Source organism: Enterobacter cloacae complex sp. 402C9, assembly GCF_050030745.1.
GTDB lineage: Bacteria > Pseudomonadota > Gammaproteobacteria > Enterobacterales > Enterobacteriaceae > Enterobacter > Enterobacter intestinihominis.
The window spans coordinates 1-84924 of sequence record NZ_JBLGUW010000003.1 but is presented as its reverse complement, the minus strand read 5'-3'; the positions used below and the strand labels follow the sequence as shown (position 1 = coordinate 84924).

Annotated in this window: 89 protein-coding genes and 8 pseudogenes; 62 read left to right on the top strand and 35 right to left on the bottom strand. The window is 50.7% G+C overall.

The features are described from left to right. Positions 1 to 278 precede the first annotated feature (278 nt). Positions 279 to 1283, bottom strand: coding sequence for an IS110-like element IS5075 family transposase (locus tag ACQG1K_RS25200; RefSeq protein ID WP_000427614.1), 1005 nt, complete (start codon positions 1281 to 1283; stop codon positions 279 to 281). 78 nt (positions 1284 to 1361) lie between these two features. Next, entirely contained in the window at positions 1362 to 4346 is a 2985-nt protein-coding gene (locus ACQG1K_RS25195; protein WP_021242989.1) for a Tn3 family transposase, read from the bottom strand. Positions 4347 to 4505: 159 nt separating this feature from the next. On the opposite strand from ACQG1K_RS25195, the gene ACQG1K_RS25190 reads away from it, so the two are divergent. From ACQG1K_RS25190 to ACQG1K_RS25175, 4 genes are all read left to right on the top strand, one after another. After that, positions 4506 to 5090, top strand: coding sequence for a recombinase family protein (locus ACQG1K_RS25190; protein ID WP_012695450.1), 585 nt, complete (start codon positions 4506 to 4508; stop codon positions 5088 to 5090). A 184-nt stretch (positions 5091 to 5274) separates the two neighbouring features. Further along, on the top strand, positions 5275 to 5832 hold the full coding sequence (locus ACQG1K_RS25185; protein WP_000108589.1) for an OsmC family protein: 558 nt from the start codon (positions 5275 to 5277) through the stop codon (positions 5830 to 5832). A 141-nt stretch (positions 5833 to 5973) separates the two neighbouring features. Continuing rightward, positions 5974 to 6555 carry a TetR/AcrR family transcriptional regulator gene (locus tag ACQG1K_RS25180; protein WP_020277920.1) on the top strand — a complete coding sequence of 194 codons (582 nt, stop codon included), beginning with the start codon at positions 5974 to 5976 and terminating at the stop codon, positions 6553 to 6555. A 4-nt stretch (positions 6556 to 6559) separates the two neighbouring features. Beyond that, on the top strand, positions 6560 to 6898 hold the full coding sequence (locus ACQG1K_RS25175; protein ID WP_021242988.1) for a carboxymuconolactone decarboxylase family protein: 339 nt from the start codon (positions 6560 to 6562) through the stop codon (positions 6896 to 6898). 29 nt (positions 6899 to 6927) lie between these two features. On the opposite strand, the gene ACQG1K_RS25170 is transcribed toward ACQG1K_RS25175, so the two are convergent. Next, complete coding sequence (locus ACQG1K_RS25170) at positions 6928 to 7257, bottom strand: thioredoxin family protein (RefSeq protein ID WP_021242987.1); 330 nt, start codon at positions 7255 to 7257, stop codon at positions 6928 to 6930. 213 nt (positions 7258 to 7470) lie between these two features. Between ACQG1K_RS25170 and ACQG1K_RS25165 the strand changes: the two genes are divergently transcribed. The 3 genes from ACQG1K_RS25165 to ACQG1K_RS25155 all read left to right on the top strand — a co-directional run bounded on the left by ACQG1K_RS25165 (position 7471) and on the right by ACQG1K_RS25155 (position 10183). After that, a complete protein-coding gene (locus ACQG1K_RS25165; protein ID WP_021242986.1) occupies positions 7471 to 8577 on the top strand; it encodes an alkene reductase in 1107 nt (368 codons plus the stop codon). A 65-nt stretch (positions 8578 to 8642) separates the two neighbouring features. Continuing rightward, positions 8643 to 9344, top strand: coding sequence for a DsbA family oxidoreductase (locus ACQG1K_RS25160; protein ID WP_426721158.1), 702 nt, complete (start codon positions 8643 to 8645; stop codon positions 9342 to 9344). Positions 9345 to 9409: 65 nt separating this feature from the next. Continuing rightward, positions 9410 to 10183 (top strand): SDR family NAD(P)-dependent oxidoreductase, encoded by a 774-nt coding sequence (locus ACQG1K_RS25155; protein ID WP_004729618.1) that lies wholly within the window; start codon positions 9410 to 9412, stop codon positions 10181 to 10183. Between the two features lie 185 nt (positions 10184 to 10368). On the opposite strand, the gene ACQG1K_RS25150 is transcribed toward ACQG1K_RS25155, so the two are convergent. Together ACQG1K_RS25150 and ACQG1K_RS25145 are read right to left on the bottom strand one after the other, a co-directional pair. After that, a complete protein-coding gene (locus ACQG1K_RS25150; protein WP_023287190.1) occupies positions 10369 to 11592 on the bottom strand; it encodes a MalY/PatB family protein in 1224 nt (407 codons plus the stop codon). Positions 11593 to 11725: 133 nt separating this feature from the next. Then, a complete protein-coding gene (locus ACQG1K_RS25145; RefSeq protein ID WP_001567390.1) occupies positions 11726 to 12595 on the bottom strand; it encodes a DMT family transporter in 870 nt (289 codons plus the stop codon). Between the two features lie 240 nt (positions 12596 to 12835). Here ACQG1K_RS25145 and ACQG1K_RS25140 point away from each other — a divergent pair, with 240 nt between their 5' ends. From ACQG1K_RS25140 to ACQG1K_RS25080, 13 genes and pseudogenes are all read left to right on the top strand, one after another. Continuing rightward, a complete protein-coding gene (locus ACQG1K_RS25140; protein ID WP_004729622.1) occupies positions 12836 to 13588 on the top strand; it encodes an alpha/beta hydrolase family protein in 753 nt (250 codons plus the stop codon). Positions 13589 to 13614: 26 nt separating this feature from the next. Continuing rightward, positions 13615 to 13928: pseudogene (locus tag ACQG1K_RS25135) on the top strand (Tn3 family transposase); the annotation flags it as partial. A 99-nt stretch (positions 13929 to 14027) separates the two neighbouring features. Next, positions 14028 to 15032, top strand: a complete 1005-nt coding sequence (locus tag ACQG1K_RS25130; RefSeq protein ID WP_426721155.1) for an IS110-like element IS5075 family transposase — start codon at positions 14028 to 14030, stop codon at positions 15030 to 15032. 373 nt (positions 15033 to 15405) lie between these two features. Then, positions 15406 to 15672: a YdgH/BhsA/McbA-like domain containing protein gene (locus ACQG1K_RS25125; protein ID WP_001567383.1), complete on the top strand. Its 267-nt coding sequence runs from the start codon at positions 15406 to 15408 to the stop codon at positions 15670 to 15672. 96 nt (positions 15673 to 15768) lie between these two features. After that, positions 15769 to 16326, top strand: a complete 558-nt coding sequence (locus ACQG1K_RS25120) for a TetR/AcrR family transcriptional regulator (protein WP_001567382.1) — start codon at positions 15769 to 15771, stop codon at positions 16324 to 16326. A gap of 212 nt (positions 16327 to 16538) precedes the next feature. Beyond that, complete coding sequence (locus ACQG1K_RS25115) at positions 16539 to 16799, top strand: DUF1471 domain-containing protein (protein ID WP_001567381.1); 261 nt, start codon at positions 16539 to 16541, stop codon at positions 16797 to 16799. A 30-nt stretch (positions 16800 to 16829) separates the two neighbouring features. Continuing rightward, a complete protein-coding gene (locus tag ACQG1K_RS25110; RefSeq protein WP_001567380.1) occupies positions 16830 to 17336 on the top strand; it encodes a DUF417 family protein in 507 nt (168 codons plus the stop codon). 73 nt (positions 17337 to 17409) lie between these two features. Further along, positions 17410 to 17547: a hypothetical protein gene (locus tag ACQG1K_RS25105; RefSeq protein WP_021243014.1), complete on the top strand. Its 138-nt coding sequence runs from the start codon at positions 17410 to 17412 to the stop codon at positions 17545 to 17547. A gap of 23 nt (positions 17548 to 17570) precedes the next feature. Further along, the gene (gene msrB, locus ACQG1K_RS25100) at positions 17571 to 18032 is read left to right on the top strand and encodes a peptide-methionine (R)-S-oxide reductase MsrB (RefSeq protein ID WP_021243015.1); all 462 of its coding nucleotides are present in this window, start codon (positions 17571 to 17573) and stop codon (positions 18030 to 18032) included. Next, positions 18022 to 18516, top strand: coding sequence for a peptide-methionine (S)-S-oxide reductase MsrA (gene msrA, locus ACQG1K_RS25095; RefSeq protein ID WP_021243016.1), 495 nt, complete (start codon positions 18022 to 18024; stop codon positions 18514 to 18516). Before msrB ends, msrA begins: the two co-directional genes overlap by 11 nt. A gap of 548 nt (positions 18517 to 19064) precedes the next feature. After that, a complete protein-coding gene (locus ACQG1K_RS25090) occupies positions 19065 to 19517 on the top strand; it encodes a hypothetical protein (RefSeq protein ID WP_125125741.1) in 453 nt (150 codons plus the stop codon). A 137-nt stretch (positions 19518 to 19654) separates the two neighbouring features. Then, on the top strand, positions 19655 to 19918 hold the full coding sequence (locus ACQG1K_RS25085) for a hypothetical protein (protein WP_000072676.1): 264 nt from the start codon (positions 19655 to 19657) through the stop codon (positions 19916 to 19918). Next, positions 19908 to 20207, top strand: coding sequence for a type II toxin-antitoxin system RelE/ParE family toxin (locus tag ACQG1K_RS25080; protein ID WP_021243018.1), 300 nt, complete (start codon positions 19908 to 19910; stop codon positions 20205 to 20207). Before ACQG1K_RS25085 ends, ACQG1K_RS25080 begins: the two co-directional genes overlap by 11 nt. 61 nt (positions 20208 to 20268) lie before the next feature. Here ACQG1K_RS25080 and ACQG1K_RS25075 read toward each other — a convergent pair whose 3' ends face one another. Then, positions 20269 to 20634, bottom strand: coding sequence for a hypothetical protein (locus ACQG1K_RS25075; RefSeq protein ID WP_021243019.1), 366 nt, complete (start codon positions 20632 to 20634; stop codon positions 20269 to 20271). Positions 20635 to 20702: 68 nt separating this feature from the next. Here ACQG1K_RS25075 and ACQG1K_RS25070 point away from each other — a divergent pair, with 68 nt between their 5' ends. Next, on the top strand, positions 20703 to 20882 hold the full coding sequence (locus tag ACQG1K_RS25070) for a Rop family plasmid primer RNA-binding protein (protein ID WP_021243020.1): 180 nt from the start codon (positions 20703 to 20705) through the stop codon (positions 20880 to 20882). A gap of 30 nt (positions 20883 to 20912) precedes the next feature. Here the strand turns inward: ACQG1K_RS25070 and ACQG1K_RS25065 are convergent, their stop codons facing one another. The 3 genes and pseudogenes from ACQG1K_RS25065 to ACQG1K_RS25055 all read right to left on the bottom strand — a co-directional run bounded on the left by ACQG1K_RS25065 (position 20913) and on the right by ACQG1K_RS25055 (position 22684). Beyond that, positions 20913 to 21176 (bottom strand): hypothetical protein, encoded by a 264-nt coding sequence (locus ACQG1K_RS25065; protein WP_426721150.1) that lies wholly within the window; start codon positions 21174 to 21176, stop codon positions 20913 to 20915. A 28-nt stretch (positions 21177 to 21204) separates the two neighbouring features. Next, positions 21205 to 21402, bottom strand: a pseudogene (locus ACQG1K_RS25060) (MobC family replication-relaxation protein); the annotation flags it as partial. A 277-nt stretch (positions 21403 to 21679) separates the two neighbouring features. Continuing rightward, positions 21680 to 22684, bottom strand: a complete 1005-nt coding sequence (locus ACQG1K_RS25055) for an IS110-like element IS5075 family transposase (protein WP_000427614.1) — start codon at positions 22682 to 22684, stop codon at positions 21680 to 21682. 423 nt (positions 22685 to 23107) lie between these two features. Between ACQG1K_RS25055 and ACQG1K_RS25050 the strand changes: the two genes are divergently transcribed. The 6 genes and pseudogenes from ACQG1K_RS25050 (at position 23108) to ACQG1K_RS25025 (ending at position 29825) form a co-directional block, all read left to right on the top strand. Then, on the top strand, positions 23108 to 23668 hold the full coding sequence (locus ACQG1K_RS25050; RefSeq protein WP_002718009.1) for a chlorite dismutase family protein: 561 nt from the start codon (positions 23108 to 23110) through the stop codon (positions 23666 to 23668). 252 nt (positions 23669 to 23920) lie between these two features. Next, positions 23921 to 25429, top strand: a pseudogene (locus ACQG1K_RS25045) (Tn3-like element ISPa38 family transposase); the annotation flags it as partial. Positions 25430 to 25507: 78 nt separating this feature from the next. Beyond that, entirely contained in the window at positions 25508 to 26512 is a 1005-nt protein-coding gene (locus ACQG1K_RS25040; protein ID WP_000427614.1) for an IS110-like element IS5075 family transposase, read from the top strand. A gap of 76 nt (positions 26513 to 26588) precedes the next feature. Continuing rightward, positions 26589 to 27293 carry an IS6-like element IS26 family transposase gene (locus tag ACQG1K_RS25035; RefSeq protein WP_001067855.1) on the top strand — a complete coding sequence of 235 codons (705 nt, stop codon included), beginning with the start codon at positions 26589 to 26591 and terminating at the stop codon, positions 27291 to 27293. A 189-nt stretch (positions 27294 to 27482) separates the two neighbouring features. After that, the gene (locus ACQG1K_RS25030; RefSeq protein ID WP_426760354.1) at positions 27483 to 28262 is read left to right on the top strand and encodes a hypothetical protein; all 780 of its coding nucleotides are present in this window, start codon (positions 27483 to 27485) and stop codon (positions 28260 to 28262) included. 204 nt (positions 28263 to 28466) lie between these two features. Then, positions 28467 to 29825: a hypothetical protein gene (locus ACQG1K_RS25025; protein ID WP_126493952.1), complete on the top strand. Its 1359-nt coding sequence runs from the start codon at positions 28467 to 28469 to the stop codon at positions 29823 to 29825. Between the two features lie 300 nt (positions 29826 to 30125). On the opposite strand, the gene repE is transcribed toward ACQG1K_RS25025, so the two are convergent. The 3 genes from repE to umuD form a co-directional block, all read right to left on the bottom strand. Then, positions 30126 to 30881: a replication initiation protein RepE gene (gene repE / locus ACQG1K_RS25020; protein ID WP_126493951.1), complete on the bottom strand. Its 756-nt coding sequence runs from the start codon at positions 30879 to 30881 to the stop codon at positions 30126 to 30128. 443 nt (positions 30882 to 31324) lie between these two features. Then, entirely contained in the window at positions 31325 to 32596 is a 1272-nt protein-coding gene (locus tag ACQG1K_RS25015) for a Y-family DNA polymerase (RefSeq protein ID WP_229078598.1), read from the bottom strand. Then, positions 32596 to 33027, bottom strand: coding sequence for a translesion error-prone DNA polymerase V autoproteolytic subunit (umuD, locus tag ACQG1K_RS25010; protein WP_126493949.1), 432 nt, complete (start codon positions 33025 to 33027; stop codon positions 32596 to 32598). Before umuD ends, ACQG1K_RS25015 begins: the two co-directional genes overlap by 1 nt. A 232-nt stretch (positions 33028 to 33259) precedes the next feature. Between umuD and parM the strand changes: the two genes are divergently transcribed. From parM to ACQG1K_RS24975, 7 genes are all read left to right on the top strand, one after another. Continuing rightward, positions 33260 to 34231 (top strand): plasmid segregation protein ParM domain-containing protein, encoded by a 972-nt coding sequence (parM, locus tag ACQG1K_RS25005; protein ID WP_126493964.1) that lies wholly within the window; start codon positions 33260 to 33262, stop codon positions 34229 to 34231. 2 nt (positions 34232 to 34233) lie between these two features. Further along, positions 34234 to 34905 carry a plasmid partitioning/stability family protein gene (locus tag ACQG1K_RS25000; protein WP_126493948.1) on the top strand — a complete coding sequence of 224 codons (672 nt, stop codon included), beginning with the start codon at positions 34234 to 34236 and terminating at the stop codon, positions 34903 to 34905. A gap of 4 nt (positions 34906 to 34909) precedes the next feature. After that, complete coding sequence (locus ACQG1K_RS24995) at positions 34910 to 35173, top strand: hypothetical protein (protein ID WP_126493947.1); 264 nt, start codon at positions 34910 to 34912, stop codon at positions 35171 to 35173. A gap of 389 nt (positions 35174 to 35562) precedes the next feature. After that, the gene (locus ACQG1K_RS24990) at positions 35563 to 36030 is read left to right on the top strand and encodes a hypothetical protein (protein WP_126493946.1); all 468 of its coding nucleotides are present in this window, start codon (positions 35563 to 35565) and stop codon (positions 36028 to 36030) included. Between the two features lie 444 nt (positions 36031 to 36474). Beyond that, entirely contained in the window at positions 36475 to 37167 is a 693-nt protein-coding gene (locus ACQG1K_RS24985; RefSeq protein WP_126493945.1) for a DNA methylase, read from the top strand. Further along, a complete protein-coding gene (locus ACQG1K_RS24980; protein ID WP_126493944.1) occupies positions 37164 to 37385 on the top strand; it encodes a hypothetical protein in 222 nt (73 codons plus the stop codon). Before ACQG1K_RS24985 ends, ACQG1K_RS24980 begins: the two co-directional genes overlap by 4 nt. 54 nt (positions 37386 to 37439) lie before the next feature. Next, on the top strand, positions 37440 to 37862 hold the full coding sequence (locus ACQG1K_RS24975) for a DUF1380 family protein (RefSeq protein WP_126493943.1): 423 nt from the start codon (positions 37440 to 37442) through the stop codon (positions 37860 to 37862). Between the two features lie 43 nt (positions 37863 to 37905). Here ACQG1K_RS24975 and ACQG1K_RS24970 read toward each other — a convergent pair whose 3' ends face one another. Further along, positions 37906 to 38295, bottom strand: a complete 390-nt coding sequence (locus ACQG1K_RS24970; protein WP_126493942.1) for a hypothetical protein — start codon at positions 38293 to 38295, stop codon at positions 37906 to 37908. A 366-nt stretch (positions 38296 to 38661) separates the two neighbouring features. Here ACQG1K_RS24970 and ACQG1K_RS24965 point away from each other — a divergent pair. From ACQG1K_RS24965 to ACQG1K_RS24945, 5 genes and pseudogenes are all read left to right on the top strand, one after another. Then, a pseudogene (locus ACQG1K_RS24965) lies at positions 38662 to 38856 on the top strand (antirestriction protein); the annotation flags it as partial. 39 nt (positions 38857 to 38895) lie between these two features. Further along, positions 38896 to 40023 (top strand): annotated as a pseudogene (locus tag ACQG1K_RS24960) (conjugative transfer relaxase/helicase TraI domain-containing protein); the annotation flags it as partial. A gap of 28 nt (positions 40024 to 40051) precedes the next feature. Next, positions 40052 to 40837, top strand: coding sequence for a DsbA family protein (locus ACQG1K_RS24955; protein ID WP_213802889.1), 786 nt, complete (start codon positions 40052 to 40054; stop codon positions 40835 to 40837). Positions 40838 to 40958: 121 nt separating this feature from the next. Next, positions 40959 to 41486, top strand: coding sequence for a hypothetical protein (locus ACQG1K_RS24950; protein WP_223195142.1), 528 nt, complete (start codon positions 40959 to 40961; stop codon positions 41484 to 41486). Then, positions 41477 to 41893 (top strand): type II toxin-antitoxin system YafO family toxin, encoded by a 417-nt coding sequence (locus tag ACQG1K_RS24945; RefSeq protein ID WP_023327722.1) that lies wholly within the window; start codon positions 41477 to 41479, stop codon positions 41891 to 41893. Before ACQG1K_RS24950 ends, ACQG1K_RS24945 begins: the two co-directional genes overlap by 10 nt. A 211-nt stretch (positions 41894 to 42104) precedes the next feature. Here the strand turns inward: ACQG1K_RS24945 and ACQG1K_RS24940 are convergent, their stop codons facing one another. Next, complete coding sequence (locus ACQG1K_RS24940; RefSeq protein ID WP_213802887.1) at positions 42105 to 43094, bottom strand: tyrosine-type recombinase/integrase; 990 nt, start codon at positions 43092 to 43094, stop codon at positions 42105 to 42107. A gap of 908 nt (positions 43095 to 44002) precedes the next feature. Between ACQG1K_RS24940 and ACQG1K_RS24935 the strand changes: the two genes are divergently transcribed. Both ACQG1K_RS24935 and ACQG1K_RS24930 read left to right on the top strand, forming a co-directional pair. After that, the gene (locus ACQG1K_RS24935; RefSeq protein ID WP_223998204.1) at positions 44003 to 44491 is read left to right on the top strand and encodes a hypothetical protein; all 489 of its coding nucleotides are present in this window, start codon (positions 44003 to 44005) and stop codon (positions 44489 to 44491) included. A gap of 263 nt (positions 44492 to 44754) precedes the next feature. Beyond that, positions 44755 to 44909, top strand: a pseudogene (locus ACQG1K_RS24930) (IS256 family transposase); the annotation flags it as partial. A 286-nt stretch (positions 44910 to 45195) separates the two neighbouring features. Here the strand turns inward: ACQG1K_RS24930 and ACQG1K_RS24925 are convergent. From ACQG1K_RS24925 to ACQG1K_RS24890, 8 genes are all read right to left on the bottom strand, one after another. Beyond that, positions 45196 to 46200, bottom strand: a complete 1005-nt coding sequence (locus ACQG1K_RS24925; protein ID WP_000427614.1) for an IS110-like element IS5075 family transposase — start codon at positions 46198 to 46200, stop codon at positions 45196 to 45198. A gap of 78 nt (positions 46201 to 46278) precedes the next feature. Continuing rightward, positions 46279 to 46836: a recombinase family protein gene (locus ACQG1K_RS24920; RefSeq protein ID WP_003100847.1), complete on the bottom strand. Its 558-nt coding sequence runs from the start codon at positions 46834 to 46836 to the stop codon at positions 46279 to 46281. Then, positions 46830 to 47201: a hypothetical protein gene (locus ACQG1K_RS24915; protein WP_003100853.1), complete on the bottom strand. Its 372-nt coding sequence runs from the start codon at positions 47199 to 47201 to the stop codon at positions 46830 to 46832. The genes ACQG1K_RS24920 and ACQG1K_RS24915 overlap by 7 nt, the downstream gene beginning before the upstream one ends. After that, complete coding sequence (locus ACQG1K_RS24910; RefSeq protein WP_003100856.1) at positions 47198 to 47698, bottom strand: hypothetical protein; 501 nt, start codon at positions 47696 to 47698, stop codon at positions 47198 to 47200. Before ACQG1K_RS24910 ends, ACQG1K_RS24915 begins: the two co-directional genes overlap by 4 nt. After that, positions 47695 to 48021 carry a hypothetical protein gene (locus tag ACQG1K_RS24905; protein ID WP_426721183.1) on the bottom strand — a complete coding sequence of 109 codons (327 nt, stop codon included), beginning with the start codon at positions 48019 to 48021 and terminating at the stop codon, positions 47695 to 47697. Before ACQG1K_RS24905 ends, ACQG1K_RS24910 begins: the two co-directional genes overlap by 4 nt. 254 nt (positions 48022 to 48275) lie before the next feature. After that, on the bottom strand, positions 48276 to 48632 hold the full coding sequence (locus ACQG1K_RS24900; RefSeq protein ID WP_000215515.1) for a cupin domain-containing protein: 357 nt from the start codon (positions 48630 to 48632) through the stop codon (positions 48276 to 48278). Next, a complete protein-coding gene (locus ACQG1K_RS24895; protein WP_001293886.1) occupies positions 48622 to 49023 on the bottom strand; it encodes a HepT-like ribonuclease domain-containing protein in 402 nt (133 codons plus the stop codon). Before ACQG1K_RS24895 ends, ACQG1K_RS24900 begins: the two co-directional genes overlap by 11 nt. After that, complete coding sequence (locus tag ACQG1K_RS24890) at positions 49020 to 49310, bottom strand: nucleotidyltransferase family protein (protein WP_001247892.1); 291 nt, start codon at positions 49308 to 49310, stop codon at positions 49020 to 49022. Before ACQG1K_RS24890 ends, ACQG1K_RS24895 begins: the two co-directional genes overlap by 4 nt. Before the next feature lie 158 nt (positions 49311 to 49468). Here ACQG1K_RS24890 and ACQG1K_RS24885 point away from each other — a divergent pair. Then, positions 49469 to 49690, top strand: a pseudogene (locus tag ACQG1K_RS24885) (DUF4158 domain-containing protein); the annotation flags it as partial. Between the two features lie 53 nt (positions 49691 to 49743). Here ACQG1K_RS24885 and ACQG1K_RS24880 read toward each other — a convergent pair. From ACQG1K_RS24880 to ACQG1K_RS24865, 4 genes are all read right to left on the bottom strand, one after another. Then, a complete protein-coding gene (locus ACQG1K_RS24880) occupies positions 49744 to 50448 on the bottom strand; it encodes an IS6-like element IS26 family transposase (protein WP_001067855.1) in 705 nt (234 codons plus the stop codon). 36 nt (positions 50449 to 50484) lie between these two features. After that, a complete protein-coding gene (locus tag ACQG1K_RS24875; RefSeq protein ID WP_426721182.1) occupies positions 50485 to 50853 on the bottom strand; it encodes a HEPN/Toprim-associated domain-containing protein in 369 nt (122 codons plus the stop codon). A 131-nt stretch (positions 50854 to 50984) separates the two neighbouring features. After that, positions 50985 to 52082 (bottom strand): hsdR, encoded by a 1098-nt coding sequence (locus ACQG1K_RS24870; RefSeq protein WP_126493954.1) that lies wholly within the window; start codon positions 52080 to 52082, stop codon positions 50985 to 50987. Between the two features lie 15 nt (positions 52083 to 52097). After that, positions 52098 to 52865, bottom strand: a complete 768-nt coding sequence (locus ACQG1K_RS24865) for a tyrosine-type recombinase/integrase (RefSeq protein WP_126493955.1) — start codon at positions 52863 to 52865, stop codon at positions 52098 to 52100. A gap of 464 nt (positions 52866 to 53329) precedes the next feature. Here ACQG1K_RS24865 and ACQG1K_RS24860 point away from each other — a divergent pair, with 464 nt between their 5' ends. After that, a complete protein-coding gene (locus ACQG1K_RS24860) occupies positions 53330 to 54007 on the top strand; it encodes a hypothetical protein (RefSeq protein ID WP_000182008.1) in 678 nt (225 codons plus the stop codon). A 30-nt stretch (positions 54008 to 54037) separates the two neighbouring features. On the opposite strand, the gene ACQG1K_RS24855 is transcribed toward ACQG1K_RS24860, so the two are convergent. Next, positions 54038 to 54661 carry an RES family NAD+ phosphorylase gene (locus ACQG1K_RS24855; RefSeq protein WP_106672654.1) on the bottom strand — a complete coding sequence of 208 codons (624 nt, stop codon included), beginning with the start codon at positions 54659 to 54661 and terminating at the stop codon, positions 54038 to 54040. A gap of 531 nt (positions 54662 to 55192) precedes the next feature. On the opposite strand from ACQG1K_RS24855, the gene ACQG1K_RS24850 reads away from it, so the two are divergent. Next, positions 55193 to 55888: a hypothetical protein gene (locus ACQG1K_RS24850; protein WP_106672652.1), complete on the top strand. Its 696-nt coding sequence runs from the start codon at positions 55193 to 55195 to the stop codon at positions 55886 to 55888. Positions 55889 to 56063: 175 nt separating this feature from the next. Here the strand turns inward: ACQG1K_RS24850 and ACQG1K_RS24845 are convergent, their stop codons facing one another. Next, complete coding sequence (locus ACQG1K_RS24845) at positions 56064 to 56348, bottom strand: hypothetical protein (protein WP_000032260.1); 285 nt, start codon at positions 56346 to 56348, stop codon at positions 56064 to 56066. Beyond that, positions 56348 to 57175, bottom strand: coding sequence for a ParA family protein (locus tag ACQG1K_RS24840; RefSeq protein ID WP_000981293.1), 828 nt, complete (start codon positions 57173 to 57175; stop codon positions 56348 to 56350). Before ACQG1K_RS24840 ends, ACQG1K_RS24845 begins: the two co-directional genes overlap by 1 nt. Before the next feature lie 178 nt (positions 57176 to 57353). On the opposite strand from ACQG1K_RS24840, the gene ACQG1K_RS24835 reads away from it, so the two are divergent. The 4 genes from ACQG1K_RS24835 to ACQG1K_RS24820 all read left to right on the top strand — a co-directional run bounded on the left by ACQG1K_RS24835 (position 57354) and on the right by ACQG1K_RS24820 (position 61863). Next, positions 57354 to 58289 carry a hypothetical protein gene (locus tag ACQG1K_RS24835; RefSeq protein WP_106672649.1) on the top strand — a complete coding sequence of 312 codons (936 nt, stop codon included), beginning with the start codon at positions 57354 to 57356 and terminating at the stop codon, positions 58287 to 58289. Positions 58290 to 59183: 894 nt separating this feature from the next. Then, the gene (locus ACQG1K_RS24830) at positions 59184 to 59513 is read left to right on the top strand and encodes a hypothetical protein (RefSeq protein ID WP_022646501.1); all 330 of its coding nucleotides are present in this window, start codon (positions 59184 to 59186) and stop codon (positions 59511 to 59513) included. 177 nt (positions 59514 to 59690) lie between these two features. Then, positions 59691 to 59828 (top strand): hypothetical protein, encoded by a 138-nt coding sequence (locus tag ACQG1K_RS24825; RefSeq protein ID WP_185812801.1) that lies wholly within the window; start codon positions 59691 to 59693, stop codon positions 59826 to 59828. A gap of 205 nt (positions 59829 to 60033) precedes the next feature. After that, entirely contained in the window at positions 60034 to 61863 is a 1830-nt protein-coding gene (locus tag ACQG1K_RS24820) for a hypothetical protein (protein WP_106672647.1), read from the top strand. Positions 61864 to 62023: 160 nt separating this feature from the next. Here the strand turns inward: ACQG1K_RS24820 and ppl are convergent, their stop codons facing one another. Both ppl and ACQG1K_RS24810 read right to left on the bottom strand, forming a co-directional pair. Further along, the gene (gene ppl / locus ACQG1K_RS24815; protein WP_087761875.1) at positions 62024 to 64711 is read right to left on the bottom strand and encodes an anti-phage protein Ppl; all 2688 of its coding nucleotides are present in this window, start codon (positions 64709 to 64711) and stop codon (positions 62024 to 62026) included. Between the two features lie 151 nt (positions 64712 to 64862). Next, complete coding sequence (locus ACQG1K_RS24810; protein ID WP_050886234.1) at positions 64863 to 65693, bottom strand: hypothetical protein; 831 nt, start codon at positions 65691 to 65693, stop codon at positions 64863 to 64865. An 81-nt stretch (positions 65694 to 65774) separates the two neighbouring features. Between ACQG1K_RS24810 and vapB the strand changes: the two genes are divergently transcribed. The 4 genes and pseudogenes from vapB (at position 65775) to ACQG1K_RS24790 (ending at position 68101) form a co-directional block, all read left to right on the top strand. Beyond that, entirely contained in the window at positions 65775 to 65996 is a 222-nt protein-coding gene (gene vapB, locus ACQG1K_RS24805) for a type II toxin-antitoxin system VapB family antitoxin (protein WP_050886233.1), read from the top strand. Next, positions 65993 to 66390, top strand: a pseudogene (locus ACQG1K_RS24800) (type II toxin-antitoxin system VapC family toxin). Before vapB ends, ACQG1K_RS24800 begins: the two are co-directional and overlap by 4 nt. Before the next feature lie 682 nt (positions 66391 to 67072). After that, positions 67073 to 67786, top strand: a complete 714-nt coding sequence (locus tag ACQG1K_RS24795; protein WP_050886232.1) for a GNAT family N-acetyltransferase — start codon at positions 67073 to 67075, stop codon at positions 67784 to 67786. Positions 67787 to 67834: 48 nt separating this feature from the next. Then, positions 67835 to 68101: a flagellar transcriptional regulator FlhD gene (locus tag ACQG1K_RS24790; protein WP_000699996.1), complete on the top strand. Its 267-nt coding sequence runs from the start codon at positions 67835 to 67837 to the stop codon at positions 68099 to 68101. A 282-nt stretch (positions 68102 to 68383) separates the two neighbouring features. Here the strand turns inward: ACQG1K_RS24790 and uvrB are convergent, their stop codons facing one another. Next, positions 68384 to 70360 carry an excinuclease ABC subunit UvrB gene (gene uvrB, locus ACQG1K_RS24785; protein ID WP_050886231.1) on the bottom strand — a complete coding sequence of 659 codons (1977 nt, stop codon included), beginning with the start codon at positions 70358 to 70360 and terminating at the stop codon, positions 68384 to 68386. Between the two features lie 286 nt (positions 70361 to 70646). On the opposite strand from uvrB, the gene frmR (ACQG1K_RS24780) reads away from it, so the two are divergent. The 10 genes from frmR (ACQG1K_RS24780) to ACQG1K_RS24735 all read left to right on the top strand — a co-directional run bounded on the left by frmR (ACQG1K_RS24780) (position 70647) and on the right by ACQG1K_RS24735 (position 81430). Beyond that, entirely contained in the window at positions 70647 to 70922 is a 276-nt protein-coding gene (gene frmR / locus ACQG1K_RS24780; RefSeq protein WP_001120775.1) for a formaldehyde-responsive transcriptional repressor FrmR, read from the top strand. Between the two features lie 58 nt (positions 70923 to 70980). Further along, positions 70981 to 72090 (top strand): S-(hydroxymethyl)glutathione dehydrogenase/class III alcohol dehydrogenase, encoded by a 1110-nt coding sequence (locus tag ACQG1K_RS24775; RefSeq protein WP_000842119.1) that lies wholly within the window; start codon positions 70981 to 70983, stop codon positions 72088 to 72090. 50 nt (positions 72091 to 72140) lie between these two features. Then, positions 72141 to 72539 carry a VOC family protein gene (locus tag ACQG1K_RS24770; RefSeq protein WP_000070400.1) on the top strand — a complete coding sequence of 133 codons (399 nt, stop codon included), beginning with the start codon at positions 72141 to 72143 and terminating at the stop codon, positions 72537 to 72539. A 157-nt stretch (positions 72540 to 72696) separates the two neighbouring features. Next, positions 72697 to 74031, top strand: a complete 1335-nt coding sequence (locus ACQG1K_RS24765; protein ID WP_042630902.1) for a DUF3422 family protein — start codon at positions 72697 to 72699, stop codon at positions 74029 to 74031. A gap of 47 nt (positions 74032 to 74078) precedes the next feature. Continuing rightward, positions 74079 to 74909, top strand: coding sequence for an S-formylglutathione hydrolase (gene fghA / locus ACQG1K_RS24760; protein WP_042630903.1), 831 nt, complete (start codon positions 74079 to 74081; stop codon positions 74907 to 74909). A gap of 17 nt (positions 74910 to 74926) precedes the next feature. Then, positions 74927 to 76237, top strand: coding sequence for an NAD(P)/FAD-dependent oxidoreductase (locus ACQG1K_RS24755; RefSeq protein ID WP_042630904.1), 1311 nt, complete (start codon positions 74927 to 74929; stop codon positions 76235 to 76237). Between the two features lie 203 nt (positions 76238 to 76440). Next, a complete protein-coding gene (locus ACQG1K_RS24750; RefSeq protein ID WP_426759515.1) occupies positions 76441 to 78330 on the top strand; it encodes a hypothetical protein in 1890 nt (629 codons plus the stop codon). Positions 78331 to 78521: 191 nt separating this feature from the next. Then, positions 78522 to 78953: a DUF488 family protein gene (locus ACQG1K_RS24745; protein WP_047402202.1), complete on the top strand. Its 432-nt coding sequence runs from the start codon at positions 78522 to 78524 to the stop codon at positions 78951 to 78953. A 364-nt stretch (positions 78954 to 79317) separates the two neighbouring features. Next, a complete protein-coding gene (frmR, locus tag ACQG1K_RS24740; RefSeq protein WP_050886229.1) occupies positions 79318 to 79593 on the top strand; it encodes a formaldehyde-responsive transcriptional repressor FrmR in 276 nt (91 codons plus the stop codon). Between the two features lie 685 nt (positions 79594 to 80278). Next, complete coding sequence (locus ACQG1K_RS24735; RefSeq protein WP_050886228.1) at positions 80279 to 81430, top strand: iron-containing alcohol dehydrogenase; 1152 nt, start codon at positions 80279 to 80281, stop codon at positions 81428 to 81430. Positions 81431 to 81590: 160 nt separating this feature from the next. Here ACQG1K_RS24735 and ACQG1K_RS24730 read toward each other — a convergent pair whose 3' ends face one another. The 3 genes from ACQG1K_RS24730 to ACQG1K_RS24720 are packed head-to-tail and all read right to left on the bottom strand — an operon-like array spanning position 81591 to position 84182. Then, the gene (locus ACQG1K_RS24730) at positions 81591 to 81737 is read right to left on the bottom strand and encodes a DUF2474 domain-containing protein (protein WP_000859348.1); all 147 of its coding nucleotides are present in this window, start codon (positions 81735 to 81737) and stop codon (positions 81591 to 81593) included. 25 nt (positions 81738 to 81762) lie between these two features. Continuing rightward, on the bottom strand, positions 81763 to 82773 hold the full coding sequence (gene cydB, locus ACQG1K_RS24725; RefSeq protein WP_096489976.1) for a cytochrome d ubiquinol oxidase subunit II: 1011 nt from the start codon (positions 82771 to 82773) through the stop codon (positions 81763 to 81765). After that, positions 82773 to 84182, bottom strand: a complete 1410-nt coding sequence (locus tag ACQG1K_RS24720; RefSeq protein WP_098140619.1) for a cytochrome ubiquinol oxidase subunit I — start codon at positions 84180 to 84182, stop codon at positions 82773 to 82775. The genes cydB and ACQG1K_RS24720 overlap by 1 nt, the downstream gene beginning before the upstream one ends. Positions 84183 to 84924 lie beyond the last annotated feature (742 nt).

Here is an 84924-nt window from a genome sequence, read left to right as displayed (position 1 = left end):
AGGGGTCGTCTCAGAAAACGGAATCTATGGTCACTCCCGTTTTTGCAACACCGATTTTGACGACAAGTTGGCTTGCTTGAATCTATCCGGCGTCTGAATGGGATTTTATTCCCGCGCCTCGATGAGTTCCGCGCCTGATGAACCTCCAGAAAATATACGGCTTCAATGAGCCTTTCCGTTTTACAGGTTCCTCAACAGGCCGGTGGGCCGTTAGTATCATCAATATCAGTATTCGCAAAACCAGATGAATGATTGTTTAAACTGGTGTATTTCTGCCTTTATGCTTCGTAAGTTTGCTGTCGCGCCGTCAGTGCCCAGGCTATTCTGGCCAGCTTGTTTGCCAGAGCACAGGTGACGACAAAGTTGCTTTTCCGACACAACAACTCCCTGACCCAGTCGGCCAACTTGCCAGACTGGTGTTCCAGTTTTTGTATGAATACCCTGGCACACTGAACCAACAAAGTTCGGATCTTTTTGTTGCCCCGCTTGCTAATCCCTAACAATGTCGTCCGACCTCCCGTGCTGTACTGTCGGGGTACCAGCCCTGTTGCCGCCGCAAAGTCACGGCTGCTGGCGTACTGCTTCCCGTCGCCAATCTCAGTTGAAATAGTACTGGCAGTCAGCGTTCCAACGCAGGGAATACTCAGCAAGCGCTGTCCAACCTCATCTTCGTCCAACTTTCGTTTCAACTGAGATTCCAGATCTTTAATCTGCTCAACAAGATAGTGATAATGCTGTTGTAATTTCAGCAGTAACTGGCTGAGATAAAGAGGCAAACTACTGTCCTCAAGAAGGGTACTCAGTCGACTAATAACGGCAGCACCTCGCGGAACGCTGATACCAAATTCCAGCAGAAAAGCATGCATCTGATTAGTTGTTTTCACCTTATCCTGAACCAGGGATTCACGGACACGATGCAGAGCTCGCATTGCCTGCTGAGATTCGGTTCTGGGCTGCACGAAACGCATAGATGGACGTGATGCTGCTTCACAGATAGCTTCAGCATCAACGAAGTCATTTTTGTTGCTTTTAACGAATGGGCGGACAAATTGCGGTGATATCAGCTTTGGAAAATGCCCTAACTCTGCCAGCTTGCGTGCCATAAAGTGAGAACCGCCACAGGCTTCCATCGCGATGGTTGTTGCCGGGCATGTCGCCAGAAATTCGATTAGCTTTGGTCGGGTGAATTTTTTACGGTAAACGGCCTTCCCACGATGATCCTGACAATGAATATGGAAAGAGTTCTTACCCAGATCGATACCAATAAGCGCAATGTTTTCCATGATGGTTCTCCGAATGAAAGCCTGTCCTCAGCATAGTACCGGGAAGGAGGGAGTGACCATCTCATTAATTATCCCACGCTAAGACTGTTTTTTGTACAAAGCGGTATCGACTGTACGTAATGAGCGGTATTTTCCGGATCCCAGCTTAAGATTATTACGCCAGACGTAATCTCCACTCAGATTGATATGTTCCCAGCCCAGGGGAGAAAGATGAGAGACCAGTTGCTCATTTATCGGGATACCCTTTCGTTTTAGTGACTCAATAGCTCTTTCTATATATACCGTGTTCCACAACGTGATCGCTGCTGTCAGTAATGTCAGCCCGCTGGCGCGATAACTCTGATTCTCCAGCCCACGATCCCTTATTTCACCCAGACGGTGCAAAAAGACCGCTCGCGCAAGGGCATTACGGGCCTCACCCTTATTCAGCCCCGCCTGCACGCGTCGGCGCAGACCGGGATCACGGAACCAGTCCAGCATAAATAGTGTCCGTTCGATGCGGCCAATCTCTCTCAGCGCTTTGGCAAGTCCATTCTGTTTTGGGTAACTGGCTAACTTTTTCATCATCAGTGATGCGGTGACTGTCCCCTGCTTAATCGAGGTTGCCAGGCGCAATACCTCATCCCAGTGCGACTCAATGTCTTTGATATTTAGGCAGGTTGTTGATATGACAGACTGAAGCCCCGGATAGCGCTCGGCCTTTCCATGAATAAACAGCCGCTTGTCATGAAGATCACGGATCCTTGGCGCAAAAGCGAATCCCAGCAGGTGCATCAGGGCGAAAACATGTTCAGTGAAGCCTGCGGTATCGGTGTAATGCTCGGTAATTTCCAGATCGCTTTCATGGTACAGCAGGCCATCAAGCACGTGGGTTGAGTCGCGCACCCGGCTGATCACTTTGGCGTAGAACGGGCTGTATTGGTCTGAGATATGCGTATAAATCTGCACGCCCGGCTCCTGACCATATTTAAGATTGACCTGACCGGCATAACGTCCGTGACTGCCTACCCGAAAGTTCTGCCCGTCTGACGACGATGTTGTCCCGTCGCCCCAGAATGCGGCCAGAGGCCGCTCTTTCTGTGCGTTGACCAGCTCGGCCAGTGCCGCTGAATAAGTTTCATCCCTGATGTACCATGCCTGAATACCTTCGAGTGACGATCTTGTGGCCCCAGGGCAGGATTCCGCCATTTTTGTCAGCCCAAGGTTGATGCCGTCAGCCAGAATGGTGGTCAGCAACAGTCTTCCGTCTTTTGGTCTGACGTTATTATTTTTGAGGTGCGCGAAGTGACGCGTAAATCCCGTCCAGCTATCAACTTCTTCCAGTATCTCCGTAATTTTCGGATGGGGAAGCATGCCATAGACCAAATCTGCAAAGGGCGAAACACCTGAAGGAACGCTGTTCTCCAGTGGAGTGATTTTTACGCCTTTATCTGAGATATCTACATCGGGCAAATCACCGGCAAGCGCCATCGCGTTAACTTCTTCCAGCCGAGATGCAAGAAGAGTCATACGGGCCTGAAGGTATGCCTGGCTATCGGTCTGAACGGCCAACTGTAACTGGTCATTATGTCGGGATTTCTCAAACTCAGCAGTCGGGATGAGATAATCATCAAAATTTTTGTAGCGGCGCGATCCTTTTACCCAGATATCACCGGAACGTAATGCACCCTTGAGTTCATTCAGTACGCAAAACTCGTAGTACTTGCGGTCGATGCCTGAAGGCGTGAGCACCAGTTTTCGCCAGCTTTCAGGGATAAACCCTGTTGGCGCTGATGGCGGCACTTTACGAAGTTGTTTACGGTACATTTCCGTTATGGTGTCCAGCGCATCGCTGAGCGCCTGCGCCGCAGGTGTCGCCATGAACTGCAATGCTGACAGCATACGCGGGGCATATTTACGCAACGTACTGTATTTTTCGGTGATCAGATGAAGCGCGTCGAAATTGCCCTTACGGGAAAGAAACCGCGTTTCTTCCACGCTGTTGATGAATTCCTGCCAGGGAAGGACATCTTCTATTGCAGTCCAGGGATCTTCCCCGGATTCTCTGGCGTTAAGTAACGCCTGCCCGACGGTAACGTACTGCTTCAGCTTGCTCTGAATAAGCTTTCCCGTTTGCTGGAGCCGTTCGGCCTGCGTGCGTTTTGCCCTGCTGAACAGACTACCCAGGATACGCTCGTGCAGATCAATCACTTCGTCAGTCAGGGTGGCCCTGGCCTCTGTTATTATACAAACCAGCGTAGCGTAACGTCTGACATCGGTGAATTTTGCCAGGTCCCTGCTGCTCATTTTCCGGCCCTCACGCGCCAGTTTAAGCAACCTGTTCTGGTGAACGGAAAGTGCAATACCATCAGGCAACCCCAGCGCAGCGATGGAATTAAGCCGGTCGATATGTTGCAGCACATTTTTACCGTTTATTTTACCCGGAGGCTGTAGCAGCCATGCCAGACGGGAAGGTTGTTCACCCTCTGATATGAGCAGGCTGTCGAGTGCTGATTTATGCTGCTTTTCCAGTTGCGCGGTAAGTGTCGAAAATACCGATCTGTTAGCGAGCGTGACGACTTCGGCAAGCGTCCGTTCGATCACTTCAACAGAAGGGAAAATAACATTATTGTTATGTAGCCAGCTGAGCATTTCTTCCGCCAGCATAAATCCTTTGTCAGTTCGCATGGCATAGGGGTGCAGATGACGGATACAGTCTTTTTGCATTGACCGGCTGAACGGGGATAGTTCCAGGTAGCGATAAAGTTCGGTCAGATGTTCCCAGCGGGTTTGCTCTCTGGATGCATATTCCGGCCATAAATCAGGCTGAAGTTTCAGTCGGGAAGCAACCCTGGATACAACGCCATTGTGAGGAGCACTGCTTTTGTCCGGAATAAATCCAGGTCCACGCAGATAACAGAGTAATACAGCAAAGCCCAGGCGATTCGCTGGCCTTCGGTGCTTATTAATGAGCGCAATATCCGGTTCGTTCAGAAAACACATTCGGGTCAGAATAATTTCATCATCTGGTATAACCAGTAAGCGTTCCTGCTCTTCGCTGCTCAGTATCTGTCGCCGTGGCATAAATGCCTCCCTCGCGTATAGTTTTCATCTGTTATTTGTTCGCTGTGACCGAAACCGGTCGGTTTCGTACACCACTTACAGCACATGTCCGAAACTTAGTGAAATTAATTTCGGACACACGTTATAATTCGGACATCCATTTCGTACGGAAAGTTTCCCATGTCACGTGTTTTTGCCTACTGCAGGGTCTCAACTCTGGAACAGACCACAGAAAACCAGCGTCGTGAAATTGAAGCGGCGGGTTTTGCCATCAGATCCCAACGACTTATTGAGGAGCATATCAGTGGCTCGGTTGCTGCCAGCGAACGCCCCGGATTTATCCGGTTGCTAGATCGCATGGAAAATGGGGATGTACTGATTGTCACCAAACTTGACCGTCTGGGTCGTAATGCGATGGATATCCGAAAAACAGTAGAGCAACTGGCGGCTTTAGATATTCGCGTTCATTGTCTCGCACTCGGAGGCGTTGACTTGACCAGTCCGGCCGGAAAAATGACTATGCAGGTAATTTCTGCTGTAGCGGAGTTTGAGCGGGATTTGCTGCTTGAGCGAACGTATTCAGGTATTGCGAGGGCAAAAGCGGCTGGAAAACGCTTCGGTCGCCCCCCCATCCTGAGCGAGGAACAAAAGCAAACAGTGACAGAGCGCCTAAATGCTGGCATCAGTATCAGTGCTATTGCCCGGGAATTTAATACCACCCGCCAGACTATCCTTCGGGTAAAGGCTGGATTGCTGCAAGAGTGAGCGGCTGGGAAGATTATAAAAAAATCAAATGGTTATTATGAAATAAAACAGCCTGCTGGGTTCTTTTCCCCCTATTTTTTATAAAAGAGTAGACAAAAGAGGTTCGCGACACTAATCTACCAACTAGATGATTGGTGCTGGTTACACCAGCTATACCTTTTATCAAGAAATTACAGGAGCCATTATGTCTACTACCGTTAAACCTTCTGCAGACGCAGCTGCGATCCACAATACCCGTGAAGCAGTTCGCAGCCAGCCTGGCCTGGGTAACCTGACTTTCCAGATGAAAGCCCGTTCCAGCGGCGGATTAACCGTTCGCACAGAGACCGGCGCCACAATCCAGAACGGCGTTATCGATACCAGCCGTGTGGGGAAATTTTCTAATATCGGTGATGAACCCGCAGGTTTACTCGGCACCGATACCGGCATGAGCCCGACTGAATACATCATGCAGGCGCTGGCTGGCTGTTATACCGCCACCCTTACCATGATGGCTGCTGAAAAAGGGATCGACCTGGACGGTATCGAGCTGGATCTTAATTTCGATATCAACCTCAACGGCTTCCTTGGGCTGGACAGCAACGTGCGTAAAGGTGCGAAATCTATTCGCGTCGATGTTCACCTTACGAGCAAGACCGCCAGTCGCGAGGAGTTAGAAGCGCTGGTCAGCGAAATGCAAAAGAATTCGCCAATCCACGATACTCTGGCTAATCCGGTTGAAATGATTACACGCCTGGCGTGATGTCAGAGATGTAATGCTGCCATTCAGAATGCAGGATGGCAGTGACGTTCAGCTCTGCACGATACTGAGTCAGTGATACAACTTGCTACGGAAAAATAGCAACAATATAATCTATCAACTAGTAGATTATATGGAGTAATTATGACAACCATGACACGGGAACGGCTGCTCAGCGAAGCAGAACACCTGATGCGCGAAAAAGGGTATTCAGTATTCAGCTATGCTGATTTATCAAAAATAGTGGGTATCACCAAGGCCAGTATTCATCACCATTTCCCGACCAAAGATATTCTGGGTGAGCAGGTGGTAATACAGGCGTTCTCTGATACACAACGCGTATTTGAGCAGATAGAGGCGACTGAGAAAAGCGCGGAGAGAAGAATTGCGGCTTACATCGATATCTTCGCGCAAAGCCATAAAGCTTCGCTACTGCCACTGTGTTGTGCGTTGTCAGCAGAGACCGCCAATCTGCCTCAGGCAATTACTGTACAGACATCACTTTATTTCGATATGCAAATCGAGTGGCTCACAAAAGTCGTCAGGGCGGGCATGGAGTCAGGTGAGTTTTCATCCCATGCCGAACCATCAGATATTGCTTTGATGATCATTAATGTCTGTGAAGGCTCAAGCGTAGTGGCGCATGCAACGGCCAGACCCGAAGTCTTCGCCAACAGCCTTAAGTATATAAAACTGCTTCTTAATACCCCTCATTCAGGAGAATGACACTATGCTGGACTGGAACAACTATCGCTCAGAGTTAATGCAACGTTTAGGCGAGTTGGGCAAACTGACCCCCGAGACCATGAAAGGCGTGGTTGCCCTGGGCAACGCAGGTAACAAAACTGACCTTTTGGGCGCAAAAGTGCGTGAACTCATTGCCCTGGCGTGCGCAGTCACAACCCACTGCGACGGCTGTATTGCTTTTCACGCCGACGCCGCTGTGAAAGCCGGTGCAACCGACGCTGAAATTGCTGAAGCGCTGGGCGTGGCGATTAACCTCAACGCTGGCGCGGCGGTCATTTATTCAGCCCGCACTCTGGATGCCGTCGGTCAGGCACGCGGTTAAGCATTAATAAATTCCACGTTAAAAGGGCATTACTGCCCTTTTTTTATGTCCGCAATAGCCTGAGCATATACCGATGCAGGTTTCACACCCGGTATGCGTTTAACTAATTGCCCTTCATGAAATATCAGCACAGACGGCAGCCCCCAGATCTCGTATTTGGTTGTCAGCACCGGCGCCTGATCTACATTGACTTTCCCCACCTGAATATCTCTATCGAGCCGGTCTGCAAACTGACTGAACATTTCTTCGCTGGCCTGACAGGGCGGACACCAGGGTGCAGAGAAACGTACCACCGATATTCCGTTGTACTGCTCTATCTGGCGGAAATTATCTTCGTTATAAGCTGTTAATGTACGCATGGTGATGACCTCGCAAAATGAGTGACAATTCAGAAATGGCTGCGTTATGACAAAAAAATACGACACAGCCATTGACCTACCTACTAGATGGTTGGTATATTGCCACCCATCAGATGTTTATGCAACTCCAGTGCGCGACGTCCAGTCGATGATACTGCCGGGCTGTGCAAATCCCTGCCGGGATACTCCTTTTTGTTTTTTGTGAGGTATACGATGAGTAAGCTTTTCACCCCCTACAATCTGTCTGGCCTGGCGTTAAAAAACCGTGTAGTCATGGCACCGATGACCCGCACCCGCACCATGAATGACGTGCCGGATGAGGTCGTGGCTTTGTACTATGCACAGCGTGCTTCTGCTGGCCTGCTCATCACCGAAGGGATGCCGGTTTCAGAAGAAGGCCGGGGTTACCTTTATACCCCTGGTATCTACAACGACGAACACGTCCAGGGCTGGCGTAAGGTGACACAAGCGGTTCACGCCAAAGGTGGCCGTATTTTCGCGCAGCTCTGGCACGTCGGCCGTATGTCTCACGTCTCTCTTCAGCCAGGCCACATAGCGCCGGTTTCAGCGGGCACCGTTCAGGCGGTCAATACCACCGTTTTTGCGCTGACCGAATCCGGAGAACCGGGCCCGGTTGTACCAAGCCAGCCACGCGCGCTGGAAACGCATGAAGTTAAACGCATCACTGCAGACTTCGTGCACTCCGCACGCCTGGCGATGGAAGCCGGCTTTGACGGCGTGGAAATCATGGCGGCAAACGGATTCATCTTTGACCAGTTCCTCAGTAGCGAACTGAACACCCGCACCGACGAATACGGCGGCTCGGTGGAAAATCGTCAGCGTTTCCTGCTGGAGACCATTGACGCCGTGGCGGAAGCCGTGGGTAACAGCCACGTTGCCGTGCGCCTGTCACCGTTCGGCCGCATTTATGACCTCGCGCCGTATGAAGGTGAAGAGCAAACCTGGTCAGCCATCACCGACGCGCTCGGTCAGCGGGAACTGGCCTACGTACACCTTTACTATCAGCCGGTGTACATCAAAGCGCCACTTCCGGAAGGCTTCCGCCGCCGTTTTCGCAACACGTTTAAAGGCACCATCATCGCTGCCGGCGGTTTTACCCGTGATATCGCAGAGCAGGCTCTGGAAGATGATGAGCTGGATCTGGTGGCATTTGGTGTGCCCTACATCGCTAACCCGGATCTGGTTGAAAGAATGCAAAACGGCTGGCCACTGGCAGAAAGTGACCGCGCCACCTACTACGGCGTCAGTGGTTCCCCGGAAAAAGGCTATACCGATTACCCGGTCTGGCAGGCGCAATAAATCCCATACGGTCGCGGTTCTCTGATAAGTGAGATCCGACCGCCCAACGTCTTTGAGGAATCATTATGCAAACGCTGAAACCCACCCTTACCATCGATATCTGGTCAGATTTGGTCTGCCCGTGGTGCTGGATTGCTAAAAAAAGATTTGAACAGGGTCTGAATCGCTTTGAATTTCGCGACCAGGTGGTGATCCGCCATCACAGCTACCGTCTGGCCGGTGGTACTCCCGCGATGCCTTTTAAGGATGCCATCGTTAAAAAGCTGGGCAGTCAGCATTCAGCGGAGCTGATGATGAATCAGGTGGGCACCGCCGGTAAATCTGAAGGTCTGATCTACAACTTCGACGGCATGATGTTTGGTGATACAGAAGATGCACACACCCTGCTGGTTGCCGCGCGTAAGGCCGGAATTGCGGACGCGGTGGAAGAACGTTTTTATCATGGCAGTATCACCGAAGGTCGCTCTCTCTTTGACCGTCAGCAGCTCGTTGCCATGGCCGTAGAAGCCGGTATGCCGAAAGCTGACGCTGAAGCCGCCCTGGAAAATGACGATTTTCGCGCCACCGTTTCCGACGATGAAGCCCACGCACAGTCTATTGGCCTCAGCGGCGTTCCGGTTTTTGTGATGAACGAAAAATATGCCATCAGCGGGGCTCAGGTAGCAGATAACTTTTTGAATGCCCTGCGTCAGGTCTGGGATGAACAGCAAACCGAATTTTCAGCCACTGCGGGTCAGACCTGCGGAACGGATGGCTGCAGTATTTAATCCGTCAACCGCCGGCAGTTTCACGCTGCCGGCAACGTCTTACCCACCAGTAATGGAGTCAGAAAATGAACACTTTTTTCAAAGGTAAAAAACTGCTCGTCGTCGGCGGTACCAGCGGCATGGGCCTGGCCGTGGCACGCATGGTACTGGAAGCGGGCGGCAGTGTCGTGCTGACCGGGAATAAAAAAGACAAAGCCGAAGCGGTGCAAAAAGAACTGAGCCCTCTGGGACCGGTTGCGGTCATCGCGGCGAACCTGATGACCGAAGAAGGTATGGAAACTATCCGTCAGGAAATTAATGCTCACCATCGCGATATCAGCCTGATGGTGAATGCCGCCGGTATCTTCATGCCCAAAGGATTTACCGAGCACAGCTTTGCCGATTATGACATGTATCTTTCGCTGAACCGAGCCACGTTCTTTATTACACAGGATGTCGTGAAGAACATGCTCGCCGCGAAGCTCGAAGGGTCTATCGTCAACGTCGGTTCGATTGGTGCTCAGGCTGCACTGGGTGACTCGCCGGCCTCGGCCTATTCAATGGCAAAAGCGGGTCTGCATGCCCTGACGCGTAATCTGGCGATTGAGCTGGCCAGCGCGGGTATTCGTGTCAACGCGGTGTCTCCCGGGATTGTTCATACGCCGATATACGAAGGCTTCATGGACAAAGCGGATATCGCAGATGCTATGAAGTCGCTGAACGATTTCCACCCGCTGGGACGCGTCGGAACTGCCGAAGATGTGGCAAACACTATTCTCTTCCTGTTGTCTGACAAAACCTCATGGGTGACGGGCGCTATCTGGGATGTCGATGCGGGCATCATGGCGGTCAGACGATAACCCCGTGACGCTGGCATAAGCCGCCCCTTAAGGGCGGCATTTTTTTGTCGCCAGACATGTCATCAGCAGGCTTCACTAAGAATATTCACGACCTGTTCATCCGTGCCTTTTGTGTTCCCGGCACAGGGTGTTATGCCGGGTTCTGACGACATCCTGACAGGACAAAACGGCCAGAGAGAAAGGGGTTATACACGATGAGGAGCCGGTATCCGCAGTACCTGTGAAATTCTTTTCATCCCTGCTGTCAGCATACTCCGTGGGCAGGCCAGATTTAACCGGATATATCCGTCCCCATTGTCGACAAACAGCAAGCCCCCTTCAAGAAGGACCCCTGACTCCCGGGCAAAATACAGCGATAAATCCTCACCTGCGGTGTCGGGCAGGTAGCGGCTAATATCTATCCAGGCCAGATATGTCCCTTCGGGGATCGAGAACCTGGTTTCGGGTAAATAGCTTTTGAGATAGTCGTGCAGGTACTGGAAATTGCCGTCAATATATTCCCTCAGATGGACAAGCCAGTCATCACATTCACTCCACGCCGCTTTGTTTGCTGCCAGGCTCAGTGGAGAGATGAACTCGTCGTGTCTGAGACGCCACTCGCTTCTGACACCGGGATCCGGAATAATGATATTTGCCAACAAATTCCCGGCCAGATTGAATGTTTTACTCGAGGACATGCAGGTAATAATGCGTGTAGAATCAGGGAAAAGAGAGGCGGCCGGTGTATGACCGATACCGCTTCGGGACAGGTCGCAGTGAATTTCGTCAGATATCACCCAGATGTCATTGGCCAGGCAAATTTCAATAATCCGCTTAAGTTCATCAGGCCGCCAGACTCGTCCGGTCGGGTTATGCGGATTACACAGGAAAAGAATTTTCACACGTAAATCGGCCTGACTGGCTTTGCGTGCAAAGTCTTCCCAGTCAGGTTCCCAGCCGCCTGCTGATTTTTTTAACGCCGAGTACACCACGCGACGCTGACTGTATTCACCCGCCTTTTTAAACGGGCCATATGAAGGCGTCATAATAAGAATACTGTCATCCATGTCGGTCAGAAGCGGGACGAGACGGTTCAGCGCGGGAATAATGCCCGGAGACAGCACAATGTCTTCCGTTTTGAAACGGTGACCATATTGTCGCTCACACCAGCTGCCAAAGATCTCATAGTATTCTTCGTCGTAGATTTTAGTGTAGCCGAGTATTTTTCTATCCAGACGGTCTCTGATGGCCTGAAGAATCGGCTCTGGTGTGGCAAAAGCCATGTCAGCAACCCAGAGGTTGATTAGCCCTTCTGCCGGATACCGCATTGCAAATTCGGACTGTCCCGAAAACAGGTATTCCCGCCAGCCGTCCACGGTGAGACTGTCTGTTTTCTCTCTGCTTACGTACTCATCAAAATCATATTTCATTTCATAAACCTGCCTTAGGTGTAGTCAGAAACGTCGACCTCAGTATTACTGTCAGTCTGATGCCGGAGCGGGAAAACTGGCTCGTGTGATTAACATAAGAGAATCATCACAACTGCATGAATTAATTGCGTTATTAAGGTTCTCTCGCCTTTGTCATCGACTGACGGGGGGATTTCTCGCGTGTCACCATCACAATGCCAGTCAGCACCGCCAGGGCAGAAAATATCGTTCTGACCGTCAGTGATTCATCCAGGAATACCACACCCCCTAGCATTGCCAGACAGGGAACGCTGAGCTGAAGGGTACTGGCGGTGATAGAGCCGAGAGAGGGTAAAAGGGTATACCACAATACATATGCACCGGCTGAGGCGGCGGCACCGGACAGCAATGACAAAGCAATGCCCGCAGCATCATAGTGACCCTGCTTCATAAACAGCAACGAAAGAGCGAGAGCCATCGGCGTGGCGAGTACAAAATTTGCCGCCGTTGAAGCCCCGGCCGCCTGGCCCGCCCTCCCCCTGACGGAATAGGCGGCCCAGGCTAATCCGGCAACGATCATCATAAGTGCACTGTAAAGCGGCGGTGCCTTCGCCCCGGGTAACAGCAGGGCAGCAATTCCTGCCAGAGCAATAACTAAACCGCAAGCCCGCATAACGGAGAGTGATTCCCCTTTAAATAATCCGTGGATCACCATCGCAAACTGTACGGCACCAAAAAGTAACAGCGCACCTGCCCCGGTATCGAGATGGATATAGGCGACAGAGAAGAGCACTGCGTACACCATGAGGTAAAATCCGCTCAGCGGACGCCACAGCGATAATGTAGTTTTTGCGTGATAAAACAAGAAAGGTGACAGGACGAGTGCACCACTGGCCAGCCTGAGGCTGCTGAATGAAAGGGGATCAATGTGGCCTCCCTGCAGGGCCAGACGGCACAGAATAGAGTTTGCAGCAAACGCCAGCATTGCCAGGGATATTTTAAGAATGAGCGCGCAATTGGCCATTCAGTGAGACCTCATAAAATTCTTGTAAACTACCATCTAGTTGGTAGCATAGCGTAAGTGATCACCGAACAGGAAGCAATAATCAGCTTTCAAACTGGAAGGTGAGGACAGGCATTCGGAATGAATTCTGTTTCACATCCCCAGTAGAGGAAGGAAAACGCGTAATGCCAGATGCAGAGCAGAAGATTATTTTTCCCTGCGATCAAACATATGAAATCAGTTTAAGACCTGGAATATCCTATGAAAAAACTAAAATTTACGTTCAAAAATGCGGCTGGTGAAGAACTGGCCGGATTGCTTGAACTTCCTGAAAATCCTAAAGCGTTTGCGCTGTTAGCTCATTGTTTTACGTGTGGCAAAGACCTCAAAGGCGCGGCGCGTATTGCGCGGAAACTGACAGAGAATGCTATCGCCGTTCTCCGGTTTGATTTTACTGGTCTGGGAAACAGCGAAGGGGATTTTTCCAACACCAACTTCTCATCCAATATTTCGGACCTGCTTTGCGCGGTAGATTATCTCCGCCGACAGTACGAAGCGCCTTCTTTGCTCATCGGCCATAGCCTGGGGGGATCGGCCATTCTGTCTATTGCCGGCGAAGTTCCTGAGGCAAAGGCCGTTGTCACCATAGGATCACCCGGAGAACTGACACACGTAAAACGTCTTTTTAAGGATGATGTTGAAAACATTAACCAGCATGGAGCCTATCCCGTTGAGCTGGCCGGGCGGGTATTTACCTTAAAGAAACAGATGCTGGACAATATTCAGGAACACAAAATCGCTCATAAGGTGTTCGCCATGAACAAGCCTCTGCTTATTTTTCATGCGACTGAAGATGATACTGTGTTAATTGAGCAGGCCGAAAAAATATTCAAAGCAGCAAAGCATCCCAAGAGTTTCATTTCGTTGGGTAAGGCGGATCACCTTCTGACTCATGCTCAGGATGCTGAATACGTTGCCGATATCATTATATCGTGGAGCGAATGTTACCTATAAACAGAGTAAATGCGTTCAAACTCGTAGCGCAGAGGGCGATTTTCTGCAGAGATCGGACGCTGTTTATGCTGGACTGATTTTGCGATAAAGGCTTAGGCCGATGCATACAGGCGGGGCTGAATAAGGGTGAGGCCCTTGGGCGAGCATCCTTCATGCACCGGCTGAATGAAATCAGGGATCTGGGGGTGGGAGGATCAGCGTTACCACGCCACCGGCGCTGACACTACATACGGCGGCGATAACACTCTGGAATACGGTTTATATAGAAAGAACCATTGAGCCGCTTAAGCAAAAAGGAGTCCCTGTTAATGAACTGCTGGTCTCTCATCCTTCTCCACTGCTGTACAAAATATAGTCTTAGCGTGGGATAATTAATGAGATGGTCACTCCCTCCTTCCCGGTACTATGCTGAGGACAGGCTTTCATTCGGAGAACTATCATGGAAAACATTGCGCTCATTGGTATCGATCTGGGTAAAAACTCTTTCCATATTCATTGCCAGGATCGTCGCGGGAAGGCTGTTTACCGTAAAAAATTTACCCGGCCAAAGTTGATCGAATTTTTGGCGACATGCCCCGCTACAACCATCGCAATGGAAGCCTGTGGCGGTTCTCACTTTATGGCACGCAAGCTGGCAGAGTTGGGGCATTCCCCAAAGCTGATATCACCACAATTTGTCCGCCCGTTCGTTAAAAGCAATAAAAACGACTTTGTCGACGCCGAAGCTATTTGTGAAGCTGCATCGCGTCCGTCTATGCGTTTTGTGCAGCCCAGAACGGAATCTCAGCAGGCAATGCGGGCTCTGCATCGTGTCCGTGAATCCCTGGTTCAGGATAAGGTAAAAACAACCAATCAAATGCATGCTTTTCTGCTGGAATTTGGTATCAGCGTTCCCCGAGGAGCTGCCGTTATTAGCCGACTGAGTACCATTCTTGAGGATAATAGTTTGCCTCTTTACCTCAGCCAGTTACTGCTGAAATTACAACAGCATTATCACTATCTTGTTGAGCAGATTAAAGATCTGGAATCTCAGTTGAAACGAAAGTTGGACGAAGATGAGGTTGGACAGCGCTTGCTGAGTATTCCCTGCGTTGGAACGCTGACTGCCAGTACTATTTCAACTGAGATTGGCGACGGGAAGCAGTACGCCAGCAGCCGTGACTTTGCGGCGGCAACAGGGCTGGTACCCCGACAGTACAGCACGGGAGGTCGGACGACATTGTTAGGGATTAGCAAGCGGGGCAACAAAAAGATCCGAACTTTGTTGGTTCAGTGTGCCAGGGTATTCATACAAAAACTGGAACACCAGTCTGGCAAGTTGGCCGACTGGGTCAGGGAGTTGTTGTGTCGGAAAAGCAACTTTGTCGTCACCTGTGCTCTGGCAAACAAGCTGGCCAGAATAGCCTGGGCACTGACGGCGCGACAGCAAACTTACGAAGCATAAAGGCAGAAATACACCAGTTTAAACAATCATTCATCTGGTTTTGCGAATACTGATATTGATGATACTAACGGCCCACCGGCCTGTTGAGGAACCTGTAAAACGGAAAGGCTCATTGAAGCCGTATATTTTCTGGAGGTTCATCAGGCGCGGAACTCATCGAGGCGCGGGAATAAAATCCCATTCAGACGCCGGATAGATTCAAGCAAGCCAACTTGTCGTCAAAATCGGTGTTGCAAAAACGGGAGTGACCATAGATTCGTTTTCCAAGCGGACCCCAATTAACACTTGCCAACCTATCTACTGGTTGGTAGATTTGATTTTAACAACACGACACACAAACAAAAACACACAACAGAACATCAGGAGCGTCATCATGAAAAACATCATCAAAACCACCCTTGCCATCATCGCCCTGTCCGCCAGCGCACTGAGCTATGCCGCCAGCCCGCAAATGGTTTCCCGCAGCGAAGCAGCATCGCTGCAAAAAATTGGGGTGGTCTCTTCCGGTGGCTTCACCACCCTGGATGACCTGGTGGCCTCACTGGATATGAAAGCCGCTGATGCCGGGGCCACACACTACCGCATCACCAGTGCCACCGGTATGAATAAACTTTCCGGTACCGCTGTCCTGTATCGTTGAATACCCGTTACCCTCGCAACTGCGCCCGGAACCCTTCTGGTTTCCGGGCGCAGTTGTGTCTGAATAACAGGCACCCGCAGGTGCCAGGAGAACATTATGTCCACCCATGACAGTCTGATTGAACTGACTGATACCCTTATCCAGCAGAACGGCTACCAGGGCTTCAGCTATGCTGATCTCGCTGACGGTCTGGGAATACGGAAGGCCAGTATCCATTACCATTTTCAGACCAAAACCGACCTCGGGCTTGCCTATTGTGAATACAAGGAGGCCAGCCTGCTGAAACTGGAAGCTGCCCTGTTACAGCTGCCACCGGGTAAAGCCCGTCTGCAGGGTTATATGGACGCATTTCTCAAATGCGCCGACAGCGGCCAGATGTGTGGCATTCACGCCATGCTGTCCGACAGCGCCCTGTTTGAAGAACCTCTTCAGAAAGCCACCTCACGACTGGCACAAACCGACCTGCGCATCCTGACCAGTGTGCTGGTTTCGGGTCGTGAAAGCGGTGAACTGGCTTTTACTGCTGAGCCGGCTGACGTGGCCATTATCATCGGCAGCGCCATTAAAGGGGCCCTGATGCTCAATCGGATCCCTCCTCATGATGCCTGTTCCCGCACCATGAGCGCGCTTATTCAGCTACTCTCCCGCCCGTAAAGCCACGCCTGTGGCTGCCCCGGTTTAACCGGGGCAGCCAGCACTCAAAAAAATCACCGCTGACAACGCCTGTATTCCGGGGGCCTCAGAAGACATTAAGACTTTCCTTGCGTTTAATTTCCAGTTACCCCTTGCCAATCTATCTACTGGTAGGTAGAATAAATATTAACAACACGACAACACAATAAAACAGACATGCAGGGGGCATCATCATGAAAGCACTTATCAACGACGTTATCGCTGTCTTCACCCGTAAAGCCCATGGACCGGTCATCATCAAATCCGATCTTACTGAGGAAGAAAAAGCAGCTCTGGTACCGGTCCGTACACTCTCTGTTGGCTGGGTGTCTTCCGTGGATGAGCTGGAGCGGGAGGTTATCCGCGAAGCCCTTGAACATGGCGCTGCCGCTTATCTGATTTCTGAGCTTGAGCAGGCCCGTTTCGTTCATGCCCGCGCCACGCTGTTTGCATAAACACAAAACGAAAATAAAAGGACACACACCATGAAAAATAACGTCGAGACACAACTGCGCCGGTTACTTCGTAAAACGTCAGGCCTGGACATTATGGTTCTGCGGCTGTCAGTGATTTTCATCTTCGCCCTGTTTGGCACCTACAAATGGTTTGCCTTCGAGGCCAATGCCCTTCACCACCTGCTGCCAGGCACCTGGCTCGGTGCGCTGTATCCGGCTCTCGGCGTTCAGGGGCTCAGCTACGCACTCGGCGTGGTGGAAAATATCACCCTTCTGGCCCTGATTGCCGGATTTTTCCGGCCGGCAGTGGGTGCAGCAGGCGCCCTGATGGTGGCAGGCACCGGCATCGTCACCCTGAGCCTTCTGCCGCAGCTGGGTCGCATTGACAGCTTCATTATCAAGGATGTTCTTCTGATTGGGGCTGGACTGGTGCTGTTGCGTCATGACCTGCGACGGACACTGATTAACCGGAGGGCGAAGCAACTCAGCGCCGTGCACAAACCCCGCTCGTCTGACGCATTGTCAGCCATGGGGTGACCCTGAATTACGCAGCAGCCTGATATTTCTGGCCAGCAAATATGACACCACTCCCGGGTTCATGGTGAGAGGCATGGAAGCCGCCTTTCGGGCGGGGATCACTCCCCGCTACTTTTTAGAGCGCTACCTGGAAAATAAGTCGCTCCCCGCCAACCCGGACTTTGAAAAACACTATCTGGATCTTATTCATGAGCAGGACCCGTCCCGGTGAGTGAGATTTGTCAGGAGAGCGATATGAACAAACCGTATAAAAAAGACCCACAGACCATTCAGGCACTGACGGAACTGCAGTTCAGCGTCACCCAGAAAAGCGCCACTGAGCGCCCGTTTACCGGAGAATATGACGACCACTTTGAGGACGGACTGTACGTGGATATCGTCTCCGGTGAGCCACTGTTCTCGTCGAAGGACAAATTTGATTCGGGCTGTGGCTGGCCGGCATTCAGCAAACCAGTGGAAAACAACGTCCACAACCTGAGCGACCTCAGTCATGGCATGGTGCGTACTGAAGTGCGTTCCCGTCACGGTGACAGCCATCTGGGACACGTCTTCCCTGACGGGCCACAGGATACCGGTGGATTACGTTACTGCATTAACTCGGCTTCACTGCGTTTTATCCCGAAAGGCGCTCTGGAAACAGAAGGATACGGTGAATTTCTTCCCCTGTTTGAGAAAGGAGATAAGCATGAAAACTGATGTGGCAATCCTTGCCGGTGGTTGTTTCTGGGGTGTCCAGGAGCTGATCCGCAAACTCAATGGCGTGGTCAGCACCGAAGTGGGCTATACCGGCGGACGTAATGATAACCCGACATACCAGCACCACCCAGGACATGCGGAGGCGGTGAAGGTGGTGTATTCCCCGGATAAACTGAGCTACCGAAAACTACTGGAATATTTCTTTAGTATTCACAACCCTACAACAATACTTCGTCAGGGTAATGACGTCGGCTCAAGCTACCGCTCAGCCATCTTTTTCACCACAGAGGAGCAAAAGCAGCAGGCAAACCAGCTTATCCGTGAAATAGATGATTCAGGAGTCTGGCCCGGAGTCGTGGTGACAGAAGTAGAGCAGGCCGGTGAGTTCTGGTCTGCAGAGCCAGAGCATCAGGATTACCTGCAGCATAATCCCGACGGCTATACCTGCCATTTTGAACGACCTGACTGGACGCTTCCGGGATAAGTCACCGTCGCAGACTCGCAGCATTCAGCCCCGCCCATGTGCGGGGCTTTTTTGTTCATATGCAGAAACGAGAATGGGATCACAAACAAATTTCTTTAGTCCATTTCTTGCATACAAAACAATCAACATCCTGATTTTAAGGGGCATATTAGAAAAAAGATGAGGATGATTAGGGTCAAAGGGACAAAGGGACAATGTTTAGAATTATGCTGACCGTTATCGCAGGATCGTTATTTTACGGACTCTCGGCCAGTCTGTGTTTTGCCGGGCTTTTTCGCATACACGCCCCCAGTGCCTGCACAGCCTTCTGTCTGACTTATAACCCAACAGCCGGCTATGTCATGCTGGTTACCGGTATGACACTGTTTATCGTATTTTTGCTCAGCCTTTTCCGGACAACAAAAGCCCCTATTTAACATAAAGGCTTCATTGTACGCACCGCTAAAACGCGCTCAGGGCGATTTCAGCGCGAAGCCGGTGAAAACCACAGCTTACCCGGCGAAAACCCCGCAAAACTTGCCTGATGAATTCTGATGGCATGAATGGCTATGCACCGGACTGCATGGCGGCCCGTTTCAGTGCGTTTACCACCTGAAACCGCCAAAAAGCGCCCTTTTGCGCGGGAAATCTCTCATTTTCTCCCTGGAATACTCACAACAATCATAATTACTAGTAATGTTTTCTGTGTGTACGACAACTCTGTAATGCCTGAGGAATTAATGACCGGTTCAAACAACAAGACACGCGATATCACTAGCAACCGCAAGTATCTGATCAAGAATGCACGCGGCCAGGCAGCCTATAAAGCACGTATGCGCGAGGCGGGTTATAAGCAAATTGCGGTATGGGTACGAGAAGATGTCAGAGAGGCAGGACGACAAGCCGGACTGGAATCTGACGCGCTGTTGTCAGGGGCTGCGCAGCATGATCCATTAGGCTGGATGGTCGGTTTTGCTGAGGGACTCAGGCAGCGAGAAAAAAAAGACAGCAACCCGCAGTAAGCCTGCAAGACAGCACGAATAACAGAGAACAGCCAGTACAAGGAAGTAACGCTTCGCGTACCGGATTCAGCATATTTTTCAGGGAGTGTCCCTGCTAAACTCCTTCATGTCGACGCATCAACCCCGGAGGCTCTGTAATGAGCAATACCACACACTACGAAAACGCCAACTTCTTGCGGGAACTGGCCGAAAGTCTGCCCCGCATACTGCCGGAAGGTGGCCCGGACAAGGCAGCACTGTTGCAGCGCCTGGCTAACGAAGAACTGGCACAGGCCGAGTATGAAGATCAGGTTCGCGCCAAAGTGACTGCAGCCCGCGCTGATACACGCCCGGGCATGACCACGGAACAACTCCGCCAGCGGCTGCATGGTCGCTATCAGGAACTGCGTGATGCCGTATGACGTGGAATGGAAGCAGGGAGCCATCGAGGACGTAACGGCACTGTTTGACTACATCGCGGAAAATTCATCTCTGTGGGATGCGCGGAACGTCACCGATCGCGTTCTTGCGGCCGCAGACAAGCTGGCAGACTTTCCGCGTCTCTACGAAGTGGACTCACGCTATGGCGAGGACGTTCGCCGGATAAGCCTGATGGGACAGCATGTCCTCTATGATGTGAATGACCCGGCGCAGAAAATCCGGGTTCTGGCCGTAGTCGGCCAGCGCCAGAATCCCCACTCCGTCCGCTGATAACGGGTGACGGGGGCGCAATTCATTGCGTGGCCGTCGCCGGTTGGACAAGCGCAGCGCGTCAGCGCTTCCCCCATTGCCACCACCGGCGCGGTGTCTCTGCTGTCTCCGTTTTGTGTTCCAGTAGTCTCATGGCCTGCATTTCCTGCCGCAGCCCGGCCACCTCTTCCCGCAGCGCTTTTATCTCCGCAATCAGCGCCTCTGATACCGTTTTTTCAGTCTCATCCGGCAGTCTCAACCCGTCCCGATCATGAGTCTCAATCAGTCTTAACTCACCGTACACCCGGATAAGCTCGCTGGTATCTACGACACGACCACCATCAGCCTCCGTCCGGTATGATACGCGGCCTTTAGCCATATCCCGATACAGGGAACTTCGGGCTTTTCCCGTCAGTTCCGTGGCCTGTCTCACCGTCACCCACGCCATTGTCTCACCCCGCTATTTTTGAGACAGTATACCCGACAGGCGCACACCATGCCCGGAAGGAAAGAAACATGACGAAACAGGAAAAAACCGCCCTCAACATGGCAAAATTCATCAGGGATCAGTCGCTGCTGTTGCTGGAAAAGCTGAACGAACTGGATATGGATACCGCGGCCGACATGTGCGAACGGCTGCACGAGGACGCGGAAACGCTCTGGCTGGCAATGCGGGACCAGCTCGGGGAGGAATAACAGCACCGACGCGGCCGGTGCTGTCTGCCGTCATTTCATCAGACGACGCAGGCAAAGAAGGGTACCACCGATCAGGATCGCCGCCGTGCCTCCCTGCCCGAAATGCAGGAACAACCAGTCACGGATCGCCGGGTTCCTCGCCAGAAACTGCACGAACCCGTAGAGCAGCAGAAACACCGGCAGCACGCGCCAGAACAATTTCAGCAGATGCGTGGCCAGCACACACAGCCCTCCGGCCATCGCCCCGACCATAAGCAGGGCCTCCCGGCCCACAACCGCAATCCGGTTTGTCATAAAACACCTCATAAATGAATGATTAACCTCAGACCATGACCATGAATTTGAAGCAGGCAAACAGCCGTTCCCGGTCCAGCTCTGCCGTTTTTCGGGCCTCGCCGGTCTGTGGGTTCACGATTTCATCCACCGCCAAAATTGCCCGTTGCACCCGGACGAGCGTCGGCCTGTCCGGGCAGATGTACCAGATTTCATCGATGCCGTTCGCCCGGCGGTTGAACAGATAGGGGTCGTCTCAGAAAACGGAATCTATGGTCACTCCCGTTTTTGCAACACCGATTTTGACGACAAGTTGGCTTGCTTGAATCTATCCGGCGTCTGAATGGGATTTTATTCCCGCGCCTCGATGAGTTCCGCGCCTGATGAACCTCCAGAAAATATACGGCTTCAATGAGCCTTTCCGTTTTACAGGTTCCTCAACAGGCCGGTGGGCCGTTAGTATCATCAATATCAGTATTCGCAAAACCAGATGAATGATTGTTTAAACTGGTGTATTTCTGCCTTTATGCTTCGTAAGTTTGCTGTCGCGCCGTCAGTGCCCAGGCTATTCTGGCCAGCTTGTTTGCCAGAGCACAGGTGACGACAAAGTTGCTTTTCCGACACAACAACTCCCTGACCCAGTCGGCCAACTTGCCAGACTGGTGTTCCAGTTTTTGTATGAATACCCTGGCACACTGAACCAACAAAGTTCGGATCTTTTTGTTGCCCCGCTTGCTAATCCCTAACAATGTCGTCCGACCTCCCGTGCTGTACTGTCGGGGTACCAGCCCTGTTGCCGCCGCAAAGTCACGGCTGCTGGCGTACTGCTTCCCGTCGCCAATCTCAGTTGAAATAGTACTGGCAGTCAGCGTTCCAACGCAGGGAATACTCAGCAAGCGCTGTCCAACCTCATCTTCGTCCAACTTTCGTTTCAACTGAGATTCCAGATCTTTAATCTGCTCAACAAGATAGTGATAATGCTGTTGTAATTTCAGCAGTAACTGGCTGAGATAAAGAGGCAAACTACTGTCCTCAAGAAGGGTACTCAGTCGACTAATAACGGCAGCACCTCGCGGAACGCTGATACCAAATTCCAGCAGAAAAGCATGCATCTGATTAGTTGTTTTCACCTTATCCTGAACCAGGGATTCACGGACACGATGCAGAGCTCGCATTGCCTGCTGAGATTCGGTTCTGGGCTGCACGAAACGCATAGATGGACGTGATGCTGCTTCACAGATAGCTTCAGCATCAACGAAGTCATTTTTGTTGCTTTTAACGAATGGGCGGACAAATTGCGGTGATATCAGCTTTGGAAAATGCCCTAACTCTGCCAGCTTGCGTGCCATAAAGTGAGAACCGCCACAGGCTTCCATCGCGATGGTTGTTGCCGGGCATGTCGCCAGAAATTCGATTAGCTTTGGTCGGGTGAATTTTTTACGGTAAACGGCCTTCCCACGATGATCCTGACAATGAATATGGAAAGAGTTCTTACCCAGATCGATACCAATAAGCGCAATGTTTTCCATGATGGTTCTCCGAATGAAAGCCTGTCCTCAGCATAGTACCGGGAAGGAGGGAGTGACCATCTCATTAAAAATCGTACGTTAAGCGTACGGCCTGTCAGGTTGAGGCCCTAGAGGTTGCCGGCGAGGCGTCAGAAAATGCTGGAATCGGCCCTATCCTGACGCGGCCCAAGGTTCCGGCCTGACGCCTAGTTAGGGCGTACCGATACGGTACAATTAATTTTTGAAATGGCGACAAACGGCTATTTTCTGGCGGTTGTATCACAGACCAATTCGATGCTATATTTACAATTTAACTGGGGGCGCTGGTAAGCGTAATGCAATACTACGCTAAGCGAGGCGAGACGATGATGCACAAGCATGGGATGGGCAGATAGGTTTTTTGAGGCTGTAAAAAAGTTAACACACTCACATGAAGGGGGTGAAATGGATACACGATTATTTGCATTCGTCGGCGGAGACAGCGGTCTTTGGCGGATCGTTGGAACCGAAACCATAGTTGGCAAGTCACTGCCTGAAGCCAAAAGGCTCAACGTAATATCTGCCTCAGAGTTGCAGCCCGAAACCAATGCACCCTGGGTACTTCGCGGAATAACAAGCAATGAACGGTATGTCATGCGCGAAGAGAAGAACGAAATTGTGGTGAAGCAGCAAGGGCTAGCGCGCCCAGAAGCAACTTGCGCTGCGTTGATACCGATCCGAAAAAACGCAGCTTGGTGGGAATTCACGCAAGACGAGCGCCGGAGCGTTTTCGAAAAGTCAAAGCACATCCAAATCGGGCTCAACTACTTGCCTGCAGTAGCGCGCAAGCTCCACCACTGCCGCGACCTCTCTGAAAATGAACCGTTCGATTTTCTCAATTGGTTCGAGTTCGCGCCAACCCATGAGGCTGAGTTCAACGCATTGCTTTCCGAACTGCGTGCAACAGAGGAATGGAAGTACGTTGACAGAGAAGTCGATATCCGTCTCGTGCGAGAGGCGGCGTAGGTCAATCCCCGTCTGACCGCTCAGAGGCGTTAGCGGGCAGCCGGCACTGCATCTATTGATTTTGGATAGCTTGGAACCCGGCATTTCACTTGCAATTAATTCGAGCACGCCGCCATGAAATGCGAGCCGCCGCCGTCGATTGCAAGCTCGTTTGCAGATAGCGTGAGCATCAGCGCGCCGTCAGTTGCAGTTAATTCGAGCCGAAAGCGGCGTCGAATGCGAGCACGCCCGTTTTCAAACGCGAGCCGCTACAACTACCTGGTGCCGCCCGCGAAATTCGCCAGCCTCAAGCAGGCCAGCGAATTGCCGCTGGCCGTGGCCACCGATTGCGACCAGTACCTGCATGACCGGCTGACGCTGCTGGAAACGCAGCTCGCCACCGTCAACCGCATGGCGCTGGCCAACGAGCTGCCGGACGCCATCATCACGGAGTCGGGCCTGAAGATCACGCCGCTCGATGCGGCGGTGCCCGATACCGCACAGGCCCTGATCGACCAGACGGCGATGATCCTACCGCACGTCAAGATCACCGAATTGCTGCTGGAGGTAGACGAATGGACGGGCTTCACCCGGCACTTCGCCCACCTGAAGTCAGGCGACCTGGCCAAGGACAAAAACCTGTTGCTGACCACGATCCTCGCCGACGCGATCAACCTGGGCCTGACCAAGATGGCGGAATCGTGCCCCGGCACGACCTACGCCAAGCTGGCCTGGCTGCAAGCCTGGCACATCCGCGACGAAACCTACGGGGCGGCACTGGCCGAGCTGGTCAACGCGCAGTTCCGACATCCCTTCGCCGAGCATTGGGGCGACGGCACCACGTCATCGTCGGACGGCCAGAACTTCCGCACCGGCAGCAAGGCCGAGAGCACCGGCCACATCAATCCGAAATACGGCAGCAGCCCAGGGCGGACGTTCTACACCCATATCTCCGACCAGTACGCGCCGTTCCACACCAAGGTCGTGAACGTCGGCGTGCGCGACTCGACCTACGTGCTCGACGGCCTGCTGTATCACGAATCCGACCTGCGGATCGAGGAGCACTACACCGACACGGCAGGGTTCACGGACCACGTCTTCGCGTTGATGCACCTGCTGGGCTTCCGCTTCGCCCCGCGCATTCGTGACCTGGGCGACACCAAGCTCTACATCCCGAAGGGCGATGCCACCTACGAGGCGTTGAAACCGATGATCGGCGGCACGCTCAACATCAAGCACGTCCGCGCCCATTGGGATGAAATCCTGCGGATGGCCACCTCGATCAAGCAGGGCACGGCGACGGCCTCGCTGATGCTCAGGAAGCTTGGCAGCTACCCGCGCCAGAACGGCCTGGCCGTCGCCCTGCGTGAGCTGGGACGCATCGAGCGCACACTGTTCATCCTGGACTGGCTGCAAAGCGTCGAGCTGCGCCGCCGCGTGCATGCCGGGCTGAACAAAGGCGAGGCGCGCAACGCGCTGGCCCGCGCCGTGTTCTTCAACCGCCTGGGGGAAATCCGCGACCGCAGCTTCGAGCAGCAGCGCTACCGGGCCAGCGGCCTCAACCTGGTGACGGCGGCCATCGTGCTATGGAACACGGTCTATCTGGAGCGGGCCGCGAACGCCTTGCGTGGCCACGGTCAAGCCGTCGATGACGGCCTGTTGCAGTACCTGTCGCCGCTCGGCTGGGAGCACATCAACCTGACCGGCGATTACCTCTGGCGCAGCAGCGCCAAGATCGGCGCGGGCAAGTTCAGGCCGCTACGGCCGCTGCAACCGGCTTAGCGTGCTTTATTTAATGAGATGGTCACTCCCTCCTTCCCGGTACTATGCTGAGGACAGGCTTTCATTCGGAGAACCATCATGGAAAACATTGCGCTTATTGGTATCGATCTGGGTAAGAACTCTTTCCATATTCATTGTCAGGATCATCGTGGGAAGGCCGTTTACCGTAAAAAATTCACCCGACCAAAGCTAATCGAATTTCTGGCGACATGCCCGGCAACAACCATCGCGATGGAAGCCTGTGGCGGTTCTCACTTTATGGCACGCAAGCTGGCAGAGTTAGGGCATTTTCCAAAGCTGATATCACCGCAATTTGTCCGCCCATTCGTTAAAAGCAACAAAAATGACTTCGTTGATGCTGAAGCTATCTGTGAAGCAGCATCACGTCCATCTATGCGTTTCGTGCAGCCCAGAACCGAATCTCAGCAGGCAATGCGAGCTCTGCATCGTGTCCGTGAATCCCTGGTTCAGGATAAGGTGAAAACAACTAATCAGATGCATGCTTTTCTGCTGGAATTTGGTATCAGCGTTCCGCGAGGTGCTGCCGTTATTAGTCGACTGAGTACCCTTCTTGAGGACAGTAGTTTGCCTCTTTATCTCAGCCAGTTACTGCTGAAATTACAACAGCATTATCACTATCTTGTTGAGCAGATTAAAGATCTGGAATCTCAGTTGAAACGAAAGTTGGACGAAGATGAGGTTGGACAGCGCTTGCTGAGTATTCCCTGCGTTGGAACGCTGACTGCCAGTACTATTTCAACTGAGATTGGCGACGGGAAGCAGTACGCCAGCAGCCGTGACTTTGCGGCGGCAACAGGGCTGGTACCCCGACAGTACAGCACGGGAGGTCGGACGACATTGTTAGGGATTAGCAAGCGGGGCAACAAAAAGATCCGAACTTTGTTGGTTCAGTGTGCCAGGGTATTCATACAAAAACTGGAACACCAGTCTGGCAAGTTGGCCGACTGGGTCAGGGAGTTGTTGTGTCGGAAAAGCAACTTTGTCGTCACCTGTGCTCTGGCAAACAAGCTGGCCAGAATAGCCTGGGCACTGACGGCGCGACAGCAAACTTACGAAGCATAAAGGCAGAAATACAGGCACTGTTGCAAATAGTCGGTGGTGATAAACTTATCATCCCCTTTTGCTGATGGAGCTGCACATGAACCCATTCAAAGGCCGGCATTTTCAGCGTGACATCATTCTGTGGGCCGTACGCTGGTACTGCAAATACGGCATCAGTTACCGTGAGCTGCAGGAGATGCTGGCTGAACGCGGAGTGAATGTCGATCACTCCACGATTTACCGCTGGGTTCAGCGTTATGCGCCTGAAATGGAAAAACGGCTGCGCTGGTACTGGCGTAACCCTTCCGATCTTTGCCCGTGGCACATGGATGAAACCTACGTGAAGGTCAATGGCCGCTGGGCGTATCTGTACCGGGCCGTCGACAGCCGGGGCCGCACTGTCGATTTTTATCTCTCCTCCCGTCGTAACAGCAAAGCTGCATACCGGTTTCTGGGTAAAATCCTCAACAACGTGAAGAAGTGGCAGATCCCGCGATTCATCAACACGGATAAAGCGCCCGCCTATGGTCGCGCGCTTGCTCTGCTCAAACGCGAAGGCCGGTGCCCGTCTGACGTTGAACACCGACAGATTAAGTACCGGAACAACGTGATTGAATGCGATCATGGCAAACTGAAACGGATAATCGGCGCCACGCTGGGATTTAAATCCATGAAGACGGCTTACGCCACCATCAAAGGTATTGAGGTGATGCGTGCACTACGCAAAGGCCAGGCCTCAGCATTTTATTATGGTGATCCCCTGGGCGAAATGCGCCTGGTAAGCAGAGTTTTTGAAATGTAAGGCCTTTGAATAAGACAAAAGGCTGCCTCATCGCTAACTTTGCAACAGTGCCGGCTGAAGCACGTCATCCCGGTTCTTGAAAATGCGACGCTGGATGACTGGCTTGAGCGGTTAAATACGGCGGCATGTTGGCCGAGTAACGAGAGAGATTTTTCCCAACTTTTGACGTGGATTGAAACCGGTGATCCGATGCTTTCCCTGATGGTCAGCTCGGTTGACGGTGATTGCCCCTGGGTTCGTGATTCGAACTTTAATTTCCCGTGTACACAACAAGACTTTTACTCTTTAGCGATTCTGCTAATCACTGAGGATGATGCTGTATGCGAACTGGACCTGAAATGGCTCATTTCTGCCGAATTGACTGATGATTTTGACGATCTGGAAGAACAACATGCAGGAGCCACTCAACCGCTTAGACATGTCAGACAGAGCCTCTCTGAGTTAAGTGCACTGGTCACCTCAACACCCGAAAATCCTGTGCTGTTGAGAATGTGTTACTCCGGCATCATTACCGTCATGGAAGCTTACCTTGCAGATATCTTCATACGGGCAGTAAAGCATCCTTCGGTCAAGCGGCGTTTCGTTGAGAGCTACGAGAAATTCAAGGGCGGCGCCAAAAAACCTCTTTCAGACATTTATAACCAACTTGATTCTCTCGATAAAGTTATCGAAGAGGAGCTATTCAGCCTGTCATTTCATCATATCCCGACAGTGAAAAAACTCTATCAGGAATGTCTCCTTGTCAGTTTCCCGCCCGATATACTGAAGGATATAGCGCGTTCAGTGATCATTCGACACGACATTGTTCATCGAAATGGCCGGGATAAGAAAGGGAAGCACCATTTAATTGAGCGCCATCATGTAAATCAGCTCGAGGAGCTCATGCACGAATTTCTGGCTGGTATAGACAAACAGATTCTGGATGGGCTTCAGCAACAATTTCAGAATGAAAATGACGTACAAATGTAATTCTTTTGTGTTTTATTTGTATGTCATTTATAAAACAACATCGCCGAAAAATGAAGAGCTAGACCTAAGTGAAATCTCAGTGTCTGTACTTCATTTGCATTCCCGTAGTATGTTTTATTGTATTTCATTTGTATCTCTTTTGTATTACTTTTGAAATTCATCTCAATCTTATCGTTTGAAGGGTTTCGCTGTCAGGAGAAAGGTATGGAACTGGTCTGGAAAAAAAATCCCAGAGGGCGGTTTGAGAGGAAACTGAACCTGGCGGAAAAGGAAGCCCTGCTTCACGTCTTCAGCAATGGGCGCAAACCCGGTCATGCTGATTTACGCATTGTTAACCAGGTTCTTGAAGAGATGGACAGACAGGAACTATGGATCAAGTGTGACTGTGTTGACCCGGTATCTGGAATTGAAGGTCCCTATAATTGCGAAGTGAACGTGGCCAAGTTACGCCATGTAAAAACCACAAGGCCGCATGATGAACAGTGCCCGCTGTATCGTCTTAAAAAAGAGAAGGATGCTGACAACACTCAAGGTGAAAGTAAAACCAGCCCTCTGAACCCTGTCGGAGGCGATGACTGGCTCCCGGACAGGAAGAAGGATACAAGAGCAGTCCCCGTGGATGGGCCGGTAGTGCCACGTAAGCGCAGGCGTAAGACACTGAAACCCGTCCCGGCACTGGGACGCAAATTACTGACGCTGGTCCAGGCTGCAGGTCTGAATCAATTGGAACTGATTCCTGAGAACCAGAGTCCGGGGCTTTCGGGGGCAATCAGCAGGATAAAAGAAGTGCTGGATAACCACTCAATGAGGAATGGTACTTCCCTGAATCAGTTATTCAGCTGCGCCCCCTGGCTGAGTATCGAACGCATTAACGAAATGCTCTCAGCTCTTGAAAAGACGGACGGTTTCAACAGTCAGGAAAAAGAACCGTGCGTGTATGTCATCGGAATAACGGCAGACGCCTCCCGGGAAGAAGTGACCTTCAACGTTCGGGGAAAAACTTTCACGCACCGGCCGGAGGCGCGGGTCAGTATAAATGGCGAAAACTCCTACAATGCCGGCAGTCGAGCTCCTTACTGGGTCATTATTGAATACAGGAGGGGAAGGGATGGTAACGTTTACTGCCACGAAGGCTATGCCCATGCAGCCTACACGCTGGATAATCCGGTGCCTGTCGACAGTAACAAGGAACGTGACACCCTTAAGGTGATCATCAATGCGAGCAGTTATGCCAGCAATCAGCCAAATCACCCGGATGCGATAAGCCTCAGCAAACCTTTGTTCACGACGAAAAGTATCAAGGACGGTGTGGAGGAAGTGATCCATCCTGATTTCATCCTGAATGTGGTACCCGCAACTGGAAGCTCAGTAACGACGTTCATCATTGAAACAATGGGTTATGAGTCAGAGGACTACATCGAACGTAAACATTACACTCACAGCTGGATGGAGCAGGAAGGCGTTTTGCTAACAGACCCGCCAGGCTGGCCAGCTGCTTCAGATAAAACGTTTAACAGTGTTTTGCTCAGACACATTTTCAGTGCAGGTAAAATACAGCGCTAGGGATGAGGCTTCCTTGTTTCAGGCAAACTGTGACAATTTACCCTCACTCTGAGGGACAGGGCATGGAAACATGGGTGTGACAACTGGCACTCAGTTTTTGCAGGGACATGTGACAATACGCCCTTAAATAACTGTGACAATTTGCCCTCATAAAGGGCGATAAAGCAGGTTTGGGAGCTAATCCGAATAGGTAAATCCACCCGGAACAGGGCTCTGGATGGTTTCCAGTGACAAATTGCCCTCAGCTCAGCAAACAAGTGTGACGAACTACCCTCTTAAATGTGACAAGCCACCCTCTAATTAATCGGGCAGAATTGATGTTATATCACTGAAAGTAAACACAATGTGCGTGGTCTGGCGGCCCTTTTTTTTCTCTATGTAAGACAGACGCATCGGAGTTCTGCTGTTGATCTCATCCACGCTGGCCTGCAAAAAACGACGGCGGAAGTCAGGCATACGTTGATAGCTTTGCGGTAACTGATATCGCTCCATAATCCAGTCAATCTTCAGTGAAACCACTCCAGAACCATCAGCCTTACGGTACTGACAAAGGGATTCATACAGGCGCATGGCATAGGGGTTAGTGATCTCTTTAGTTTCACTCAGGCGGAACTGCGTGAAGCGGTTCTGTAGGCCAATAAAGAATGGGATAAGGTAGGGGTTGATATGAACGCTATAAAGGCCTCTGGAGGGGCTGTGGGCACGCTTAATGAACCAGGGAAAGGATTCATAACCTTTTTCTTCACCGGCGTCTTCTTCTGGCCGATAGAAAACGACCTCTTTACCGGCAAAACCTTTCAGCGCCTGGCGAATATCCTTACTGGCCTCTGCTGAAGTTAGCCCAAAGGTTTCTGCATATTTCGCGACCTGAATTTCACAGATACCATCATGTTCCTGAAGTGTACCGTCAGATTTTCTGATCTGATCCACGAAAAGATAAAGCATACGCTTCTGATCTCGGGAAAGACTGTAAGCCGCTTCAGTCAGTTCGTTAGACTGGACAATTCGCGGGCTATTCTTACGTTTCTTATGATTTATAACCGCAACTTCCGCCATGACAGATCCATGTTAAGTGTGACAGGTTTTTAGATTGTCACACTTATTGAAACAGAGTCAACAACTAGGGATAACTTTGTGATATCTGGCATTTTTTGAGGGCAATTTGTCACAGGGTTAAGGGCAGTCTGTCACAGTTAAATAGGGGATTTGAGGGTGATTTGTCACAGAGAAAGGGCAAATTGTCACAGAGAACCTTCTGAAAGCCGCATGGTTAAAGGGTTTAGAGGTATTCTAAAAAGGTAGATCTAACAACCCTTTAAAAAGATCTTATAAAAATATGCATGTGGATAAGTGGATAAACCTGAGTAGGGTATCCATTCAATACCGAGCGTAAGCAGAATATGTTCGTTCTGTTCCCTGGTGCTTCCTCGCTCACTCGCGGGCTTCGCCCTGTCGTTCGGCTGCGGCGAGCACTACTGGCTCTTTCTGAAAGGCGAAATTTAACTGATCCGCGCGATGGGGATATCTTTCCAGCAGGTGGTGTACGCAGGGGACAGCATATCGCGTTTCATTTGCCAGGAAGGCGCAATTCCTCGTCCGGCAAACCAGACATGTCCCAGGCCGGAATGGTTAATTCCATCGAGAACCTTCATCAGCTCAGCGCTGTGAGGACGTGGTGGCCGTTCGTCGAACAGCTGCAACTGCGAAACGCCTGAACCTGTAAAGTCATTCAGCATCACTCCGGCTTTGGCATACCGGTGGCCATCCTTCCAGATGCGCTCCAGAGCCGTTGTGGCGGCCGCAATGATGTCACGGGTATCCTGAGTAGGGGTAAGCAGTTTCTCCGTGGCCACATTGCCGTAATAAGGTTCTTTAACGGCGAACGGAGACGTTTTGACGAAAACGGAAATGTGCCGGCAATACTGGTGCTCCTGACGCAGTTTTTCAGCGGCCCGTTCTGCGTACTGACAGACAGCCTGGCGGAGCGAATCGTACTCCGTAATCTTCTCGCCAAAACTGCGACTACAGACAATCTGTTGTTTCGTTGGTGGTGATTCCTCAAGCGACATGCAGCTTTCCCCGTTCAGTTCGCGCACCGTTCGCTCGAGAACCACGGAGAAATTTTTCCGGATGAAGGCCGGGTTCGTCAGGGCCAGATCAAGTGCGGTCCTGATACCCAGTACATTGAGCTTGCGTGCAATGCGATTTCCCACGCCCCAGACCTCTTCGACCGGCTGAAGTGACAGCAGTTTACGGGTTCGCTGAGGATTATCCCGCGTCAGGGCCAGCACGCCCCGGAACTGTTTCCACTCTTTGGAGGCCCACTGGGCTGATTTTGCCAGACTTTTCGTAGGTCCAGCCCCCACGCCGATGGTCAGGCGGGTACAGTCATATACGTGCTGGCGCAGCTGCCGGCCAAAGTCTTCCAGGTCCATGCAATGCGACACACCGCTCAGATCGAGGAACATCTCGTCAATTGAATATTGTTCCACCCTCGGCGCCAGCTCCTCGAGGCAGCTCATCACGCGCGCTGACATCGAGGCGTAAAGCTCATAATTACTTGAAAATGCAAATATTTTTTCAGGGTAACGTTCGTTCTTCATCTGGAACCACGGGGTGCCCATTTTTATCCAGGGCTTCGCTTCGGCACTTCTCGCGATCACGCAGCCGTCATTGTTGCTAAGGCAGACAATGGGTTTCCCTTTTAAATCCGGGCGGAAAACACGTTCACAGCTGGCATAGAAGCTGTTCACATCGGCCAGGGCAAACATCAGTACATCTCCCTGGGACGGTGGATGATGTGCGTGACGACACCGAAAATGTCCAGTTCGTCCGGGTCCGGATAGATGGGGGACCAGGTGGCGTTCATGGGCTGCAGTGTCAGTCGTGGCGTCAGCAGGAGCCGTTTGACCGTAAATTCCCCCTGCACGCTGGCCACAACGATATCGCCGTGCCGGGGCTTCTCTGCACTGTCCACAACCAGCAGATCGCCATTATAAAGGCTGCCGTCAGACATACTGTCGCCACAGGCCCGAAGGTAATAGGTCGCGCTCGGATGCCTTATGCAGTACTCATGCAGATCCAGATCTGACTGAACGTAATCGCCGGCTGGGCTGGGAAAACCGCAGCTGGCCAGATCGGCGAAAAACGGATGGGTCTGTGGCGGGGTATCTGTCCCGGGGCTAAAAAGCTGTAGCTTCATGTTACCTCCTGACTAAAAAAATATACTGTATGTACATACAGTATATTTAACCAGGCAAAGATAATCCAGAAGGCCCGCATTAAGAACTATGTGAGATGCATAAGTTACTCAAATTGATTGTAATTATCATTTTGATATTCTTGAGTGTCTCAATTTGAGAAATAACGCTTTTGTTTTTTCATTTTGCTCTTATAATTAGTATCAAATTGAGTGTAACTAATGGTGCATAATGATGAAGATTTTCTGCGATGATGGTTCAACAAATGTTAAGCTGGCATGGTTTGAAGGCGATGAACTGAAGACCCGGATCTCGGCAAACTCATTCCGGCACGGCTGGAAAGTGGCGGAATTCAGTGCGGCGACGTTCAACTATCAGGTGGGGCCACTGAAATACACGTGGGACAGTGTAAGCCGGGATGCGATTCCGACGACGAACGTGGACTATCAGTACGGCGATCTTAACCTGCTGGCTGTTCACCATGCTCTGCTGAACAGTGGCCTGGAGCCGCAGCCGGTAAGCCTGACGGTCACGCTGCCCCTGAGTGAGTATTACGATCAGGACTGTCAGCGCAATGAGGTGAATATCCGCCGTAAACGGGAGAACCTCATGCGGGAACTGACACTCAACAAAGGCTGCGCCTTCACCGTGACGGATGTGAAGGTCATGCCGGAATCACTGCCGGCAGCGTTTACCAGACTGTCTCAGCTTCAGCCCGGAGCCGGTGAAACCACCCTGATTATCGATCTCGGCGGAACCACGCTCGATGCAGGTGTAATTGTTGGTCAGTTTGATGATATCAGTGCGGTACATGGTAACCCGTCTGTCGGTGTTTCACTGGTGACACGCGCAGCCGCAGGTGCACTGCGGGCAGCAGACAGTGAAACCAGCGCCCTGATTGCTGACAGTGTCATCCGTCACCGGGATGATGGTGAGTATTTACAGCGGGTCATCAACGACGCCGAAAAGATTGATTACGTCCGGGGAAAAATAGCCGAAGCGATTGCCGCACTGGGTGCGCGCGTGACCAGCGAGCTGACCGCCTTCAGGAACGTGAACCGGGTATTTCTGGTCGGGGGAGGGGCTTCCCTGATCGAAGAGGCGATACGTCAGGCCTGGCCTCTGGCTCCTGAACGTATCGAGGTTATTGGCGATCCCCAGCTGGCGCTGGCCAGAGAGATTGCCCTGTACAATAAAGAGGACTAAACGTGCCGGACGGCCTGTATTCTTTCTATCTGCACAGTGATGATCGCACCGACATCGCGGCGATGGCGACCATAAACACCATCTCGCAGCCACTGCGCGGTGAATTTATCCGGACAGTCGCCACCGCAGGTGCGGTGGTGTATCAGGCTGATCCCCGTTTACCTGCGCTAATCCCGGTGTTCTTTGACGGCCAGCTCAGCGCCGTCCGGCTTTGTGCCGTGATGGCGATGGTATCCGGAACCTGGTCATCCCTGTCCGGGTTACCGGAAGAGCCTGATACCCGGAAACTGTCCGTAGAAATGCCTGCGGAGAGGGAACGCAGGCGCTACACGCTTGCGCTTCAGGATGACCGGAGCAGTAAGCGGGTTGAAGAGTTGCTGGCAGGGGTATCGTCACGCCTGCGTGGCGATTTGCTGAGAAACCTCATTATCACCGGGCTGGCACTGCACACCACGGCGCCGGAGTTGCCGCGTCTGCTGGCCAGCCTGCCGGTGCCACCGGCTACGGTCAGTGAGTTACAGGCCATTGTCCGGCAGATGGTTCGTGCAGAACCTGGCGGCGCGGGCATCAGCGAAGCGGGAGAGACGGAAAAAGCGGCTTCGCCCGTCACCACATCACCCGGAGCGGAAACCGCCGGAATAAAGAAAAACATGCGACGGGCATTTGGAGACTAAAAACATGTCAGTGATTAAACGAACAGCAGAGCAGTTCATTCACAACCTTCTGCGTGCCCGGAACGTGCCTGAATCTCAGTGGCCCGACTGGGTGAAGAAGATCGGGCGGGGGATGATACTGGCTGGCGTGGCCGCCGTCATTCCAGGGGTTCTGGTTGATAACATCTCTCTCCCGGTGACTATCGTGATGCAGGTCTGCTACGCCTCACTCATCGGACTCGGGATTCTCCTGGCTTTTGACGATAAAAAGGCGAAGGGCCGATCCTGAGCAAGAACATCATTAAATTCTGCACTGAACACTCCAGGAAAAAAAACGGCAGGGTGACATCTCATCCCTGCCGTCAAAATAAATCGCATAATTTTTCGGCGATTATACAGTGACAAAATGTGATGTAAATCACGTTTTAACCTAATGTAAAATTTTCCCGCTTAATATCTTCCCGGACAGATTACCCGCCGTGCCTTCACGCTAACCCGGCCGCTTCGGCCGCCAGGGAAGCTTTCGCCTCCGTCCTCACCCGTTCGCGCCCTGCACGGTGCATTCAGCCCGTGAAGGGCTTGCGCTGCGGCTTCGGCATCGCCCTGGCGTCCTCCACTTTCCGCCGGGTTTTTGTGTCGGCACGGCGCAGACAGGTGCCGGATGCTGAGGACATAACCATGTTCAGACTGACCTGTATTGAACTGAATAACGGCGAATTTGCCGTGTATATCAACAACCATTACCTGGGGAGCCAGGATGCCAGCAGTGAACGACTGTGCCTGGGTGAAATTCTGGAGCAGCTTTCCCTGCTACCGGGAGTGGAGAAAACCACGCTCCGGTCGACGGTTCCGGAGGACGATGACTGGTGCTGGAATGACATTGCCGATCGCGTGCTGCCGCCTCTTTCAGCCTGTCGCGATGATGTGACCGTGGCGGCACTCATCGCGAGACTACAGCAGTATCCGCCTGATGCACTGTGTATGGGGACGTTCTGGCTTGAAGATGACTTTCTGTCCCTTGATAACAGCCTGACTGAGGAGGAGATTGCTGAAGCCATGCGTATCTGCAACCACAGCCACGATGCCGGCATCGGATTTAACTGGGACACACTGCAGTCTGCCATTGACCGGGTGAAGGGGCGCTGACACCAAAAAATGGACACCTCCCGGGGAGGAAGGTGTCCTGAAATCATGCCATTCGTTTTAAGTGAAAACCCTTCAGATGGTTTCAGGACGGATGATCACATAACACCCACGCATTTACACCCGCCATATATCGCACAAAAACAGGCCGCCACCGGGCAGTCATGTCCTGTCATTCGGGACGCAAAGGGTGTCGGTTCCCTCCGCATTTATGCCGCCCTGCCGGCGGCGGGTGTCAACGCCGTGCCTTCACGCTAACCCGGCCGCTGCGGTCACAAGGGTTCACTTCGTCGATATCCTCACCCGTTCGCACCTTTCACGGTGCATTCAGCCCGTGAAAGGCTTGCGCTGCGGCTTGCGGTATCGCCCCTGCACCCTCCGCTCAGAGCCGGGTTTTTGTGGCGGCACGGCGCAACAGGGTGCCGCATATCAGAGAGGAGTGTGTCTATGTCCCGTTTTATCCTGGGTGACTGCGTGCAGGTGATGTCCCGTTTTCCGGCGCGTGCCGTCGATTTTATTCTCACCGATCCGCCATACCTTGTGGGCTACAAGGACCGCACCGGCCGCACCCTGGCCGGGGACAATTCAGCAGAATGGCTCCAGCCTGCGTGCCACGAAATGTACCGTGTCCTGAAAAACGACAGTCTGATGGTGAGCTTTTACGCCTGGAACCGTGCAGAACTGTTCCTGAATGCCTGGAAAGCGGCCGGCTTCCGCGTTGTCGGGCATGTCGTCTTTGCCAAAAGCTACGCGTCAAAATCAACCTTCGTGGGCTACACCCATGAGAACGCTTACCTGCTGGCGAAGGGCCGACCGCAGACGCCGGACCGTCCCATCCCGGACGTGATCCCCTGGAAATACACGGGCAACCACCACCACCCGACCGAGAAGCCGGTGCAGAGCCTGCGCCCGCTGATTGAATCCCTCACGCGTCCGGGCGCCATTGTCCTGGACCCGTTCGCCGGCAGCGGCTCCACCTGCGTGGCCGCCGCCGAAGCCAGCCGCCGCTACATCGGTATCGAGATGCTGGAACAGTACCACGCCGCCGGTGTTCGCCGTCTCGCACAGGTTGAACGGGCGAGAAGAATGCCGGCGGCAAATGACAGCGGTTTTTATCCTGACTGGCCGGAGGCCGCATGAACTATCCCGGACTTGAAGACCTGCGTGCGGACGTGGCCGCACTGAGTAACGCCATGTGTGACGTGCGGATGTTGCTGAACCGTCTCGAATCACAGCACCGGCACGATGCGGCCACGCTGGCTGAACGAATGGCCGCCCAGAGTCTGCGTCGTATTAACACCCTGCTACTGGAAGCATACCGCGAAGCCCTGGTGCTGGACGAAACCTTTCAGGACTGACTGACCCGGCCGGGCGAAGGCCCGGCCTCTGACACTGATAAAGAGAGAAAAACAATGTACGGAACCCGTGAAGAACTTTGTGTGCAGCTCGAAAACATGTTCACTTTTGACGAACCCCTGACCCTGCTGGTCTGGACGGAAGAGGGGATCAGCGTGGCCTGCCGTGAAAACCAGCCCGAACCGGATGTGGCCGAAATTCGTGCCGTGATGAAGGACATCGGTGCAATGACTATGGCGGATTACCGCCGGGATGGTGTCACAAATTCAGACGTCAGCGACCTCCTGGCCCGTCAGCGCGAGGCTGCAAACCGCCTGGTCAGTGTGCCGGCATCCCTCCTTTCCCGCGTCGTGCGTGGCTATGAACGCGAGCTGGAGCACCGTACCGGGCAGGCATGGGAGGCCGGACGGCCGGAGCCAGAGTCCGTGCAGGCGGCACGTAACGACGTATATGCGCTCAAAGACGCACTGGCTGCCTGATAACGAGCCGGGGGGAATCCCCCGGCTGCCTAATATGCAGAACCTACTCAAAAATCTTGAAAAGAGTAAACACTATACCTGCACCTATTACAGCAACAGTACCTGCTTTCTCCCATCCGGACATTTCATTCCAGCCCTTTGATTCCTTGCTTCCGTCATTCTTCGATGTCTGGTGTTGTTCGGCAATTATCGTTTCCAGGTACGCAATAACTTGATCCGCGCCTTCTATAAAATCAGCAATGTCGACGTAAAAATCAGCTTCATGCGCAGCCTTATTACGCACGCTGGCGATCCAGCGAATTTTTTTAACAAAAGTGGTATCAATAATTTGCTCAATTGAGCTTAATTTTTCATGCATTCCGCGACCACTTCCCCCAAGCTTGCAAAGCAGGGATTCAATTTTGGTAGCCTTATCTAAAATTTCTTCGCGCATTATCTGACTCCTGTAAAACGCAACTCATGAATCTACATTTTTTAACCAGCCAGTACAAAATAAGGATGTCAGTACCTTCCGCCTTTATCCGCCGCCGCCCGCCGGGCCGCGTCGGGACAGTAAAACTCCCCTGAAACGCCGTGCGGCGACGGCATAGCCGTGACTTCACTGTAGCCCGGCCGCATCGGCCACAAGGGTTCGCTGTCGCCTCCGTCCTCACCCGTTCGCACCCTTCACGGTGCATTCAGCCCGTGAAGGCTTTGCGCTGCGGCTTGCGGCGTCGCCCCTGCGTCCTCCGCTTTTCGCCGGTCTGTCGTGTCGTCACGGCGATGCCGGAACCGAGAATATGTTAACCGTGGAGGATCTATGAACCAGACCGTGATCTGTTGTGATGCCGTTCGTCTTGAGGGCGCGCAGCGTCTGACCTTTTTGCCCGATATGTTCGGCGGCGACTATATGACCGCTGAGGCGTCCGTGTACGCCTATGCACAGCGTTATTGCCCCGATTATCAGGGTGGTTTCTGGCAGTTTTACCGTCTGCCGGACGGCAGCGGTTTTATGGCGCCAGACGTGGAGAGCGTGACCTTCTGCAATCCGGATACCGGCTACGGCGCACAGGGGGCCAGTAGCGATTATGTCATTGCGCTTGAGGGCACGAAAGACGGACGTAAGGCACTGGCTTCCCGACGTGCCTTCTATATTTCAACTTCCCGCGTCAAGGAGCACGTCCAGATTTACACCGACAAGAAAGCGGACTGGGTTAAGGCGGTAAAAACGCCGGAGCGTGATATCAAAACGGCGCACGATGCGCTGGCACCAGAAACGCAGCGCAAACAGGCGAAAGCCATCTGGGCAATGGGGCAGCCGGTGAATAAAACGGCCATCGGTCGCGCCTGGGTGCGCCATCAGGGCATGCAGGATGCGTCACTGACGGCAAAAATCATCCCGGCCACCCGGCGCTTTCCTGAACCGGCGCTGGCGCTGCCGGTGTATGACAACAATGGCAGGAGTGCGGGCCTGGCCCTGGTTTCCCTGGTTGCCAGCCCGGAAGGGCGGATGACACAGGGGGAGACCCGGATGGTCATGACAGAACGTGCCCGTGGTGCGGTACTGCAGCGAAGCCAGTCAGGCAACACGATTGTGGCCAGTGACCTGGCGGCCGCGCTTGATGCAGTACGACATCACCCGAAGGACGGCGTGGTCTGGCAGACCGGCGATGAACCGCCTTCAGCATGGTTGCTTAAGGTGAGCGGTGGGACAAAACAGGATGTCTCTCCGGGTATTGTCTCCACGCTGACTGACGAGCAGAACGTACAGCAACTGCGCGAACAGATGCTGGCAGACCAGATTCGCAATGAAGACGCCGGACGGAACAGGCAGCCGGAGTCGTTGCTGCCGGAAATTCCGCAGGAAGAGGTGATCAGACTGAAACCGGAAGACATTAACCCGCGTAAACCGGAACCACTCACCCCGGATGCAGATGTAATCGCTAGGGTGAGAGGTGAGGAAAACACCGGTGGACAGGAAATGAAAGCTGCTGCAGGTGTCAGGAGTGAGCTGGAAGGTGCTGACAAGGCATCCGGTGAACAGTCGCGGGCATCGCGTGTGATTGCAGATCTGGCAAACGCTGAGCGCGACATGCTCAGGGTGGCAGAAAATACTGAACGCGGCCGCATGCCGGAGCGTGAAGAACAGACCCTCACCCGTACCATTCAGAAAGAACGCTAATCCCCCATTTAACAATGAGACTCAGACGATGAAAGTACACAAATTAGCAGCATTAATAGTTACAACATACATTGGCTTTATTGCAACGGCACACGCTTCGGCCCCTCAGCCGATATTCAGCCCGGAGCAGGAGGCCCGTATCGGGGAAATCGCAGCAGACTACCTGGTATCCCACCCGGAGATACTGGTGACGGTCAGTCATAAGCTGCAGGAACAGCAGGAGGCACGTAAGCAGAAGATGTTTGCACTCAGCGTGATGGAGAATCAGGCGAACCTTCTGCATGATCCGGATACCCCGGCTTACGGGCCTGATAATGCAAAGGTCGCGGTGATTGAATTCTTTGATTACCAGTGCGTGTTCTGCAGCCGCTTTGCGCCGGAGCTGGAGAAGGTCATGAAAGCGCAGCCGGACGTCCGCTACCTCTTTAAGGAGTGGCCAATTTTTGGTGGTCGCTGGGAAGCCTCACTTCAGGCAGCGCAGCAGGGGCTGACGGTCTGGCAAAAGAAAGGGCCGCAGGCCTATGCCACCTATCACAATGCCATCTACGCCACCGGGCATAATGAAGGCAAACTGACGGTGGAGGATATTCGCGTTGCAGCGTCAAAGGCGGGGCTGGCCACCTCAGCTCCTGGCGACCATACCGCGTCTCTTGAGAAAAACAGCAATCTGTCGGAGGCGCTGGGACTCACCGGAACGCCGGGGATCATCGTCATGCCCGTTAGCGGGGCGACTCCCGACACCATCACGGTTTTCCCGGAAGCCGTAACCGCTGACAGGCTTCAGGTAGCAATCCGGAAAGCCACGGCCAGATAGAAGATTTCAATTTCCTGTTTGCTGTGCCAGCCACATATGCAACCAACTTTTTTTAGCATATAGTTAAGTTCAGTAGTAAAATGCAGCGCCTCGTCGAGAGATGATGATTATGGAGCCCGTCGTGAAATTTAAAATCCAGCACTTGCAGGCCGCAGTGGCACTGGTTCTTGCCAGTTTCCAGCCGCAACCCAAAGCGGTTGCGTGTCAGCCTACGATTGTTGAACGGGTTTACGAAATGGGCTCCAGAGTCAACAAAACCGATATCAGCGAGCTCACTGTTGCTCTCAATGACGTAGCTGAAGAATTACGCTCAAGTCGCATCGAGCTGGCACGGTATGCAGACAGCGATTTCGCCGGCGCTATCAAAGTCGCCAGCGACATCAGAAATCATACTATCCATGTCGCAGGTATCGCAGAGTCCTTTGTTCTGATGCTGCCGGAAAAAAAAATCGTTCAGTCGTATGACAGGAATTCTGTTGAGTTTGCATTCTTTAAGGCCATTAAAATGGTCAGTCTTGCGACTAAAAACTACCTCAGTCTTATTGATCAAATCACACGAACGACAGAAGTGCGTGACTCTGGAATCAACCTCTCGGCCATGAATCACCTGCTGGATTCAGGCAACAGGGCAGCGGCTAAATGGCGTTAACAGCTGAGTACAGTCATGTCACGTGGGATACTTTTTTCCAGCCCACGTTTGCCGTTTACCCTGAGCTGGAGAGCCAGTTACAAGCAGAGTTCATTACGTATAAATCAACTGGCGCACCGTCAAATCTTCTTGGAAGGGACGCCCCTTTTGATTACCCGCCATTCGCTGTCGATGCTAACGTCCAGCATATTCACGTTAATCTGCATTTCCAGCTCACCTGGAGTGCCAGACAAGAGAATTACAACCGTACCTCAGATCACTATCTCATTTACACAGAACACATGTGGGATAGCGGCCGCTTTCTGCTGATGGGGCTGATAACACCGGCTCATGAACGTATGCCCGCGAGAGATACACGGTTACTCAGCTACTTTTCTGAAGTTGCAGAAGATTTTCACGCTTCATAACCCTAAAAATCACATATGGTACCCGGCAAAAGAACGAAAAGGACCGGCCATCCCGCATATCCAAACCACCCCGGTTCAGAAGGGGAAACGGGATAGCCGGCAGACCTACTTTAACGGAAGTTCCAATGTGACACCATTTCAGAAAATTGCAAGCATGCGAGCATCCACACCTACTATCTTGTTAACTTGTTATCTTAACGTGTTGTTAAGTTCATATCAGATCCAGACGGTCGCGCGCCGTTCGCAGGCGCGCCTCGCCGCGGCGATCGTACTGCTGGGTGGTGGTGACGCTGGCATGACCCATCGCATCCTTCACCGTAATCAGGTCTTCCCCATTATCCAGCATGGCCGTGGCAAAAGTACGCCTTAAATCGTGCGGGGCGCATTTCGCTATTCCTGCCTGGCGCTGGCGCACCTGCAGGACATGGTACACTGCCTGGTCGGTGAGACGGTCATTCGTCAGGGTGTCAAAGCGACGGATACGGGTAAACAGCGGCCCGTCTTTTTCTCCGCGCACTTCATCGATCCACAGCTTTAGCCGCTGCCAGGTGCCCGCCGGCATATAGGCCAGCCGTTCCTTGTTCCCCTTACCCAGCACCCTGAGTGCTCGCTCAGTGGTGACAACGTCACTCAAATCCAGCCCCACGGCCTCCGACCGGCGCAGGCCGCAGCCAAGAATGACACCCAGCATCGCCGCATCCCGGAGGCCGATACTGGAGCCATCATCCTCGCAGGTACTGAACAGCGCTAGGATCTCCTCCGGCAGCAGGGCCCGGCCGCGGGGGAGACGGCTGCCGCGCAGGTTGCGCACCGCCCGGATGTGCTGGAAGCTTTCCACGTCCATCAGCCTGAGCATCCAGGCTTCCTTCGCCACGCCCTTGAGTGCCGAAAGGTAGGTGTTGACGGTGGCCGTGGCCCGCCCGCTATCGCGCAGCAGCTCGGTCACAGCTATCACGTGATGACGCCGCAGGCTGCCCCAGCTGCAGGCATCCATGGAAGCTGAACCGAGCATGTCCGCGACGATGCTAAGGAACGAGGCCATGGTCTGCCGGCTGCGGGGGGAATTCAGGGAAAGCAGGTACGCCCGGGCGGGACTGACCGGACCCTCGCCGCCTGTCAGCGCCGGCAGGAAATCCCCATCAGGTGGTATGACCGCCGGCGACATGGACAGGTCAGGATCATCATCAGGCATCTGTGTCATCCAGGGCTCCGTCAGGGCCGGAAACCGTCCGGCGCGCTGCGTGAAAAATCGGGGGAAATGATACCGCCAGAGCGTATCGCAGAAAGTCTACTTTTTCAAAGGTACATTTTAATTAGTAGAAGATAAAAAACAATTCTTCGTACATTGCCACACAAACAGCTGTTGACGGTCAGATTCGGGTAAGTGCCTGTACGATGTAACGCTGCTAATTTAGCTTAACCACCATAATAAAGAGGGAAGGTTAACAATGAATCAGAAATGGAAGACGCTGTTAATTTCGGTATTAACTCCGTCTGGTATCATATCTGGGATCGCGCTGACTGTGCTCTGGGGATATTTCAGTCGTCTTGACAGACTCGATGTTTTCTTTGAGGTGTTGAGCATCAAGAGTCTATTCGCTCTGGTCTGCTGCGCAGCCGTATTCTCATTAGCGATTCTGTTATTTATCTTTTTTATAATCTCTATATTCATGCCGATTATCATTCCTCAGGACATCAATAATCTTCCTACATACAATAAAATTCAGAATAACTTTTTATCGATACTGATGCTGTCAGGACTGTTCCCGATGGCGTTTATCTATGTATTTTACTATGCTTTCGATTTCAGCAGGCCGTAAAAAATAATTCAGGCTGGCTGTCTTTGCTAAGTATCGGTGTACTGACCATAATTATTTCCTGCCTGATAAACCGAAAATATCTAGAACACGACTTATCAATTAAAAATACGAAGGTGAGATGGATGCGGCGATGCCAGATTTATGTGGCCATCCCGCTCTGTATAGCACTGCTGGCGCATCTTCAGGTGTTTCCACTGGAAATAGTATTCAGGAATATTTCTGCTTCAACTGAAAAGGTAAGTTTCAGGATCGTGGCCGGAATGGCGTTCATGTCTTATATGGTTTTTTTATGACAATTTTGCCTGGCCTCGTTTACCTCAGAATGGATGCCAAGGATAAACTCCCCAAAAAAATTAGCACTTCCCTGATAGTGTCTCTGATGATACTGTTATTTATTTCTACAAAAATAACTGTTTTACCTGTTATATTTACTCATTCCGTCATTAAACTTTCAGGTATAAGTGATTTCAGCACCCACAGCTATATTATAAAATCTAGCGAGTATCCGGAGGAGTTTTTTTCTAATTCAGTTTGGGATAGGAAAAAAATCAAAGCAGGAGAATATTACTCGGTTCGGGCTGTTTCTATATTTACCACCAATCAATTCAGTTTTCTTTGCCCTGAAGAAATAATCAAATCCTATAGGGAAAGCTGGAAATTTAATCCGCTGGATTCTGAGTTCGATACAGATGTCAGGCTTAAACTCCAGAAAGATGCCGCTTACTGCGTACCGGTTTCAGCGACAGCTGTAAAACGCTGGGATGTTCCACTCCAGTAACCGAAGTTTGCAACTTCGTTCCTAATAAGGGTATAAGTACGAAACTTATACCCTTCATTATCATTTCCCGGTAGATTTACTGGGTTTCAATCCGGGTGTATTACCGGGCGTATCCTTATTATCGCGACGACGTTGATTTGGCTTTCCTGTTGACTTGGCAATTGGTTTGGGACCTGGTTTTAAACCCATGATACGGATACCTGAGTTTCAGAGGGACATCCTCAATATACATATATGGGATCCACTGTACCTTATCAAGTTATAAACGCAAAATGTTCCCGACAGATGACCGGTACGGAAGATTATATCTCTGCCGATCAAGGATGCGTCGAAAAAATGGAGTATACCGCTCCAGAACTGGCGACTGGCGATTAGTGGTTTTATTATCGAGTTCGGTGACTGCCTTAGCGATCACCTTTCATATATTGGGGTCGTCTCAGAAAACGGAATCTATGGTCACTCCCGTTTTTGCAACACCGATTTTGACGACAAGTTGGCTTGCTTGAATCTATCCGGCGTCTGAATGGGATTTTATTCCCGCGCCTCGATGAGTTCCGCGCCTGATGAACCTCCAGAAAATATACGGCTTCAATGAGCCTTTCCGTTTTACAGGTTCCTCAACAGGCCGGTGGGCCGTTAGTATCATCAATATCAGTATTCGCAAAACCAGATGAATGATTGTTTAAACTGGTGTATTTCTGCCTTTATGCTTCGTAAGTTTGCTGTCGCGCCGTCAGTGCCCAGGCTATTCTGGCCAGCTTGTTTGCCAGAGCACAGGTGACGACAAAGTTGCTTTTCCGACACAACAACTCCCTGACCCAGTCGGCCAACTTGCCAGACTGGTGTTCCAGTTTTTGTATGAATACCCTGGCACACTGAACCAACAAAGTTCGGATCTTTTTGTTGCCCCGCTTGCTAATCCCTAACAATGTCGTCCGACCTCCCGTGCTGTACTGTCGGGGTACCAGCCCTGTTGCCGCCGCAAAGTCACGGCTGCTGGCGTACTGCTTCCCGTCGCCAATCTCAGTTGAAATAGTACTGGCAGTCAGCGTTCCAACGCAGGGAATACTCAGCAAGCGCTGTCCAACCTCATCTTCGTCCAACTTTCGTTTCAACTGAGATTCCAGATCTTTAATCTGCTCAACAAGATAGTGATAATGCTGTTGTAATTTCAGCAGTAACTGGCTGAGATAAAGAGGCAAACTACTGTCCTCAAGAAGGGTACTCAGTCGACTAATAACGGCAGCACCTCGCGGAACGCTGATACCAAATTCCAGCAGAAAAGCATGCATCTGATTAGTTGTTTTCACCTTATCCTGAACCAGGGATTCACGGACACGATGCAGAGCTCGCATTGCCTGCTGAGATTCGGTTCTGGGCTGCACGAAACGCATAGATGGACGTGATGCTGCTTCACAGATAGCTTCAGCATCAACGAAGTCATTTTTGTTGCTTTTAACGAATGGGCGGACAAATTGCGGTGATATCAGCTTTGGAAAATGCCCTAACTCTGCCAGCTTGCGTGCCATAAAGTGAGAACCGCCACAGGCTTCCATCGCGATGGTTGTTGCCGGGCATGTCGCCAGAAATTCGATTAGCTTTGGTCGGGTGAATTTTTTACGGTAAACGGCCTTCCCACGATGATCCTGACAATGAATATGGAAAGAGTTCTTACCCAGATCGATACCAATAAGCGCAATGTTTTCCATGATGGTTCTCCGAATGAAAGCCTGTCCTCAGCATAGTACCGGGAAGGAGGGAGTGACCATCTCATTAAATAAAGCACGCTAAGCGTGCGTGGAGGCTGGCACCCAGCGGTACAGCGTCGGAATGGACACGCCGAGGTTCTTGGCCACGTCCTTGGGCGGCACCCCGCTGGCCAGCAGCTTCTTGGCCGACTCGATCTTGCTGTCGGTCATCTTCGGCTTGCGGCCGCCTTTGCGGCCGAGCTGCTTGGCGACTTCCAGCCCGGCGCGGGTGCGCTCGACGGTCAGCTCGCGCTCCATTTCGGCAAGGCTCGCCATGACGTGGAAAAAGAACCGCCCGGATGGTGTGCCGGTGTCGATGGAGTCGGTGAGGCTCCTGAACTGGACACCGTGCTTGTGCAGATCGCCGACCAGATCGACCAGTTGCTTGACCGACCGGCCCAGCCGGTCGAGCTTCCAGACGACCAAAGTATCGCCTTCGCGCAGCATTTCGAGCGTCTTGGCCAAGCCAGGCCGGTCTGCCCGCGTGCCACTCACCTTGTCCTCGAAGACCTTTTTACATCCGGCCTTGCTCAAGGCTTCGCGTTGCAGCTCCAGGTTCTGATCCTGCGTCGAGACGCGCGCATAGCCAATCAACATGGCTTGTCTCGCGCCCGGTCGATGCGTTCCTGCATCGCCTGCATCACTTCTTCGTGGGTGTACGATCTGGCGTTGGCGTCGGTGGCTTGCCGCAGGGCTTCCTCAACCTCGCGCGTCATCCGCTCGTAATCCTCCGGCCACAGCGCTTGCTCCATGCGCAGCGACGCCTGACCCAGCAGGTGCAGCAGGCTGAACAGCCGCATGTCGTTGGTGGCGACGATGCGCTCCCGAATCTGCTCCTGAATAGCTTCGCTAGCCCGATGCGCTTGTGGTGTGGCAGTCCCCTCGTAGTCAGCGGGGAATTCCGCTTCCTCGGCAATCCTTGCCCAGGCGCTGGCCAGCGCCTCGATGGTTGACGTGCTCATTTCCGCCGCTCCTGTGCTCTTTGGCGAATCAACCGGCCAAGGGGCCTCGACGCGAAAACCAGCAGCATCACGCCTATCGGATACCAGGTCGAGAAGACCACCAAGGCATCGAAGGCTGGCCGTCCGGTGTTGGTAGGCAGTACGGCGGTCACAGCCATCAACCCGCCGACCGTCCAGATGATGCGCCACACGTAGGGCATCACGCGGGGCACGTAGCCGTCATCGAAAGCGGTCTGGTAGTAGCGGCGCAGGCCGCGCTCGGCAAGCGCCTGGCGCTGCCGCTCCGACAGCGCATCCGTCCGGCCATACCAGCGCCGGAATGGTGGACAGCGCAGCAGCAAAGGGGTGAAGAGGATCATCACCGCCACGATCGCGACACCCCACGCCATGACGGCGCCGGCATCGGGCCGCTTGGCGTTCTCGATCACGGGCGCGAAGACGCCCGGAGCACCGATCATCCAGAACAGCGCAATGTGCTGATGGAAGGAGAGCTTCATTTGCTCATCCACTTGCGCAGCAGGCGCTTTTTCAGGGAGGCGCGTTCTTGCGGGTTGCGTCCCTTGTGATTGGCGATGCGATCCGCCGTGGCGGCCTGGCGCTTGACGCGCCAGTAGGAGCGGCCATCCTTGCCCATCGACCAGACGCTGCTGGCCTGGTTTTCCAGCAGGGGCAGATGGGCGCTCAGGGCTTCGGGCGACGCGCTGGTCAGCGCCGTGCGCTCACGGGTGCGCCAGCGCTGATGCCAGAGCTTCTTGTCCTCGCGCTCGCTGCCGCAGGTCGTGTGCCCGACGATGGGTGTTTTGCGGCGGCTGCGGCTCATAACGTAGTGGTCTCCAAGAACATTCAGGACTGATCCCAGGCGTCGATGGTCAAGACCTGATCGGCAGGACAGGCGGCTACGCGGTCGGGAACTGGATGGTGTTCAGTCTCATGCCGACCCCATTCGATTGATCGCGTCGCTTGCGGCACGCTGCGACGCAAGGAGGTTTGCGACCTGGTTTAGCAGCCGTGTCCGCTGCATGTCTGTTACCTATCTCCCCGACCGCTCATTGGACCAACTCCAGAGATTGGGCTCTATCGCTCAGCCAATACGAAACCGGCATTGGCTGATGCCACAACCGAGACTAACACAAATGGCTCGGTACCTGTATTTCGCGCCCCGTGCACTTGGCCCGGTCTTGCCACGGCTATCTCACCTTCCCTGAGGGCACGAACAATCCCATTGCCCTGAAAGTAATCAGCCATTCCCGACAAAACAGTCCACGTGTCTTGGCCGTGAGGATGAATGTGAGCCGCAATTTCCTGCCCGGGATGGACATGCCAAACCACGATAATTGAGTCTCGGGTTTCAAGCACAACGGAACGAATAGGCTCGCCTTCGGACGGCTGAACATACTCGGCTACAGAAAATATTCTCGATTCAACAGTCATCGGAGATTCCTCTTTCACAGTTGTCGTTACGGTCTTCATCGTCGGCATCCTGACGCACGGCGGGCAATTGCTGGAGCAACGCCGGCAGCCATTCCTGTACCGTCTCCCACACCACATCGAGGTTGATGTCGAAATAGCCGTGAGCCATGCGATTACGCATATTGCGCATGCTGCGCCACGGCACGTCGGCATGCGCCTGGGTGAACTCGACGTAGCCATCCATCACCTTTGTGGCCGCCTCGCCGATGACGATCAGGCTCATGATGACGGCCTGCTGGGTGCGCTTGTCGGCCAAGAAGTCGTCCTTGGCCATCCCTTCCACGAAGCTGCGCGCATCGGTTGCGGCCTGCTGAATGTGGTCGAGGTAATCGGGCAGGCGGTTCTCGCTCATATCGGTTGCGCCTCCGCGAGCACCTTGGCCCGGAACTTCGGCGGCAGGTCGCCGGGAGTCAGCAGATCGACGTCAACGCCGAGCAGCGATTTCAGTTCTTCTTCCAAATCGCCCAAGTCCAACAACGTGGCACCGGGCAGCGCATCGACCAACAGGTCGAGGTCGCTGCCATCCCGGTCGGTGCCATGCAGCACCGAGCCGAAGACGCGCGGGTTCGCGGCGCGAAAGCGGCCTACCGCTTCACGCACTGCGCTTCGCTTCATGTCAAGCACAACAGACGGTCGCATGCGCATCCTTTCTTATCGAAACTCGTTGAGATGATATGCAATCAAGAATAGAATTTCAAGAACTATTTTCGAGAATCGCAATGCCTTGATTCCCGTGCCGCGCCGGTTGCCTTGGCGGGCTTGTCACAAACCTACGTTTTCAAGAAGAAGGAAACCGCATGCCCCGCCGTTCGATCCTCTCCGCCGCCGAGCGCGAAAGCCTGCTGGCGTTGCCGGACACCAAGGATGAGTTGATCCGTCACTACACGTTCAGCGAAAGCGACCTCTCCATCATCCGGCAGCGGCGCGGCCCGGCCAATCGGCTGGGCTTCGCGGTGCAGCTCTGCTACCTGCGCTTTCCCGGCGTCATCCTTGGCGCTGATGAGCCACCGTTCCCGCCATGGCACTGTTGCAAAGTTAGCGATGAGGCAGCCTTTTGTCTTATTCAAAGGCCTTACATTTCAAAAACTCTGCTTACCAGGCGCATTTCGCCCAGGGGATCACCATAATAAAATGCTGAGGCCTGGCCTTTGCGTAGTGCACGCATCACCTCAATACCTTTGATGGTGGCGTAAGCCGTCTTCATGGATTTAAATCCCAGCGTGGCGCCGATTATCCGTTTCAGTTTGCCATGATCGCATTCAATCACGTTGTTCCGGTACTTAATCTGTCGGTGTTCAACGTCAGACGGGCACCGGCCTTCGCGTTTGAGCAGAGCAAGCGCGCGACCATAGGCGGGCGCTTTATCCGTGTTGATGAATCGCGGGATCTGCCACTTCTTCACGTTGTTGAGGATTTTACCCAGAAACCGGTATGCAGCTTTGCTGTTACGACGGGAGGAGAGATAAAAATCGACAGTGCGGCCCCGGCTGTCGACGGCCCGGTACAGATACGCCCAGCGGCCATTGACCTTCACGTAGGTTTCATCCATGTGCCACGGGCAAAGATCGGAAGGGTTACGCCAGTACCAGCGCAGCCGTTTTTCCATTTCAGGCGCATAACGCTGAACCCAGCGGTAAATCGTGGAGTGATCGACATTCACTCCGCGTTCAGCCAGCATCTCCTGCAGCTCACGGTAACTGATGCCGTATTTGCAGTACCAGCGTACGGCCCACAGAATGATGTCACGCTGAAAATGCCGGCCTTTGAATGGGTTCATGTGCAGCTCCATCAGCAAAAGGGGATGATAAGTTTATCACCACCGACTATTTGCAACAGTGCCCTTCAGCCAGGTGATTCTGTACTGTAGATAATATTCTTCGTGGAGATGTTCTTCGCTTTCAAGTTCGGCCAGCTCGGCAATGGAATCAGCTTTCCAGGACTCAATGGCAGTCGAAAAATCCCGTTCGAGAGCAGCCCGGTCATATCCATTCAGCTGTAACCGTCGGCGCATCTGTGCCACGGTTGTTCGATAGCCGATAAACGTTTCGTCTGACCAGCTCCCGTCCTCCTCTTTGACAATCTCCCTGACACGATCGCCCTCCTGAAAATACCACTGATAATAGTCATTCTGCGTATCGTACAGAGTGAAGTTACCGATAGAGATATCTGTCCACGTTGACATCGAAAACCCTCAATGTAATACATTTGAAATTCATTTGTGTTTTTATTGTATTTCTGATAGCTATCAGATAATAATTACATAAGGCATACATTTGTAATTCAAATGAATTTCAAATGTAATTCATTTAATGCTCATTCCTCCAGCAACCATCTATTACCATCACAGAGGTTACATCCTACAAGTCCGCTCATTTCAGGGACTGCGGTTGAATGCCCGCCACAGTATCCGCAGGTTTCCAGTGAGTCATGAAATACGAGGCAGGTGGTGCACAGGTATCCACCACCGTACTCACATACCGTCCCATAGCTGTCACAATCGGAACAACTTGCAGGAAGACCTGAATAACTGAAATCTTCTGGTTTACCCTCCCATTCATCAAGCAAATCGTAGCGTGATGAAGAGTGGTTACATTGTAAGCAGGTGAATTCTGTTTCACCCGTAGCGTATAAATTCTGCTTTATCCCGCAGTGAGGACAGGTCACTTCGAGATACTGATCTGACCTGGTACCGCAGACCAGACAGTCAGATTCGTGCAGGGTATTCCCGCTTTCCTCATTTAAACGCATATCAACCGCCGCTTCTTTGCTGCAGAAGCGGCAGGCAGAGACTGAACATCCCTGTTTTTTGAGTCCATCAAGTTCTGGCTTGAGATAACGAAATTTTGCATCAGCATAAAACAGCGAGTTCCTGAGCATTCCATCTTCGTCTAAAGCACGCTTTAAGGTCAGAGGTTCATCAAAAATTGATAACCACTGATCACGCATAAAACGATTTAGCGCAAACCAGGCATCGGCCTGCTCTTTTTGAATCTGCTCCTGATCGGCGTAGGTAAAGGCAGAATGATAGAAATGCACCACGCGGTTACGGTGCTTTCTTACCTTCTCGAAGGCATTATGCGTATCAGGCGGCAACGGTTTTTCCAGAACATCACGAAGTAAACTGCGGGTCTCTTCATAGGTTATCGACTGAAAGTCGCCATTCCGATAGGCCTGCTTTTTTGGCGTCGTTTTTTTGCTACAGACCAGGCTCCAGTGTTCGTGTACGAGGGGTACTTTCAGCAGGATCTCAACCGCCGTCCAGAAACTGACAACCGAGAACTTTGCCTTAGATGCCTCCAGCTCTTCACGTGCTTTGTCCAGAAATTCCAGACCATTGTTAATCAGGGCCTGAACGTCAGGACTGAGTTCATGGGGCCGGGGTTCGTGGTCTGCGTCATCATCATCAAACATATGCCTTTCCTTGCTTTAGTTATTCCCGCGCAGCAGCTGCAGCGCGTCACGTGCATCGAGGGTGAACCGCAGCTGCTGACTGGCAGCCACGTCGAGCGCAAATATCTTCGTATAAACCTCGGTACTCTCAAACTTCTCATGACCCAGCAGACCCTGAAGTACCTTCGGGTGAACGTGGCCATATAAAAGGTGCATTGCAAAACTGTGCCGGAAGGTATGGGGGCTGACGTCGATGCTCAGTCTGACGCCGTCACGATCCGCGGCATCAGTAGCCCGGACCAGCCAGTTACGCACCGTCCGGTCGGACACATTCCACACCGGCTGCGCGCGACGTTCGCCTGTAATCGGATCATCTTCAAACTGCTCCTTCGTGCTGGCGAACAGCCGGCGCATCTCATCGACATAAGCCGGGTCCGATAACGGCACCACCCGGTTGGCGCTTTTTCCCTTACGCGGACGGCCGCCGCCGGCCCGCCGCTGTTTGGCGGTGCGCAGAACGACATGCGGAATGCTCTCGTTAAGGTGAAAGTCACGCCGTCTCAGGGCAAGGCCTTCGTTCAGGCGTGCCCCGGTATTCCATAACGTATTGAAAAAGGCGTGCTGACCCCAGTCCTGAACAAAGTGCAGCAGTCCGGCCACTTCCGGCGCCAGCAGATATTTTGGCAGCTCGGTATAGTGCCGTGCCATTTCGCGTAGCGAAAGCGCGCGGCCGTAATCCAGGCCAGCCGGCTGGCCTGTCGCCGGCAGGGCAGGGGAGACATTAATAAAAGAGGGCAGATTCATGGTGTCCCCGTTGGTCCGCTTACGCTACGTAAATTCTGTCGGGTCACACCCCTGGAACCCTGCCATTTTTCACGCAGCGCAATCTGATGAAGTTTTGCTGTCATTTTCGTTGCTCGCGACCGCCACTGCCACGGAAAAAACCCGCAGAGCGGTGCGCGCTGAATTTCCGCTTTCTGGATATATACCATAAATCAGAAACAAATATTTCAGCGCGAGGAGGAATTGGGATCAGAAAAGGATCGAAAATGGATCGTTTTTGCCTGGATGATGGGGTCTGAAGGAGAGGGAAGGGCTGTATGTTGTGTTCTGTGACAAACTGCCCTCAGCAGGGTGACCTTTCCTCAAATAGCGGAAATCGGAATGCAGATTTTGCAGGGAATGCAGGAAGTACAAAAATTGCACTTCTTTAAGATTTTGTGTATTCTTAAGTCATGGAAATCTTAAACACCCGAGACGAGGCGACTATGACAAACATCAGTTATGCACCTAATAAAGCCCGTGCTCACCTCAAAAACCGTGAGCAAACTGAAATCCAGCTGCTGCAGACCCGCATTCAGAATGTGGGAAGCAAGTTCGTTGAAGCACTGCATGAACTGCCCCACGAGAAGTTACTGGAACTGCTCACGCTGCAGGATGAAACGTTCTGGGCTGAATTAAAGAATCAGGCTCAGCTGCAGACATTAATTAATACCATGACACCTGAAAAACAGGCCCAGGAAGATCTTGCTGAAGCGAGAGAAGTATTTCTTAAGTCGCTGGAGAATTCAGGTGGAGTGCATAAATCAACGGCAGTTATAAAAATACTGGCAACCACGCCGCCAACCCTGCATAAAAGAGGAAACCGTGGTGAAGTTATTCAGATTAAATGGGGTTCTGAAAACCTTTACCCGGTATTTCAGTTTTGCACACGTGAGAATAATTCAGAAGGTGGTATGCTGGCCGGCATCCCGGAATTATTATCCCTGATTAAACACAAGGTCAGTGCTGTGCGGAAATGTCACTTCTTTACCCGTAAAGTTGATATTCCGGGAACTGAAACACATGTCTCTATTGTTGACGCGCTGCGCCGTGGCGCTACGCCTGAAGAGATGACCCACTTCAGAATCCTGGCAGAAAACTTTGGTACCAACCATACCATGTAAAAAAATGGGCCTTTTGGCCCATTTTTAATCTCAGAGAGTAAGAATACCCAGCTTTGATTTTAAGATCGCCTGCGTACTTTGTCCGTTGAGACTGAACTGGATTAACGGAGTGACTGAGATGTTCTTCAGCATTCCGTTTCCATCAACGGCGTCAGACCACAACGCGATACAGGTTTTGCCGGTGTGTTGAGACAAATATTCAATACCATCAGCATAATGAGAAAGCACTTCTGCCAGCCACTGAGTATCCTCATAGACAGCTTTAGAGCCCATCAAATAACCTAACGGAGTTTTCAGATGGGGCGCCAGGGCAGCTAAATCAATAATCTTGATTGTGCGTGCTGCCTGAATTACCGCCATACAGTTTTTCTCAAGATCCTCAGTTTCAACAAGCGGAGCATCCTGATAAAACTCTTTCAGCCCTGTAAATGCCGTGGTGGCCAGATACAATACACCTTTGGATTTGCTACGCAGTGAAAAGCGGGTTTCTGATTCAGAGTTGAAATAGATACCATTTCCACCGTAATACTGGTCCTGCACCTTGTAAAAATCAGGTTCAATAGTTAATTCTTTGAAAATTTCACTATCAGAGATTTCTGCGCCGGCTAAGATTTGAGCTACTACATTATGTAGGTCCTCTGTAAATTGGTTCATGGATGATTCCTTCTGTAAAGTTTATATATCGAATTCTTTGAGTTTCCATGTGGAATTCCTCTCAGATTTACGTGTGTGTTGCGCCTGTTATCCAGACGTAACGTGAGGTAGTTGCCCGTTAAGCTGACAACTGAGTTGATAATACATCACCTGGCGCTGGATGTATTAGAACGATCGGTAAAGAATGAACTAAATGATATAACCAACTAATTTTGGTAGGTTTCCGTGTAATACCGGCTGAAGAATTGAACATTTAATTAGCTTTTAAGTGAAATTACGCCGAATACAAATGAACTACTTTTGTAATTCATTTGTATTCGGTGCCGATGATATGCATTTACAGTCTTTACCGGTTCTGGCTGGCGTTGTTACTCATTCGATTGAGTGAGAAATCCTGACCGTCCTGGTTGTTACCGCATCAAAATATCTCCCACAGGTATCAGCCTCCTTTCGACATCAGTTTGCACGTTGATTTGACAAATGTTGAACTATAGTTCAATTTATCATTATAAAATCAGTTGGGAGTCTAAGATGAAGCTCAGTGTCAGATTGATTGAAGGGTTTAAAAAAACATATCTTCCTCTGCAGTTCAGAGCCTTCTGGGATGATGAGGGATTTTGCTATTTAAAAGTTCAGATCGTTGACGGGAAGATAATTTTTTTCTGTGCTCAGTTGTTAAATTATTATAACACTTCAATTACCAATGCTGTTGAGAGTGTACGGGCATCAGCTGTGAATGCACTCATTAATGACGGTGCAATTAAAATACAGAATCAGCAAGGGATTTTTGATTTATTTAAATCACAGGAACGTAAAAGTAAAGAAGTGATATCAATTCTGTTTGAGTATGTTCGTGAGAATTCTGTATGGATAGAACATTACGAATCTCAAATCAGCATAACTCAGGATGACCGATATAGTCTGGTTCACTTCAACCAGTACCAGGAACCTAACTGGTCTTTTATTTCTAAAGAAAAACTTGAAGAGACATATCCTGAATTTGATTTTCATGTTTCCAGAAAGTCTCTTGAAAACTGGAGTAATGCCCGATTATCAACTCAGACGATTAAAAAATTATTAAAAGAAAAAAACTGGACCATGAAGGAAGTTGCTGCTCGCTGGAATCGTTCGGAATCATGGATGAGTAAAGTTGTTAATGATGAGGAAAGGGAACTCTACTGGGAAGACGCTTTTAAAGGACTCCCTTCAAAAATACACGAAAAATGAAGACAGAATCGCCAGTTCTTAATGTTAAAATCCTGTACCCATCAGTACCCTGTTTTGCTTAAAGAAGAACTTGAGATAATTAAGCAGCTGGACAAGATGGCCTGCTGATCCCGCAGGCCAGACTGAGCAGGAAAGATGTCTGGATCTGAAATACAAATGTATTTCATTTGTATTTCTAAATGTTCTCTTTAATCGCCTTCAGAACTTTTTCTGGTCCTGCTGACTGAGCAAGGTACAGCCCTGCACGAAGTAATGTGGAAACCGTAATGTTCTTGTGCGTAAGTGCCTGGATCTGCTCAACCAGTTCCTGCGCCAGCATCTTTTCCGCAGGTGTCATGCGTATAGTTTTTGGTGTTTCGCCTGTCGTATTTTTCTTTTTAGCCGCAATGTTAGTCAGGCTACTTTCTTTTCTGGCCCGTTCAGGTTTTTCCATTATAGGTCGAACAAGTTCTTTAGACATTATGCTGCCTCACTGCTGATAATTTCTTCTAGCTCACGGGCAAGTTTGCCGTAATCCACTAAAGCCATTGCACTTTTCTGGTAGTAGTACAGAGGAAGACAAGCCACCTGAGACTGTACTATGGCCTGATCAGTACGAATCCGGCTTTTCAATAGTCTCGGAGAAATTCTCTCGTGCGAGCCCAGAGCGGTTTCGATATAAGTGTTTATTTTCTTATTTGCACCATTGTAATTATTCCGGAATACACTGAAGCGTGCATAATCTTCCTCAGAGATCTCATCCATATAGTCCAGCATGATTTCAAGACCACTCAGAGAAAAACTCCCGCCATCGACAGGTACCAGAACATGATCGGCGATAAAAATTGCATTGCCGGTTGCGATATTGAGCCCAGGTGCACAGTCAATAATGATGTAATCATATTCAGTGCGAACTTTCTCGAGATGACGGCCCAGGATTTTTTCGCGGTGACTGCGGGTAAGGGTCTGTTCAATAATTTTTTCGAACGTCGGGTCAGACGGAATCAGATCCAGGTTAGGGATAGGAGCATCACCGGCCATCGCGGGGATGATGACATCGCGGATATCAAATCGAGAATTGCTGTAGAGATCGCAAATAGTTGGACCATACATGGAATAGTACTTTTTACCATTTGCGGTGACTTCTGTCGTATTGGCCTGCTGGTCCGAGTCAATCAACAGCGTCCGCTTCCCTGATCTGGCATAGTGAACAGCCAGATTGGTAGCCGAGCTGGTCTTACCAGGACCACCTTTATTGTTCATTATCGCAATTATGCGAGCATATCGTTCCTGTAGCTTGTTCATCATAACGGCTCCAGATTATGTTTATCAGTCAGGAGTAGTTGTAATCCATTACGCACACATTGGCAATACAAATGTAATACAAAAGTATTTTTATACTGATTGATATTTTGTCTTGCTATGCAGTTTTATGGAATAGTTAGTGCACACTTAAAATTTCTGAATAGTCACTGAAAGGTAAGTTATGACGATTGAAAGCTTTTTCATCGGCACTCGCATGTCAGGAAAACGTTATGGACCTCAGAGTAAAGACATGCAGGTTTCTGAATTCATAGCACTTATATCTCCGAAAAATGAACCTGAGAAATTTGTCCTACCCGATTTCTCCGGTCTGGCACGTCGGATTGACGCCCAGATCCGGAATCAGTTTATTCAGCAAAAAGAGGATGACTATTACCGTCGATACCGACAGCTTTCGGACCGGTGGTATCAGGCCGGCTCAATCAGTGACAGAAACAATCGCAGCCAGCGTTTTGAGAAGGTCATGGATGAGTCGCTTGAGTTTTTGGTTTACAGTCATGATGTTATGCCCAACATCAACCCATATAATCTCAAATACGATGATCGCGTTCAGCTTAGCACGAAAGGCAAAATGTACTGCGTAGCGCTTCTGTTCCATATTATCGCTCGAGCGGCCTATGAGCCAGGCTCTGTAGGTGCAGATCCTACGCTGCAAAGGCATTGCAAGTGGCTGAAGGACTGGATTAATAAAACGTTAGGGGATCATTTTTTAGAGGGAATGATGATTACTTTCGCCCTTTGTTATCCTGACCACTTTCCTGCCCTGCAGCGCCTTAGCGGAGAGTTAGAAACACGTGATGTTGACACATTCCTGGCTGACGAAGTTCGTAAGGCAAGGCAACCCACAGAGGAACAGGTTAATTATCATAACGGCCGGTACCGGTTGAAATTCGAGTACACTCACTTTCACCAGGAGCAATTTGATTTTTTAGCCGAAATGCGTGATCTCCATTACCGGATAGATCGTATTGAACAGCTCCTTCAGGAACTGATAGATAACCCGGTAGTAGATTTCAGTGAAGCTGCTGTTGCAGGGCAGTGGATTGACGAACAAGTACAGCTGCTTGAAACAAACGAAACGAAGCTAATACTCCCATAACTCTAATCAGCCTGGCTGGTTTAACCCTTCGGTACCTGTCCATCAGGTGTTGTTTTTTTCCGTAAGAATGACTATAGATGGCGTTCCGCTGAAAGAGGTGGGTGTTCCGGTTATTCAACCAGAAATCCCGTTGTGTTCAGGCTGTGTCCTGTCGTTCCGGCAGGACACTTGGCTGTGACCGGCGTGTAAGAAACCCGTCTTATCCAACCCCGCTTTCTTACCGGCCGGCTCTTATCGACTGCAGAACGTATCGATCACCTGTTGCACAATGATCAGAATTACAAACAGCAGCATCAGTACTTTTTCCAGCACAGTTGCACACTGAAACTTCTGAATGATTTTCAGAAAATCAGAGAAAGGCATGTGAATCTCCGGAGATTGGGTTAATCAGTGTTCTGATTTTATGGAAAGTTACATTTCCGGTTTTGCTGTCTATTGAAAAATGTTTTGCACATCTGCTCTGAAACTGAATTGCTACAGATAATGTTGAATCGTCGCAGCCTTCTCCGCGGCCTCAGTTCGAAGATCTTCGAACAGGCCTCTTCGTGAGGACATAATTTGTCTTCTGTCGTGGGGTCATTCCAGCCAAAGCAGTGGTAACTAGCACTATTTATCTCATGAGCAAGATAGTTTTCGCCTTTCGTACCTTTCGGGTCCGGGCATAACAGTATCAACATTTTATGAATCATGCCGATACTGACAGAGCGACCACCAATTATTGATAATGGATAAAGGACATTTTAATTGAACAGAATGACAGGACTCGCTGTTTTATGCCTCTCGCTGATGGGATGCAGTGCCGTGCCATCAGAAAACAGTGCGCAGTACCTCAGAACGGAAATGCAGTCGCCAGTATCAGGGGCAACCATAATTACCGTAACTGCGGACAGCCTTATGAAACAAGACAATACACATAATGCTATACTGTATGCACTTCGACCGATGCCTGGAAAAGCATTCACCTCTGAGCTGGACAGAAAATTTGCCGCAGCGACGATGTATATTGATTTGTCTCCGGGTGAAAAAAGCAGAACGGCCGAGATCAGTGGTGAGATAAATTACTATGATCACGAGCGATACGTGAATGCTCGCCTGGTAGGAGACAGTATCAGGACAATACCTATTGCACCAAAGACCATCCCACTTACACTGAATAAGCCATTCTCAATCAATCTGCCACAAGGTATTCACTATTCAGTCATGCTGACGGACAGCCAGCCTTAAACCTTCATGATTGTCTCATGGCTTCCTTTCAGTTTTCTGTAGGGTCAGCAGGGAATATAAATGGGGAAGAGAATGAATTTCATCAATAAACGTCCCACAGGCGTTTTGTCAGAGACCGGGTTTACTCTGCCTGAGATGACTGAATGTTCAATCTCCAGCCCATCATGATGGATGGGTGTGTCCTGGCTTTCACTGCGTGTGCAGCAGACTGGTCGGGAACGTCCTCAGCAAAATGTCTTCCGTCGCCACCTGTTCTGGTACATGAATGAAGCACTGTTCTGGCGGGAGGCTGACATCATCCGGGTCGCCAGGTAGTTGTCTGCACTGGACCTCCGGACTTCTGAAAAAAAAGCCACCCGCAAGGGTGGCTTTCTGAATATGAGGCCCTGAGCCTTCCCGGGACTGAGCCACTGACGGAAGGGAGAGCCGTTTTTTTCGGTGACATCCCCCGCATGGCGGCAGATGGTTTAAATATGGTATGAATAAATAATAACTCACTGTACAAGAGATTTCCAGACCTATGCGTATCGACCGACGTCTGAGCAGGGATGTACTCACCGAGCGTCAGCTTTATTTTATTGAATGCTGGTCCAACTTCTGCCATAAAAACAGCCCGGATACTGACCGGGTCGGATACAGCAATCCACTCAGCACCATCCGCGAACTGCTATTTCTTTACGAAATGGAAGATCGTTTCAGTGCCGATAAAAAAAGACTCCGGGTGGCCACTGAACTGCTCGAGTTACTCGAGACCGATCAAGTTCTCAAGAGAGAAGCATTTGAGGACATCCCCGCTCAACTGGTGACTCTTCTGGACAGAGATTTGCTGGTTGACCCCACTCGCAGCCCGGTGGAAAAGCGTCCTCGTCTTATCTGTAGCCTCTGTGTACAACTGGCGGATATCACCGAGGCCAGTTATATCACTGAGGCTCTTGAGATGCTTGAACAGGAACTGTTTGCAGGGCCCCCTCTGGATGAACACCATGCTCGGGATATTTACTCACTGACAAACGGAGTGATGAGTGTACTCCTCACCCGGGGTATGACACTGACGGAATGTTACCTGCTGTACATCAATATTTTCAGAAATGTGAGTACTGATCCGAACGCTTTCCGGGCCGCCTTTCACTCGTTCCGGCAGAAACTGGTAACGCCTACTCGGGACGTGACTGTTCGGATGTTTATTACCAGTGAGAAACTGCACACCCTACTTAACACGCAAGGACCCACACTGCAGTTCAACGGATGTGTGTTCATGCCACTTGATGAAGCCCGACAACGCTTCTCCCTCTCAGTCGATATACCGGTTTGCTCAATGTCTGACACATCTGCCCGTAACATGGCCGGTCAGATGCTTCGTGAATCCCTGGATGTCATTGCCTACATGGTAGGTAAGGGAGATATCACCGTCCAGAAACAGTTCATGATAATCAGGGATGAAGACGAAACAGAAGTGCCGCGCTTCGATAATGAAATCGAGGCAAACGCGGACCGGTTAACGGACGAGGAGTTTGCGCGCTTTATGGTGGCAATGAACCGACTGTTCACGGATACACCGGATGTGTCCCGTAAAAAAATCAGCTCCGCATTTCGGTTTTTCCGTAACGGCATTGAAAGCCAAGTTCAGGAGAGTCGTTTCACCGCTTACTGGTCGGCGCTTGAATCATTAACGCTAGGAGTTGCCCCTGGCACACCATCACATGAACAGCATGTCATCAGTGTTGTGGCTCCCTGTATGGTGCTGGACTATGTTGTTAAGCAACTGTTCTCTCTAAGAAAAGTTCTGCGCTTCATTCTGCGAGAGCCAGGGCACCCCTTGCGCACACCGGAGATCGCTTCACTTCCGCTGGGGCAACTCTATGCCCTTCTTAAAGATGCGGACCGGGTCCGTGAACTTCAGACAGATTTACAGCACTTTCCCTATGTCATGTATCGGGTGCGTAAGCTTGCCGGGATCTGTGCGTCACCCGAGAAAATGGCGGATAAACTGGGGCAACATGCCGAGAAAGTCACCCGACATCTTCACCGCCTGTATCTGCTGAGAAATACCATCGTGCACAATGCAGGTACCAGCCCACACATTGACCTGCTGACGGTGAACCTTGAACACTATCTGCGGGCAACAATCAGCGCGTTATTTAATATTGTGGTGATCCACCCAACCGTCAGCACCGCTGAGGAGGCATTTACCCGGTGCCAGTTTACCAGTGAGTCAGTTTTCAGGGAACTGAACCCCCTTCACGGGATCACGGAAAAGAAAGTATACACAGCCATTGATAATCAGTTGAAAAACGGGACGCTTTCCCGTAGCGATGCTCGTTTGATAGCATGGCTCAATGCCCACCACTGACACTCAGGAGAAGACTGTCAGAAGAAAGGGTAACTCATCGGCCCCGATCAAACTCTTGGGGCAGCCTGATCGGGGTCTATGTTCGGGTTTTCAGATACTCAGCGGCACGCAGGTGCCACTCTTCTGACATGTCTCTCTGTCCCAGGGATGGTGCCGTTTATCAGCTGAGTATCCGCTCATAGCGGGAACGAAATGCTTTTTCCCCTCCCTCCATTTGTCGGCAAATCAGTTCCTTCACCGGCGTCTCCTGAAGCGCTCCACAAAGCCCCGGGTGCAGGCCAGAGCGGTCGTGTTGCATACTGATAACGTATTCCGCATCACCATTGACCACTATTGGGGCAGAATGCGACACGATAATCAGCTGTCGGCGTTTCTTGTTTGCCATGATGGCAGGGATCACGCTCATGCTCAGCATCAGGCAGTCCAGGTCGTCTTCTGGTTGATCCAGCAGGAGGGGATCGGTGCCATATGACAGCAGGAACTGCAACATGCTCGCCCCTTTTTGTCCCGGTGAGGCAGAGGAAATATCTTCCATCCCTCCTCCGGGCGTCTGGTACCGAATGTGGATCCCATCATCCGGATACCAGCATTGCAGGGCATCCAGTTGCGCATCATTCAGACCTTTAAGGCGATTTCTGAAAGCTCCGTGGAGCTCTGACCCTGCTCCCGGCTCCTCGCGATGGATGGCAAGATGCAGAGCTTTAAGCGTATCCAGCGCAAGATATTTGTTTTCCGTTGCCGACGGTAGCGGACTGTACGGGCGCAAGCTGATGAAGCTATGAAGCAGCCCGCTCCCGTCACCATCATCATAGATACGATCGGCAAAGTTGCCGATCCCGGTTACCGCCTGATAACCAGATACGGTGTCTTCGTGCGGGGCACAGAGCGGCAGAATTTTAATTTCCAGCGCGCTGAGAGACAGAGAGGACAGAAACGCCTTCCGCTTTTCCGTCAATACCATCCGGTGGTTACGCATTTCAGCCAGTAATCCTGTGGATCTCGCTGCTGAGGCCGCGATCGTCCCGTCAAGATCGGCGTAATTTCTCAGTTCCGACTTCAGCGACTCACAGCGCGTCATCAGCTCATCGAGGACATTCGGATTGAGTCCCTGTTCTCGTAGCACCATGGCCTCACGTTGTACAGTTTCCTCCTGGTTACGAACCGCCTCTTCCAGTGCGAGAAGAGGGGGTTCCTGCCTAATGGTACTGAGTTCCGCGGCATAGTCCGACAACAGTGTGTCAAGACGCTGGTCATACTTTTGCTGTACGTCAGAAAGACGCGTCATAAATGCTGTCAGTGTCGCAGACGGCTCCACCTGGAGCTCCGGGACTTGTACTGGCTCTTTCTCCTGCGCTCTCAGACCAGCGACATGCTGTTCATGATGCTTCAGAGGAAGCGTTGCCGCAGACAGTTCAGCCCGGGCCGTGGCCAGGCGGGTGCAAACCGGATAGTAAGCGCTCGACCGCAACTGACTGACGGCCCGTTCAGCATCAGACAACTCCCCCTGCAGTTTATCCGCGATCGTCTGGCTGGCCAGGTGACCACGCAGCGTTATTTGCTCATTCAGGTATTCCCTTTCCAGTTGATCCCAGCGCTCTTTCCAGGCGCGTTTGTTGACCACCTGACTCTCGTCACAGACGCGCAGGAATGCCCCTGTGTCTGACGCCAGCTCGTAGAGCATTTTCTGGCTGTATATCGAGAGGGGAAAACGATCTGCTGACCAGTGATTGTCCTGAACCCACTGACCTTCGCTGAAAATATGCAATTCATTACGACCATCGGGTCGCCAGCTGAGCCTAAAATCTGTGCCTTCTTTGCGGAACACACATTCGATGAAAGAATTCGCATCCATGCCCATCCCCGTCTGACTAAACTGGTTCAATTTGTTGCGTTGAGACACAGTCAGCCCTTCGGTTTTTCGCATGGCCAGACGAATACTTTCGATAAGCGTGGATTTACCACTGCCCCGGGAGCCAATCACCGCATTGTAAAACGGGCTAAACTCAACGGAGGCTCCATACTGATCTGCCGGCTGGCAAAGACGGGTCCTGAATGTCAGGCTGCGCAAATGCGAAGCTGGTGCCTCCGGTGGATTATCATCGAACAGCACGCAGTTTTCCGGATCGAGTAATGCGTGCCTGAGACCGTCAAAATCAGGCTCGGACATCTTCAGCCAGCAGGTGCGCACTCCCGCTTGTTCAGGGTGGTGCGCATCTGATCCCCGAAGCCATGGCAAATCCGCAATTAAACGCCGGTGAGTCCCGTTCGTAATATCCTCCTCCCGGTGTCTAATCTCCACTGCATGAGGATTTGACTGAAAAGCGGCCGTCAGTTCCCCCTGATTAGTAAGGCTTGTCAGAACGCCTTTCGCCGCATCAATGTGTGCGAGGATACAAATAGCTTCCGGGTTACGACGGATATTACTGATAATGCCCGCGGGTCCCAGCTGAAGCACAAGATGATGATTGGGGGTTTCACGCGAAATAGGACAGTTGTTGTTGCACTGTGCCAGTAGCCGTTCCACCTCGGCACTGGTGCTCTGGGTGTGCAACACGGCGAGGATATGAACGTTGCCGGTGGCCGTTAGCTCCACCCCGGGAAACAAAGTCAGCGGCCGGAAGTCTGCCAGTTCACCGGAACTGGCGTCCCGGGACATGTTCGCCAGTTCCGCTTTCAACACGTCAATCCATGCCCCACTGTTATGGTCACTGATGACAACACAGTCGACCTGTTGCCGCATGTAAGCCAGCAGCCATTCCCGGGGCTGGAGATCTGGGACTTTGTAGTCATCTGAGGCCGGGGTATGGTTATGAAAATCAAATTTAAACCAGCGTGATCCTACCGTCATTGTTTCTTTTCCATGTGGTGCCTAAGGTATTCCCAATATAGAAGCATTCACCTGGTAATTCAGTAACCGTTATGATTGCTGTTGGCATGAACTTCAGTCGGTCTGGCGGAAAAGTCAGAAGGCAGATAAGACCTTCGTCCACATCGGGGGTCTACATATCGACTGCCTTCAGTGGCTTAAATGGCCATGCTCCCCGCTCTCCTCTTTTGCTGAATTCACTCCTGCGTACTTTTACCGTATCAGCGGAGAACACTTCAGTATGATCCAGTGTTACAGTGGCCAGCGTAGCCAGGCTACTGTCCGTCAACGTAAATTCTTTCGGCAGACCCCATGGACCCTGCCTGACGTTCTCGATGCTACTGAATAATTCGCGGAGATAATCGGGGAGCATTTTGCCGCGCCCGTTAATGATGGCCCGATCACTTTCTGATAGACATCCAGTTTCCGGGTGCTCCCTTGCTATAACCTGCAGGACGCCAGGGAGTCCCGGCCAGTATTTTCCGTCATAACGACAGGTCAGGCCATGGAGTGTTTCATGAAGATAAGAACGGTAAAGCCCATCATTATCTTCAGCCATCTCCATCAGTTCCACGATGTGCGTGGTTCTCTCAAGTGTGAATGCGTTCCGGTTCAGGATCGCATCTCGGGCCAATATCTTCTGTGCCAGTTCACCGGCCTCCTTACTGATAGTCCGGTTCAGTTCTTCAAGCTGGCGATAATCCTCTTTCAATCGGGAAACGATATCAGGCCTACTGAAACGGCCCGCCAGTATGATTTGCTCCAGAAGACAATAGCATTGTTGCCAGGTTAGCGCCTGACGGGCAATATTCTGCCAGACCGACTGCATTTCATTCTCACGACTCAGTAGCCGCTCTATCAGTGGCCATACCGACATCCAGCAAGGACCTGCCAGCAAGTCAGCCTGGTATTGTCTGAGTGTATCAGTGACATCAGTTGCAGTGCTGGTTCGGGTATAACGCATCTTTTTTTCTCCGAAATCTCAGTTGACTCATTATCCATACCAGAGCCAGAACTGTCGGTAACGTAGCGAGATAAATTCCAGTTGACGTACATTACCCGATGTTTTTCTCAAAACCTCCGTCTGCCTCGCGCTCTGGATTTTGAGGGCGTCAGCGAGCTGGAGATTGTCCGGGAGAGAGACTGTATCATCCTGCGTCCCGTCCGGCCGACCTGGTGCTCGTTCGCGCAGCTTGAAAAAGCCGAACCGGACTTTATGACGGAACGTGAGGACGTTGCCTGCGATGAAGGTCGATTTGACCTGTGAACAAGATCTCCATGCTCGACACCAACATCTGCTCGTTTATCATGCGCGAGCAGTCGGAAATGGTGCTGAAGCGCCTGGAGCAGGCGGTGCTGCGCGAACAGCGTATCGTGGTCTCGGCCATCACTTACTCCGAGATGCGCTTTGGCGTCACAGGTCCGAAGGCCTCCCCCCTCCGCGAACAGTTGGTTGACGCGTTCTGTGTGCCGTTCTGACCTGGGACCGCGCAGCGGTAGATGCGACCACGGAGATTAAACTGGTGCTGCGCCTCGCCGGCACCCCGATCGACACCGCTAGCGCCGAGCACGCAATTGCCGCCGGCGCCGTGCTGGTGACGAATAATGCGCTGGAGTTTGAGCGGATACCGACCTTGGTACCTGAGGACTGCGTTAACTAGCGGTCCCTGGTATGTAGTTATGTGAGACTGACTGGCAGAGGTGGTTGCGCCATCAATGAATTCAGTACTGGAAACAGAACAGCACGCGTACATCATGCCATGCGTTCGCTCAGTGTTTTCAACATCCAGTAATGTATAAAATACAGGTTATCAGGCAATTAGTGGAAGGTCATCCTGACTTCTTTTTTTCATATTCTGGTCTTATTTTTAAGAAATATCGGACGGAATCAGATTCCTTCGGGAAACGCTGACGATCGGTGAGTCAGGGAGCAATTCTTGATTCATTTAGAAATTGTCAAAATGGTTTTTCCTTTGGTTTGCGGTTTTCTCGTATGTTGCTAAACTTGTTCTGTTTTATTCTCCGGGCGATACAACACTTTCCGATAGCGATTCCCCTGTATTTTTGTTTAAATAATGAACAGCACCATTAATACCCACACAATAATAATAACAATATAATATCTGACATATTTCCATTACTTTGAGATAATTAACTGATTGCGATCATGTTCTCAAAATGAATATAAGCGTTGATACAAACGTAATATATGCTATTGTTAATATATGATGTTTCTCAGGATACATCTGATATGGTACATACCGTTAAAATTTTAGTTGCTTATATCTAAAATAAACGCCGAAACTTCTCATTATTATCCTTGCATTTTTTAAGGAGAAGAATATGACAGAGCAAAATAATTTCGGTCAATATATAGGCAGTCACCTTGACGATGACGTCACTCTTTCATTACCTGATTTGCGCCAATTACCAGGGCGTTATTGCACTCTGCAGTTGCTGTCCACCCGTCACGGGAATGACCTCTTCCAGGGATGGCACAGTATAGAGGATTCACGTGACTGGACCTATCTTCCGGATGAAAGACCGCCGACAAAACAGGCAACCCACAGTTATATTCAGCAACTCATTCAACAGAAGGGAGTATATCATTACGCCATTATAGAAAATAATTCAGGAAAGGCTGTGGGAACTCTTTCTCTGTATAACCTCGACAATAAAAATGGCGTAGCGGAAATAGGAAGTGTACATCTTACTCCAGTTATCAAACGAACTTCAGTCAGTACAGAAGCAATGTTCCTGTTACTATCATATGTTTTTGATGTGCTTAAATATCGTCGATGTGAATGGCAAACCGACAGACTCAACTCTCAGGGTATGAGATCTGCCGAGAGATTGGGGTTCCAGAAAGAGGGGATACTGCGTAATAAACAAATACTTAAATCAAGGAACGTGGACGTTGTAATGTATTCAATTATTCAGGATGAATGGGAAAGAATATCCAGTGCGATAACTATCTGGCTTAGAACTGTCAACTTCGATGACCGGGGACATCAAATACATCCTTTACGGCATTACCTGGCGACAACAGAGCCCTGACTCTTTTGTTATTGCCCCCAGACGTTACTGGAAAAAGGGAGAATCTGAATGAAAATAATGAATGCAGAGATTGAGAGGCAAATCTGGCATCACAATCTTTCCTATTTATTGCTTGCCCAGCGGGTTCTGAATCATTACGAAGACACAGCCCTGTTTCGGCTAGGTATAGACAAGTGTACCGGAGATAAACTCCTGCAGTTGTCGTTGCCCGAACTGGTTCGTCTTGCTGAACGTCCGGAGCTGATTACCGTACTCAGACTCAGGGATCACCACCAGATAGATGTATTACTCAGTCAGTCCACTGGAATGGGATGAGCTCAGCAGGATTTGCTTAACATCTTACGGACCATTTTCTTCTTTTTTATTCTGGACTGGGAATTCAGTATGTACCCCAATGAATCAGCGATCTGGATTATTTATCCGCAAAAAACATGTCATATAAAGTAAGGGATTTTATTGATTTTATTGTCGATGAAATCGGAACTACTCCTTACTGGAAGTACGGAAAGTAATTCCTGTGAATACGGATTTCAAGAGGGAAAGTATTGTGTATATAAAAATCATCCTGATTAATACAGGATGATTTTTATGATGCTGTTACATGAATATAAATTGACGATACAAATCACTCAGTTCTGTTCTTAATTTTTCTATATCCTTCTCCTCACCTGAATTCTCGATCGCCAGTAATTGCTTTTCTTTAACAGTAATTCTTTCACACAACTCTGATAGCGTTGAACAAAATGCCTCTGTATGAGTGGCAGGATAGACGCTTTCATCCTGTTCAGTACTCCGCTTACGAACTGAAGTCACTGGTTTAATTTGATGTTCCAGGTTATAGGCTATCTGACGTTCCCTGCGATTGTGCGTTTCATCCATCGCCTGTTTCATGGCCGGAGTGATCCTGTTTGCATAGAGTACGGCTTTACCCTCCACATTACGTGCCACACGTCCAATCATCTGAATAAGTGCGTGTGATGAACGTAAAAAACCTGCATGGTCAGCATCAAGTATCGCGACCAGTGAGGCTTCAGGGATGTCGAGTCCTTCACGCAGCAGACTGATGCCGATTAAGACATCAAATTCCCCGGCCCGTAATCCATTGATAATTTCCTGTCTTTCATCTGTTTTGATATCAGAATGCAGATATCGGGACAGGATCCCATTTTCTGTCAGAAAATCATTCAGTTCTTCTGCGGTCTTTTTGGTCAGCACTGTCACCAGGACACGATTGTTTCTGTTGACGCAATGACGGATTTCTTCAAGTAAGTTCTCCACACACTGGTCTTTGCTTCGGACCTCAATTTCGGGATCCAGTAAACCGGTGGGGCGGATAATTTGCTGAACAACATTTTTCTTTGATTTCTGCAATTCATATTTACCTGGGGTTGCGGAAACAAAGACAGTCTGGGGCTTAATCTTCTCAAACTCAGCAAAACTCAGGGGACGATTGTTTTTTGAGGAGGGCAGACGGAAGCCGAAATCGATAAGAGTATCCTTGCGACTCTGATCGCCACTGTACATGGCTGAGATTTGCGGGACCATTACGTGCGATTCATCAACAAAGAGCAGACCATTTTTTGGCAGGTAATCCAGCAGCGTTGTCGGTGGGAGTTCCGGATTTCTGTCGCTGAAATAGCAGGAATAGTTTTCCATACCTGAGCAGTAACCCAGTTCACGGATCATTTCAACATCATTGTTAACGCGTTCGTATAAGCGCTCAGCCTCTATCAGACGATTTGCTTTGTTAAGTTCAGCAACCCGTTTCTCCATGTCAGTAAGAATGCTTTTGGTGGCTGAGGGTATTTTTGCGGTCGGTGTAACAAAGAGTGTTTTGGGTGATATTAAATAATGTTCAATGTCGCCCGTAATTTTCCCACTGACAGGATCAATCCATTTTGCGGATTCTATAACATCATCAAAGAGTTCGACCCTGATGGCCTGATGTTCGGAATCGGCAGGGAATATATCAATAACGTCACCGCGAACCCGGAACATTGCCCGTCCCAGAGTTTTGTCTGTACGGGCATACTGCAGACGTGCCAGTTGATGAATTAACTCCCGCTGGGCGAGTTGTCGTCCTGGGTATACCGGGATCTGGATCTCTCTGTATGCGTCCGGATCACCTAATCCGTATATCGAAGAGACGGAAGCGACGACTATCACATCCTGACGTTCAATCAATGCCTTGGTCGTAGATAACCGTAACCTTTCAAGATGATCGTTGATAGCGGAATCTTTCGGGATAAAGCGGTCACTTCCGGGGATATAGACTTCTGGCTGAAAAAAGTCGTAGTAAGAAACGAAGTATTCGACAGCATTTTCTGGGAAAAACTGCTTCATCTCCAGATAAAGCTGTGCGGTTAACGTCTTGTTAGGAGCCAGTATTAATGTAGGGCGCTGCAAACGGTGTATCACATTCGCCATGGTGAAGGTTTTACCCGAGCCGGTTATCCCCTGAAGTGTCTGATGTGTTGCTCCTGCTTCGACTCCCGCTATCAGTCTGGCTATTGCTTCGGGCTGATCTCCTGACGGGATATAGCCTGAATGTAAAATGAATTTTCCTGTGGACATTATGATCTCTCCTGGTTGGAACGCCCCGGACAGCGTTAACACTACTACACTATAGTTTATGACAACCCGACGTAAGGCATTTATGCCTGACTGAAGAAAAGTTATTTGTTCTGTACCAATAAGTTGGCGTTCTGTTCACTTCTATTGTGTACCGTTAAAGTACGAATGTGCCTGATACAACTCTGTCATCTGTCTGGGTTTGTACATCGTGGGGTCAATATTTTTTCTTGCATAGTATAGGGGGGTATACTATAGTCTCTTCAATCCTGATTAACAGGGACAATCAATGCCACATTCTCCAGAAGAAAAGAAACAGGCGCTTGTCCGGGTACGACGTATCAAAGGTCAGATTGCAGCGCTGGAACAGGCGATTGAAAACGAAGCGGAATGTTCTTCATTGTTGCAGCAACTGGCTTCGGTACGAGGAGCCGTTAAAGGCCTGATGACTGTTGTTCTGGAAAGCTATCTCAGGGAAGAATTTCCCGATACGAACAAAAGAAGGGGGTCGCAGACGAAATCTATCAACGACGCTATTTCCATTGTTCGCTCCTATCTCCGTTAACTCTGCCAGGCAGACGTCTGATGGGGTCAGTAAAAACAGTAATAAAAGGATATGACATATGAAATCACGTGCAGCTGTAGCATTTGCTCCTGGTAAGCCCCTCGAGATCGTTGAAATTGATGTGGAGCCGCCTCGTAAGGGTGAAGTACTGGTAAAAATCACCCATACCGGCGTCTGCCACACTGATGCATTTACCTTGTCCGGTGATGATCCGGAAGGTGTGTTCCCGGCAGTACTGGGTCATGAAGGTGCGGGTGTTGTTGTGGAAGTCGGCGAAGGGGTCACCAGTGTGAAACCTGGCGATCATGTTATTCCGCTTTACACGGCAGAATGCGGCGAGTGTCTGTTCTGTAAATCCGGAAAAACTAACCTGTGTGTCTCTGTTCGCGCCACCCAGGGTAAAGGACTTATGCCTGATGGCACGACCCGTTTCTCTTACAAGGGCCAGCCTCTTTTCCACTATATGGGCTGCTCTACATTCAGTGAGTATACCGTCGTCGCAGAAGTGTCTTTAGCCAAAATTAATCCACAGGCGAATCATGAACATGTCTGTCTGCTGGGTTGTGGCGTAACGACAGGTATCGGTGCGGTTCACAACACTGCGAAAGTACAGCCAGGTGACACGGTTGCTATTTTTGGCCTGGGTGGTATTGGCCTTGCAGCGGTACAGGGCGCGCGTCAGGCAAAAGCGGGTCGTATCTTTGCCATCGATACCAATCCGGAGAAATTTGACCTGGCCCGTTCATTTGGTGCAACTGACTGCATTAACCCGAAAGACTACGACAAACCTATCCAGGACGTTCTCATTGAACTGACAGGCTGGGGTGTCGACCATACATTTGAATGTATCGGTAACGTAAACGTAATGCGTTCTGCACTTGAAGCGGCACACCGTGGCTGGGGTCAGTCCGTCGTTATCGGTGTTGCTGGCGCAGGTAAAGAAATCTCCACTCGTCCATTCCAGCTGGTCACCGGCCGTGTATGGAAGGGTTCTGCCTTTGGTGGTGTTAAAGGTCGTACCCAGCTGCCGGGCATGGTTGAAGATGCGATGAAAGGCGAAATCGATCTCGCACCATTCGTGACTCATACCATGGGCCTTGAAGAGATTAATGACGCCTTCGACCTGATGCATGAAGGCAAATCTATTCGTACAGTGATCCACTACTGATTCAGGTTTCACTGGCGATCTTTCAATATTAGTTTTAAAGGAAACAATCCATGTCCAATCCAGTTATTTCAGGCAATGGCATCTTCTCTCACGTCTTTATCGGTGCTGTAGATGTTCAAAAGTCGGCTGAGTTTTATGACGCCACTTTAGGTGCACTCGGTATCAACAACCTTGGTCCTTTTGGTAATGGCTGGGTGTTGTTTGGCCGTGACAAGCCGGCTTTCATCATTGCCCGTCCTGGCAATGGTGAAGCGCCATCCAGCAATGGTGTGACGATTGGCTTTGCTGCCGCCACGCCTGCTGAAGTTGACGCTTTCCATGCCGCAGGCCTGGCTGCTGGCGGGACTGATGAAGGTCAACCGGGTCCTCGTGGTCATCTGCCAGGTGCTTATGCTGCCTACCTGCGTGATCCGGCTGGTAACAAGATCTGCTCCTATACCTTCATCTGATCGTAGGGTGCATCCGGCACAAATGTTGTACGGTTTGTCAGTCAGGCGAACGGTATGAGTTGTGCCAGCTTATGAAGATCAACCCGCAGACGTTTACGTCTGCGGGTATCTTTCTCGAAGCGTAATGTGACTGGCCGTCAGAAAAAGAGAGAGTCTTATGAAAGAGTCAGCATTATCTGCTATCCGTTCTGAGATGCAATCGCCCGAAACCGTGTACGGGATGCCGGCTCATAAAGACAGAACGGCCGCTGTCAATGAAGTACATGCGCGTCCGCACCTGCTTATCACATCACCACAGACCCTGCTGCAGTTTGCTTTCATGACTAAAGGCGACCAGTCAGGTGACCAGCGGGTCATGGTTGAGCTGTCAGATCGTCTTGGTTTAACACCATCAGAAAATTCAGCCCCCCTGCACGGTATCACGTGGCGGGAAGGCGCTTTGTATTGTGAAAAACACGGTGAGTTTTCCACCTACTTATGGAGTACCACATGCGATCCGCGTGACGGACAGTTAAGGGGAGAGAACCCCTTCCGGCATGGTTTCACGCCACCGGGTTCGGTTATCTGTGGTACCCGTCTGGATATTCTGCCATGGACTGCAGAATCTGAGGCTGCAGTAACGAATTTAGATCCTGTCAGCAGGTGCTATTCAGTAACAGAAAATGGCCGTGCCGCAATTATCTCTGATTTTCGCCAGGATAAAGACGGACTGACACGCATTCTGATACTTGAACGGGACCTGACAGAGGCACAGCTGGGTGCACTGGTTCAGCGGCTGCTTGAGATTGAAAATTATCGCACGCTTGCTTTGCTTTCTTTACCACTGACAAGAACCATGGCCTCTGAACTGAGGCGAGTGGAAAACCGACTGGCTGAAATTACAGAAGAAATGCGCACCGGAGAGCATCGTAAAAATGAACAGTTGCTCTCTGCGTTGACCAATCTTGCCGCAGAACTTGAAGCCGGCGCTGCAGCGAATCTGTACCGGTTTGGCGCAAGCCAGGCCTACTATGAAATTGTTGAGGAAAGGCTGAATACGCTCTCCGAAACGCCGGTTCCAGGCTACTACACCTGGGCTGATTTTTTGCAACGGCGCATTGCCCCAGCCATGCGAACCTGCCGTTCTGTGAAAGAACGACAGGCGAAGCTGTCTGACAAACTCATGCGGGCTATTTCGTTACTTCGCTCCTGGATAGATGTTGAACTGGAACATCAGAACCGTGACCTGCTGGCTTCGATGAATAACCGGGCCAGACAACAGCTACATCTGCAGCAAACCGTTGAAGGATTGTCTGTTGCCGCCATTTCATATTATGTGGTGAGTCTGATTTCGTATCTGGTGAAAGGGGTTCCCGGGATCCACGATGTCATGCCACCTGAACTGGCGGTTGCCATTCTCGTGCCCTTCATTGTGCTCGCGATTTGGTGGGTGGTGCGAAGAATAAGAAACTCGCACACCGACCCTGAACATAACGAAAACCACTCTGACTGAGTTGTTACGTTGTTGCTTAATTGTCCTGTCGTTATACGGAGAAAATCATGGAACGTCTTGAACATCATGCCAGCTTTGATGGGTGGCAGGAAGTTTATCAGCATGAGTCTGGCACGCTTGGCTGCACGATGAAATTTGGTGTTTATACTCCACCCCAGGCGCTTAACGGTAATGTACCGGTACTCTACTGGCTTTCCGGTCTGACCTGTACGGAACAGAATTTTATTACCAAATCGAGCGTTCAGCGTTATGCCGCAGAGCATGGGATCATGATTGTGGCACCAGACACCAGTCCGCGTGGCACTGATATTCCTGATGATCCTGACTACGCTCTCGGTCAGGGGGCAGGATTCTATGTTAATGCAACCCAGGAGCCCTGGGCGACACATTACAAAATGTATGACTATGTGGTAAACGAGCTCCCGTCCCTGATTGAAGAATGGTTCCCGGCGTCTGATAAAAGAAGTATCAGTGGACATTCGATGGGCGGACATGGCGCCCTGATGATTGCGCTCAGAAACCCGGGCCGCTATCAGAGTGTATCCGCATTCTCACCGATCGTCGCACCTTCTCAGGTGCCCTGGGGAGAAAATGCATTGTCTGCTTATCTGGGTGATGATCGGGAATACTGGAAGCAGTACGACACGGTTGAGTTGATCCGTAACGCGCAGGAAAGGCTACCTCTGCTTGTAGATCAAGGACTGAATGATGAGTTTCTGAAGACTCAGCTTCAGCCGGAGAGACTGAAGAGCGTTTGTGAGGACACCGGTCATCCGTTGACGCTTAACCTGCGTCCGGGCCACGATCACAGCTACTACTTTATCTCCAGCTACATTGGCGACCACATTGCACATCATGCAGCAGCACTGACGCGCTAAATTCAGGAATTATGGTTATGGTACATTTCTGCGATCAAAAACATCATGTCGTCGTGATAGGGGCTGGGTTCGGTGGACTCTCCGTTGTCAGAGAACTGGAAGAGCCGGGCGTTTCGATCACAATCATTGACCGGAGTAACCACCATCTGTTTCAGCCTTTACTTTATCAGGTCGCTGGCGCATCACTGCCATCAGCAGAAATTGCCTGGCCCGTTCGCTCTCTGTTTCGTCATCGTGAGGATGTACGTACCCTGATGGCCGAGGTCCAGGATGTGGATACCGATTCACGGGAGGTTCTGCTGAAAGATGGTTCCCGAATTGATTATGACACGCTTGTCGTTGCCACTGGGGCCACGCACGCTTATTTCGGTCATGATGAGTGGGAACAGTTTGCACCGGGACTGAAGAACCTGGATGATGCCACGACCCTGCGCGCACGGATCCTTTCCGCTTTTGAACAAGCTGAGAATACCACTGATCCCGCGTTACGGGCTGCCTACCAGACATTCGTCATTGTCGGGGGGGGACCGACAGGCGTTGAGCTGTCCGGGACCATTGCCGAACTGGCAAGGAAAACGCTGAAAAATGATTTCCGTTCTATTGATCCGACAGAGACCAGAATTATTCTGGTTGAAGCCGGACAACGATTGCTCACTGCTTTCCCGGAGTCATTATCGGAATATACCCGTCAGTCCCTGGAGAAACTGGGAGTGGAAGTCAGTTTTGGCCAACCGGTAACGGAATGCTCTGCCGAAGGCGTAGTATATGGTGGGCAACCTCTTCCTGCCAAAACGATCATCTGGGCAGCAGGCGTCACTGCTTCTCCGGCTGCACGCTGGCTCAAGACGGAAGCTGATCGGGCTGGTCGGGTTATCGTGGGAGCTGATCTCACGCTCCCGTTACACCCTGAAATATTTGTAATAGGTGATACCGCGGCCGTGACCGGAGAGGACGGCAGGATGATCCCGGGCATTGCTCCGGCCGCAAAACAGGAAGGACAGTATGTGGCTAAACTGATCCAGTCCCGTTTAAAGGATGAAAAACCTGACCTGAAACCTTTCCGGTACCGGCATCAGGGGAACCTAGCGACCATAGGTCGCGGACTGGCTGTGGTTGATATGGGACGGTTAAAACTCCGGGGAGCCATGGCGTGGTGGTTCTGGAAAATTATCCACCTGTATTTTTTGATCGGAACCAGAAACCGGCTGAGTGTCGCTATCAGCTGGATCTGGAACCACAGTATCGGATACAGGGGAGCCCGCATTATCACGGGAGGTAAATCACCTGCTCCGGATAAGAGTGCGGTCCATTCCCGCTCAGAAGAGTGATACCTGAACCTTACTGATGCCGCTGAAACATCAGCGGCATTCCTTATTTAATCACCGGCGCCGGCGCAGGCTATTCGCTTACTGCTGCATAAATCCCTTTTGTCATTATTCCTTCTTAACTAATGGTTCGGCACATCGGTTAACGCCATTCAACGTAACCAGCGTCAGAAGTAAAGTTGATTTACGTATTACAGGATTAAACTATGTCAAAGAAACTTTTTGGTGCCCCCCCAACCCTGACAGACGCCAGTAATTCTGTTGTGGTACGTGGTGCCAGGGAGCACAACCTTAAAGAGGTGGATGTCTCTGTTCCGCGTGATGCACTTGTTGTCTTTTCGGGGGTCTCTGGTTCCGGTAAGTCTTCACTGGCTTTTGGAACCATTTATGCTGAGGCGCAACGACGCTACTTTGAATCGGTTGCCCCGTATGCGCGGCGCCTCATTGATCAGGCCGGTGTTCCGGATGTGGATGCCATTGATGGACTCCCCCCTGCAGTTGCCCTTCAACAACAGCGAGGAACCAGCAACGCACGCTCTTCTGTCGGCAGTGTGACCACCTTATCGAGCCTGGTGCGCATGATGTATTCCCGGGCGGGAGCCTATCCGGCAGAACAACCTATGCTCTATGCTGAGGATTTTTCTCCTAACACGCCTCAGGGAGCATGTCCATCCTGCCATGGTCTCGGACATATCTATGATGTGACAGAAGCACTGATGGTACCTGATCCGTCACTCAGTATCCGGGACAGAGCCATTGCCTCCTGGCCACCTGCCTGGCACGGACAAAATCTTCGCGACATTCTGGTGACACTGGGCTATGACGTCGATATCCCCTGGAAAGAGTTATCTGAAGAAGAGCGACACTGGATCCTGTTTACTGAAGATACCCCAACGGTGCCGGTCTACCCCGGGCTCAGCCCGGAAGACACACGTGTCGCAGTCAGGGAAAAAATGACTCCGGGTTATATGGGGACGTTTACAGGGGCGCGACGTTATGTTCTGCATACCTTTGCACACACCCAAAGTGCACTGATGAGGAAACGCGTCTCCAGTTTTATGGAAGGAAAACTGTGTCCTGTCTGCCACGGAAAAAGGCTTAAACCGGAATCATTGTCAGTCACTTTTGCTGGTGTGGACATCGGTGAGTTTATGCAGATGCCTTTAGACCAGCTGGCAGAGTTGCTTCTTCCTATCTCCCGGGGGGATTTCAGTACGCATCATGCCGGGGCTGATACTGACAGGGATATCACCCGCCGGGATCGGACAGAACGCGCCGGTTCCGGCAGGGCAGTCCATTCTGTAACGCCGGATGTCCGCCGGACCTCAGCATTATCGACAGAGAAACGACTGGCTGCTCAACGACTGACCAGAGGTGTTATGGACCGGCTGTATCAGTTGCAGAAACTGGGACTTGGTTATCTGACATTAGACAGAACAACGCCAACACTCTCCGCAGGGGAACTCCAGCGATTGCGTCTTGCCACTCAGCTTAGCTCCATGTTGTTTGGGGTCGTCTATGTTCTCGATGAACCATCAGCAGGCCTGCACCCTGCAGACAGCCATGCACTTTACGATGCTCTGGAGAACCTGCGGGATGCCGGAAACTCAGTGTTTGTCGTTGAGCATGATCTTGACCTGATGCGACGGGCGCAATGGCTGGTTGATGTGGGACCCGCTGCAGGAGAACAGGGCGGTCATATTCTCTACAGTGGTGTACCTGAAGGTCTGAAAGCTATTGCTGAATCCAGAACGGCACGGTATTTGTTTGATGAAATCAGGCCACCACAATCATACGCCCGACAGCCAGCAGGATGGTTAAAATTACAGGATATTCACCGTCACAACCTGAAGGGACTGGACGCCTGTATTCCTCTGGGGGTACTGACCGCTGTTACAGGTATTTCGGGTTCCGTAGTTGTGATTGAACACGATATGCGTGCAGTCGTGCAGGCTGACTGGGTTATGGACATTGGTCCCGGAGCAGGTCATGAGGGAGGCAACCTGGTTGCAGAAGGTACACCCGCCCAGGTATCACTGGTTTGTGAAAGCCGCACGGCACCGTTTATTGCCCGGGAGTTGTCACGGAACTGGTAAAAGGACAGTGTCGTCATAGCGTGAATGACGACACTGTCACGCTACTGGTATATCCCCTGAACATTTTACCTGTCATTGTGACAACCTGAAAAAATACGTGATAAGAAACCTGTTGTACCAGGGCACAGCAAAAACACCAAATCTAATCCAGTGTTAAACATCACTGTTATGCAGGTGGTAAGGAGAACCTGATGAAACTATTTACGATTGGTTTCACACAATCTTCGGCGGAGCATTTTTTTACGCGCCTGAAGGAATCCGGAGCAAGACGTATTCTGGATGTGCGTCTCAATAATCGCTCTCAGCTGGCAGGTTTTGCAAAACAGGACGATCTGAAGTTCTTTGCCCATACTCTATGTGATATCGATTACGCACATATGCCAGATCTTGCCCCGACGCGGGAAATGTTTGAGCGATACAAATTACAGAAAGGAGACTGGGAGATATATTCTTCGGATTTCATCGATCTGATTACAAAAAGACATATCGAATCGCTCGAAAAGAGTCAGTTTGCTGATGCTTGCTTATTGTGTAGCGAACATAAACCACATCATTGCCACAGACGGCTGGTTGCTGAGTACCTGGCAGATAAATGGCCTGATGTCACTATCATGCATTTATAGTGGCTGGGTTGTGTCTGTACGCCCGAACACCAGAACACAGCTCCCACAGACTATGACGGTACCAGACGATATTCGGACAAAAGGAAGAGGATTTAGCCTGCTAAAGCAATATGGGCTAACAGGAAGCGACTTGATATCGAAAATCTGTGTTTGCGACGCGCTTTTTTTGACCATGCTTTTGGGCTAATATCACACCCTTCAGTCTGTATTTTGCCAATAATATAACCAGTTGTTTTATTTTATAAATAAAGCTTATCGGTATGTGCTCTGTTATGTTTGTATACTACACGGGAGGTATACATTCATTGATCGGATAATGCATACTCCGACGCAGTATATCAACTTAAAGATAGTGAGGTAAGAAATGCCCAGTACTCCGGAAGAGAAAAAAAAGGTACTGACACGGGTTCGCCGCATCAGAGGGCAGATTGATGCTCTGGAAAGAGCACTTGAAAATGGTGCTGAATGCCGCGCCATTCTCCAGCAAATTGCTGCCGTTCGTGGCGCATCTAACGGATTGATGGCTGAGGTTCTGGAGAGTCACATACGAGAAACCTTTGACCAGAATGACAGCTATAGCCATGAAGTCAGTAAATCAGTTGACGATACGATTGAACTGGTTCGCGCCTATCTTAAATAGCAACTGACCGGTAAACCCGGTCACTGCTGGATGTCATTATGAACACCAACCGAACGGCATAGTCAGTCCACAGGTACTACTCATTCCCTGACTATGTCCCAGGAGTCCAGTGTCGTTCAGCCAAAACTAATTTCTGCTTTGTATACCACTACGACAAATGCTGTCATCAGTTCAGGTGCGATAATTTCGTTATCATGCGCAGTACATACTGCCCTGAGTTTTCTGATCCAGTAATCATTCTCGGCACCAGTGTTCCAGGTGCCGCCTCGCCCTACAGATATCTGTAATTGTAAACCGTCGCAAGACCGGTCCAGGCGATAGGGCAGAATCGCCCACTGTTCGGAAAACCAGTACTAACTGACAGTTCTGGTACTGGGGGCTGGTCACAGCACTGTATAGGCCAATTCTGTGCGGCGTTGTCACCTGACCTGTCTGAAGAAATTTCCCGCACGCAACAGGTTACTACTCAGAAGTGATAACCCAAGTCCTCATCAAACATCAAAAAATATTTTCAGATAAAAATCAAGTGTTTATAATTTTTTAATCCTTATCAACAGTATTGGTATTGCCAGTTACTATACTGCCGTATAGTATATGAAGCAGATAATGTACACACAGAAACAACAAGGCTATCAAGATTTAAAATGCCCTCTCTAATATTTAAACTGACGAAAGGATATTAACTATGAGTAATGTATTTTATATGCCGCCTGTAACCCTAATGGGACTGAATGCTATTCGTCTTTTAGGGGATGAACTTGTTTCAAGGGAGTTAAAAAAGGCGCTGATCGTCACTGACCGTGTTTTGGTTGACACCGGACTGGTTAACAAACTGACAGATGAGCTTGAGGTGCATAAAATTAGTTATGCAATATTTGATGGTGTTCAACCTAATCCAACAGAGAAAAATATTGATGACGGTTTAGCCTTGCTTGCAAAAAGTAATGCTGATTTTGTCATTTCCTTTGGTGGGGGGTCTTCTCACGATACAGCTAAAGGTATTGCATTGGTGGCCACTAATGGTGGGCATATTCGGGATTACTCGAAAGGTGTGCATCTGTCCAAAAAACCACAATTACCATTAGTTACTGTAAATACGACAGCGGGTACGGCATCGGAAATGACCGTATTTGCAATCGTCACTAACCAGGAAGATGAAACTAAATACCCGGTAGTGGATAAGCACTTTACGCCTATCATTGCGGTTAACGATTCTGAACTTATGGTCGCAATGCCTGCGTTCCTTACGGCAACTACAGGTATGGATGCCTTAACTCATGCAATTGAAGCGTATGTATCAACAGCAGCTACGCCTGTTACTGATGCTTGTGCTATCAAAGCAATTGAAATTATTGTTAATAATCTTAAAGACGTTGTAGATGATGGCCAAAACCGCAAAGCACGTGATGCAATGCAATATGGTGAATATCTGGCTGGAATGGCATTTTCAAACGCGTCTCTTGGTTATGTCCATTCAATGGCTCACCAGTTAGGTGGCGTTTATAATCTGTCTCACGGTTTGTGTAATGCGATCCTGCTGGGTGAAGTATCCCGATTTAATGCGAAAAAGGTTCCCGATCGTTTTGTTGAAATCGCCCGGGCAATGGGGATTGATGTCTCAACAATGACTCAGGAGCAGGCCATTAATTCTGCTATCGAAGCAATTGAGATGTTGTCGCAAAAAGTCGGTACGAATCAACGCCTGGCTGATCTTGGTGTAACGGAGGATAAACTTGCATTTATGGCACAAAATGCACTAAATGATGCTTGTTCTTTAACCAATCCTCGTCAGGCAAGCCTTTCGGAGATTATTGAGCTCTACAAAGCTCGTATGTAAGCATTCTCCTTTTTACACCGTTATCTGAATTATATCTGAAGGAAAGTTGTACAAGTTCATGGTCAGAAATTTAAATCACTTCTGACCAGAGAAATTGGCCATAAACATGTCTTTTTGATACTAAGAAAATCGGGTTACCTCTGGTAACCCGATTTAAACGTTAGTGCGTTTTCATCCCAGCGGCTGTCATTAGCAATTTGAATATTGTAGCAACGACCCCCAACGCCATTACACTGACAGCCCAGATAATCACCAGCCACATCAATTTTTTCCAGAATGGACGAGGTGTTTCATCAACGGTTTTCATTTAAGTTTCTCCATTGACCTCACCATTAGTGATAACCGTCGCCAGTTTTTACCTTCCCCCGGAATACATAGTAACTCCAGCAGGTGTACATCAGGATTACAGGGATAATCAACAAGCCACCTATTAGCATAAAGCCCTGGCTCTGAGGAGGTGACGCTGCCTGCCAGATGGTTACAGAAGGCGGTATGATATATGGCCAGATACTGATCCCAAGACCACTGAAACCAAGGAAGATTAATCCTAACGTCAGCATAAAGGGACCAAAGCTGGATCGACGGCTATAAACACTGCGAACGATACCCCAGCAACAAACAAGGACCAGCAATGGTACAGGCAGGAAAAAGATGACATTTGGCATACTGAACCAGCGACTGGCAATCTCAGGATGAGTCAATGGGGTCCAGACACTGATAATTGCAATAACTGCCAGTAAACCAAGGGTTAACGGAGTTGCAAGCTCTGACATCCTGCGATGAAGCGAGTCTTCTGTTTTCATAATCAGCCAGGTGCAACCCAGCAGGGCATAGGCCAGAACCAGTCCCAATCCGCAGAACAGAGGGAACGGGGCAAGCCAAACCAATGCAGAACCGCTAAATGTACGTCCGGACACACTCAATCCATTTAATAAGGTTCCGACTGCAACACCCTGACTGAAAGTGGCCAGTACAGAGCCGACGATAAATGCTTTGTCCCAGATAGGTCGATGTTCCGGAATTGCTTTAAAACGAAACTCGAAGGCCACACCACGAAAGATAAGCCCAAGTAACATTGCGGTAAGCGGAATACTAAGAGCATCAATGATAACCGCGTAAGCCAGAGGAAACGCGCCGTACAATGCCGCTCCCCCCAGTACCATCCAGGTTTCGTTGCCATCCCATACAGGCGCAACGGTATTCATCATTGTATCGCGATCGACATCGTGCTTATGAAACGGGAACAAAATACCGATTCCCAGATCAAATCCATCCATCACTATATACATCAACGTAGCGAAGACGATGATGACAAACCAGATAATTGACAGATCAATACCCATTATTTGTCTCTCCCACGTGTTGCCAAACCCTCATTTACCGCTGACAGAGGACGGGCAGGTGTTCCATCCGTTACTTCCTGATGCTCCTCAGCATGTACAGGCCCTTTTTTGATCAGACGTACGAGATATATATAACCGACGCCAAAGACTGAGGTGTAAACAAGCAGAAACGCCAGTAAGCTGATTGACATATGTAAATCGCCATGTGCAGAAACAGCATCTTTCGTTCGCTGTACGCCATAAACGACCCATGGTTGACGACCTATTTCAGTTGTGAACCAACCGGCCAGTAACGCAATCAGTCCCGAAGGCCCCATGAAGAGAGAAAAATAGAGGAACGGTTTAGATGTATAGAGACGTTTCCGCCAGCGAAGCCATACGCTGACCACCCCGAGAAGAATCATCAGCATCCCTAAGCCAGCCATTACGCGGAAAGACCAGAATATGATAGTGGAGTTAGGACGATCTTCTTTAGGGAAACTCTTCAGGGCAGGCACCTGCTTATCAAGGCTGTGTGTAAGGATAATACTGCCAAGATAAGGGACCTCTATTTTGTACTTCGTCTCTTCTGCATTCATATCTGGCAGGCCAAACAGAACCAGAGGGGTTGCTTCACCAGGTTTATTTTCCCAGTGTCCTTCAATCGCAGCGATTTTTGCCGGCTGGTGCTCAAGAGTATTCAGACCATGCGCATCACCGATAACGGCCTGGATCGGGGAAACGATTAATGCCATCCACAATGCCATAGAGAACATTTTGCGAATCGCGGGAGTATCATTGCCTTTTAGCAGATGCCATGCTGCTGATGCTCCGACAAAAAAAGCGCTTGCAAGGAAAGCCGCAGTGGACATATGTAACAGGCGGAACGGGAAGGAAGGGTTAAAGATAATTTTCAGCCAGTCTACAGGGATAACAACACCATTCTCGATGGCATAACCCTGTGGAGTCTGCATCCAGCTATTGGATGACAGGATCCAGAACGTGGAAAACAGTGTCCCCAGCGCCACCATACAGGTAGCAAAGAAGTGCAGACCGGGGCCAACACGATTCCAGCCAAACAGCATGACACCAAGGAAACCCGCTTCAAGGAAGAACGCAGTCAGAACTTCGTAGGTCAGCAATGGACCGGTGATACTCCCTGCAAACTGTGAGAAGCCACTCCAGTTGGTACCAAACTGATAAGCCATAACCAGACCGGAAACAACACCCATACCAAAGTTTACTGCAAAAATTTTTGACCAGAAGTGATAGAGCTCCTTGTAAGTGTCATTTCGTGTCTTTAACCATAACCCTTCGAGCACGGCCAGGAAACTGGCCAGACCAATGGTTATTGCTGGGAAAATAATGTGGAAGGAAACAGTAAATGCAAACTGTATCCTGGCCAAATGGAAGGCATCTAATCCGAACATAGTTCACCTTAACCCCGATAATACACTGATAATTAATTATTTCTTATCAAATCAGAGCCTTGATGAGAAATTTCGACTATTGAAAACAATCATTTTTTTGTATGAGATAAAAACTCACTTGCAAGTACATTGTTAAGCACATGATTAAATGTGTCCAATAAGTTGCAATAATGTAGTGATAGATGAGGTCGATTACAAAAATGCAGGATTTTCGTTATTGTGTCAGTAAGCACGATCATTCCTGATACTGCACGATACAAATAGTGTTGAGAGTAATTCTTAATAGTGGGGATTTATTTGTAACTTACTGAAAAATTTAGGTGATTAGATGTTTCTGTAATATGCATACCGTCCGGTTTTGACCACTGATACACGAAGAAATCAATATGCTCGTGCATTCTACCAGGTATATTCTGGTGTCCTAGCTAAGGATATTAAATCTCATTTTTTAAACAACAAATTATTTCATATACATATGGATTAGATTTTTGCTCTGGTATCAGAAGTAGATGTCACAAACAAAGGAATAAATAATCGACAAGGAACTGACTACCGTCGACAGACCGCGGGAGGTGTTCAGGATCAGCTGCATTGATGAGTTCCGGACCCTACAGGCAAATGACCCCATTCTGGTTATGCCGAAGTATCCGGACCCTTGAGGCGTTTTTCTGGCGAGACAATTATTTTAACAGTCAGAGACCAGAGGCACTCCTCAGCTATCAGTTCAGTCCGGAGCAGGTCC

Coding starts and splice junctions, on each gene's coding strand:
- ACQG1K_RS25200 (WP_000427614.1), bottom strand. CDS start 1,283: ATGGAAAACATTGCGCTTATTGGTATCGATCTGGGTAAGAACTCTTTC.
- ACQG1K_RS25195 (WP_021242989.1), bottom strand. CDS start 4,346: ATGCCACGGCGACAGATACTGAGCAGCGAAGAGCAGGAACGCTTACTG.
- ACQG1K_RS25190 (WP_012695450.1), top strand. CDS start 4,506: ATGTCACGTGTTTTTGCCTACTGCAGGGTCTCAACTCTGGAACAGACC.
- ACQG1K_RS25185 (WP_000108589.1), top strand. CDS start 5,275: ATGTCTACTACCGTTAAACCTTCTGCAGACGCAGCTGCGATCCACAAT.
- ACQG1K_RS25180 (WP_020277920.1), top strand. CDS start 5,974: ATGACAACCATGACACGGGAACGGCTGCTCAGCGAAGCAGAACACCTG.
- ACQG1K_RS25175 (WP_021242988.1), top strand. CDS start 6,560: ATGCTGGACTGGAACAACTATCGCTCAGAGTTAATGCAACGTTTAGGC.
- ACQG1K_RS25170 (WP_021242987.1), bottom strand. CDS start 7,257: ATGCGTACATTAACAGCTTATAACGAAGATAATTTCCGCCAGATAGAG.
- ACQG1K_RS25165 (WP_021242986.1), top strand. CDS start 7,471: ATGAGTAAGCTTTTCACCCCCTACAATCTGTCTGGCCTGGCGTTAAAA.
- ACQG1K_RS25160 (WP_426721158.1), top strand. CDS start 8,643: ATGCAAACGCTGAAACCCACCCTTACCATCGATATCTGGTCAGATTTG.
- ACQG1K_RS25155 (WP_004729618.1), top strand. CDS start 9,410: ATGAACACTTTTTTCAAAGGTAAAAAACTGCTCGTCGTCGGCGGTACC.
- ACQG1K_RS25150 (WP_023287190.1), bottom strand. CDS start 11,592: ATGAAATATGATTTTGATGAGTACGTAAGCAGAGAGAAAACAGACAGT.
- ACQG1K_RS25145 (WP_001567390.1), bottom strand. CDS start 12,595: ATGGCCAATTGCGCGCTCATTCTTAAAATATCCCTGGCAATGCTGGCG.
- ACQG1K_RS25140 (WP_004729622.1), top strand. CDS start 12,836: ATGAAAAAACTAAAATTTACGTTCAAAAATGCGGCTGGTGAAGAACTG.
- ACQG1K_RS25130 (WP_426721155.1), top strand. CDS start 14,028: ATGGAAAACATTGCGCTCATTGGTATCGATCTGGGTAAAAACTCTTTC.
- ACQG1K_RS25125 (WP_001567383.1), top strand. CDS start 15,406: ATGAAAAACATCATCAAAACCACCCTTGCCATCATCGCCCTGTCCGCC.
- ACQG1K_RS25120 (WP_001567382.1), top strand. CDS start 15,769: ATGTCCACCCATGACAGTCTGATTGAACTGACTGATACCCTTATCCAG.
- ACQG1K_RS25115 (WP_001567381.1), top strand. CDS start 16,539: ATGAAAGCACTTATCAACGACGTTATCGCTGTCTTCACCCGTAAAGCC.
- ACQG1K_RS25110 (WP_001567380.1), top strand. CDS start 16,830: ATGAAAAATAACGTCGAGACACAACTGCGCCGGTTACTTCGTAAAACG.
- ACQG1K_RS25105 (WP_021243014.1), top strand. CDS start 17,410: ATGGAAGCCGCCTTTCGGGCGGGGATCACTCCCCGCTACTTTTTAGAG.
- msrB (WP_021243015.1), top strand. CDS start 17,571: ATGAACAAACCGTATAAAAAAGACCCACAGACCATTCAGGCACTGACG.
- msrA (WP_021243016.1), top strand. CDS start 18,022: ATGAAAACTGATGTGGCAATCCTTGCCGGTGGTTGTTTCTGGGGTGTC.
- ACQG1K_RS25090 (WP_125125741.1), top strand. CDS start 19,065: ATGCACCGGACTGCATGGCGGCCCGTTTCAGTGCGTTTACCACCTGAA.
- ACQG1K_RS25085 (WP_000072676.1), top strand. CDS start 19,655: ATGAGCAATACCACACACTACGAAAACGCCAACTTCTTGCGGGAACTG.
- ACQG1K_RS25080 (WP_021243018.1), top strand. CDS start 19,908: ATGCCGTATGACGTGGAATGGAAGCAGGGAGCCATCGAGGACGTAACG.
- ACQG1K_RS25075 (WP_021243019.1), bottom strand. CDS start 20,634: ATGGCGTGGGTGACGGTGAGACAGGCCACGGAACTGACGGGAAAAGCC.
- ACQG1K_RS25070 (WP_021243020.1), top strand. CDS start 20,703: ATGACGAAACAGGAAAAAACCGCCCTCAACATGGCAAAATTCATCAGG.
- ACQG1K_RS25065 (WP_426721150.1), bottom strand. CDS start 21,176: ATGACAAACCGGATTGCGGTTGTGGGCCGGGAGGCCCTGCTTATGGTC.
- ACQG1K_RS25055 (WP_000427614.1), bottom strand. CDS start 22,684: ATGGAAAACATTGCGCTTATTGGTATCGATCTGGGTAAGAACTCTTTC.
- ACQG1K_RS25050 (WP_002718009.1), top strand. CDS start 23,108: ATGGATACACGATTATTTGCATTCGTCGGCGGAGACAGCGGTCTTTGG.
- ACQG1K_RS25040 (WP_000427614.1), top strand. CDS start 25,508: ATGGAAAACATTGCGCTTATTGGTATCGATCTGGGTAAGAACTCTTTC.
- ACQG1K_RS25035 (WP_001067855.1), top strand. CDS start 26,589: ATGAACCCATTCAAAGGCCGGCATTTTCAGCGTGACATCATTCTGTGG.
- ACQG1K_RS25030 (WP_426760354.1), top strand. CDS start 27,483: ATGCTTTCCCTGATGGTCAGCTCGGTTGACGGTGATTGCCCCTGGGTT.
- ACQG1K_RS25025 (WP_126493952.1), top strand. CDS start 28,467: ATGGAACTGGTCTGGAAAAAAAATCCCAGAGGGCGGTTTGAGAGGAAA.
- repE (WP_126493951.1), bottom strand. CDS start 30,881: ATGGCGGAAGTTGCGGTTATAAATCATAAGAAACGTAAGAATAGCCCG.
- ACQG1K_RS25015 (WP_229078598.1), bottom strand. CDS start 32,596: ATGTTTGCCCTGGCCGATGTGAACAGCTTCTATGCCAGCTGTGAACGT.
- umuD (WP_126493949.1), bottom strand. CDS start 33,027: ATGAAGCTACAGCTTTTTAGCCCCGGGACAGATACCCCGCCACAGACC.
- parM (WP_126493964.1), top strand. CDS start 33,260: ATGAAGATTTTCTGCGATGATGGTTCAACAAATGTTAAGCTGGCATGG.
- ACQG1K_RS24995 (WP_126493947.1), top strand. CDS start 34,910: ATGTCAGTGATTAAACGAACAGCAGAGCAGTTCATTCACAACCTTCTG.
- ACQG1K_RS24990 (WP_126493946.1), top strand. CDS start 35,563: ATGTTCAGACTGACCTGTATTGAACTGAATAACGGCGAATTTGCCGTG.
- ACQG1K_RS24985 (WP_126493945.1), top strand. CDS start 36,475: ATGTCCCGTTTTATCCTGGGTGACTGCGTGCAGGTGATGTCCCGTTTT.
- ACQG1K_RS24980 (WP_126493944.1), top strand. CDS start 37,164: ATGAACTATCCCGGACTTGAAGACCTGCGTGCGGACGTGGCCGCACTG.
- ACQG1K_RS24975 (WP_126493943.1), top strand. CDS start 37,440: ATGTACGGAACCCGTGAAGAACTTTGTGTGCAGCTCGAAAACATGTTC.
- ACQG1K_RS24970 (WP_126493942.1), bottom strand. CDS start 38,295: ATGCGCGAAGAAATTTTAGATAAGGCTACCAAAATTGAATCCCTGCTT.
- ACQG1K_RS24955 (WP_213802889.1), top strand. CDS start 40,052: ATGAAAGTACACAAATTAGCAGCATTAATAGTTACAACATACATTGGC.
- ACQG1K_RS24945 (WP_023327722.1), top strand. CDS start 41,477: ATGGCGTTAACAGCTGAGTACAGTCATGTCACGTGGGATACTTTTTTC.
- ACQG1K_RS24940 (WP_213802887.1), bottom strand. CDS start 43,094: ATGACACAGATGCCTGATGATGATCCTGACCTGTCCATGTCGCCGGCG.
- ACQG1K_RS24935 (WP_223998204.1), top strand. CDS start 44,003: ATGACAATTTTGCCTGGCCTCGTTTACCTCAGAATGGATGCCAAGGAT.
- ACQG1K_RS24925 (WP_000427614.1), bottom strand. CDS start 46,200: ATGGAAAACATTGCGCTTATTGGTATCGATCTGGGTAAGAACTCTTTC.
- ACQG1K_RS24920 (WP_003100847.1), bottom strand. CDS start 46,836: ATGTTGATTGGCTATGCGCGCGTCTCGACGCAGGATCAGAACCTGGAG.
- ACQG1K_RS24915 (WP_003100853.1), bottom strand. CDS start 47,201: ATGAGCACGTCAACCATCGAGGCGCTGGCCAGCGCCTGGGCAAGGATT.
- ACQG1K_RS24910 (WP_003100856.1), bottom strand. CDS start 47,698: ATGAAGCTCTCCTTCCATCAGCACATTGCGCTGTTCTGGATGATCGGT.
- ACQG1K_RS24905 (WP_426721183.1), bottom strand. CDS start 48,021: ATGAGCCGCAGCCGCCGCAAAACACCCATCGTCGGGCACACGACCTGC.
- ACQG1K_RS24900 (WP_000215515.1), bottom strand. CDS start 48,632: ATGACTGTTGAATCGAGAATATTTTCTGTAGCCGAGTATGTTCAGCCG.
- ACQG1K_RS24895 (WP_001293886.1), bottom strand. CDS start 49,023: ATGAGCGAGAACCGCCTGCCCGATTACCTCGACCACATTCAGCAGGCC.
- ACQG1K_RS24890 (WP_001247892.1), bottom strand. CDS start 49,310: ATGCGACCGTCTGTTGTGCTTGACATGAAGCGAAGCGCAGTGCGTGAA.
- ACQG1K_RS24880 (WP_001067855.1), bottom strand. CDS start 50,448: ATGAACCCATTCAAAGGCCGGCATTTTCAGCGTGACATCATTCTGTGG.
- ACQG1K_RS24875 (WP_426721182.1), bottom strand. CDS start 50,853: ATGTCAACGTGGACAGATATCTCTATCGGTAACTTCACTCTGTACGAT.
- ACQG1K_RS24870 (WP_126493954.1), bottom strand. CDS start 52,082: ATGTTTGATGATGATGACGCAGACCACGAACCCCGGCCCCATGAACTC.
- ACQG1K_RS24865 (WP_126493955.1), bottom strand. CDS start 52,865: ATGAATCTGCCCTCTTTTATTAATGTCTCCCCTGCCCTGCCGGCGACA.
- ACQG1K_RS24860 (WP_000182008.1), top strand. CDS start 53,330: ATGACAAACATCAGTTATGCACCTAATAAAGCCCGTGCTCACCTCAAA.
- ACQG1K_RS24855 (WP_106672654.1), bottom strand. CDS start 54,661: ATGAACCAATTTACAGAGGACCTACATAATGTAGTAGCTCAAATCTTA.
- ACQG1K_RS24850 (WP_106672652.1), top strand. CDS start 55,193: ATGAAGCTCAGTGTCAGATTGATTGAAGGGTTTAAAAAAACATATCTT.
- ACQG1K_RS24845 (WP_000032260.1), bottom strand. CDS start 56,348: ATGTCTAAAGAACTTGTTCGACCTATAATGGAAAAACCTGAACGGGCC.
- ACQG1K_RS24840 (WP_000981293.1), bottom strand. CDS start 57,175: ATGATGAACAAGCTACAGGAACGATATGCTCGCATAATTGCGATAATG.
- ACQG1K_RS24835 (WP_106672649.1), top strand. CDS start 57,354: ATGACGATTGAAAGCTTTTTCATCGGCACTCGCATGTCAGGAAAACGT.
- ACQG1K_RS24830 (WP_022646501.1), top strand. CDS start 59,184: ATGAAACAAGACAATACACATAATGCTATACTGTATGCACTTCGACCG.
- ACQG1K_RS24820 (WP_106672647.1), top strand. CDS start 60,034: ATGCGTATCGACCGACGTCTGAGCAGGGATGTACTCACCGAGCGTCAG.
- ppl (WP_087761875.1), bottom strand. CDS start 64,711: ATGACGGTAGGATCACGCTGGTTTAAATTTGATTTTCATAACCATACC.
- ACQG1K_RS24810 (WP_050886234.1), bottom strand. CDS start 65,693: ATGCGTTATACCCGAACCAGCACTGCAACTGATGTCACTGATACACTC.
- ACQG1K_RS24795 (WP_050886232.1), top strand. CDS start 67,073: ATGACAGAGCAAAATAATTTCGGTCAATATATAGGCAGTCACCTTGAC.
- ACQG1K_RS24790 (WP_000699996.1), top strand. CDS start 67,835: ATGAAAATAATGAATGCAGAGATTGAGAGGCAAATCTGGCATCACAAT.
- uvrB (WP_050886231.1), bottom strand. CDS start 70,360: ATGTCCACAGGAAAATTCATTTTACATTCAGGCTATATCCCGTCAGGA.
- frmR (WP_001120775.1), top strand. CDS start 70,647: ATGCCACATTCTCCAGAAGAAAAGAAACAGGCGCTTGTCCGGGTACGA.
- ACQG1K_RS24775 (WP_000842119.1), top strand. CDS start 70,981: ATGAAATCACGTGCAGCTGTAGCATTTGCTCCTGGTAAGCCCCTCGAG.
- ACQG1K_RS24770 (WP_000070400.1), top strand. CDS start 72,141: ATGTCCAATCCAGTTATTTCAGGCAATGGCATCTTCTCTCACGTCTTT.
- ACQG1K_RS24765 (WP_042630902.1), top strand. CDS start 72,697: ATGAAAGAGTCAGCATTATCTGCTATCCGTTCTGAGATGCAATCGCCC.
- fghA (WP_042630903.1), top strand. CDS start 74,079: ATGGAACGTCTTGAACATCATGCCAGCTTTGATGGGTGGCAGGAAGTT.
- ACQG1K_RS24755 (WP_042630904.1), top strand. CDS start 74,927: ATGGTACATTTCTGCGATCAAAAACATCATGTCGTCGTGATAGGGGCT.
- ACQG1K_RS24750 (WP_426759515.1), top strand. CDS start 76,441: ATGTCAAAGAAACTTTTTGGTGCCCCCCCAACCCTGACAGACGCCAGT.
- ACQG1K_RS24745 (WP_047402202.1), top strand. CDS start 78,522: ATGAAACTATTTACGATTGGTTTCACACAATCTTCGGCGGAGCATTTT.
- frmR (WP_050886229.1), top strand. CDS start 79,318: ATGCCCAGTACTCCGGAAGAGAAAAAAAAGGTACTGACACGGGTTCGC.
- ACQG1K_RS24735 (WP_050886228.1), top strand. CDS start 80,279: ATGAGTAATGTATTTTATATGCCGCCTGTAACCCTAATGGGACTGAAT.
- ACQG1K_RS24730 (WP_000859348.1), bottom strand. CDS start 81,737: ATGAAAACCGTTGATGAAACACCTCGTCCATTCTGGAAAAAATTGATG.
- cydB (WP_096489976.1), bottom strand. CDS start 82,773: ATGGGTATTGATCTGTCAATTATCTGGTTTGTCATCATCGTCTTCGCT.
- ACQG1K_RS24720 (WP_098140619.1), bottom strand. CDS start 84,182: ATGTTCGGATTAGATGCCTTCCATTTGGCCAGGATACAGTTTGCATTT.